This window comes from Variovorax endophyticus (assembly GCF_025376855.1).
Classification (GTDB): Bacteria; Pseudomonadota; Gammaproteobacteria; order Burkholderiales; family Burkholderiaceae_C; genus Variovorax.
In genome coordinates this window covers 55,757-167,584 of record NZ_JAHUTH010000006.1, presented here as the reverse complement: position 1 = coordinate 167,584, position 111,828 = coordinate 55,757, and the positions used below count along the sequence as shown (strand labels likewise).

Sequence of the window (111,828 nt, the reverse complement as noted above, 5' to 3'; positions counted from 1 at the left end):
GCTACGGCATTCAGTACCGCTACTAGCTTACCGAACGACTGCGGCGACTCAATGTTCTCTTCGCGATGCGCACTGACCACGAAGTACTGCGCGGCCTCCAAGCCCAGGCGCTGCAAAACGTCGGACGCCTCGATGCGCGGACGGTAGTGCGTCAGCACCTCGAACATCGGGCTGCCGGTCTTGATGACCAGATCGGGCGGCAACCCTTCACGCAAAAGGTAGTCGCGCGCGATCGTGCTGTAGGTAAGGTTGACGTCCGCCGTGTGGTCCACGATGCGGCGGTTGGTTTCCTCTGGCACGCGTTGGTCGAAGCAACGGTTGCCCGCTTCCATGTGAAAGATCGGAATCTTGCGGCGTTTGGCTGGAATCACCGAGAGGCAACTGTTGGTGTCGCCCAGCACCAGCATCGCCTCGGGCTGCACCTCGCCCAGCACTTGGTCCACCGCGATGATGAGGTTGCCGATGGTGTGCGCCGCACTGGTGGCATTGGCCGCGCTGTTCAGGAAGTGGTCGGGCTTGCGCACGCCCAGGTCGTCGAAGAAGACCTGGTTGAGTTCGTAGTCGTAGTTCTGACCGGTATGCACCAGCACGTGTTCGCAGTGCTCGTCCAGCCGGGCCAGCACGCGCGACAGGCGGATGATTTCCGGTCGGGTGCCGACCACGGTCATGACTTTGAGTTTTTTCATTGAGTATCCAGAGTTCTGGGACTACAGCGGACAGGCGAAGGTGTCCGGCCGCGCGCGATCGAACACCTCGTTGGCCCAGAGCATCACGACCATTTCCTCGGTGCCGATGTTGGTGATGTCGTGCGTCCAGCCGGGCACTGTCTCGACGATTTCAGACTTGTCGCCCGCAGTCACCAGTTCGTGGGTTTCGCCGGTGTGCATGTGCCGGAACTTGAAGCGCGCCTGCCCCTTGATGACCAGGAATTTCTCAGTCTTGCTATGGTGGTAGTGGCCGCCCCGCGTGATGCCTGCGTGCGCCGTGAAGAACGAGAACTGCCCCGCATCGGGCGTCTTGAGCATCTCGACGAACACGCCGCGCGCATCGCCATGCTGCGGCACCGCATAGGCAAAAGACGCGGGCGGCAGGTAGCTCACGTAGGTCGAGTACAGCGCGCGGACCAGCCCCGTGCCCACACGGTCGGTCATGAGCGTCTGGCGGCTGTCCTTGAACGACTGGATGCGCTCGGCGAGCTCGCCCACCGTGGTGGTGTATTGCGGCGCGATTGTGGCGAAACCCTCGGCGTCTACAGCGGCATCGGCGCCGTCCAAAAGCTGCACGAAGCGCGCGATGACATCGTCCACGTACACCAGCGTGACCGGCGACGCAGGGTCGTTGACCTGGATCGGCAAGCCGCGCGCGATGTTGTGGCAGAACGTGGCCACCGCCGAGTTGTAGTTGGGCCGGCACCACTTGCCGAACACATTCGGCAGACGAAACACATGCACCGGAATACTCGAGGCGATCGCCAGAGCGCGCAGCGCTTCTTCCGCGCCGCGCTTGCTGTGGCCATAGGGGTTGTTGTTGCGCCCCGCCTGCGTGGACGAGGTGTAGACGATAGGTACCTTCTTGCCCGTGCTTTCCGCGAGCGCGGCCATTGCATCGCAGAGACTCTGCGTGAGCTCTGCATTGCCGGAAACGAACTCCGCCGGGTCTTGCGGACGATTGACCCCTGCGAGATGGAACACGAAGTCCACGTCTTGCAGCAGCGCGGACAACTGCGCCGGGCTGTGCTCGCGCGTGAAGCACACCACCTGCACGTCCTTACGCTCGGAAAGGTGCAGCTGCAGGTTCTTGCCGACGAAACCGTTCACGCCGGTGATCAACACCTTCTTCTTCATTGCTTCAGCCTTCTGCTTCGGCTGGTTCGCCGCGTGCCATGCGCTGCATGAAGTCGAGCTTGAGCAGCAGCTTCTTCATGCCTTCCACATCGAGGCGCGTGGTGTTGTGCGAGTTGTAGTCCTCGCCGTGCGTGCTGTGCGTGATGCGCTTCTCGCCCTGCTCCACGTACTTGGCGTAGTTCAGGTCGCGCCCATCCGGCGGCACTCGGTAATAGTCGCCCTGGTCTTCGGCGCAGGCCATTTCTTCGCGGCTCAGCAGCGCCTCGTACAGCTTCTCGCCATGGCGCGTGCCGATCTTACGCACTTCGTGGTCGGGCTTGCCCATCACCGCCAGGATCGCCTGCGTGAGCACCTGCACCGTCGCAGCCGGCGCCTTCTGCACAAAGATGTCGCCGTTGTTGCCGTGCTCGAAGGCATGCAGCACCAGCTCAACCGCATCTTCCAGCGTCATCATGAAACGCGTCATGGAAGGGTCGGTCACCGTGATCGGTTTGCCCGCCAGCACCTGCTCCACGAACAGCGGAATCACCGACCCGCGCGAGGCCATGACGTTGCCATAGCGCGTGCCGCAAATCACGGTGTTGGTCCTCTCCAGATTGCGGCTGGCCGCGACCATCACCTTTTCCATCATCGCCTTGCTGATGCCCATAGCGTTGATCGGATAGACGGCCTTGTCGGTGCTCAGGCACACCACCCGCTTGACGCCCGCAGCAATCGCCGCCTCGAGCACGTTCTCGGTGCCGAGCACGTTGGTGCGCACCGCCTGCATCGGATGGAACTCGCAGGAGGGCACCTGCTTGAGGGCGGCTGCGTGGAAGAGGTAGTCCACACCGCGCATGGCGGAACTTATGCTGCGTGAATCGCGAACGTCGCCGATATAGAACTTGAGCTTGGGATGATTGTAGCGCTTGCGCATGTCATCCTGCTTTTTCTCGTCGCGGCTGAATATGCGAATTTCGCCGATGTCGGTGTCTAGAAAATACTTGAGGACGGCGTTTCCAAAAGAACCTGTGCCGCCGGTGATCAATAAATTTCGGTTGCTGAACATACTATATCCTTGCCTCGATTTTGGCCACAATATTTTTCAAAAATTCAAATCTGCTTTCAGGCTGATTATTCGCCACAAAACTTTTTATCGATTCTTGCAAAACTGAAAAATTTTGACGGAAATAATCCATCCCGACCACAAAGCCCTCAACACTATTTGCCTTGACGATGGCCGGGTGTTCGTAAAAAGAGGGCATCCCATGAGCAACGATCGGCAACCCGCGCGACATCAATTGAAGCGTTTTGTTCGACATCGTGACTGCCTCTATATCAGCGACATTATTCCTGTAAGGAATTACAGCCGCGAAAATTTTTTCCATCGGCAACTCTTCCAGTTTTGCCGATGGGATAATTACCACGTTCGGATGTAACTCGAATTGCGAGACCTGATCCTTGACATTGGCCGCCTGCGGTCCCACAAGGTAAAACACCACATCTGGCCGCAGAGAGACCGACTGCCTCAGCAGGTCGAAATCGACTCGATTGTCGATATGGGCCCACAACAACACAGAATTTCTTTCGGCATTGCGCACAGGCTCCGTGTACTCCACATCCGCCCAAGGAAAAAACAATTCCGGCGAGCACCATTCGGACGCCTGCTTCATTAGCGGATAAGACACGGTCAACACCACATCGCTCGCCAAGCACGTTTCCCCAAGGCTCTTCTTGGCGTGGCGACCCGAAAACAGCTTGGACTGCGCTACAAAATCATCGTTGATGATCGTGATAATTTTATTTTTCGGAAAGATTTCCCGCAAAAAAAAGTAGTCGTAGTTGAAATTTAAAATAATCGAATTTTTCGTGGAAATCTTCCGCACCAAGGTGCGTATACTTTTTTTCTCAACCAAAGCATTCAGCCATGCCAGCATCCGAAAAACCCGCAGCTGATGATGGACCAATTGACGGGTTCTTCCGAGAACCAGATTATTTTCGACTTGCTCGACGCCGCTCTTGACTCCGCTCTGCCAAACAAATACCGGCTTTTGGATGAAGTATATTTTCCCTCCAAATTTCCGAATCAGGCCAGCCACCTGATGACGGAGTCGTGGCTCTTCATGCCAATTGCTTTTACTAAAAAAAATGTAGTCGTCCATTTCAATCCTGGACGCTGCCGCCTGCAACGGCTTCTGCGCCAACCTCGGCATTAAAGAAGCTACTCACAATTTTTTCCCCCGCCTTGCCGTCTCCATAAAACTGGCTTCGAGACGCGAATTCGCGGGGACACCGCAACGCTGCGGCAATTTTTTCGGAGTCCGCGCCGACCACTTCATTCAAACCGGCTTGCACCAGCTCGACCCACTCCGTTTCCTCCCGAAGCGTCACACAGCATTTTTGATTGAAATAGGCTTCCTTCTGCACGCCACCCGAATCCGTGGCTACGATCCTGCAATTAGCCTCAAGCCAGATCATTTCCAAATATCCCACAGGGTCAACCGCTTGTACGTTGCTTGGCAACATCAAGCCAATTTGCTTCAACTTTCCCCGCGTGCGCGGATGAAGCGGCAATACAACCTGCGCTTCGGATTTACGCAATCCTTCAAAGATACCTCGCATGCGGATTGGATCGTCGGTGTTTTCAGCGCGATGCACCGTGCACAGCACAAAATCATTAACTTTCAATCCTAGATTGTCGAACCAGATCGGCTTGCGCGCGCGACGCTTGTAAAAGACAGCGGCATCGCACATGACATCGCCCACCATTTCAATCTTCTCGCGGGGAATGCCTTCGTTGCGAAGGTTGTCAAATGCTAAATCGGTAGGCGCAAAAAGCTTGGCGGAAACATGGTCCGCCAAAATTCGGTTGATTTCTTCAGGCATGCGACGGTTGAATGATCGTAACCCCGCTTCGACATGCGCCACGGGAATATGTAATTTGCTCGCGGCCAGCGCCCCGGCCAGAGTGCTGTCGGTATCGCCATACACCAATACCCAATCGGGCTGCTCGATCAGCATCAGTTCTTCGAGCTTTTCAAGCATGCGACCGGTGTTCTGTCCATGAGTGCCTCCGCCTATTCCCAAATTATGTGCGGGAGGTGGAATTTCGAGCTCGTCAAAAAATACATCCGACATATTGGCGTCGTAATGCTGGCCTGTATGGACGACCACTTCCTCCATATCGCCCCTAGTTTCTCTGATCGCACGAGAAACTACCGCAGCCTTGATGAATTGAGGGCGCGCACCAATCACAGTGAATACTTTCATAAACACCAGTCCTAATCAAGAAAATAAATATTACCCAAGCCGGCAAGCTTGTTTTGCGAATTTTCTCAATCCGCATCAGATGCTCATCAATAATTGAATGATGCAAGCATCGGCGATTACAAGATTTCGTCAACTTTTCATCAGCACCGTCAGAAACCACACGCTCCCAGCGACAAGCATTCAATTTCTTGCAATTGCAGACCATCCAGCGCTCAATCAGGACGGTCCACAATGAACTTTCGCTACAGCAATGAACGAAAATCCACTGCAACTAGGCAATGAGGAAAAGCTTGCCGTCACGAAAAGGCTTCGTACTTCGATGCTCAACTAAACAATCAAAACCTCAGCCGCCAGCGCGATCCAACACCGGTAAACCATAAATACGGGAACGCACCAGATCTTTTCGAACGTAAGCAATCAAAATAAAAGGAATAAAAAAACTAGCGTTAGCAAGGGTGCTGGAGGAAATAGATTGAAAAAAAACTAAACTCACAACAATGACAACTCGAATTGTCAAAGGCAAATCTCGGTTCCTAAGAATCTTCAGCGACAAAATAAATATCAAGCAGACAGCGATCAAACCGCCGATCCATCCATACAAAAAGAAAAATTCCGCCACAAAGGAATGCGGATTTATCTGCATCAATGAATAATCACCCGGTTTAAAATACGCCGAGTAATATTGGTCTTGGAAGCTTCCAATACCTAGGTTCGGCAAATTCTCCCAGAGCCGCCGATAAACCAACATTCGATCCGAAGCAGATTCGTCGGTGGAAAGACCTTCTACGCTCACTTGGTCGAGTCTTGAAAGCGAACGCTCAAATACCGATGTACTGGTTAGAAACTCCGAGCCCAGAAGGTACAAGACTGCAAGAAAGGTCAAAGCAATTGCAATCAAACCAGTAAGGCTTCTATTTTTTTTCGGAGAAGAAGCAATATTTTTAAAACTTCCGAAGAGCACAGCTATAGCAAACAATGACATAAATACAAAGGCGGTACGAGAGAGCGAGACAAAGACCGCCATCATTGCAACTCCAAGCAATGCAATTCCATAGCCCTCTTTTTCTTCAAGCACACATATGCAGTAAAGAAGCATGGAAAATGCAGCAGCAAAAACAGCAAAATCGTTCGAATTGAAATAACTACCAGAAACCAAAGAATAGGATTCATATTCGTCAAACACCGGAGGCAATCCAACCCCGGTGGAATAATAAGAAAGCTGAAGAAACGCCAGTGCGCACTCAACGAAAATTATTGCGAAAGCAATTTTCTTCAAAAATCTCCAGGCCCCTTCATCTTTTCGATAATGAAGAAACAAAATCACTACCAAAAATTGAGCCAAGCCTGAAAACCACAGCGACCTGTTCGCTGTTACCCCAAAAAATGCAAGCAAGCAATGCAAAATAAATATAGCCGCAAACAAAAACTGCAGCAATACATCCTCTTTTTTAAAGCGAAATTTATTAAGGATAAAAAAAGAAGCCAGCACGCACAAGCCGATGCCTGCAGCCAGAATAGGGAGCTGCAAATCACCCAACAAATATTGCAGCGGCTGCTTAAAAATAACTATCGCAAAGCCCGCAAAAAACAAGCTTCGATTTTTGACGCTAAGCATGATGAAATTCAATCAATCCTGTCACGTTTTATCAGTGATCGAATAGCTCAAGATCGAACCAATCCGTGCTGCTTGTTTCGAAACAAGGCCCAAATGCTGATCAATTCCGACTTAAACAGCCAAATTGCAAAGGGTATCGTCAGCGCCCACAAAATGCTGAAACTAAACGGCAGGCTTGAGGCAAAAGCGCACGTCAGGATAGAGAGCAAAACGGCCACCCCTGTAACAACATAGATTCGAAATCGTGGGAAATTTCTCCATACACGAGCAGATGCCTCAGTATTCATGATGAACATAATGTAAAAAGCAAAGGCATTAGCTATGGCAGCTCCTGGCGCGCCCCATTTCGGAATAAGCAAAAATCCCGTTCCAAGGTTTGCAATGAGTGCTGTGACCGTCGCGAGCACCGAGAGCATGTTTTTTCGTGCGATGCCGATTCCAACGCTAGTAACTATGGACAGCGTGTAGAGTAGCGGCTGAATAACGCTGCAGACGATCAGGTACTTCACGCTTGCATAAATCGGAGGCAATAAGTAGTCCGCGATCCAGACAAACGCACCGCAAAATACGAGTGCAATACAAATGAGCGCTAGCACCTGTTGGCTGACCACGTCGACTCTCTTCATGTCGACCCCTTCTGCTTGCCACTTGAATGCCAGAGGGGTCCAGATCACGGAGAAGATCGATTGCACAAGAACCGCAACGCCAGCGAAGCTTACGGCCACGGAATAGATTGCCAATTGTTCGAGATCCGAAAATCCGTGCAGCATGAAAGTGCTTGCCGCATTTACAGCCCAATAGGCGACACCGGAGACGACGAGGGGCAACCCGAATTTAAGGAGCTTCCTGACTTCAACGCCGCTCAGCTTCGTCTCGAACGTCACGCGCAGCTGCGATCGCGTATTCCATATGTAAATAAGCAGCACAAAGGCCATCGAAAGAAAGTAAGCCCAAAGCAGTTCCAGAAAATTCTTCGAGATCGGAAGGGAAGCCAAGAGACCGAGCAATACTAAAAGAAATGCCTTAGGCATCGCCTGACTCATAGAGTACGCCAGACCGCGCTCTTGCATCCGGAGAATCAGTGACAAAAATCTCGAGCAATAACTGACAATCGCAGCTGCGAATGTCAATAAATAAAACCCAATATGCTCCGAGTTATACAGATTGAAAGTTATCTGCCGCTCGAAAACCAAGCCCAACGGAAACGCGGCAAGCAACAAAAAGAAGCCGGGAATTGCGCAGTTTTTAAATAAGAGGTTCTTTTCTTCATTCTCGTGGTATTCGCGAACAAATGCTTGATCGAGCCCCAATGAGCAAAAAAGCAAAAGAAATGAAATAGTGACCTGAAAGATGTTCAGGCGACCGACATCCTCAGGCGAAAAGACCCAAGCGACGATTGGAACAGTCAGTAGACTGAAAAATGCAACAGCAAAAGGCCCGACTGCAAACCCAATGGCGTTCTTTATTTTCATAGCAGTTAATACTTGGCCATGCTGCAGCAGTAATTTACCTTCCGCAGCGTAAACTCAGCCATGTCTGCACAAATAAGTAGCGACATTACCCTCATTCAGCGTGCACGCATTTTTGCGAGCAAGGAATAGATAAAAAAAGCCGAGCCAATCGATGCTGATCTACAAAAGTAAAACGGCCAGCGAAGCACACTTTGGATGCCGTCATTCGGCAAACATTTCAAGGAAATCTTGAACGCGTGAAAGGCGACGGGAAGTAAAGCTTTTCGCAGAAACTTTTCAACTAAAATTGCATAGGACAAGCTTTTTGTTTTTCCAGTCGCCGCGACCACTTCCTCATTCGTCAATTCGTCCAAGCACTTTTTTCTGAACGCTACGTTTTCCTTAAAAACCAGTTCTCTCATGCGGACGCCAACTTGGCTACCGTGAACCCTGCCGATGACCAACGCTTTCGGCGAATGAACAAATGTGTAGCTCTCGGAAAACCTGAACCAAAGGTCATAGTCTTGGGTAGCGCGCAATTTTTCGCTAAATAATCCGTGCTCCAAAAATGCGCTACGAGGAATAAGAAGAGAACAACCGTGAATCCTGTTGTCTGTGGCGATCTGATATCGGAAGCAACGCGGAGCCGTCATATCGAGTCGCGTTTCTTTCAACTCTTGTTGATCAATAAAAAAGGTTTGATAGTTGCTATAAGCAATCACGCGCTCCGAGCTGGGCAGGCCTAACAGCAACTCAATCTGGCATTTTACTTTATCCACAACGTACAGGTCGTCGTGACTGAGCCAAGAAAAGTAGTCGCCAGTCATTTTTTCGATGCCTAGATTCAGCGCCGTGGACACGCCGCCATTGGGCTTTGAATAATAGATTATCTTGTCAGCAAATTCCCTAGCAATCGCCTCTGTTTGACCGGCGTCGTTCGAACCATCGTTAACTACAATTATTTCTATATTCTCATAGTCTTGCGCGAGTGCGGATTCGATGGCATCACGCAAGAAGTTGGCACCATTGAATACGGGAATGACGATCGAGACTTTGGGAATTGGCTTCATTTCAAGAAATTAATAATCCATTCAAGATCGTGACGAGTTCAGACTTTTGAGATTGCCGAGGTGTAGATTTTAATTAAAGAATCTGCAATCACAGGCTCGCTATAACGTTCAATGCATCTCGCCCGTATCTCATGCGGATTGAATGCTGTATATTCGGTATTGAGCCGCACCATAGCTCGCCCCAATTCATCCACGTCATCCACGTCGACTAGGATTCCATCTCCTTCCTCCACGATAGATTGAGGTCCTCCACATCGTGTCGCGATGACGGGTTTTCCCGAAGCGAGCGCTTCAATCAGAACAACCCCGAACGTCTCGTAGTCACTGGACAAGATGAATGCATCGGCTGTGCTCATCGCCTCGACCACTTGGGAGCGCGACAGCATCCCGGGAAATTTCACGCGAGCAGCCACACCCAGGTTTTCCGCCAGCCCCTTCAGCGCGTTCATTTCGTTTCCGTGCCCGCCAATCACTAAGCTGACATGGACGCTCTCCGAAAAGTATTTCGCAAAAGCCTTGATGATATTTTTTTGATTCTTGTTTTTATTCATCAAAGCGATGTTAAGAAATACAAAACCTTGAGAATCTTTTATTTTTCTTATAGGGGTATCAATAAATTTTTGACTTACAATATTTGGAACGACACCCCAAGACGCGTTTCTCCTAGGAAGCCTTTTATCCAAATTAATTGAAAAGCTCTTCGACACCGAAAAGGCCTGTGCCGCTCCATGCTGAATCTTGTCAGCGATTCCAAGACTTGAATTAGTCACTCCCCCGCGCGCGAAGGCCGAACTATGTTCGGTGACAATATATGGGATTCCGTAGCGCGAGTTGACTCTGAGGGCAACAACGCCTGCGTACAGCATGGAATGCACATGCACAATTTCGGGCAACCCATGCGTTCTTATATATTTTTCAAAAAGTTGGATCCCAAAATACTCCCATAACTTCTTTATTCCAATAGGGAAGCGGGGGAACCAATTTTTCCCATAGGATCGATAGGTAAAAATGCCTTCGTCAATTTCAAACTCCGGGATACCATGCTTCTCTTTGGAAAAAATCCCGTTTCGAAGAGAGCTGAAATGAGGGTAAATGACGCCGACCTGACAGCCTTGTTTATGAAGTGCCTGCGCCTGCTCACGAAAAAAGCTTCCGCCGATATCGCTGCGAGAGACTGGGTACCAAGACGGAATGAACAATATATGCACGGTCACTCCTACTTCTATGCCACAGCGTCGAGATTGCAAGAATTCATTCGATTTATAATTTTCAAGACTCGGAAACTCGTCGTTTCAGCAATCAATCCTTTGCGGAAGAGATCGAAGTCTTTAGCGCGGCAAAGATTTCATTTTGAAGCGATCCGTCCAGATATGCGTGCATTGGAAGACTCAGTACCTCCTGAGCCACGGAATCACCGACGGCGAGCTTGCCCCCCGCATCCGCCACCGCCGGCTGCTGATTCAACGGAATCGGGTAATGCACAACCGTCGGCACCCCGGCCTCTTTCATCCGCGCCTGAACACCTTCCCGGTCAGCGATGCGCACCGTGTATTGCGCCCAAGCACTCTGGTTGTGCGGCTCGACATACGGCGCCACAGCTGCGGCAGCAGCGCCCCAGCCCTTCCCCAGCAGTCGCCCGTATTCCGCAGCCACCTGCTGCCGGCTGGCGATCTCGTCATCGAAGATCTCCAGCTTCGCCAGCAGCACCGCCGCCTGCAAGGTATCCAACCGGCTGTTCACTCCCACCCGAATGTGGTGGTACCGCCGGTCCTGCCCATGCCTCGCGATCTGCCGCATCACCTTCGCCAGTTCCTCGTCATTGGTGAAGATGGCGCCGCCGTCGCCATAGCAGCCCAGCGGCTTGCTCGGAAAAAAGCTCGCGCAGGCAATGGTGCTGAGGTTGCAGCTCTTGCGGCCCTTATAGGTCGCGCCAAAGCTCTGCGCCGCGTCCTCGATCACCGGAATGCCGTGCCGGGCGGCAATTGCATTGATCGCATCGAAGTCCGCGCACTGTCCATACAGGCTCACCGGAACAATGGCCTTGGTGCGCGGCGTGATCGCGGCTTCCAGCAGCGCCGGGTCGAGGTTGTAGGTGCGAGGGTCGATGTCCACGTACACCGGCTTGGCCCCCAGCAACGCCACGGTCTCTGCGGTAGCAATGTAGGTAAAGCCGGGCGTAATCACTTCGTCGCCAGGCCCGATGCCCAGCGCCATCTGCGCGATCTGCAAGGCATCGGTGCCATTGGCTACGGTAATGCAGTGCTTGGCGCCCGTGTAGGCCACCAGCTTCTCTTCCAGCTCGGCGACTTCAGGACCAAGGATGTATTGGCCATGCGCCAACACGCGCTGAATGGCGGCGTCGATCTGGTCCTTGATGCGGGCCTGCTGGGCCTTGAGGTCGATGAATTCGATCATGGGGTGCTGGCTTCCAACTTGGTCACGGCCTTGCCGTCGAGTACATAGCGAGCGCCGGTGTGCGCGCAAATGGCTTCTGCCGTGCCTTGCAGCGGCAATGCGAGTTGTTCGCCGAACTCGCTCATCCAGCCGATCTGCCTGGCGGGCACGCCAACCATGAGCGCATAGGCCGGCACGTTCTTGTTGATCACGGCACCGGCGCCCACAAATGCGTATTCGCCCACGGTGTTGCCGCAGACGATGGTGCAATTGGCGCCCAAGGTTGCACCGCGCTTCACCAGGGTGCGGCGATATTCGTCCTTGCGCGTGACGGCCGAGCGCGGGTTGTAGACGTTGGTGAAGACCATGCTCGGTCCGCAGAACACGTCGTCCTCCAGCGTGACCGCGTCGTACACGCTGACGTTGTTTTGGATCTTGACATTGTGGCCAATGGTCACGTCGTTGCCGACGTACACGTTCTGACCCAGCGAGCAACCCTGGCCAATAGACGCTTGTGCACTCACATGCACCCAATGCCAGATGCGGGTGCCGTCGCCAATGCGGGCCCCTTCGTCGACGATCGCGGTGGGGTGAGCTTTGTATGCCATGCCGACCTTCCGGCGCGTCAGGCCAAGCCGCGCACGAACGGATGCACTTCGCCCTGCTCGCCCTGCACGGACGTGGCGCTGCGGATCACGTCAACGGTCTCGATGCAGTGGCGCGCGTCCTCGAGACCGTAGCCGCGGCCCGCCAGGATCTCTTGGTAGCTCACGGTGTGCAGATCGGTGAAGCCTTCGGAGAACTCGAGCTTCTCGCCGCTGATGTCGATGTTGCGGAAGGTGGTCTTCTTGCCCTTCACGTCGGCCGGCAGGTCGTTGGCGTCGATCGACAGAAACCAGCGTACGCGAGCGCGTTCGTATTCGAGGTAGCCGGCCGCCTTGGCCGTGCCGCTGTAGTGCACCACATTGCGCTGCAGCTTGCCGAAGATGAAGTGCAGCATGTCATAGAAGTGCACGCCGATGTTGGTCGCCACGCCGAACGACTTGCGGTTGTCTCCCTTCCAGCTTTCCATGTACCACTTGCCGCGCGAGGTGATGTAGGTCAGTTCCACATCGAACTTGGCATCGGCTGGCGCAGCGGCGACTTTGTCGCGCAGCTTGAGGATGGCGTCGTGGTGGCGCAACTGCAGGATGTTGAAAACCCGCTTTCCGGTTTCCTTTTCAACACGCTCGAGCTCGTCGACCAAGTCGGGCGTGGGCACCAAGGGCTTCTCGCAGATCACGTCGCAGCCCAGGCGCAGGCCCGCGGCAACGTGCGGGTGGTGCAGGTAGTTGGGGCTGCAGATGGCCACGTAGTCCAGCGCCGCGGCGGGGCTGCGCTTGAGCTGCTGCGCATGCTCGTAGAAGCGCTCGAACTCGGTGAAGAACTCGCTCTGCGGCGAGATACTGTCGATGATGCCGACCGAATCGTTGATGTCGTAGGCCACCGCCAGGTGGTTGGCCGTGTCCTTGATGGCGCGCATGTGGCGCGGGGCGATGTATCCGGCGGCGCCGATCAGTGCAAAGTTTTTCATGTCTGAAGAAGAAGCGAGCGAACGGAAAATGACTTAGAGGCGGAACACGGAGAAGCCGCTCTCACGCGCCTCCTCCGCGCTGAAGAGGCTCTTGACGTCGACGAGCACGGGCTCCTCGCCACGGCACAAGGCGCGCAGCTCAGCCATCGTCGCGCCGCGGTACTCGTTGTGGCCCACCGCAACGACGAGCGCATCGACCGGATGCTCAGCATCGACCTGGCCGAACTTCAGGCCGTACTCATGCGCAACCTCTTCGGCATCCGCCCACGGGTCCACGATTTCGACGCGCGCTCCCCAAGCCTCGAACTCACGCACCATGTCCACGATCTTGCTGTTGCGGATGTCCGGGCAGTTCTCCTTGAAGGTGATGCCCAGAACGCCGATCCGGCAGCGCGGTACGTCCATTCCATTCTTCAACATCAATTTGATGGTGTTGCGCGCCACATAGCGAGCCATGTTGTCGTTGATGCGGCGTCCGGCCAAGATCACCTGCGGGTGGTAGCCAACCTGCTCTGCCTTGTGCGTGAGGTAGTAAGGGTCCACGCCAATGCAGTGCCCGCCCACCAAGCCTGGACGGAAAGGCAGAAAGTTCCATTTGCTACCGGCGGCTTCGAGCACATCGAGCGTATCGATGCCCAGGCGTTCGAAGATCACGGAGAGCTCATTGACCAGCGCGATATTGAGGTCGCGCTGCGTGTTCTCGATCACCTTGGCGGCCTCGGCCACTTTGAGACTTGCTGCCTTGTGCGTACCTGCGGTGATAATCTCGTTGTAGAGGCCATCGACCATGTCGGCCACTGCAGGGGTGCTGCCGCTGGTGATCTTCTTGATCTTGGTAAGCGTGTTGACCTTGTCGCCCGGATTGATTCGCTCCGGGCTGTAGCCGCAGAAGAAATCGACGTTGAATTTCTTTCCGCTGTGCTTTTCCAGCACAGGCACGCAAACCTCCTCCGTCGCGCCCGGATATACGGTCGACTCGAAGATCACGATCGCGCCCTGACGCATGACCTTGCCAACGGTTTCGCTGGCCTTGATCAATGGCGTGAGATCGGGCCGATTGGCGTCATCGATGGGTGTGGGCACAGTGACGATGAAAACGCTGCAGTCGCGCAAATCATCAAGGTGAGAAGTGAAGGTCAACTGGACGGCGGCCTTCAACTCCTCCGTCGTGGTTTCGAGCGTGTGATCGTGACCACTCTGAAGCTCGGAGATGCGCTTGACGTTGATATCGAAGCCGACTACCGGACGCTTCTTGCCAAACTCCACAGCAAGAGGAAGCCCCACATAACCAAGACCGATGATTGCAATTGGCTGATTCGGATGAATGATTTGCATATTGGGAACACGGGAAAATTTTGGCAGCGCCACCCTAATGAGAACCATGCCCCATCGCGCCTGATCGATCTTCTCTAAAGCCTGGTCACGACGTTCGCCATCCGGGCTGCGAATAGGTTCCTAGCGTCAGTTGTTATGCCTGACGTAAATCTCGCTGGCGGTATTCGCCACAGACGCCGACGGAAGGATCAGACTGACCACGCGGTTCCACTTGACCAGCGGCACGGGATCGATGTAGACAACGTCCTGCGACTGCAGCCGGAATTGGCTCGCTATGGCCAGCGCTGCCGGGTTCTTCGCATTGAGATTGAAGATGGCAGGCGCTCCGGTCGCACCTTGACGAATGACGTAGATCTGCCCAGCGCTGGCCGTCGCATTCATCGGCCCGCCGGCCTCACCCAGCGCCTCGCTTAGACTGAGGCGTCCGTTGCTCCGCATGGGCAAGGCCAACGGCGCGAGCACTTCACCCATCAGAAAGACCTTCGAGTCTTCTCGGTTGGCGACGCGAACGGTATCGCCGTTCTTCAACGGAATGCTGTTGCCGTCGTAACCTGCCTCGCGCAAAGTGGTCAGGTTGATCGGTATCGATACCCCGTCGCGAATAATCGTGACCGCAGAGCGATTGCCCGCTGCGGTAATACCCCCCGCGCGATTGATAGCCTCGCTCAGCGTCATCGGCACATCCGTGAAGATCTGAGAACCTGGCGTGCGGACCTCGCCCTCGACATACGCGCGACGGCTTCTGAAGGATTGAATTCGAACAGTCACTTGCGGATCACGAATATGGGGCCTCAATAGCTTGACCATCAGGTCCGAGGCGTCGCCTTCACTTAGGCCCGCAATACGAACGCGCCCGATGTATGGGAATGCAACTTCGCCATCAGCATCGACTATGAAACCTGGAGCAACCTGCACGCCAGTAGGATCTGCAGCTTGTGAAATGACCGCGCCCGCGTTCGGCAGCAGTTCGGGATGGTCGTAAACAATGACGCCGACCACATCTCCTGGCCCGATCGTGTACCGCGCACTCTTGCCAAACAAGGCCTGTACCTCCGGCGGCACACCCTTCGGCGCAGCCTCGGCCAAGGTACGAACCAGCGCAAGGGAAATGGGCGTGATCTCACCCTCGGGCGCGCCATCCGGCAGATAGCGAAAGTCGTTCGGCAACGGACCGGCGGCATCGTAAGGCTCGACGCTCCCCATGCCCGGTGCGATGGCACACGCCTGCAACACCACCACGGACGCCAGCAGAGCCCACCTCAGAAAACTCGATTCTTTTTTCAATTTCAACCCCCACGGAAAATCAATTTTCGCCATCGTCAATTTCGAATTCGGGACAAGCCCTACCTCAACAAAACCCGAACCAAAAGATTGGCTGGCCCAATGGGGTGCACATAGCGTCTTCTCAAAACGATCCTCATCGCAAGACTGATTGATTGTTGAACAACCCAGACCCCCAGGCGCATCTGCGCCTGGCCTCTGACGCGGTGGTCAGCAGCCTCCCTGTTTGGCTGTTGGTCAAGAGACCTGCGGGATTTCCCTCCCCAGGCCAACCCGGCATTGTCGCTGCACGTGACGACTGCTATCCCGGCTTGTAAGTTGCAAAAGATTGTGTCCAACCTTGCTCGGCAGGCCAATCATAGGCGAGTCCCCTTGGCTTTCCTCGTTTCAACACCCCCTGCCCAGCAAACCAATCTACTCGAAGAAGAAGACTTTTTTATAACCTTCGTAGCATTGCCAAAGTGTTAGCGATCCTTGTGTCAGCACCGTTTTCCGTAGGCCATGTTGCTGAACTCCCACGAAAAAGCTGCGAAAGAAGGCCTTCCCCGCGAATGTAAAGTTGCGAAAAAGTTCGCGCATCACCCGCTTGAGGGAGCACGGGGTCGTGAGGGCTCGCTCCGACCGGACAAAAATCGAAACAATTAGCGACAAATTGGATCCCGCCCGCGCTGGATCGGCGCCAATCCATCGCGCCGTCAGCGATCCAGATTTGGCTCAGCTTTGTGAAAGACTTCATGGGGCTCAGGCACCACGCCACGCCGAAGACCCCGGCCGCCCCGTGCATACTGGCGCCTCCCTCAACCCCAGTGCTCCAGCACCCTCCCAACCATGACCATCCTCAGCGAATTCAAGGAGTTTGCCGTCAAGGGCAATGTCGTCGACCTGGCGGTCGGCGTGATCATCGGCGCGGCCTTCGGCAAGATCGTCGATTCGCTGGTGGCCGACATCATCATGCCCATCGTCGGGCTGGTGTTCGGCAAGCTGGACTTCTCTAACCTCTACGTGGTGCTGGGCACGGCGCCGGCGGGTGTCGCCAACACCCTGGCGGACCTCAAGAAGGCCGGCGTGCCGGTGCTGGCGTACGGCAACTTCATCACCATCGTGGTCAACTTCGTGATCCTCGCCTTCATCATCTTCATGATGGTCAAGCAGATCAACCGCCTGCGCCGCACGGAAGAAGCCGCGCCGGCCGCCCCCGCCGCACCGCCCGAAGACATCGTGCTACTGCGCGAGATCCGCGACAGCCTCAAGCGCTCCTGATGCGCAGCGCGGCCCGTTGCGGGCCGCGCATCACTCCTCAGATACCGGCCAGCGCGCGCGCCATGCGCAGCGCCTCGATCAGGCTCGATGCATCCGCGCGGCCGGTGCCCGCGATATCGAACGCCGTCCCGTGATCGGGACTGGTCCGCACCAGTGGCAGCCCGAGCGTCACGTTCACGCCCTTCTCCACCCCCAGGTACTTCACCGGGATCAGTCCCTGGTCGTGGTACATCGCCACCACCACGTCGAACTCGCCGCTGTCGGCCACGCCGGGCTGCTTCGCGCGCGCGCGCATGAACACGGTATCGGGCGCATGCGGGCCATCGGCGGCGATGCCTTCGGCGCGTGCCGCGGCGATGGCGGGCACGATGATCTCCTGCTCCTCCGAGCCGAAGAGTCCGCCCTCCCCGGCATGCGGATTGAGCCCCGCGACACCGATGCGCGGCGCGCGGCCCAGGGTGCGCGAGAGTGCGTGATGGGTGATGCGCAAGGTCTCGAGCACGCCGTCGAAGGTGACGGCCTCGATCGCCTGGCGCAGCGACATGTGGATGCTGACGAGCACGGTGCGCAGCTCGTCGTTGGCCAGCATCATGCGCACGGGCACCTCGGCCACGTCGCGGCCCAGATGCGCAGCGGCTTCGGCCTGCAGCAGTTCGGTATGGCCCGGAAAGGGAAATCCCGCCGCCGACAACGCTTCCTTGTGCAAGGGTGCGGTGACGATGGCGGCGATCTCGCCGCGCAACGCGGCCCGCGCCGCCCAGACGACCGCATCGCCCGCCGCGCGCCCCGCCTCGGCGCTGATGCGGCCATGCACCACCCCCACGGGCGGCGCGATCGCCTGCAGCACGGGCACGCAACCTGGCGGAACGTCCAGCGCCTCGGCTGGCGAAGCAATCTCGACCACGGGCCAGGCCGGCTGTCCAGGCACCGACAGGGCCTGCAGCGCCGCCCGCATCGTCGCCACGTCGCCCGCCACGAAGGCGCCCCGCGTGGCCTCGGGCGCATCGCGAAACGCCTTGCCGATGATCTCGGGCCCGATCCCCGCGGGATCGCCGAGCGTGATGGCGACGGGCCTTCCGCCCACGGATGCCTCGCCCGTCATGCCGGGTTGTCGATGTCGATGAACTCGTGCTGCAGCCCGAGCTGCGCGGCCACGTGTTCGGCCACGGCAGGCGCGCCGTAGCGCTCGGTGGCGTGATGGCCGCAGGCCAGGAAGGCCACGCCCATCTCGCGCGCGTAGTGCGCCTGCGGTTCCGAGATCTCGCCGGTGATGAAGGCATCGGCGCCGGCCGCGATGGCAGCCTCGAAGTAGCCCTGCGCGCCGCCGGTGCACCAGGCGATGGTCTTGATCGGACGATGGGCGGTGTCGACCAGCGTCACAGGCCGCTTGAGCACCTTCTCGACGTGAACGGCAAGCGCCTTCGCATTGGCCAGGGTCTCGCCGTCCTCGAGGCCGCCGAGAAAACCCAGCTCCTGCTCGCCGAAGCGCCCGGTCGATCCGGGATGGGCCAGCAGGCCGAGCTGCAGGCCGAGCTGCGCGTTGTTGCCGAGCTCGGGATGCGCGTCGAGCGGCAGGTGGTAGGCGAAGAGGTTGATGTCGCGGTTCAGCAGCAGCGCCAGCCGCTGCTTCATCCAGCCGGTGACGCGGCCGTCCTGGCCGCGCCAGAAGAGGCCGTGATGGACGAAGATGGCATCGGCCTCGGCGCGGATCGCGGCCTCGATCAGCGCGCGGCTCGCGGTCACGCCCGAGACGATCTTGCGCACGGTGGTGCGGCCCTCGACCTGCAGGCCGTTCGGTCCGTAGTCCTTGAAGCGCTCGGGAGCGAGCAGCAGGTCGAATGCGTGCAGCAGTTCGTGGCGGGTGGTGCTCATCGCGACATTGTCGCGCCCCCGCCCGACGCGACGCCAGCCCGCATGGGGTGGCCACGGGCGGCCAGGGGCCAGAGCGCGAGCACGAAGCCCAGCGCGGCCAGCACCGCCACGTAGTGCGCGGGCGCCATGGGGTCGTGCTGCAGCCAGAGCGTGAGGATCACCGGCGTGAGCCCGCCGAAGACGGCATACGACATGTTGTAGGCGAACGAAAGCCCCGTGAAGCGCACCGGCGCCGGAAAGGCGCGCACGCCGGCGATCGGCACGGTGGCGATGGTGCCCACGAACAGCCCCACCAGTCCGTAGTGCCAGAACAGCGTGGCCGGCGTGCCGGGCAGGCCGGTGTAGAAGAGATAGGCGGTCGCGAACAGGCCACCCCAGCCGATCAGCATGACGGCACGCGTGCCGATGCGGTCGCTGGCCCAGCCGACGATCACGCAGCCGATGGTCAGCGTGAGGGTGGCGAGCGCATTGGCCTCGAGCGCCAGCGCGGCCGGGATGTGGTGCACCTTCTGCAGGTAGGTGGGCGTGTAGAGCACCACCACCACGATCGCGGCCGACAGCACCCAGGTCTGCAGCGCGACGAACACGCTGGCGCCGCGGTGCTCGCGCAGCACGGTGCGCAGCGGCAGCTCGCGCGCCACGCTGCGGCGGTCGGCCAGCTCGCGGAACACGGGGGTCTCGTGCAGGAAGCGGCGCAGGTACACCGACACCAGCCCGAACACGCCGCCGAGGATGAAGGGGATGCGCCAGGCGAAGTCGTGCACCTGCTCGGGCGCGTAGTGCCGGTTGATGGCCACGGCCACCAGCGAGCCCAGCAGGATGCCGCCGGTGATGCCCGAGGTCAGCGTGCCGATGCCGAAGCCGTAGCGCTGCGCGGGCACGTGTTCGCCGACGAACACCCAGGCACCGGGCATCTCGCCGCCGATGGCCGCGCCCTGCAGCACGCGCATGGCCAGCAGCAGCAGGGGCGCCGCCACGCCGATGCTGGCGTAGGTGGGCAGCAGGCCGATCACCAGCGTGGGCGCGGCCATCAGGAAGATCGACAGCGTGAACATGCGCTTGCGGCCGAGCAGGTCGCCGAAATGGGCGATCACGATGCCGCCGACCGGCCGGGCCAGGTAGCCGGCCGCGAAGATGCCGAAGGTCTGCAGTTGGCGCAGCCAGTCGGGCATGTCGGCCGGGAAGAAGAGCGCGCCCAGCACGGTGGCGAAGAAGACGTAGATGACGAAGTCGTAGAACTCGAGCGTGCCGCCGAGGGCGGAGAGGGCGAGCGTCTTGTAGTCGCGGGCATCGAGCGCGCGGGCCGGGGCCGGCGCTGCGCCGTCCGGGGTGGTTGCGTGTGAAGTCATGGCGGGCGGAAAGTCGTGGCCGCGCACCGGGGCCGCGGGGCCGGATGGGAAGCGAAAGCGGTGCGCCGACGAAATGCCCGGCCGCGTCCACCGGATGGGCGGGGCGGGGGCGAAGGAGAGCCGGGCCGGTAGGCCCGGGGCCACGATGCTAGGGGTTATCCCTTATTGGCGCCTCGACCTTCAGTGAATCTCGACCGGCCGGCGCGGTCTTCGCCCCCCTGCCGTTGAGAGACAATCGTCGACGATGCCGCGCTCCGCGGCCTTTTCCCCCTCAGCGCCTTCGCCTTCGCGCCTTTTCACCAAGTTTTCATGAAACGCACCTGGCTGCTCTTCGCCCAAGCCGTGACCGTCCTGCTGGCGGCCTATTTCGTGGTCGCCACGCTCAAGCCCGAATGGATCAACCGGCGCACGACCTCGCTGGGCGGCGTGGTATCGATCATCGAGGCGCCCGCGAGCTCGACGCCCGGCGTGCCCGCGCCCGGCAGCCTGAGCGCCGCGGCCAAGAAGGCCTCGCCGGCGGTGGTGAGCATCAACACCAGCAAGGCGGCACAGCGCCATCCGCGCAGCAACGACCCCTGGTTCCGTTTCTTCTTCGGCGACCAGGACGACCAGCCCCAGGTCGGCCTGGGCAGCGGCGTGATCGTGAGCACCGACGGCTACATCCTCACCAACAACCACGTGGTCGAGGGCGCCGACGAGATCGAGGTCACGCTCAACGACAGCCGCCATGCGCGCGGCAAGGTGATCGGCACCGATCCCGACACCGACCTGGCCGTGCTCAAGATCGAGCTCGACAAGCTGCCAGTGATCGTGCTGGGCAGCTCCGACGAACTGCAGGTGGGCGACCAGGTGCTGGCCATCGGCAATCCCTTCGGCGTCGGCCAGACCGTGACCAGCGGCATCGTCTCGGCGCTGGGCCGCAACCAGCTCGGCATCAACAACTTCGAGAACTTCATCCAGACCGACGCGGCCATCAACCCCGGCAACTCGGGCGGCGCGCTGATCGACGTCAACGGCAACCTGCTGGGCATCAACACCGCGATCTACTCGCGCTCGGGCGGCAGCATGGGCATCGGCTTCGCCATTCCCGTGTCGATGGCCAAGATCGTGCTCGAGGGCATCGTGAAGGAAGGCCAGGTGCGTCGCGGCTGGATCGGCGTCGAGCCGAACGAGCTGTCGCCCGAACTGGCCGAGACCTTCGGCGTGAAGGCCGACGCGGGCGTGATCATCACCGGCGTGCTGCAGAACGGCCCGGCCGCCAAGGCCGGCATCCGCCCCGGCGACGTGATCACCGCGGTGGGCGACAAGAAGACCGACAGCGTGCAGGCGCTGCTGACGGCGGTGGCCGGCCTCAAGCCCGGCAGCACCGCGCGCTTCGCGCTGCAGCGCGGCAGCGACAAGATGGAACTGGACGTGATGCCGGGGCTACGGCCGAAGAGCCCGGTGCGGCAGGTGCCGAACCAGCAGGAGTGACGAACGAGACGCGCGGGCCCCGGGTCCGCGGCGCCATGAAAAAAAGCGGCCGACAGGCCGCTTTTTCTTTGCCGGATCCGGAAGATCCCAGCCGCTCAGGGCGGCGTGGTCGACGAGGAATCCGCTTCCTCGTCCTCCGGCGCCTTCGAGACGCGCGAGAAGTACTTGGCCCCGATGATCCCCACCTCGTACAGCACGCACATCGGGATCGCCAGCGCGAGTTGCGACACCACGTCGGGCGGCGTCAGCACGGCGGCCACGATGAAGGCCACGACGATGAAGTAGCCGCGGAAGGAGCGCAGCTTCTCGATGGTCACCATCTCGAAACGCACCAGCAGCATCACGACGATCGGCACCTGGAAGGCAACGCCGAAGGCGAGGTACAGCGACAGGATGGCCTCGACGTACGAGGAGATGTCGGGCGTGGCCGCGACCGCGGCCGGCGTGAACTTCTGGATGAAGCCGAACATCTTGTCGAGCACGAACAGCTGCACGAAGGCGATGCCCGCATAGGCCAGGAGGCTGCCGAAGATGATCAGCGGCAGCGCGAAGCGCTTCTCGTGGGTGTAGAGGCCGGGCGCCACGAACATCCAGGCCTGGTACATGAGCCACGGCAGCGCGAGCAGCACGGCGGCCATCATCAGTACCTTGAGCGGCACGAAGAAGGGCGAGAACACGCCCACGGCGATCAGCTTGGCGTCGGGCGGCATGTGGGCACGGATCGGCATCGCGATGATGTCGATCAGCCCCCCCGGGCCGGGCCAGATCGCCAGCAGGATGCCGGCGATCGCCATGCCGTAGACGCAATAGAGCAACCGGTCGCGCAGCTCCATCAGGTGCGCGACGAAAGGCTGCTCGGTGCCGGCGAGCTCGTCTTCTTTGTTCTTGGAGTCGGAATCAGCCATTGAGGAGATGGAAAGCGTGGGCTGCCGACGGGCGGCGCGCGTGGGAACGCTGGGTGGAGGGGAAAACGCGCCGCGCCGCTGCTAGCTGACCTTGTGCGGCCGGTAGCGCGCGACGCGCGCCGCGCCCGACAGTGCCTTGGTGCGCACGCCGTTGCGGGACTTGTACCACTGCGGCGTGGCGCCCTGCTTGAGGCGCCAGTTCTTGCGCGGATGCTTGTAGACCGGCATCACCGGTTCCGGTTCGGCCAGCGCCGAGAGGGTTTCGCCCGCGGGGGTGGAGAACTGCTTCTCGAGGTCGCTCACGCCCGAGTGGATGTTCTGCTCCACGTCGCGCGCCGCGTCCTCGACGGTGCTCTTCATCTTGCGGAGCTCGTCGAGCTCCATCGAGCGGTTGACCTCTGCCTTGACGTCGTTGACGTAGCGTTGCGCCTTGCCGAGCAGCGTGCCGACGGTGCGCGCCACGCGCGGCAGCTTTTCGGGTCCGATGACGATCAGCGCCACGACGCCGATCAGCGCCATCTTCTCAATGCCGAGGTCCAGCACGTGTCGCCCGGATCAGGACTTGTGGCGTGCTTCGACGTCGATCGTCGGCTTGTCGGTGGCGGCCGACTGGCTCGTGACCTGGGCGGCCGGGCCGGTGGCGGTCGGTGCGTCGGAAGAAGCGCCGTCCTTCATGCCGTCCTTGAAGCCCTTGACGGCACCGCCGAGGTCGGAACCCATGTTCCGAAGCTTCTTGGTACCGAAGATCATGACGACGACGAGCAGCACGATCAGCCAGTGCCAGATGGAAAAAGAACCCATGGAAGACTCCTAAGAATGTGCCGATTTTAGTCGCGGCGAATGTGACAAATTTACTTAACGGCTCAGCCGCGAAGCCAGGGGCGCGGACCGCCCATGACATGGACATGGAGATGATGCACCTCCTGCCCCCCTTCGGTCCCCGTATTGACCACCACCCGGTAGCCGCCTTCCGGGTAGGGGTTGCACCCTTGCTCCAGCGCCAGCCTGGGCGCCAGGGTCATGATCTTGCCCATCAGCGCCGCGTCGTCGGGCGTCAACTGGGCCATCGAGGCGATGTGCTTCTTGGGCACCAGCATGAAATGCACCGGCGCCCAGGGCGCGATGTCGTGGAAGGCGAAGACGTCCTCGTCCTCGTAGACCTTGCGCGACGGGATCTTGCCCTCGACGATTTTGCAGAAGATGCAGTTCGGATCAGATGACATCGTTGGGTTCCATGGGACGGCCGTCGTTCATCCGGATCATGCCTTTCACGATCCGGTAGAGGAACCACAGCGAAATCAGGCTCCAGGCGATCCAGCCCGGGACGAAGAGCAGCAGCCAGAGCCACGAGGTGACGATGTACAGCAGCCCGGCCCAGAGCACCGAGCGGATGCGCCAGCTGAAGTGCGAGGCCTGCCAGGTGCCGGCCGCGTCGTCGCGCTTCACGAAATCGATCACCAACGCCACCAGCAGCAGCAGCACCGAGGCCTGGGCACCGGGCACCACGGCGCCGATGGCGACGATCAGGTGCAGGATGTAGCTGACCCAGCCCCAGGTCTTGAGCGAGTCGTCGGGCTGAACGTTCACGATGTCGTTGGGCATGGCGATGTCCTTTCGGTCGTCAGAGTCATCCCTCGGCGCTCAGGCGGTCACTCGCTGGCGGCTTCGCGGGCCTGCACCTTGCGCAGCGCCTTTTCCTCGATGCCGCTGGTGCCTTCGCGCCGCTCGAGCTCGGCCACCACCTCGGCGGGCGACAGGCCGTAGTGCGCGAGCGCCACCATGGTGTGGAACCAGAGGTCGGCCACTTCGTAGACCACCTTCGTGCGGTCGCCGCCGTGGTCGGCGTCCTTGGCCGCCATCACCACTTCGGTGGCTTCCTCGCCGATCTTCTTGAGGAAGGCGTCGGGGCCCTTGTGCAGCAGCCGCGCGACGTAGCTCTTCTCGGGGTCGCCGCCATTGGCGGGCAGGCGGCTTTCGATGACCGCGGCCAGGCGTGCGAGGGCGTCGTTGGTGTTCACGGTGCCGCTCATTTGTAGATCGATTCCGGGTCTTTCAAGACCGGCTCGGTCACGGTCCACTGGCCGTTCTCGTACTTGTTGAAGAAGCAGCTGTGGCGGCCGGTGTGGCAGGCGATGCCGGGCTCGTGGCCCAACTGGGTGACCTTGAGCAGCACCACGTCGTTGTCGCAGTCGAGGCGGATCTCGTGCACGGTCTGCACGTGGCCCGATTCCTCGCCCTTGAACCAGAGCTTGCCGCGCGAGCGGCTGAAATACACCGCGCGGCCGAGTTCGGCGGTCTTCTCGAGCGCCTCCCGGTTCATCCACGCGAACATCAGCACGTCGTTGGTGCCTTGTTCCTGGGCGATCACCGGCACGAGGCCGTTGGCGTCCCATTTCACTTCATCGAGCCAGATCATGGGCAGGATTGTCGGCGATCGGCCGGCGAAACCCGGCGCCGAAGGGTCATTCGATCCGCACGGGGATGCCGCGCTCGGCCATCCGCGCCTTGGCCTCGCCCACCGTGTGCTGCCCGTAGTGGAAGATGCTCGCGGCCAGCACGGCGTCGGCGCCGCCCTTCTGGATGCCGTCGGCCAGGTCGTCGAGGTTGCCCACGCCGCCCGAGGCGATCACCGGCACGTTGACGGCGTCGCTGACCGCGCGGGTCAGTGCCAGGTCGAAACCGCTCTTGGTGCCGTCGCGGTCCATGCTGGTCAGCAGGATCTCGCCGGCGCCGCGGCGCGCCATCTCGGTGGCCCATTCGACGGCGTCGAGGCCGGTGTTCTTGCGCCCGCCATGGCTGTAGACGTCCCAGCCCGGGCCGCGGCTGGCCGCTTCCTCGGGCGTGCGGCGCTTGGCGTCGATGGCGACCACGATGCACTGGGCACCGTACTTGGCCGAGGCGTCGCTGATCACCTGCGGATTGGCGATGGCGGCCGAATTGAAGCTGGTCTTGTCGGCGCCGGCATTGAGCAGCCGGCGCACGTCCTCGACGGTGCGCACGCCGCCGCCCACGGTCAGCGGAATGAAGACCTGAGAGGCGACCGACTCGATGATCGGCAGGATCAGGTCGCGGCCGTCGCTGGTGGCGGTGATGTCGAGGAAGGTCAGCTCGTCGGCGCCCTGCGCGTTGTAGCGCGCGGCGATCTCGACCGGGTCGCCCGCGTCGCGCAGTTCGAGGAAGTTGACGCCCTTGACGACACGGCCGCCGGTGACGTCGAGGCAGGGAATGATGCGTTTCGCGAGCATGGTGGGGTAACGGGGAAAAGAAGGAATCAGAGGACGCGCAGTTGCTGCCAGCCCTGCCATTCGGCGCCGGGCGCCAGTTGCACGGGCTCGTCGATGCGCGCGGCCTCGACGCAGAGCATGTGGCGAAAGCCGTCCTCGGGCATGTCGGCGAGTTTCGCACCGAGCGCGGCACCCGGGTTCCAGACCACGGTTTCGGTGCAGGTGGCGCCCTGGGCGATCTCGAGCGTGCCGCCGGGCTGCACCAGCCGCAGCGGCTGGGCCGGCGCGGCATAGACGCTGTCGAACTCGGATTCGAAGCGCAGGGCCGGCGCGGTTTCCACATGGCGGTCGTCGCGCACCGCATCCCAGCGGTTGGCGCCCTGCAGGCCTTCGAGCCGGGCCTCGGCGATGTCGTCCACCGCCAGGTAGGTGTGCAGCGCGGCCGTGAATGCGAAGGGCCCGCCGCCGAGATTGCGCAGGCTCAGCGCGGTGCGCAGCTGCCCGGCCTCGAGCGTGAAGGCGACCCGCGCCTCGAAGGCATGCGGCCACAGGGCCCGGGTGGCGTCGTCGTCGCGCAGCCGCAGGGTCAGCGCGCCCGATTCGGGATCCACGCCCTGGCTCTCCCAAGGCAGATTGCGCATGAAGCCATGTTTGGGGAGCATGCCGCGCTGGTTGAACTGCGGGCAGCAGATGGGCACGCCGCCGCGGATCGCGGTCTTGCCGTCGAACACGGCGCGCGGGCTCAGGTAGAGCCTTTCCCTGCCGTCGGCCGTGGTCCAGGAGAGCAGATGCGCCCCGTGCAGGGCCACGGTGAGGGTGCTGCCGTCGGCACCGGTGGCGCGCAGCGCGGGCTGGCCGCGGAACTCGATCGAGCTGGTGTGCATGTGAGGAATTGTAGGCAGCGCTCCGATCGCTCCGGCTTCGCGCAACATCGGCGCCTCGCGCGGCGCGGCCATGGGGCCTAAAGACTGCATGGTCAGGCCCCGATTGCAAGCCCGGGGCCTTCTTGGATACCCTGTGCCTGCCCAAAAAAACGCTCACACAACCAAGGACAAGGGGAATCGAATGAAGAAGAAGTTGCCGATGGCGGCGTGGATCCTGATTGCCATGGTGCTCGGCATCATCCTCGGCTACATGATCTTCGCGAGCTTCCCGGACAAGGGAACCGCCAAGGAGATCGCGGGCTACGTCTCGATCGTCTCGGACGTGTTCCTGCGCCTGATCAAGATGCTGATCGGGCCGCTGGTGTTCTCCACGCTCGTGGTCGGCATCGCGCACATGGGCGACGCCAAGTCGGTGGGCCGGGTGTTCGGCAAGGCCATCGGCTGGTTCCTCACGGCCTCGCTGATCTCGCTGGTGATCGGCCTGGTGATGGCCAACCTGCTCGAGCCCGGCGCCAACCTGGGCCTGCCGCTGCCCGACATCGGCGCCTCGGCGAACCTCGCGACCTCCAAGTTCACCTTCAAGGACTTCGTGAGCCACACGGTGCCGAAGTCCTTCGTCGAGGCCATGGCCAACAACGAGATCCTGCAGATCGTGGTGTTCTCGATGTTCTTCGGCGTGGCGCTGGCCTCGCTCGGCGACAAGGCGAAGACGCTGGTCGCCGCCACCGAGGAGCTCTCGCACGCGATGCTGAAGATCACGGGCTACGTGATGAAGCTCGCGCCGCTCGCGGTGCTGGCCGCCATGGCCGCCACGGTGGCGGTCAACGGGCTGGGCATCCTGATCAAGTTCGCGGTGTTCATGCGCGACTTCTACCTCGGCCTGTTCGTGCTGTGGGGCGTGCTGATCCTCGCGGGCTTCACCTTCCTCGGGCCGCGCGTGTTCAAGCTCCTGGTGCTGATCAAGGAAGCCTTCCTGCTCTCGTTCGCCACCGCCAGTTCGGAAGCCGCGTACCCGAAGATCCTGCAGGCGCTCGACCGCTTCGGCGTCAAGCGCAAGATCTCGAGCTTCGTGATGCCGATGGGCTACTCGTTCAACCTCGACGGCTCGATGATGTACTGCACCTTCGCCGTGCTGTTCATCGCGCAGGCCTACAACATCCACATGCCGATCAGCACGCAGATCACGATGCTGCTGATCCTGATGCTCACCTCCAAGGGCATGGCCGGCGTGCCGCGCGCCTCGCTGGTGGTGATCGCCGCCACGCTCAACCACTTCGACATTCCCGAGGCCGGCCTGCTGCTGATCCTGGGCGTGGACACCTTCCTCGACATGGGCCGCTCGGCCACCAACGCGGTGGGCAATTCGATCGCCACCGCGGTGGTCGCCAAGTGGGAAGGCGAGCTGCTGCCGGAGAGCGAGGCCGAGCTCAACGCGGCCCGGCTCGACGAGGAAGCGGCCGCGACGCTCGCGCATCCGGCGCATGGCTGAGGCGATGCACGGCATGACAACGATGCCTGGCAGGACCGCCCTGGCCTGCGCGGCCCTGCTGCTCGCGGCCGGCGCGGTGCAAGCCCAGGAGCTTCTCACCGGCACGCTCGCCAAGGCGCGCGCCAGCGGCGCCATCACCATCGGCTACCGCGAATCCTCGGTGCCCTTCTCCTTCCTCAACACGCGCAAGGAACCGGTCGGCTATTCGATCGAACTGTGCCGCGAGCTGGTCACGGCGATCGGCAACGCGGTCGACCGCACGCTCGCGATCCGGTGGGAGCCGGTCACCTCCGACTCGCGCTTCGACGCGGTCACGAGCGGCAAGGTCGACCTCGAATGCGGCTCGACCACCAGCAACCTCGAACGCCAGAAGCGCGTGAGCTTCTCGCCGACGATCTTCGTCTCGGGCACCAAGGTGCTGGTGAAGAGGGGCACGCCGATCGCCTCGTTCCGCGACCTCGCGGGCCGCAAGGTGGCGGTGACAGCCGGCACCACCAACGAGAAGACGCTTCGCGATCTCTCCGAGAAGTTCAAGCTCGGCATCCAGCTGCAGGTGGCGCGCGACCATGCCGAGTCCTTCGCGCTCGTGAAGAGCGGCCAGGCCGATGCCTTCGCGACCGACGACGTGCTGCTCTACGGCCTGATCGCGCAGGAGAACGCCCAGGCCGACTACCGCGTGGTCGGCGACTTCCTCTCCTACGACCCCTACGGGATCATGTACCGCAAGGGCGATCCGCAGCTCGCGAAGGTGATCAACGACAGCTTCCAGGTGCTGGCCGAGGACGGCGAGATCGAACGCCAGTACAAGCGCTGGTTCCTGCGCAAGCTGCCCACGGGTGCCAGCCTCGACCTGCCGATGAGCGCGCAGCTCGAGACGATCATCAAGACGATGTCGGTGAAGGCCGAGTAGCCGGGGCCGCTTTCAGCGCGCCGGCCACTCCCAGCGCGGAATCTCGCTCATGTCGAGGTTCGCGATGCGGGTCTCGCCCAGGCGCTTCTCGAGCACCACCGACTGCAGCTCCACGCCGCCCGCGGCCGCCTCCTCGAGCGCGGCGATCAGCCGCGAGGCGTGCGACACCACGATCACCTGCGACTCGCGCGCCGCATGCGCGATCAGCCGGCCGAGCGCGGGCAGCAAGTCGGGATGCAGGCTGGTCTCGGGTTCGTTGAGCACCAGCAGCGCGGGCGGGCGCGGCGTGAGCAACGCCGCGATCCACAGCAGGTAACGCAAGGTGCCGTCGGACAGCTCGGCGGCGGTCAGCGCGCGCAGCAGGCCGTGCTGGTGCATCAGAGTCTGGAAGCGGTCGCCCGCGGCGTCGATCTCGATGCGCGCGCCCGGAAAGGCGTCGTCCACGGCGCGATCGAGCGCTTCGCCGTCGCCGATCTCGCGGATGGTCTGCAGCGCGGCCGCGAGGTCGGCACCATCGTTGGCCAGCACCGGCGTGCGGGTGCCGAGCTGCGGCTGGCGCGCCGGCGCCTCGGCGTCCGAGCGGAAGTGGTCGTAGAAGCGCCAGGAGCGCATCTGCTCGCGCAAGGTGAGCATCTCGGGCGCGTCGCGCGGGTCGGCATGCTCGGTCATCATGCTCGCGAAGGACGGGATCGGCCGGCCCACCGGCTGCCAGCCTCGGCCGTCGCGCAGCCGCAGCGAGGCGCCCTTGCGGTCGACCAGCTGCGTGGACGGCCGCAGCAGCGGACCGGCCCAGATGGCCTCGTGCTTGATCTCGGGGTCGCGCGAGAAGGCGGTCGAGGGAATCGGCGGCGGCAGGCCGATGTCGATCGCGTAGCCGAAGTCTTCGGCGCTGGCGCCCGCGAAGCCCAGCTTCAGCGCGACCGGTTCGCTGCGCGTGGTGCCCTGCACCGGCATCTCGCCGCGCAGCATGGCGGCCGAGAAGCGCTCGGGCCCGGCCCACAGCGTGGAGGACAGCCCGCCCTCGCGCACCAGCGAACGGATCGCGCCGCCGTTGGCGATCTCGGCCAAGAGGCGCATGGCGCGGTAGACGCTCGATTTGCCGCTGCCGTTGGGCCCGGTGACCACGGTGAGCCGCGCGAGCGGCACCGTGAGCTGGCGCAGCGAGCGGTAGTTGGCGATGGCGAGCGCGGACAGCACGCGCCGCCAGGCCCTCTCAGGCGCCGGCCAGTTCGTCGGCGCGCGCCTGCGCCTGTCCGAAGTCGAGGTCGCCCGAATAGATGGCGCGGCCGCAGATCACGCCCTCGACGCCTTCGGACTCGACCGCGCAGAGCTGGTCGATGTCGGCCATGTTCGACAGGCCGCCCGAGGCGATGACGGGGATGCTCAGCGCGCGCGCGAGCTTGACCGTGGCGTCGATGTTGATGCCCGACAGCATGCCGTCGCGGCCGATGTCGGTGTAGATGATCGACTCGACGCCGTAGTCCTCGAACTTCTTGCCCAGGTCGGCCACCTCGTGGCCCGTGAGCTTGCTCCAGCCGTCGGTGGCGACCTTGCCGTCCTTGGCGTCGAGGCCCACGATGATGTGGCCGCCGAAGGCGCTGCAGGCGTCCTTGAGGAAGCCCGGGTTCTTCACGGCGGCAGTGCCGATGATCACGTAGCGCAGGCCGTCGTCGATGTAGCGCTCGATGGTGTCGAGGTCGCGGATGCCGCCGCCGAGCTGCACCGGGATGTCGTCGCCGACCTCCTTCAGGATCGCCTTGATCGCCGCGTGGTTCTGCGGCTTGCCCGCGAAAGCCCCGTTCAAGTCGACCAGGTGCAGGCGCCGGGCGCCCGCCTCGACCCACTTGCGCGCCATGGCCGCGGGGTCTTCGCTGAAGATGGTGGACTGTTCCATGTCGCCTTGTTTCAGGCGTACGCAATGGCCGTCTTTGAGGTCGATCGCTGGGATGAGGAGCATGAAAGTGACGCGAGAGTGCAACGAAAGGGCGCCGGCCGGCGGCGCCCGGTCAGGGGAACGAGGTGTTCAGGGATTCCAGTGGAGGAAGTTTCGGTAGAGCTGCAACCCGTGGTCCGCACTCTTCTCCGGGTGGAACTGGGTGGCAAAAATGTTATCGCGTGCGATGGCGGCGGTAAAGCATGCCCCGTATTCGGCTTCGCCCACGCTGTGGCGCGCATCGACCGGCCGCGCATAGAAGCTGTGCACGAAATAGAAGTGGCTGCCGTCGGGCACCCCGGCCCACACCGCGTGCGGCTGCGCCTGGCGCACCTGGTTCCAGCCCATCTGCGGCACCTTGAAGCGGCTGCCGTCGGGCTGCAACCGACCTTCGAGCTCGAAGCGGACCACCTCGCCCGGAATCAGGCCGAGCCCGTCGGTCGGTCCCTCGTCGCTGCGCGACAGCAGCATCTGCATGCCCACGCAGACGCCGAACAGCGGCTTCGTCGCCGCGGCCTCGAGCACCGATTCGAGCAGCCCCGAATCGCGCAGCTCGCGCATGCAGTCGGGCATGGCGCCCTGCCCCGGCAGCACCACGCGCGTGGCCTTGCGCACCACCTCGGGATCGGAAGTCACGAACACCTCGACGCCGACCTGGTCGGCGGCATGGCGCACCGCCTGCGCGACGGAATGCAGATTGCCCATGCCGTAATCCACCACGGCGACGGTGTTGGCGTTGTTTGCTACAGTTTTCATAGCTTCAATGACAGGCGGAGCGTGCAATGGCACGCTGTTCCGCTTGCAGGATCAGAGCGAGCCCTTGGTCGAGGGAATGACACCGGCCGAACGCGGATCGAGTTCGAGCGCGGCGCGCAGGGCGCGGGCGAAGGCCTTGAACACGGTCTCGCACTGGTGGTGCGCGTTGACGCCCTTGAGGTTGTCGATGTGCAGCGTGACGAAGGCGTGGTTCACGAAACCCTGGAAGAACTCGTAGGTGAGCTGGCTGTCGAAGGCGCCGATCATCCCGCTGGTGAAGGGCACGTGCATCTCGAGGCCGGGCCGGCCCGAGAAGTCGATGACCACGCGGCTGAGCGCCTCGTCGAGCGGCACGTAGGCATGGCCGTAGCGGCGGATGCCCTTCTTGTCGCCCACGGCCTTGGCCACGGCCTGGCCCAGCGTGATGCCCACGTCTTCCACCGTGTGATGGCCGTCGATGTGCAGGTCGCCCTGGCAGTCGATCTCGAGGTCGATCAGCCCGTGGCGGGCGATCTGGTCGAGCATGTGGTCGAAGAAGCCGATGCCGGTGGCCAGCTTGGCGCGGCCGGTGCCGTCGAGGTTGACGCTGACGGTGATCTTCGTCTCGGCGGTGTTGCGCGCGACCGTGGCGGTGCGCGCGGCGAGGGCGTCGGGGGTGGCCGCGGGGGCGGCTTGGGGGGTGGTCATAGTGAGGCTTCGAGCGCCGCGAGCATCCTGGCATTCTCGTCGGCCGTTCCGACGGTCAGGCGCAGGCAGTTCGCGAGCAGTTCGTGCATTTTAGAAACGTTCTTCACCAGCACCCCGCGCGCCTTCATGCCGTCGAAGGTGCGGGCGGCGTCGGGCACGCGCAACAGGATCATGTTGGCGTCGCTGGGCCAGACCTTGACGCCCGGCAGCCGGCCGAGCCCCATCATCAGCCGCTCGCGCTCCTCACGGATCTGCTTCGCCTGGGCCTCGAACACCTCGGCATGCTCGAGCGCGAACAGCGCGCACTCGCAGTTCAGCACGCTGACGTTGTAGGGCGGACGCACCTTGTCGATCTCGGCGATCAGCGCGGCCGGGCCCATCAGGTAGCCCAGCCGGATGCCGGCCAGGCCGAACTTGCTGAGGGTGCGCATCAGCAGCACGTGGCGGTGCTTCGCGAGGCGGTCGATGTAGCTGCGCGCGGCGAAGGGCTGGTAGGCCTCGTCGATCACCACCAGGCCGCCCTGCGCCCCCTGGGCCTCGACGATCCTCTCGAGCACCGCGTCGTCCCAGAGGTTGGCGGTCGGGTTGTTCGGGTAGGCCAGATAGACGATGGCCGGCTTCTCGCGCGCGATCGCGGCCAGCATGGCGGCCTCGTCGAGCTCGAAGTCGGCCGTGAGCGGCACGCCCACGAAGCGCAGGCCCTGGAGCTGGGCGCTCATGGCGTACATGACGAAGCCCGGCAGCGGTGCCAGCACGCTGGCACCCGGCAGGTCGCAGGCGATCGCGAGCAGCGAGATCAACTCGTCCGAGCCGTTGCCCAGCACCAGCGAGAAGCCCTCGGGCAGGCGCGCCTGCGCGGCCAGCGCGCGCTGCAGGTCGGCGCCGCGCTCGCCCGGGTAGCGATTGAGCGCCAGCGCGCCGAGCCGCGCGCCGAGCTCGGCCTGCAGCGCGGGCGGCAGGCCGAAGGGGTTCTCCATCGCGTCGAGCTTGACCAGGCCGCGCGCGTCCTGCACGGCATAGGCATGCATGGCGCGCACGTCGGCGCGGATGCGCTGGAGCGCGGGAACGGAGGCGGTGGTGTCGGACATCGGGGGACTCGGGGGAAAACGGTCGATGGAAAAAATCAGGAAGCGCAGCGGAAGCTGTTCTGCAGCGCGGTCGACAGCACCAGCTGCACCGGCATGTCGGCCTCGTAGAGCTCGGCATTGCGCTTGAGCTCGGCCTCGAACAGCGAGCGCGCCATCGAGGGCTCGAGCCGGCGGCCGTCGACGCAGAACAGCGGCTTCTGGCCCGCGCGGCGCGCGGCATCGCCGGCCTCGCGCAGGCCCTCGAGCACGCCCACGAGGTAGTAGCTGGCGTAGGCCTTGCCCTGCTTCTTCTCCTTCACCTCGAGGGTGTGGAACTCGCGGATGCTCATGGCCTGCGCGCCCAGGCTGGCCGCGGCCAGCGCGAGCGGCAGCAGCAGGAGACGCATGCGCTGCATGGCGGACCTCACTTCGCGTAGCGCGGCGGCGGCGCGTAGCCGGTCGCGCCGTCGGCCGGGAAGGCATTGGGCTGCGCGGCATCGGGGCCGCGGCGCGGACGGCGCGGGGCGTCGGGCTGCGCGATCTCGAACAGCGCGGCGCCGAGGATGCCGATGTTGCGCGCGTCGCCGGCCTCGGTGTTGGCGGCATAGGCGCGGCCCGGCGTGGCGAAGCGGAAGGCCGCGACCTCGGACTGGCTCTTGCGGAAGCCCTCGATGTCGATCACCTGCAGCGGCCGCAGCACGTAGCCGCCGTTGCGCAGGCTGCCGGGCTTGCCGTTGAGCACGTCGAGGCCGTCGACCGTGGCGATCACCTCGTAGCTGCGGTCGCTGAGGTTGCGAAAGCGCAGCGTGTAGCGCGCGCCCTCGGCGCCCGCGAGGCGGAAATTCTCGTCGCCACCGCTGCCGCGGCGCGCGCGCTGCAGCGGGATCGCGCGGCCCGATTCGTCGATCACCGACCATTCGACGTCGCCCTGCGCCAGCTGCAGGTTGAGCCGGCGCTCGGGGTTGGCGCCGACGCCGCGGCGCACGCTGGCGGCATCGTTGTAGCCGATGGAGGCGACCTCGTCGGGCTGGTCGGGCGTGTAGCGCTGGACCTGCACGCTGCGCGTGTTCGATTCGCGGCCCTCGCCCCACTGGGTTCCGAGGCGCGGCGCCGGTGCGGCGGCGGCCGTGCTCGGCACCGCCTCGGCCTGGCTCCGGGTCTGGGTGCGCGGCATCGGGGTGCAGGCCACGAGCAGCGCGGCACCGGCCAGCAGGCCGAAGGCGAACTTGAACAGGCGCGAACGACGCAGACGTTGATTCATCATCAGGCTTGCTCCTCCCGAGCGGGTTGTGGACGGAAACGGAATCCGGACCGGACGCGCGGGCGCGCCCCTCAAACCTTGCGCAGCCGCATGCGCGCGGCCTCGGCGTGGCCCTGCAGGCCCTCGCCCTCGGCCAGCGTGACGGCGATCGGCCCGAGCACCTGGGCCCCGGCCTCGCTGACCTCGATCAGGCTCGAGCGCTTCTGGAAGTCGTACACGCCCAACGGGCTCGAGAAACGCGCGGTGCCGCTGGTGGGCAGCACGTGGTTCGGGCCGGCGCAGTAGTCGCCGAGGCTCTCGCTGGTGAAGGCGCCGAGGAAGATCGCGCCGGCGTGGCGCAAGAGCGGCTCCCAGCGCTGCGGCTCGCTGCTGCTGACCTCGAGGTGTTCGGGCGCGATGCGGTTGCTGATCTCGCAGGCCTCTTCCATGCTCTTCGTGTGGATCAGCGCGCCGCGGCCGTTAAGCGAGGCGGCGATGATCGCCGCGCGCGGCATGGTCGGCAGCAGGCGGTCGATCTCGGCCTGCACGCGGTCGATGTAGGCGGCGTCGGGGCACAGCAGGATGCTCTGCGCGAGCTCGTCGTGCTCGGCCTGGCTGAACAGGTCCATCGCCACCCAGTCGGGCGGGGTGCTGCCGTCGGCCAGCACCAGGATCTCGCTCGGGCCCGCGATCATGTCGATGCCCACGGTGCCGAACACGCGGCGCTTGGCGGCGGCCACGTAGGCATTGCCGGGACCGGTGATCTTGTCGACCGCGGGAATGGTCGCGGTGCCGTAGGCCAGCGCGGCCACGGCCTGCGCGCCGCCGATGGTGAAGGCGCGCGTGACGCCGGCCACGTAGGCGGCCGCCAGCACCAGCACGTTGCGCTCGCCCTTGCCGGACGATTCGCCGCCGGCGCCGCCGGTGGCGACGCTGCCCTTCACGGGAGTCGGCACGACCATGATGATCTCGCCCACGCCGGCCACGTGGGCCGGAATCGCGTTCATCAGCAGGCTCGACGGATAGGCAGCCTTGCCGCCGGGCACGTAGATGCCGACGCGATCGAGCGGCGTGACCTTCTGGCCCAGCAGCGTGCCGTCGGCGTCGCGATAGCTCCAGCTCTCGCCCGAGGCCTTCTTCTGCGCCTCGTGGTAGCTGCGCACGCGGTCGGCCGCGGCCTGCAGTGCCTCGCGCTGCACGGCGGGCAGCGAGTCGAAGGCCTGCTTGAAGTCGGCCTGCGTCAGCTCGAGCTCGCTCACGGCGGTGGCACCCAGGCCATCGAAGCGGCGCGTGTACTCGAGCACGGCCGCGTCGCCGCGCGCCTGCACGTCGGCCAGGATGTCGGCCACCGTCTTCTCGATCGCGGCATCGGCATCCGCGGACCAATGCAGCCGCGCCTTGAATTCAGCATCGAAGCTGGCTGAAGTCGTGGACAGTCGGGCGGGGGCTGCTTGCAGGGTCATTTGGCGAAGTGCGGTTCGAGGGATCAGGCGGAGGGAATGGCCGACGCGAAGGCGTCGATGATGCGGCGGATGGGTTCGCGCTTGAGCTTGAGCGCGGCCTGGTTGACGACCAGGCGCGCGCTGATGTCCATGATGCGCTCGACCTCGACCAGCTGGTTGGCCTTGAGCGTGTTGCCGGTCGAGACCAGATCGACGATGGCGTCGGCCAGGCCGGTCAGCGGCGCGAGCTCCATGCTGCCGTAGAGCTTGATCAGGTCGACGTGCACGCCCTTGCTGGCGAAGAAGTCGCGCGCCAGGCCCACGTACTTGGTCGCGACCTTGAGGCGCGAACCCTGGCGCACGGCCGAGGCGTAGTCGTAGTCGGCGCGCACGGCCACGCTGAGGCGGCAGGCGGCGATGCGCAGGTCGAGCGGCTGGTACAGGCCCTGGTTGCCGTGCTCGAGCAGCACGTCCAGGCCGGTCACGCCGAGGTCGGCGCCGCCGTACTGCACGTAGGTCGGCACGTCGGAGGCACGCACCAGCACCACGCGCACGTCGGGGCGGGTGGTGCCGAGAATCAGCTTGCGCGACTTCTCGGGGTCTTCCGTGACCTCGATGCCGGCGGCGGCCAGCAGCGGCATGGTCTCTTCGAAGATGCGGCCTTTGGAAAGCGCCAGGGTGATCATGCGATGGCTCCGGTCACGCGTTCGATGTCGGCACCCAGGCCGCGCAGCTTGGCTTCCATGCGGTCGTAGCCGCGGTCCAGGTGGTAGATGCGGTCGACCAGGGTCTCGCCCTCGGCCACCAGGCCGGCGATGACCAGGCTGGCCGAGGCGCGCAGGTCGGTCGCCATCACGGTGGCGCCCGAGAGCTGCTGCACGCCCTCGACCATCGCCACCTTGCCCTCGACGTGGATGCGCGCGCCCAGGCGCACCATCTCGTTCACATGCATGAAGCGGTTCTCGAAGATGGTCTCGGTGACCATCGAGGCGCCGTGCGCGATCACGTTGAGCGCCATGAACTGCGCCTGCATGTCGGTCGGGAAGCCCGGGTATTCGGTGGTGCTGAAGCTCTGGGCCTCGAGCTGTTCGGCCCCCTTCGAGGCGATGCGGATGCCGTCCGGCTCGCAGCCCACTTCGCAGCCGGCGTCGCGCAGCTTGTCGATCACCGCGTCGAGGTGGTCGCCGCGCGCGTGGCGCAGCAGGGCCTCGCCGCCCGCGACCGCCACGGCGCACAGGAAGGTGCCGGCCTCGATGCGGTCGGCCACCACGGCGTGCTCGCAACCGTGCAGCTTCTCCACGCCCTGGATGCGGATGTGGCTGGTGCCGTGGCCCTCGATCTTCGCGCCCATGCGGATCAGCATCTCGGCCAGGTCGACGATCTCGGGCTCCTGCGCGGCGTTCTCGAGCAGCGTCTCGCCCTCGGCCAGCGCGGCGGCCATCAGGAAGTTCTCGGTGCCGGTGACGGTCACCATGTCGGTCAGGATCCGCGCGCCCTTCAGGCGCGTGCGGCCGGCCGGCAGGCGCGCGACCATGTAGCCGTGCTCGACCACGATCTCGGCACCCATGGCCTGCAGGCCCTTGATGTGCTGGTCGACCGGCCGCGAGCCGATGGCGCAGCCGCCCGGCAGCGACACCTTGGCGTGGCCGAAGCGCGCCAGCAGCGGGCCCAGCGCCAGCACCGAGGCGCGCATGGTTTTCACGAGTTCGTACGGGGCCTCGGGGCGGGTCAGGTCGCCGGCGTTCAGGCGCACGGTGCCGTTGTCGTCGCGTTCGGCCGACACGCCCATGTTGCGCACCAGCTTGAGCATGGTCGACACGTCCTGCAGGCGCGGCACGTTGTGCAGCACCACGGGCTGGTCGGTCAGCAGGGCCGCGCAGAGCTCGGGCAGCGCGGCGTTCTTGGCGCCGGAAATGAGTACTTCGCCGCGGAGCTGGCGCCCGCCGCGAATCAGGAGTTTGTCCATCGAAGGTCCAGCGAGTGGCTCGCAAAGGGCCCGCAGGCCCGGAGAGTTATTTTTCAGCCGCCGCCCATTCGGACGGCGTGTAGGTCTTCATCGAGAGCGCATGCACCTCGTCGGTATGCATTTTCGCACCGAGGGTGGCGTAGACCCGCTGATGGCGCTGGATCGAGCGCTTGCCCTCGAATTCGGCCGAGACGATGGTGGCATACCAATGTCGGCCGTCCCCCTCGAGCGCGATGTGCTCGCACGGCAGGTGGGACTGGATGATGGCCTTGAGTTGGTCTGCGGTCATGGAATGTGGGGTGGGCCGTTCAGCCTCGGATTTTGTAGCCGATCTTCAGCAGGTGGACCGCGATCGCGCTGACCACGAGCCAGGCGCTGCCGACGATCCCGAAGCTCAGCCACGGCGAGGCGTCGCTGACGCCGAAGAAACCGTAGCGGAAGCCGTCGATCATGTAGAAGAAGGGGTTCAGGTGGCTCACCGACTGCCAGAACGGCGGCAGCGAGCCGATCGAATAGAACACGCCCGACAGGAAGGTCATGGGCATGATCAGGAAATTCTGGAACACGGCCATCTGGTCGAACTTCTCGGCCCAGAGCCCGGCGATCAGGCCCAGCGTGCCGAGCATGGCCGAGCCGAGCAGCGCGAACACCAGGATCCAGACCGGCGCCGCGAAATCCGGCATGGCGAAGAAGATCGTGACCAGGAACACGCCGAGCCCCACCGCCAGCCCGCGGATCACCGAGGAGCCGACGTAGGCGAGGAACCAGCCCCAGTGCGACAGCGGCGTGAGCAGCACGAACACGAGGTTGCCCATGATCTTGCTCTGGATGATCGAGGACGAGCTGTTGGCGAACGCGTTCTGCAGCACGCTCATCATCACCAGGCCCGGGATCAGGAAGGCGGTGTAGCCGACGGTGCCGTAGACCTTCACATGGTCCTCGAGCACATGGCCGAACACCATCAGGTACAGCAGCGCGGTGAGCACCGGCGCGCCGACGGTCTGGAAGCCGACCTTCCAGAAGCGCAGCGTCTCCTTGTAGAGCAGCGCGCGCCAACCCGTGACAGCCATCATCGCGCGACCTCCAGCGGCGTCTGCTCGCCCGCCATCAGGTCGATGAACACGTCTTCCAGGTCGGCCTTGCGCATTTCCACGTCTTCCACCGCCACGCCGGCCTGCCGGATGGCGGCCAGCAGTTGTTCGACCTCGTGCGCGTTCTGCGCCGGCAGCTGCACGATGCGGCCCGTGATGCGCGCATGCCGGGCGATTTCCCAGGGCAGCATCGCATCGGTCTTGAAGCGCAGCACGTTGCTCGCGGCCGACTTCAGCAGCTCGCTGGTGCGGTCCAGCGCGATCACGCGCCCGAGCTTGAGCATCGCGATGCGGCTGCACAGCGCCTCGGCTTCCTCGAGGTAATGGGTGGTCAGCAACACCGTGCTGCCCTGCTTGTTGAGCCGCGCGACGAACTGCCACAGCGTCTGGCGCAGCTCGACGTCGACGCCCGCGGTGGGCTCGTCGAGCACGATCACCGGCGGCTTGTGCACCAGCGCCTGCGCCACCAGCACGCGGCGCTTCATGCCGCCCGAGAGCTGGCGCATGTTGGCGGTGGCCTTGTCGGCCAGGCCCAGGCTCTGCAGCAGCTCGTCGATCCAGGCCTCGTTGTTGGTGATGCCGAAGTAGCCCGACTGGATGCGCAGCGACTCGCGCACGTTGAAGAAGGGGTCGAACACCAACTCCTGCGGCACGATGCCGAGCTGGCGGCGGGCCTGGGCGTAGTCGCGCTGCACGTCGAAGCCATGCACGCGGATCGACCCGGCGGTGGGCCGCGACAGGCCAGCGAGCATGCTGATCAGCGTGGTCTTGCCGGCCCCGTTGGGACCGAGCAGGCCGAAGAACTCGCCGGGCTCGATGTCGAAGCTGACCTCGTCGACCGCCCGCAGCCCGGTCTTGCCCTGGGCCCGCTGCTGTCGTGAGGGAGGATAGGTCTTGGAGACCGATTGGAATGAGATCGCGGGCATGGGAGGCCGGGATTTTAAGGGCGCGGGTCCTCCAGCGCAGTTCGTGCGGGAATGCAAGCCCGGCGGACCCTTAAGGACCGCGAGGCCGGTTGGGGTCAGAATCGCGCCCGACGCCGGGCGGGGCACCGCCACCGCCGGCCGTCGCAAGGAGCCCTCGTGATGCGATCGTTGCACCGTCCTCCCCGGCCCTGGCTGGCCGCCGGAGTCCTGGTTCTTGCAAGCCTGCTGTCCGCCTGCGGCGGTGGAGGCGGCGGTGGTGGGGGCGGCGGCCTGCCCATCGTCGGGGGCAACCCGCCGACCAACACCACGGCCGAACTGCCCTCGCGCGAAGCCCTGATCGCGCGCGCCCGGTCGCTGGAACTCGCCACCCCCTACGTGCCGCCGCCCGGCAACGTGCTCGAGCACAACACCTCGGGCTATGCCAAGGCGATGTGCTCGGCGGTCTTCATCACCGGGCTCGACCCGGACGTCGCCGCCGAGACCGTCGGCTACTTCGTCGGGCCCTATTCGGAGCGCAAGAAGGTCGGCAAGCCGGTGGTCGACCGCGCGAAGCGCGAAGTGCGCATCGCCATCCCGGGCGGGCCCACGCTGACCGCGCGCCAGTTCGGCTCGCAAGGCTGCGTGACGCTGCCGCCAGGGCGCGACGACGTCTTCTTCACCCCGCTGGAGGTCAAGAGCGCGCTGCCCGACCCGTCCACCCAGCCCTGGCCGATGGGCGACGTGCTGCCGAGCACCCCGTTCCCGGCCAACGTGAACATGACCAAGGTGAACCAGGCCGTGAGCGCCGCCTTCGGCGTGCCCGAGGCCTACACCTCGGCCTTCGTGGTCACGCACAAGGGGCGGATCCTCGCCGAGCGCTACATGCCGGGCATCGGCCCGACGACGCCGCTGGAGTCGTGGTCCATGGGCAAGAGCGTGGTGGCCACCATGATGGGCGTGCTGATCCGGCAGGGCGTCTACACCCTCGACCAGCCGGCACCGATCCCCGAGTGGCAGGGCGAAGGCGACGGCCGCCAGAAGATCCGCATCTCGGACTTGCTGCACATGTCGAGCGGGCTGCGCATCAAGGCACCCGACGATCCGGACTTCGACCCGAACGGCACCTACCCCGACCACATCTACTTCTACACGGGGCGCATCAACGCCTTCAACTACGCCGCCACGCGGCCGCAGCAGTGGCAACCCAACCTCGTGGGCCGCTACCGCAACACCGATCCCGTGCTGGCCAGCTACCTGGTGCGCCTCGCGGTCGAGAAGCGCGGCGAGGAGTACCTCTCGTTCCCGCAGCGCGAGCTGTTCGACCGGATCGGCATCCGCTCGATGGTGCTGGAGACCGATCCCTACGGCAACTTCCTGGCACAGGGCTACGACTTCATGTCGGGCCGCGACTGGGCGCGGCTGGCCAACCTGTACCTGCAGGACGGCGTCTGGAACGGCGAGCGCATCCTGCCCGAGGGTTTCGTGAATTTCGTGCGCACCGTGGCGCCAGGCTGGGCGGCCGACAAGCGACCGATCTACGGCGGCTTCTTCTGGCTCAACGGGACGATGAACAACACCACAGCGTTCCCGGTGCCGACCTCGGCCTACTACATGCTGGGCGCGGACGGACAGGTGGTGCTGATCGTGCCCTCGCACGACCTGGTGGTGGTGCGCATCGGGCACTCGAAGGGCGCGCCGGCCTATGGCCGGCCGCTGAACGATGCGTTGAAGCTGCTGATGGAGGCGATTCCCGCCTCCTGAGGATGAGGAGCGCCCTCAGGGCGCGGCCGGCAGCAGTCCGGCGATGCCGTAGAGCGCCGCCAGCTCGCGCAGCCGCGGCGACAGGCCCTTCACCGCGAAGCCGCGCCCGAGCGCGCTGGCCTCGCGGCGGCATTCGAGCAGCACCGCCAGCGCCGACGAGTCGAACTGCACCAGCGCGCTGGCGTCGACCACGGTGGCGGAGGCGTCGCCCTGACCGGCGAGGCCCTTCTGCAGCATGCGCATGCAGGCGGGCGCCTCGTCGTGCGTGAGCTTCGTCGGCAGGACCAGCATGGCCTCGGCTCCTTCTCGATGGACCCGGCCGGGCTCAGCCCTTGCCGCCGCCCTTGTTGCGGGCCGCCAGCGCGGTGATCAGGCCGTCGATGCCGCGGGCGTTGATCTCCTGCGAGAACTGGGTGCGGTAGGTATCGACCAGCCACACGCCGAGCACGTTGAGGTTGTAGACCTTCCAGCCGCCGCCCTGGCCGGGCGTCTTCTCGAGGCGGTAGTCGAGCTGGACCGGGTCACCGCGGCCGCGGACCTCGGTGCGCACCAGCACTTCCTTGTCGTCGGGCGAACCGCGGTACGGGCGCACCGTGACGGTCTGGTCGCTCACCTGGTCGAGCGCGCCGGCATAGGTGCGCACCAGCAGGGTCTTGAACTCTTCCTGCAGGCGCTTTTGCTGCTCGGGCGTGGCCTGGCGCCAGGCCGGGCCGACGGCCGAGGCGGTCATGCGCTGGAAGTTGACGTTCGGCATGATCTTGCTGTCGACCAGCAGCATGATCTTGTTGACGTCGCCGGCCTTGATCGAGGTGTCGGCCTTGATGGTCTCGAGCACGTCGGTCGACAGCCGCTTGACCAGCGCGTCGGGCGCTTCGTCCGCGGCCTGCGCGGGGCGCACGAAGGCGACGCCGGCGCCGATCAGCAGCGCGCCGGCCAGCACCAGGCGGCCGAGGCTGCGTCGTTGAATCAAGGTCTGGGTTTTTGTCATGATCGTGAGTCCCTCTGGTTGAATCTGCCGCGCGGCCCTTCGAAAAAGAGAGCAGCCGCGCCAAGTCTGGAACGGTTTCGACAGGCTACCGGCCTACCGGGTTCCTGAACGTCGGATGAAGCCTGCAACCGGATGCAAGCGAAGGCCGTGGCCTCCTGACCTCGAAAAGCCGCGCTCCGGGCAGCGGCAAAGGCCTACTTGCCGTCGCTGCCCTTGGCGCCGTCCTTGGGGTCGATGTCCTCGCGCTCGTCGGGCGGGTTGCCGTCGTAGATGTCGCTGCGGCGGTGCTGCAGATAGGCGTCGCGCGTGAAGGTGTACTTGTCGAGCGCCGCATCGTCGAGCAGGCGGCCGGCGCGCAGGTACTTGGCACGGGTGTCGACCAGGTTCAACACGTTGAGCGAATTGCGCCACGCCACGTCGTTCATGTGCGAGATCGGATCGCCCCAGCGGTCCACCGGCAGCGCCGCGGCATCGCGCACGGTCGAGGGGCCGAGCAGCGGCAGCACGAGGTACGGACCCGAACCCACGCCCCAGTAGCCGAGCGTCTGGCCGAAATCCTCGTCGTGGCGGTCGATGCCCGCCTCGGTGGCGATGTCGAGCAGGCCGCCGAGACCGAAGATCGTGTTGACGTTCAAACGCATGAAGGTCTGGGCGCTGTTCTGCACCTTGCCCTGCGCGACGTTGTTGGCGAGGTTCCAGACGTCGCCCACGTTGTTGAAGAAGTTGGTGACACCGGTGCGCACCAGCGAAGGCAGCACGCGGGTATAGGTGGTGGCCACCGGCACGAGCACGTTCTCGTCGACGGTGTCGTTGAAGCGGGTCACGCCTCGGTTGAAGGGCTCGAACGGGTCGAGCGGATTGGCCTGCGGGCCGGTGGCGCACGCGGCGAGCACCGACAGAAGAGCAGAAATGCCCATCCAGCGGGCATAGGTCGCTATGTTCTTCATAGCATTCGACATGGGGTGACGGTTTTTCATTTCTTGTTGGTGTTGGCCGGCGTGGAACTCCCCTCGGCGGCCTTGCTGTAGAGGAACTGGCTGATCAGGTTCTCGAGCACCACCGCCGATTGGGTGGCGGTGATCGTGTCGCCGGCCTGCAGGTTCTTCTCCTCGACACCCGCCTCGATCCCGATGTACTGCTCGCCGAGCAGGCCACTGGTGAGGATCTTCAGCGAACTGTCCTTGGGAAAACTGTAACGGTTTTGCAAAGCCAGCGTCACGTCGGCCTGAAATGTCTTGTCGTTGAACGAGATCGATTGCACGCGGCCGATCACCACGCCGGCGCTCTTGACGGCCGTCTGCGGCTTGAGGCCGCCGATGTTGTCGAAGCGCGCGGTGACGGTGTAGGTCTTCTGGAAGTTCAGGCTCAGCAGGTTGGCCGACTGCAGCGCGAGAAACAGCAGCCCGGCCGCCCCGAGCAGCACGAACAGGCCGACCCAGATGTCGTTGTTGGAACGTTGCATGGTTGCACTCTCTATCTAGAACGATCGGGGCGAGCCCCTTCAGATACTGAACATCATGGCGGTGAGCAGGAAATCGAGCCCCAGCACCGACAGCGAGGCCGCCACCACGGTGCGGGTGGTGGCGCGCGACACGCCCTCGGGCGTGGGCTGCGCCTCATAGCCCTGCAGCAACGCAATGAAAGTCACGGTGAAGCCGAACACGATGCTCTTGATGACGCCGTTGCCGACATCGCGCCAGACATCGACGCCCGCCTGCATCTGGCCCCAGAACGCGCCGGGATCGACGCCGAGCATCAGCACGCCCACCACGTAGCCGCCGAGGATGCCGACCGCGCTGAACACGGCCGCCAGCAGCGGCATGGTGATCACGCCGGCCCAGAAGCGCGGCGCGAGGATGCGCTGCACCGGATCGACCGCCATCATCTCCATGGCGCTGAGTTGCTCGCCGGCCTTCATGAGGCCGATCTCGGCCGTGAGCGAGGTGCCGGCGCGGCCCGCGAACAGCAGCGCCGCCACCACCGGCCCGAGCTCGCGCACCAGGCTCAGCGTGACCAGCAGGCCGAGCGCCTCGGAGGAACCGTAGCGCTGCAGCGCGTAATACATCTGCAGCCCGAGCACGAAGCCCACGAAAAGACCCGACACCGCGATGATCGCGAGCGAATAGTTGCCGAGGAAATGGATCTGGTCGCGCACCAGCGCGAAGCGGCGCAGGCTGCGCGAGCCCTGGAAGGCCAGCCGCATGAACAGCTTGGCGCCATGGCCGAGATCGGCCAGCTTGCTGCGCACGGCGAAGCCGACGTCGCGCGGGTTCCACCAGCTCATGGATGGCCTCCATGCGCGGGACCGAAATCGTCCTCGATGCTGACGCCCGGATAGTGGAAGCGCACCGGCCCGTCGGGCAGCGCATGCACGAACTGGTGCACCAGCGGATCGCTGCTGTTACGCACCTCGTCGGGCGTGCCCTGCGCGGCGATGCCGCCGTTGGCGAGCACGATCACCTGGTCGGCGATGCGGAAGGTCTCCTCCACGTCGTGCGACACGATGATGCTGGTGAGTCCCAGCGTGTCGTTGAGCTGGCGGATCAGCCGCGCCGCGGTACCGAGCGAGATCGGGTCGAGGCCGGCGAAGGGTTCGTCGTACATCACGAAGTCGGGGTCGAGCGCGATCGCGCGCGCCAGCGCCACGCGCCGCGCCATGCCGCCCGAGACTTCGCTGGGCAGCAGGTCGCGCGCGCCGCGCAGGCCGACGGCGTCGAGCTTCATCAGCACGATGTCGCGCACCAGCGCCTCGGGCAGTTCGGTGTGTTCGCGCAGCGGAAAAGCCACGTTGTCGAGCACGCTCATGTCGGTGAACAACGCGCCGAACTGGAACAGCATGCCCATGCGGCGCCGCGCGGCATAGAGCGCGGTGGGGTCCATGCGGCCGACGTCCTGGCCGTCGAACAGCACCTCGCCGCGCTGGGCGCGCTGCTGGCCGCCGATCAGGCGCAGCACGGTGGTCTTGCCGCCGCCCGAGGCGCCCATGAGCGCCGTGACCTTGCCGCGCGGCAGCGAGAACGAGACGCCATCGAGGATCGCGCGCGCGCCATAACCGAAGCGAACGTCGCGAAACTCTACGAAGGGCTGTGGCTGTGCGGCTGGGTCCATCTCAATAAAAAAGCCGGGCGCCCTGAGGAGGCATCCCGGCATGCGGTTTCCGCGGATGATAAAGGAGCCGCGAGAAGCCCCGCCGAATTGAAACAAATTTCAGCCGTGGCAGCCTGCTCCGTTTGGAGGAGAAGCCCGCCGCCCTGGAGACGGCGGGCGCGGTGCCCGGAATCAGCGCGGCAGGTCGCTGAAGCCCATCAGGAACTCGTCGACCGAGCGCGCGGCCTGGCGGCCCTCGCGGATCGCCCAGACCACCAGCGACTGGCCACGGCGCATGTCGCCGGCGGCAAAGACCTTCGGCACGTTGGTGGCATAGCCACCGATGAAGTCGACGCTGGCCTTCGCATTCCCGCGCGCATCCTTCTCGACGCCGAAGGCATCAAGCACGGTCGCCACGGGGCTCACGAAGCCCATCGCGAGCAGCACGAGGTCGGCCTTGAGCACCTGCTCGCTGCCGGCCACTTCCTGCATCTTGCCGTCCTTCCATTCGACGCGAACGGTCTTCAGGCCGGTGATCTTGCCCTTCTCGCCGATGAACTCCTTCGTGGAGATCGCGAACTCGCGCTCGCAGCCCTCGTCGTGGCTGGAGCTGGTGCGCAGCTTGATCGGCCAGTAGGGCCAGGTCAGCGGACGGTTCTCTTCCTCGGGCGGCTGCGGCATCAGCTCGAACTGCGTGACGCTCACGGCGCCATGGCGGTTGCTGGTGCCCACGCAGTCGGAGCCGGTGTCGCCGCCGCCGATGACGATCACGTGCTTGCCGTCGGCGCGCAGCTGGCCCTTGACCTTGTCGCCCGCGTTGACGCGGTTCTGCTGCGGCAGGAACTCCATCGCGAAATGGATGCCGTCGAGGTCGCGGCCGGGCACGGGCAGGTCGCGCGACTGCTCGGCGCCGCCGGTCAGCAGCACGGCGTCGAAGTCCTTCTGCAACTGCTCGGGCGTGACGCTTTCCTTGGCCAGGTTGGTGACCTTCGAGCCCTTGCCCAGCGGATCCTTGGCGGCGCCGACGACCACGCCGGTGCGGAACACCACGCCCTCGGCCTTCATCTGCTCGACGCGGCGATCGATGTGCGACTTCTCCATCTTGAAGTCGGGGATGCCGTAGCGCAGCAGGCCGCCGATGCGGTCGTTCTTCTCGAACAGCGTCACATCGTGGCCGGCGCGCGCGAGCTGCTGGGCGGCGGCCATGCCGGCCGGGCCCGCGCCCACCACGGCGACCTTCTTGCCGGTCTTGTGCTTGGCCACGCGCGGCGCAACCCAGCCTTCGTCCCAGGCGCGGTCGATGATGGCGTGCTCGAGCGACTTGATGCCGACCGCGTCGTCGTTCACGTTGAGCACGCAGGCCGCCTCGCAGGGCGCGGGGCAGATGCGGCCGGTGAACTCGGGGAAGTTGTTGGTCGAGTCGAGCACCGCGAAGGCGTTGCGCCAATCGTTGCGGTACACCAGGTCGTTGAAGTCCGGAATGATGTTGTTGACCGGGCAGCCGCTGTTGCAGAACGGCGTGCCGCAGTCCATGCAGCGCGCGCCCTGCACCTTCGCCTGGTCGGTGTCCAGGCCGACGACGAATTCCTTGTAGTGCTTGAGCCGCTCCTCGACCGGGCGATAGCCCTCCTCGATGCGCTCATGCTCCAGAAAACCGGTGATCTTTCCCATCGTGCTGTTCCTTCGTTGTGTCTTCGTTCACCCGCGCCTTCAGGCGGCGGCCGGCACCGTCTTGGGCGCGGCGGCGATCGCATGCGGCTCGAGGCCGACATGCGCGTTGTTGCCGGTGCTGGTGAGCTCGACCTTGCGGTCGTGCAGCTCGGCCAGGGCGCGCTTGTACTCGTTGGGGAAGACCTTGACGAACTTGGTGCGCGACACGGCCCAGGTGTCGAGCAGCTCGCGCGCGCGCTTGCTGCCGGTCCAGCGGTGGTGGTCCTCGAGCAGCTTCTTCAGCTGGGCCTCGTCGGTTTCGCCGCCGTGCCAGATCTTGCGATGCACGCTGGCGGTCTGCTCGGCCGAGGTCAGCACCTTGTCGAGCGAGACCATCGCCATGTTGCAGCGCGAGGCGAACTGGCCGTCCTCGTCGTAGACGAAGGCCACGCCGCCGCTCATGCCGGCCGCGAAGTTGCGCCCGGTCTTGCCGAGCACGGCCACCGTGCCGCCGGTCATGTACTCGCAGCCGTGGTCGCCGGTGCCTTCGATGACCGCCGTGGCGCCCGACAGGCGCACCGCGAAGCGCTCGCCGGCCACGCCGCACAGGTAGGCCTCGCCGGTGGTCGCGCCGTACAGCGCGGTGTTGCCGACGATGGTGTTGCGCGCGGCCTCGCCGCGGAAGTCGAGGCTGGGGCGCACCACCACGCGGCCGCCCGACAGGCCCTTGCCGGTGTAGTCGTTGGCGTCGCCGATCAGGTACAGCGTGATGCCGCGCGCCAGGAAGGCACCGAACGACTGGCCGCCCGTGCCCTCGAGCTGGATGCGGATCGAGTCGTCGGGCAGGCCCTGCGGATGCACCTTGGTCAGCGCGCCCGAGAGCATCGCGCCCACCGAGCGGTTGACGTTGCGCGCCACCTCGATGAACTGCACCTTCTCGCCCTTGTCGATCGCGGGACGCGACTTCTCGATCAGCCGGACGTCGAGCGCCTTGTCGAGGCCGTGGTCCTGGTTCTCGACATGGAAGCGCGAGACGTCGGCCGGCACGTTCGGCAGCGCGAACAGGCGGCTGAAGTCGAGGCCCGAGGCCTTCCAGTGCTCGATGCCCTTGCGCATGTCGAGCAGGTCGGCGCGGCCGATCATGTCGTCGAACTTGCGGATGCCGAGCTGGGCCATGATCTGGCGCACTTCCTCCGCGACGAAGAAGAAGTAGTTGACGACGTGCTCGGGCTTGCCCGAGAACTTCTTGCGCAGCACCGGGTCCTGCGTGGCCACGCCCACCGGGCAGGTGTTGAGGTGGCACTTGCGCATCATGATGCAGCCCTCGACCACCAGCGGCGCGGTGGCGAAGCCGAACTCGTCGGCGCCCAGCAGCGCGCCGATGGCGACGTCGCGACCGGTCTTCATCTGGCCGTCGGCCTGCACGCGGATGCGGCTGCGCAGGCGGTTGAGCACCAGCGTCTGCTGGGTCTCGGCCAGGCCGATTTCCCACGGGCTGCCCGCATGCTTGATCGACGACCAGGGGGAGGCGCCCGTGCCGCCGTCATGGCCGGCGATCACGACGTGGTCGCTCTTGCACTTGGCCACGCCCGCGGCGATGGTGCCGACGCCGATCTCGCTGACCAGCTTCACGCTGATGCTGGCGTGCGGCGCGGTGTTCTTCAGGTCGTGGATCAGCTGGGCCAGGTCCTCGATCGAGTAGATGTCGTGATGCGGCGGCGGCGAGATCAGGCCCACGCCCGGCACCGCGTAGCGCTGCTTGCCGATGTACTCGGTGACCTTGCCGCCCGGCAGCTGGCCGCCCTCGCCCGGCTTCGCGCCCTGGGCCATCTTGATCTGGATCTGGTCGGCCGAATGCAGGTACTCGGCCGTGACGCCGAAGCGGCCCGAGGCCACCTGCTTGATGCGCGAGCGCAGCGAGTCGCCGTCCTTCAGCGGCAGGTCGACCTCGACGTTCTCGGCACCGATCACGCTGCGCAGCGTGTCGCCCTGCTTGATCGGGATGCCCTTGAGTTCGTTGCGGTAGCGCGCGGGGTCCTCGCCGCCTTCGCCGGTGTTGCTCTTGCCGCCGATGCGGTTCATGGCCACGGCCAGCACCGAGTGCGCCTCGGTGCTGATCGAGCCCAGCGACATCGCGCCGGTGGCGAAGCGCTTGACGATATCAGCCGCCGATTCGACCTCATCGACCGGAATCGCCTTCGCCGGATCGATCTTGAACTCGAACAGGCCGCGCAGCGTGAGGTGGCGGCGGTTCTGGTCGTTGATGAGCTGGGCGTATTCCTTGTAGGTGTTCCAGTTGTTGGCGCGCGTGCTGTGCTGCAGCTTGGCGATCGCGTCGGGCGTCCACATGTGCTCTTCGCCGCGCGTGCGCCAGGCGTATTCGCCGCCGGCGTCGAGCATGCTGGCGAGCACCGGGTCGTCGCCGAAGGCGGCCTTGTGCATGCGGATGGCTTCCTCTGCGATCTCGAACACGCCGATGCCTTCCACGCGGCTGGCCGTGCCGGTGAAGTACTTGCTGACGGTCTCGCTGTTCAGGCCGATGGCCTCGAACAGCTGGGCGCCGCAGTAGCTCATGTAGGTGCTGACACCCATTTTCGACATGATCTTCGACAGACCCTTGCCGATCGCCTTCACGTAGTTGTAGATCGCCTTCTCGGCGCTCAGCGCGCCCGGCAGGTCGGCGTGCATGCCGGCCAGGGTGTCCATCGCGAGGTAGGGATGGACCGCCTCGGCGCCGTAGCCCGCGAGCACGGCGAAGTGGTGCACCTCGCGCGCCGAGCCGGTCTCCACCACCAGGCCGGCCGTGGTGCGCAGGCCCTCGCGCACCAGGTACTGGTGCACGGCCGACAGCGCCAGCACGGCGGGGATCGCGACCTGCGTCGGGCCGACGCCGCGGTCGCTCACGATCAGGATGTTGTGGCCGCCCTTGATGGCATCGACGGCTTCGGCGCACAGCGAGGCCAGCTTGGCTTCGACGCCTTCGTCGCCCCAGGCGAGCGGGTAGGTGATGTCGAGCACGTAGCTCTTGAACTTGCCCTGCGTGTACTTGCCGATGTCGCGCAGCTTCGCCATGTCGGCGAAGTCGAGGATCGGCTGGCTCACCTCGAGCCGCATCGGCGGGTTGACCTGGTTGATGTCGAGCAGGTTGGGCTTCGGGCCGATGAAGGACACCAGCGACATCACGATGGCTTCGCGGATCGGGTCGATCGGCGGGTTCGTGACCTGGGCGAACAGCTGCTTGAAGTAGTTGTACAGCGGCTTGTTCTTGCTCGAGAGCACGGCCAGCGGGCTGTCGTTGCCCATCGAGCCGATGCCCTCTTCGCCGGCCTGCGCCATCGGGCTCATCAGGAACTTGATGTCTTCCTGGGTGTAGCCGAAGGCCTGCTGGCGGTCGAGCAGCGCGACCTGCGAGATCGGCGCGGCCACCGGCTCGGCCTGCACGCTGTCGAGCTTGATGCGCAGGTTCTCGATCCACTGCTTGTAGGGCTTGCTGTTGGCGAGGGTGGCCTTGACCTCCTCGTCGTCGATCATGCGCCCTTGCTCGAGGTCGATCAGGAACATCTTGCCGGGCTGCAGGCGCCACTTGCGCACGATCTTCTGCTCGGGCACGGGCAGCACGCCCGACTCGGAAGCCATGATGACGAGGTCGTCGTCGGTCACGCAATAGCGCGAGGGACGCAGGCCATTGCGGTCGAGCGTGGCGCCGATCTGGCGGCCGTCGGTGAACACGATCGAGGCCGGGCCGTCCCAGGGCTCGAGCATGGCGGCGTGGTATTCATAGAACGCGCGGCGGCGCGGGTCCATGGTGCTGTGCTGTTCCCAGGGCTCGGGAATCATCATCATCACGGCCTGGCTGATCGGGTAGCCGGCCATCGTCAGCAGCTCGAGGCAGTTGTCGAAGGTGGCGGTGTCGGACTGGCCCGCGAAGCTGATCGGGTAGAGCTTCTGCAGGTCGGGGCCCAGCACGGGCGAGGACATCACGCCCTCGCGCGCCTTCATCCAGTTGTAGTTGCCCTTGACGGTGTTGATCTCGCCGTTGTGCGCGACGTAGCGGTACGGGTGGGCCAGCGGCCACTCGGGGAAGGTGTTGGTCGAGAAGCGCTGGTGCACCAGGCCCAGGGCCGAGACGCAGCGCTTGTCCTGCAGGTCGAGGTAGTAGGTGCCGACCTGGTCGGCGAGCAGCAGGCCCTTGTAGACCACGGTGCGGCTCGACATGCTCGGAACGTAGTATTCCTTGCTGTGCTTGAGCTTCAGGCGCTGGATGTTGGCGCTCGCGGTCTTGCGGATCACGTAGAGCTTGCGTTCCAGCGCGTCCTGCACGATCACGTCGTTGCCGCGGCCGATGAAGACCTGGCGCAGCAGCGGTTCCTTTTCGCGCACGGTGGGCGACATCGGCATGTCGCGGTTGACCGGCACGTCGCGCCAGCCCAGCAGCACCTGGCCTTCGGCCTTGATCGCGCGTTCCATTTCCTGCTCGCAGGCCTGGCGCGAGGCGTGTTCCTTCGGCAGGAAGATCATGCCGACGCCGTACTCGCCCGGTGGGGGCAGCGTGACGCCCTGCTTGGCCATCTCGTCGCGGTACAGGTGGTCGGGCAGCTGGATCAGGATGCCGGCGCCGTCGCCCATCAGCTTGTCCGCGCCCACCGCGCCGCGATGGTCGAGGTTCTCGAGGATCTTCAAGCCCTGCAGCACGATGGCGTGGCTCTTCTCGCCCTTGATGTGGGCCACGAAGCCGACGCCGCAGGCATCGTGCTCGTCGGCACCGGAATACAGACCGTGTTGTTGGAGATGTTGAATCTCGGCAGCCGTCGTCATGGCGCACTCCTTCAGTTTTCGCAGGGATTGGGAGCATATTGCGATGCACAAAGAATGCCAAACACTTTAATAGGGGTCAGATTCCGATTAAATCTTGAGTTTTCTTGTCAGAATTTAATTGGGGACACATCAAATTAGATAGCGAAAGACAGTCACTGGACGGCGGTTTCCGCCCTCTTCAGCTCAGCTCTTGATGTCGGAAGGCGGCCGCCCGGCCTTGGCCGGCAGCACGCGGCGCTCGGTGTTCTTCTGCAACGCTTCCAGGAAATCCGCATCGCCGGCCGCCCAGCCACGCAGCGTGGCCTCGGTCAGCGCCGACTGGTCGGCGGCCCGGACCCCCGCGCGCACCAGTTCGACATACGCCGCCTCGCGCGCGAACGGGGTGTTGCCGAGCTCCCAGTACAGCGGATGGGGCGTGAGCAGCCGGTCGTGCCGCAACCCCGCGTAGTGCGCATGGCTGGACCACGCGAAGTCGCGCGGATCGATCACCAGCCCCGCGCGCACCGGGTTGAGGTCGATGTAGGCCATGCAGGTCAGCAGGTAGCGCTCGGTCTGGATCAGGGTCGACCTGTAGCGCCCTTCCCACAGGGTGCCGCTGCGGCCATGGCGATCGTTGAAGTAGCGCACGTAGCTGCGCCCGACCGACTGCATGAGCTGCGGCAGCCCCGTGGCGGTGTCGGGCGTGGCCAGCAGGTGGAAGTGGTTGTCCATCAGCACGTAGGCATGCACCGCGACGCCGAAGCGCGTGGCGCTGTCGGCCAGCAGGGCGAGCAGCTTCTCGTGGTCGGCACGGTCCACGAAGATCGGCTGGCGGTTGTTGCCGCGCTGGATCGCATGGTGCGGCAGGCCGGCAAGGGTGAGGCGGGGAAGGCGGGCCATGGGCCAGGAAGGGGTTGACGCGCGGGACTTGTATCCTAAGCCGCCCGCCGAACCATCCCATCCTGGCGGGGGAGGAGCCATTCGATGTTCAAGTTCTTCAAGGAAATGCTCGATACGGTCAAGGAAGGCATGGCGGAGGGACGCGCCGAGCTGGCGCAGGAAACCGCCGAGCGCGAGGCCAAGGCGCAGCAGGACGGCGCGGCGCTCGAGGCCCGGCTCGCGGCCTCGTCGCGCTACGAGAACATGGCCGTGGCGCTGGCCGCGATCTACCGCGAGACCTTCGCCCCCGAGCTCAAGGCCGCCAGGGAAGCGAACCGCGACGCGGTGCACCTGCTGTGCGTGCCGATCCCCGACGAGGAAGTCGGGCCGTGGAAGAAGCTGCTGGCACGCGACTTCGACGCGGACGGCGAGGCGCAGGCACGCGAAGCCATCGCCGACACCCACGACGCGGCCGAGGCGATGGCCCGGAGCACGGATGGCGAACTGGCCGTGTGGATCGCCCGCTTCGCGCACCTCGCGACCGGCTCGGCGGCGGTCGGCTACCTGGAAGCGCGCGAGGCGCTGGACGCGCTCGAGCCGGCGGTGGCGCTGGCGGTCGAGCGCTTCGATGGCTGGGAGAGCTACGGCCGCAGCTTCCTCGAGGGCGAGCGCGATGCCGCGGGCAGCAACTTCATGGGCCGCAAGGTGCTGGCTTCGGTGACCGAACGGCTGCTGGAAGACGAGCGCAGCCCATGGAAGACGCTGGCCTGGCCCACGCGCGACGCGCTGCCTGCGCTGCTCGCCTCGCGCTGAGCCGGCGCGGCGTCAGGCTCAGTCGAGACTAAAGCGCGTATCGCCCAACGCGTCGAGCCCGAACTGCGCCAGCAGTTCGCGCAGCCGCGCCGCCGCGCTCGCCTTGCGCTGGCCGGTGTGGCGCGCGAGGATCAGCTCGTTCTTCATGCTGTGCTCCCAGCCCACGAGCTCGGTCACGGTGACGCTGTAGCCGTTGGCCTCGAGGTACAGGCAGCGCAGCACGTTGGTGAGCTGGCTGCCGATCTCGCGCGTGTGCAGCGGATGGCGCCAGAGCTCGGCCAGCGGCGTGCGCGAGAGCGCGAGCGCCTTGGTCTCGCGCAGGCAGGCCGCCACCTCCGCCTGGCAGCACGGCACCAGCACCATGCAGCGCGCCTTCTTCGCGAGACCGAAGGCGATCGCGTCGTCGGTGGCGGTGTCGCAGGCATGCAGCGCGGTCACCACGTCGATCCGCGGCGGCAGCTCGCCCGCGGTGGCCGATTCGGCCACCGTGAGGTTGAGGAAGGACATGCGGTCGAAGCCCAGCCGCTGCGCGAGTTCGCGCGACTTCTGGACCAGCTCGGCGCGCGTCTCGATGCCGTAGACGTGACCGCCCTGCCCCGCGCGGAAGAACAGGTCGTAGACGATGAAGCCCAGGTACGACTTGCCCGCGCCATGGTCGGCCAGCGTGGCGTTGGCGCCGCCCTCGGGCAGCTCGCGCAGCAGCTGCTCGATGAACTGGAACAGGTGGTAGACCTGCTTGAGCTTGCGGCGCGAGTCCTGGTTGAGCCGGCCCTCGCGCGTGAGGATGTGCAGCTCCTTGAGCAGCTCGACCGACTGGCCCGGGCGCAAGGCCTCGGCGAGCTCGGCATCGGCCTTCGCCATCTTGGCGGTCTTGCCGCCCTTGGCGGAATGGTCGTCGCGGGTCTTCTTCGGTGCGTGGGTATTCATGTGGGGGTGCTCCCGGGGCCGACGTCGAGCGCGGCCCAGCCTTCGGGCCCGAGGGCCTCGAGGGTATCGATGTTGCGGCCGAAGATCTCTTCGGCATCGGGAAAGGCCTCGACCGCGCGGTCCACGCTCTCTTCGCGCAGCAGGTGCAGCGTGGGATAGGGCGCGCGGTTGGTGGCGTTGCCGATGTCGTCGGGCTCGGTGCCGCCGAACTGGAATTGCGGATGGAAGCTCGCGAGCTGCAGCACGCCGTCGAAGCCGGCCTTGGCAAGCCTGCGCTCGGCGCGTGCCGTGAAGTCGTTGAAATCGAGGAAATCCGAAAGCGCGCTCGGCGCGATCAGCAAGGTGGTGTCGCGCTCGGTGGCATCGAGCGCGACGAGTTGCCGGGCCTCGGCGAGCAATGCGTCGAGCAGGTCGTCATGCTCGGCGGGCAGGTAGGTGGCGTAGTGGATCTGGCCCTTGACGTGCACGGCCTTCGCGAACGGGCACAGGTTGAGGCCGATCACCGCGCGCTCGAGCCAGCGGCGCGTGTCGGCGATGGCCTGCTCGGCCGTGACGAAGGCATCGCCGCTCATGGCGTCGCCGCCTCCAGTGCCAGCCGCGCGCGGCCGAGCCGGCGCGCGATCGCGATGCCGGTCAACGAGCAGGCGAGCGTCGCGACCCAGGTCCAGTGCCATCCGCCGACGCGGTGCGCCACCCAGGCAACAGTCGGCGGCGCCAGGAACTGGCCCAGCGACGAGGCCTGCTGCATCAGCCCGACGGTGGTCGACACGGTGGCCGGCCCGGGCGCGAAGCGCACGCCGAGCAGGAACAGCGTGGCCGGCACCATGCCGCCCGCGAGCGAGAAGGCGCAGACGGCCACGAAGCGCAGCGAAGCCGGCAGCCCGACGGCATCGGCGCCCGGCCCACGCAGTTCCGCGAAAGCCGCGATGCCGCCCAGCGCCATGATCAGGAAGCCCCACTGCAGCAGCCGTTCGGGCGCGATGCCGCGCTGCAGCCAGCGCCCGCCCATGATGTTGCCGACGATGTTCATCGCAGCGGCCAGCGCTGTGAGCACCGCGTTCCAGCCGGCCGGCACGCCCGCGCCGGCATAGATCGCGGGCAGGAAGCCGATCACCGCCATCCACTGCGCCGAATAGACGGCGAAGCTCAGCGCCGTGAGCCAGGGCCCGCGCGCGCCGACGGTGGTGCGCAGGCGCGACCAGCCGCTCTCGGGCACGGTGGCGGCGATCGGCGCGCGTTGCCGGTCGGCCGGCACCGCGACGAACAGCCAGGCCGCCGCCAGCGCCGACACCATCGACAGCGCCCACCACCAGCCGGGCCAGCCGTTCCAGCCGATCAGCACCGGGCCGAGCAACAGTGCCAGCGCCACGCCGAAGGGCATGTAGGCGCCCCAGAGCCCCAGCGCGGCCTTGTCGGCGCCCGCGGGCGTGAGGGCGCGGATCAGGCCCGGCCCCGGCATCACCGCCAGCAGGAAGCCGATGCCCTCGATGGCGCGCAGCACCAGCAGCCAGGGCACAGCCTGCTCTGCGGGCAGGTGGCTGCCGACCGCGCCGCCCGCGAGGCTGGCCAGGGTCAGCACGGCCAGTCCGCCGAGCATGCTGCGGCGCAGGCCGATGGTGTCGGCCGCCAGGCCCGCGAGCAGCCCTAGCGTCATGCTCGCGACCTGCACCAGCGAAAGCAGAAAGCCGGCTTCGACCAGGCCGATGCCCAGCGAAGCCTGCAGCGCCGGGACCGCGGGCGGCAGCTTGCCCAGGTGCAGCGCGGCGCTGACGCCCGCGACCACGACCGCGAAGGCGGCCGCGGGGATGCGCGGGCGCGCGCCGGGCGATGTCATGCCGTCGGCCCGTCGGCGCGCGCAATGCCGCACCGGCCGGTCAGCCGTTCGTGCTCGCGCATCGCGAAGCGGTCGGTCATGCCCGCGATGTAGTCGGCCACGGCGCGCGGGCGGTCGGCGCGCTCGGCGAAGGACTCGGGCATCTCGGCACCGCGCTCGAGGTAGGCATCGAACAGTTCGCGCACCACCTCGCGCGCCTGGTCGGTGGTCTGCACCACCTGTGGGTGGCGGTAGAGGTTGCGGAACAGGAAGCGCTGCAGCGTCTCCGACTGCGCGCGCATGCCCTCGCTGAACGCGACCACCGGCGGCGCGCGGCGCACCGCGTCGGCGTCGCCAGGCGCGAGCGCCTCGAGCGTGGCGCGGGTGGCGTCGATCACGTCGTAGACCTGGGCGCTGAGCATCCGGCGGATGGTCTCGTAGAGCACGCGGCGGCCGCTGAGCGCCGGGTATTCGGCCAGCGCCTCGCGCCGGTAGCGTTCGAACAGCTCGACCTCGGCCAGTTGCTCGACCGCGATCAGGCCGGAGCGCACGCCGTCGTCGATGTCGTGGGCGTTGTAGGCGATCGCATCGGCCAGGTTGCACAGCTGCGCCTCGAGGCCGGGCTGGGTGCGGTCGATGAAGCGGCGCGCCACGCCGCCGGGCTCGGCCGCCTCGAGCTTCTCGGCGTTGGCGCGCGAGCAGTGCTTGAGGATGCCCTCGCGCGTCTCGAAGCTGAGATTGAGGCCGTCGTACTGCGGATAGCGATGCTCGAGCGCATCGACCACGCGCAGGCTCTGCAGGTTGTGCTCGAAGCCGCCGTGCTCGACCATGCAGGCATTGAGCGCGTCCTGCCCCGCATGGCCGAAGGGCGTGTGGCCCAGGTCATGGGCCAGCGCGATGGCTTCCACCAGGTCCTCGTTGAGCCGCAGCGCGCGCGCGATGGAACGGCCGAGCTGCGCCACCTCGAGCGAATGCGTGAGCCGCGTGCGGAACAGGTCGCCCTCGTGATTGAGGAACACCTGGGTCTTGTAGACCAGCCGCCGGAACGCCGTCGAATGCACGATGCGGTCGCGGTCGCGCTGGAAGGCGTCGCGCGTGGGCGCGGGCGGCTCGGGATGACGTCGGCCGCGCGAACGCGCGGGATGCGAGGCGTAGGGCGCGAGGCTCATGGATCCGCGGGGGCGATGCCGGCCATCGGAAGGGGGTTCAGGCCGCCGCGCAGGATTGCGCGAGCACCTCGCGCACCAGCGCATCGGGCGCGCCGCGCATGATCGCGGAACCCGGCTTGTCGATCACGACGAAGCGGATCTCGCCGCCCTCGGATTTCTTGTCGACGCGCATCAGTTCCAGGTAGCGGTCGGCGCCGAGGTCGGGACCGACCGTGGGCAGGCCAGCGCGCTGGATCAGGCGGGTCAGGCGCTCGACGAAGGCCGCATCCACGCCGCCGAGGCGCTGCGACAGCCGCGCCGCCATCACCATGCCGCAGCCCACGGCCTCGCCGTGCAGCCATTCGCCATAGCCCAGGCCCGATTCGATCGCATGGCCGAAGGTGTGGCCGAAATTGAGGATGGCGCGCAGGCCGGTTTCGCGCTCGTCCTGGCCGACCACCAGCGCCTTGATCTCGCAGCTGCGCTTGACCGCATGCGCGAGCGCGGCGGGATCGCGCGCCACCAGGGCCTCGATGTTGGCTTCGATCCAGTCGAGGAAAGCCATGTCATGGATCGGCCCGTACTTGATGACCTCGGCCAGGCCGGCGCTGAGTTCGCGTGGCGGCAGGGTCTGCAGGGTACCGAGGTCGCAGACCACCAGCTGCGGCTGGTAGAACGCGCCGATCATGTTCTTGCCCAGCGGATGGTTGATGGCCGTCTTGCCGCCGACCGAGGAGTCGACCTGCGCCAGCAGCGTGGTCGGCACCTGGACGAAGGGCACGCCGCGCATGTAGCTGGCGGCCGCGAAGCCGGTCATGTCGCCCACCACGCCGCCGCCGAGCGCGAACAGCACGGTCTTGCGGTCGCTGCCGTGGCCCAACAGCGCGTCGAAGATCAGGTTCAGGGTCTCGAGGTTCTTGTAGGCCTCGCCATCGGGCAGCTCGAGCAGATGCACCTGCCGGAACCGGCCGGCCAGCGCCTCGCGAAGCGCCTGGGCGTAGAGCGGCGCGACCGTGGTGTTGCTGACGATCAGCGCGCTGGCCGCCTGCGGCACGACGCCGTAGGTCCGGGGATCGTCGAACAGGCCGGCGCCGATGAGGATGGGATAGCTGCGGTCGCCGAGCGGGATGTCGACGCGTTCGAGGGGGGGCGGGGAAACGGAGGCGGCGGGCGATGGCATGGCGGGAGTTTAGGCGGTGCGGCGCCGACGGGCCGGAACGCCGGCGCCAAGCGCCTGGGCGCGCGAGGGTCGATGCGCCTCGGGTCGCGCGGGCTCAGTCCGAAGACACGGTCGGCTCGGGCCCCTCGGGATGCGCGCCGGGCGACACGATGCCCGCCAGCTCGAGCTGCATCACGATGATGTTCACGAGCGTCGCGACCGTGGGACGACCGGTGTCGACCACGTCGTGGGCCGTCTCGCGGTAGAAGGGATCGCGCGCGTCGTGCAGCTCGCGCAGCCGGCCCAGCGGATCGGCCACCTGCAACAGCGGGCGCTTGACGTCGTGGCGCAGCCGCCGGAACAGGTCCTCGGGCGAGGACCGCAGGTAGATCACGTGGAAATGGCCGCGCAGTTGCCGGCGGTTGGCCTCGCGCAGCACCGCGCCTCCTCCGGTGGCCAGCACGCCGTGCGCGCCAGCAGCCAGCTCGGCGATCACCTGCTGCTCGAGGTCACGGAAGGCGGCTTCGCCTTCGCGCTCGAAGTAGTCGCGGATCGAGCAGCCGATGCGCTGCTCGATCTCGTGGTCGGTGTCGACGAAGGGAAGGTCGAGACGCTGCCCCAGCCGCCGGCCCACCGCGGACTTTCCGGCGCCGGGCAATCCGACGAGTGCGACGGCCACGCCGTGGCTGCTACGCCCGCGCGTCAGCGCGCGGCGTTGCGGTCGGTAATCATCTTCGGGGTGATAAAGACGAGCATTTCGGTCTTGTTCGCAATGCGAGTGCGTGTGCGGAACAGCGCCCCCAGATAGGGCACTTCACCCAGCACCGGCACGCGCGACTCGTCATTGGATTCGTTGAGCTCGAAGATACCACCGATGACGACCGTGCCGCCGTTTTCGACCAGCACCTCGGTCTGGACGTGCTTGGTGTTGATGGCGGGGCCGGCCGTGGTGTTAACGCCGCGAGCATCCTTGCTGACGTCGAGCGTCAGGATGATGTTGCCCTCGGGCGTGATCTGCGGCGTGACTTCGAGCTTGAGCACGGCCTTGCGGAACGCGATCGAGGTGGCACCGCTCGAGGTCGCCTGCTGGTAGGGGATTTCCTCGCCCTGCTCGATCAGAGCCTTGGTTTGGTCGGCCGTGATGACACGGGGACTCGACACCAGCTTGCCCTTGCCATCCGCCTCCAGCGCTGAAATCTCAAGATTCAACATGCGTGAGAAGCTGGAATTGAACAGCGAGATCGCGAAGGTTCCCGGAGAAGTGCCATTGTTGAGCGGGTCGACCGCAGGCAGGTTCACAAAGTTCGAATTGGTCCAGGTCGTGGTGGTGTTGCCGCCACTGTTGCCGCCGGTGGAGCCAGAACCAGATCCCGTGCCGGACAAGGGCATGGCGCCGATGGTGCCGAACGCGCGATTGCCATTGGCGGAAGCGATCCGCTCGTTTGCGATACCGCCCCCCAATCTGGCCCCCAGTGACTTTCCAAAGGTATCGGTCGCTTCAACGATCCGCGCTTCGATCAACACCTGACGCACGGGCACGTCAAGCTTCTGAATGAGTTCCGCGACCTGCGCCAGACGCGAGGGGATGTCGGATACGAACAATTGGTTGGTACGGGCTTCGGCGATCACGCTGCCGCGGGGGCTCAAGATGCGCGTGGTATTGCTCGAATTACCCCCTGCTCCTGCTCCACCCGCGGATGTGCCGGTGCCGGTCAGCCCCTGAGCAATGGCTATCGCCTTGGTGTAATTGAGTTGGAACGACTGCGTCCGCAACGGCTCGAGATTTTCGATCGCGGCCTTGGCCTCGAACTCGAGCTTCTCTTTCGCGTTGATCTCATCCTTTGGCGCGATCCACAATACGCTGCCGTTCTTACGCATGCCAAGGTTCTTGGCCTGCATGATGATGTCGAGCGCCTGATCCCAAGGCACATCCTTCAACCGCAAGGTCAATGCACCGGTGACTGAATCGGAAGTCACGATATTGAAGTTCGTGAAGTCGGCGATCACCTGCAGCAGCGAACGGATCTCGATATTCTGAAAATTGAGCGAGAGTTTTTCTCCCGTGTAGCCCGCGCCTTGCGTCAACTTGGTCGGATCGATCTTGCGCGCGCGAACTTCCACCACGAACTGGTTGTCGCTCTGGTAAGCGCTGTGCTCCCAGTCGCCCTTGGATTCGATCGTCAGGCGCACGCGGTCCCCGGCTTGCTGGGCCGTGATCGACTGCACCGGTGTATTGAAGTCGGCCACATCGAGCCGTCGACGCAGGCCCTCGGGCAACGTGGACTTGTTGAACTCCGCCACCAGGCTCTTGCCTTGCTGACGCAGATCCACGCCCACCTGGTTGTTCGCCAACTCGATGATGACGCGGCCGGTGTTGTCCGAACCCAGACGAAAATCGACGTCGCGCAGCGGCAGGGTGTCGCGGTTCCGGTTCTCCGCGAAGGTTGCGGAAACCGGTGTCGCAAGCGCTACGCCTGCCGTGGGTTCAAGCGTCACCAATAGCGATTTGCCCTGAATCTCGGTCTTGTACGCGGTGGCCTGCTTGAGGTTGAGCACCACACGGCTGCGTTCGCCGGCTTGCACCACGTTGACCGAACGGAGATTGCCTTGGTTCACTTCGATCGCCGATCGCCCGATGGCGTTCGTGACGCCAGGAAAATCGAGTGCGATGCGCGCGGGTGTTTGGACCGCGAAACCATTGGGCACGGCGGCCAACGGTTGCGCCAGATCGATGCGAATCACTTCCGTACCCGATTGCATCGAGCTCGTCACCGATTCGATGGCGTTCTGGGCATGGGCCACGGCCAGGGCGCCGAATGCCAGCAGTCCGAGCGCGACGGTTCGCAGCCGATGTGCCATCTTCGATTTTTCTAGGTTCATTTCGCACTCTCTTGCAACTGCAGCGATGCTGCGCGTTCGATCCATTCGCCCGCCGCGTCCTGCACGATTTCACGCAGGGCGACTTCGCTTTCATTGATTCGGGTGATGCGGCCGTAGTTGAGGCCCAGGTATTCGCCGATGCGCACCTTGTAGAGCAGCTTGTCGACCTTCACGAGTGCTATCGGCTGGCCACTGCGGTTCATGGTGCCCACCATCGCCATCGAATCGAGCGGGAAGGCCTCGAGGGCTTCCTTACGGCGCGCCAATTCGGGAGCGATCAGATCGGAATTGCCGGGCTGGTTCGATTCGCGACGCAATGCCTGCGTGAGCTTCAACATATTGAAGGGCTCGAACGACGAGGCCTCCGTATAGGCTTGCGGCGTGAATTTTTTTGGTTCAGCGATGGGCGAGATGCTGGGCTTGACCTGTGCGCGCTGCTCCACCATCCAGCGCTGAAGGTCCTCCTGATCAGAGTCCCCGCAGGCGCTCAACCCTAGCGTGGCCATCGCGAGCCACAACAACTTGAAGGTCGCTCTCATTTCTTCGCGCCTTTGGGCGCCGCAGCGCGTTTCTGGGCCGCCCGCTCTTCCTCGTCGAGATAGCGGTAGGTGCGTGCCGTCGCATCCATTGTCAACGCACCGTCCTTGTCCTTCTGCGGCGCCACGCTCAGGTTGTTCAGCGTCACGATGCGCGATAGGCTCGCCACATCGGCCGCGAACGCACCCATGTCGTGATAGCGGCCGGTGACGCGCACAGCGATCGGCAATTCGGCGTAGTAGTCCTTCACCACGACCTGGCCCGGACGGAACAGCTCGAACTGCAGGCTGCGACCGAGCCCGGCCTGGTTGATGTCCGACAGCAGCGCATCCATCTCGGCCTTGCTCGGCAACTGCTTCTCGAGCAGCGTGACGTACTGCTGCACCTGCTCGCGCTGCTTCTTCAGCAGGTCGAGATTGGCCGCCTGGGCCACCTTCTTCTGATAGTCGGCCTTGAGCGCGACTTCCTTGCCGCGCTCCGATTCGAGCTCGTCGTTCGAATTCGTGAGCCAGACGAACCACAGGGCCACCACCACGACGACGGTCAGCCCCAGACACAGCGCATAGCGCGGCACGGACGGCCAGCTCGCGGGGTCGTTGGTGTTCAGGCCACGGAACTGGTCGCCGAAGCGGCGCATCGCGGCGCCGACATCGACCTTGGGAGAGGAGCGGGTGCTTGCCATGATCGCCTAGCCCTTGGACTGCGCCGCGGCGGCCAGCGCCTTGTCGGCCGCCGCCTTCTGCGCGTCGGTCGGCCGCTTGAGGCCGATGCGCATGGTGAAGTTCGCCACCCGACGCTGGTCGCGCTGGTTCGCGCTCAGGCTCACGGTGGCGGAAGTGATCTCGACCAGCTCCGGCTTCACCAGCCAGGGGCTGTTGTTGCCGAGGTTGCGCAGCAGCTCCGACACGCGCTCGTTCGATTGCGCCATGCCCTGCAGCGTGACGGTCTGGTTGTCCTGCTTCATGTTCGACAGGTAGACGCCGTCGGGCAGTTGCCGCACCAACTCGTTGAGCAAATGCACCGGCAGGTTGCGGTCGCCCTGCAGGTCCTCGACAGCCTGCTGGCGCGCGCGCAGCGCCGCGATCTCGTCCTGCAGGGTCGAGATCTCCTTGATCTCGACCTCGAGCTTCTTGATCTCGCCCTGCAGGAAGCGGTTCTTCGACTGCTGGGCCGAGATCTGGGCCTCGAACCAGAGGTAGCCCAGGCAGGCGATCAGGCCGCCGAGCAGCGCGGCGCCGGCCAGGGTGCCGAAGAAGGCCTCGCGCCGGCGCTTGCGCGCGGCCTCGCGGTGAGGGAGCAGGTTGATCAGAATCACTGCAGAAACCTCCGCATGGCCAGGCCGCAGGAGGTCAGGTAGGAAGGCGCTTCGCGCCGGACCTTCTTCTCGCGGATGTTCGAACCGAGCTCCATGCCGTCGAAGGGATTCACGAGCGAGCAGGCGAAGGAGGTCTGCCGCGTCACCGCATTGCTCAGGCCCGGCAGCGAGGCCGAGCCGCCGGCCAGCATCACGTAGTCGACGCGGTTGTGCGGCGTGCTGGTGAAGAAGAACTGCAGCGCGCGCGCGATTTCCTGGGCAATGCTCTCGACGAAGGGCTTGAGGACGCCCGAGCCATAGTCGTCGGGCAGGTCGCCGCTGCGCTTCTTGGCCTCGGCCTCCTCGGCCGAGAAGCCGTACTGGCGCACGATCATCTGGGTCAGCTGGGCGCCGCCGAAAGCCTGGTCGCGGTCGTACAGCACTTCCTGGTTGCGCAGCACCTGCATGCTGGTGGTGAAGGCACCGACCTCGAACAGGGCGACGATCGCATCCTGGCCCTTGCCCGGCAACTGCTCGATCAGGCGCGCGGTGGCGAGGCGCGAGGCATAGGACTCGACGTCCAGGATCATGGCCTTGAGGCCCGCCGCTTCGGCCAGGCCTTCGCGGTCCTGCACCTTTTCCTTGCGCGAGGCGGCGATCAGCACTTCGACGTCGCCCGCCGAGCTCAGGCTCGGCCCGGTCACGCAGAAATCGAGACTCACTTCATCGAGCGAGAAAGGAATGTATTGATTTGCTTCCGATTCGACCTGAATCTCGAGCTCCTGCTCGCTCATGCCGCCCGGAAGAATGATCTTCTTGGTGATCACCGCCGAGGGCGGCAGCGCCAGCGCCACATTGCGGGTGCGGGTGCCGCTCTTGCGCACCACGCGGCGCACGGCCTCGGCGACTTCGTCGAACTTCTCGACGTTGCCATCGGTGATCCAGCCGCGCTCGAGCGGCTCGATGGCGCAGCGTTCCAGGATCAGCTTGCCGCTGGCTTCACGGCCGAGCTCGACCAGCTTGACGCTGGACGAACTGACATCCAGCCCGAGCAGGGGGGCGTTCTGACGACGAAACAATGTTCCAAGAGCAGCCAAGTTCTGTCCCTCTTCCCCTGCATTTGTAACCAATGGAAAAAATTGAATTCGGTTGCATGCTAGCAGCACGCCCGACGCCATCCAAGGGGCGCATCGGGACGGCAGGTCCGATCGTTGCCAAAACCTGACGTTAAAGCCTCGCTTTGTAACTTTCGGATTAGGACTTGGGACCCTGGCAAACAAGAGGGCCCGCCGAGGGGGTGGCTTTTTATAATGCGCGGTGACTCTCGGGCCCTCCATGCAAGAAAACACACGGCCAACGCCAAACTCCAAGCGCCCAGCCAACACCCCACCCGCCTCCACCCGGCCCGCCTGGCTCAAATGGCTGCTGCGCTTCGTGTTCTGGGGCCTGGGCATCGCCGCGGCCGGCGTGCTGTCGGTGATCTGCGTGGTCGCGGTGGCGCTGGCGGTCGCCTACCCGAACCTGCCCGACATCTCCGAGCTCTCCGACTACCGGCCCAAGCTGCCGCTGCGCGTGTTCTCGGCCGAAGGCATCCAGATCGGCGAATTCGGCGAGGAGCGCCGCAACCTGACGCCGATCTCCGCCATTCCCAAGGTGGTGAAGGACGCCGTGCTGGCGGCCGAGGACGCGCGCTTCTACGACCATGGCGGCGTCGACTACAAGGGCATGATTCGCGCCGGCCTCGCGAACATGAACCGCGTGAAGAGCCAGGGCGCCTCCACCATCACCATGCAGGTGGCGCGCAACGTCTACCTGAGCTCCGAGAAGACGCTCACGCGCAAGATCTACGAGGTGTTGCTGACCTTCAAGCTCGAGCACCTGCTGAGCAAGGACCAGATCTTCGAGATCTACCTGAACCAGATCTACCTCGGCAACCGCGCCTACGGCTTCGCCGCCGCCTCCGAGGCCTACTTCGGCAAGCCGCTGTCCGAGCTCACCATCGCCCAGGCCGCGATGCTGGCCGGCCTGCCCAAGGCACCCGGCGCGAACAACCCGGTGAACAACCCGCAGCGCGCGCGCGGCCGGCAGTTCTACGTGATCGACCGCATGCAGGAAGCAGGCTTCATCACCGCCGAGCAGGCCGCGGCCGCCAAGAAGGAAGAACTGCACCTGCGCGATGCCGCCGACCCGAACCGGCTGCATGCCGAGTACGTGGCCGAGACGGTGCGCCAACTGATGTACGCGCAGTACGGCGACAGCACCTACACGCGCGGCCTCAAGGTCTACACCTCGCTCGTGGCGGCCGACCAGGCCGCCGCCTACAAGGCGCTGCGCAAGGGCATCATGGATTACGAGCGCCGCCAGATCTACCGCGGCCCCGAGAAGTTCGTCGAGCTGCCGAACGACGCCAAGGATCTCGACGAAGCGGTGGACGACGCGCTCAGCGACCATCCCGACAACGGCGACGTGATGGCCGCCGTGGTGCTCAAGGCCACGGCCAAGCAGATCGACGCGGTGCGCGGCAACGGCGACGCGGTGCAGATCACGGGCGAAGGCCTCAAGCCCGCGCAGTCGGGCCTTTCCGACAAGGCACCGCCCAACATCAAGATCCGCCGCGGCGCGGTGATCCGCGTGGTGAAGACGCCCAAGAACACCTGGGAGATCACCCAGCTGCCCGAGGTCGAGGGCGCCTTCGTCGCCATGGACCCGCGCGACGGCGCGATCAAGGCGCTGGTCGGCGGCTTCGACTTCGGCAAGAACAAGTTCAACCACGTCACGCAGGCCTGGCGCCAGCCCGGTTCGAGCTTCAAGCCCTTCATCTATTCGGCCGCGCTCGAGAAGGGCTTCACGCCCGCCACCGTGATCAACGACGGCCCGCTGTTCTTCGATGCCGGCACCACCGGCGGCCAGCCCTGGGAGCCCAAGAACTACGGCGGCGGCTACGACGGCCCGATGTCGATGCGCACCGCGCTGATGAAGTCGAAGAACCTGGTCTCGATCCGCATCCTGCAGTCGATCGGCACGCGCTACGCGCAGGACTGGATCACCAACTTCGGCTTCGAGCGCGAGAAGCACCCGGCCTACCTGCCGATGGCGCTCGGCGCGGGCTCGGTCACGCCGATGCAGATGGCGGTGGGCTACTCGGTGTTCGCCAACGGCGGCTACCGCGTCAATCCCTACCTCGTGACGCGCATCACCGACCACAAGGACAAGCTGCTGGTCGACAAGCAGCCGCCGCTGCTCAACGAGGCGCTGCGCGCCATCCCGCAGCGCAACGCCTTCATCATGGACAGCCTGCTGCAGTCGGTGGCGCGCGCCGGCACCGCGGCCAAGGCCCAGGCGATGCTCAAGCGGCCCGACCTCTACGGCAAGACCGGCACCACCAACGACTCGCTCGATGCCTGGTTCGCGGGCTTCCAGCCGACCATGACCGCGATCTCGTGGATCGGCTACGACACGCCGCGCAACCTCGGCGACCGCGAGACCGGCGGCGGCCTGAGCCTGCCGATCTGGATCAACTTCATGGAAACGGCCATCAAGGGCACGCCGGTCACCGACCTCTCGACGGCGCCGCCTTCCGGCGTGGTGAACGTGGGCGGCGAGTGGTACTACGACGACTATGCGCCGGGCCGCGGCGTGGCCAGCCTGGGTGTCGATACGGCACCGGCGGCGCCGGCCGAATCGCTGAGCGGCGCGCCGGTGAGTCCGCCGGCACCGCCCGAGGAGCGCAGCCGCATCCTCGACCTGTTCCGCAACTGAGTCCGAGCCGCGGGCCTCAGCCCGCGGCGAAGCTCAGCGACTGTCCCGCCTGCAGCGTCGCCTCGCGCGAGAGGTTGCCGAAGAACTCCTCGCCGCTCTTGGTGTCGATCCAGGCCCGGCCGTCGAAGCGGTAGTGGTAGCCGCCCGAGCGCGCCGCGAGCCAGATCTCCTGCAGCGGCTTCTGCAGGTTCACGATCAGCTGGCTGCCGTTGGGAAACGAAATCGTGATCATGCCGCCCACGCGCTGGTTGTCGATGTCGGCGTCCGTGGCGTCGTTGATGCGATCGCAGCCCTGCTCGATCGCTGCCAGCGCGGCTTCGGCGCGGTCCATGTATTCGGAGTCCGTCATTACAATTTCGTTATGTTGAATGTCCACCAAATTCTAGTGAGCGCCCGCGGCCGCACTGCGCTCATGGTCTGCCTCGTCGCCGCCACCCTCGGCCTGGCCGCCTGCGGACAACGCGGTGCCCTCTACCTGCCGACCGATCCGGCCGCCTCGCAGCGCGCCACGCTGCCCGACCTGCTGACGCCCAGCATGCCCGGCGGTACCAGCGATGCCACGCCGTCTTCCGGCGCCAGCCAGGCCGCGCCGAAGCCCGCCACCGCCAGCAGCGGAGCCGCCCGATGAGCACCCTTCCCCTGCCCGGCCATCCCCACATCGCGCAGCGCGACGGCGCGCTCCAGGTCGAAGGCGTGTCGCTCGACGCGCTCGCGCGCGAGCATGGCACGCCCTTGTTCGTCTACTCGAAGCAGTGGATGCTCGACGCCCTGGCCGCCTACCAGCGCGGCTTCGAGGGCCGCGACGCGCTGGTCTGCTACGCGATGAAGGCCAACTCCTCGCTCGGCGTGCTGCGCGTGTTCGCCGAGGCCGGCTGCGGCTTCGACATCGTCTCGGGCGGCGAACTCGCGCGCGTGCTCGCGGTCGGCGCCGATCCGAAGAAGATCATCTTCTCGGGCGTCGGCAAGACCCGCGCCGAGATGCGACAGGCGCTCGCGGCCGGTATCGCCTGCTTCAACGTCGAAAGCGAGGCCGAACTCGACGTGCTCAACGAGGTCGCGCTGGCCGAGAAGGCGCGCGCGCCGATCAGCATCCGCATCAATCCCAACGTCGACCCCAAGACCCATCCCTACATCTCCACCGGCCTCAAGGGCAACAAGTTCGGCATCGCGCACGACCGCGCGGTGCAGGCCTATCGCCATGCGGCCAGCCTGCCCGGCCTCGAGGTGGTCGGCATCGACTGCCACATCGGCTCTCAGATCACCGACGCCTCGCCCTACTTCGACGCCGTCGAGCGCGTGCTCGACCTGGTCGAGGCGATCGAGGCCGCGGGCATTCCCATCCATCACCTGGACTTCGGCGGCGGCCTGGGCATCGACTACAACGGCGACACGCCGCCGCAGGCCGATGCGCTGTGGCAGCAGCTGCTCGCACGGCTCGACGCGCGCGGCTTCGGCCAGCGCAAGCTGGTGATCGAGCCGGGCCGCTCGCTGGTCGGCAATGCGGGCGTGTGCCTGACCGAGGTGCTCTACACCAAGCCCGGCGAGGACAAGAACTTCTGCATCGTCGACGCGGCCATGAACGACCTGCCGCGTCCCGCGATGTACCAGGCCTTCCACCGCATCGTGCCGCTGCGCGAGCGCGCCGGCGCAGGCGCCACCTACGACGTGGTGGGCCCGGTCTGCGAAAGCGGCGACTGGATCGGCCGCGACCGCGAGCTCAACGTGGTGGCCGGCGACCTGCTGGGCGTGCTCTCGGCCGGCGCCTATTGCATGAGCATGGCGAGCAACTACAACACCCGCGCGCGCGCGGCCGAGGTGCTCGTGAGCGGCGCGGCGGCCACGCTGATCCGCCGGCGCGAGACGATGGAAGACCAGCTGCAGGCCGAGCTGCAGGCTGCCAGGGGCTGAGCCGGGCCGCGGCTAGTTCGACGGCCGCGCCCGCGCGCCGGCTTGCGCCGCAGGCACGCCGGCCTTGCGGCCGCGCAGCCAGCGCCAGGCGCGCCAGGCCAGCAGCACGCCGATGATCGCCGCGTAGACGAACACCTCGGCGAAGTTGTTCTTGCCCGCGCGCATCCAGAAGAAGTGCAGCAGGCCCAGCCCCGCGATCAGGTAGACCAGCTTGTGCAGCAGCTGCCAGCGCTTCGCGCCCATGGCCTTGATCGCGCGGTTGAACGAGGTCAGCGCCAGCGGCGTCAGCAGCACGAAGGCCGAGAAGCCGACCAGGATGAACGGCCGCTTCGCGATGTCCTTCGCGATCTCGCCCCAGTCGAGCCCCATGTCGAACCACGCGTAGCACAGCAGGTGCAGCAGCACGTAGAAGTAGGCGTAGAGACCCAGCATGCGGCGCAAGCGCGCGAGGCCGTTCCACTTGGTCGTCACGCGCAGCGGCGTGACCGCCAACACGATGCACAGGAAGCGCAGGGTCCAGTCGCCGGTCGCGCGGATCAGGTACTCCTGGGGATTGGGGCCCAGCTGGTCGACCACCACGCCGTAGGCCAGCCACGCGAACGGCAGCAGGCACAGCACGAAGACGAAGGGCTTGGCGGCGGGATGCAGCAGCAGCTTGTTCATGGCGTCCGGGTCGCGCCCCCGCGGGTTGCGGGGGTGCGCGCCCGCCTCAGTAGTTCTTCTTCAGGTCCATGCCCGCATAGAGCTGGCCGACCTGTGCTTCGTAGCCGTTGAACAGCAGCGTCTTGTTGCGCTTGGCGAACAGGCCGCCGCCGTCGCCGATGCGGCGCTCGGTCGCCTGACTCCAGCGCGGATGGTCGACGTTCGGGTTCACGTTCGAATAGAAGCCGTACTCCTGCGCCGCCGCCTTGTTCCAGGCCGTGCTCGGCTCCTTCTCGACGAAGCGGATCTTCACGATCGACTTGGCCGACTTGAAGCCGTACTTCCACGGCACCACGAGCCGCACCGGCGCGCCGTTCTGGTTCGGCAGCACCTCGCCGTACATGCCGAAGGCCAGCAGCGTGAGCGGGTGCATCGCCTCGTCCATGCGCAGGCCCTCGGTGTAGGGCCAGTCGAGCACGCGCGAGCCGACGAAGGGCATGGTCTTGGGATCGGCCAGGGTCACGAACTCGATGAACCTGGCGTTGCCCTGCGGCTCGACCTTCTTGATGAGTTCGGCCAGCGAATAGCCGACCCACGGGATCACCATCGACCAGCCCTCGACGCAGCGCAGCCGGTAGATGCGCTCTTCCTGCGCGCTGAGCTTGAGCAGGTCCTCGATCGTGTACTTGCCGGGCTTCTTCACCAGCCCCTCGACCTCGACGCTCCAGGGCCGGGTCTTGAGCGTGCCGGCGTTCTTGACCGGGTCGCCCTTGTCGGTGCCGAACTCGTAGAAGTTGTTGTAGCTCGTCGCGTCCTTGTAGTCGGTGAGCTTCTCCATCGTCTGCGCACCGGGCACTGCGGATTTCGCGCCCGGCAGCGCCTCGAGCTTGTTCGGCCGCGCCGTCTGCGCCAGCGCCTCGCGGCCCGCGAAGGAGGCCAGCGCGGCACCGGCCGCGCCGCCCGCCATCAGCTTGAGCAGGTCGCGCCGCCCTTCGTAGAGGGCGCGCGGCGTGATCTCGCTGGAGCGCGGATGGATGAAGCCGCTGTTGCGGCGCGACGGACGGGAATGGAACGACATGACGGGCCTTTCGCTGGAATCTTTGTGTTCGGAAGGTAGTTCGTGGCCACCCCCGATTCGGTTACGCGCACGCGGGGCGCGCGGTTTCAATTCTTCGCGAAAGCCCGTTCGCGCGTGTCTACAGCGTGCCGTAGCTGTGCAGGCCGCTCAGGAACATGTTGACGCCGAGGAAGGCGAAGGTCGTGACCGCCAGCCCCGCGAGCGCCCACCAGGCCGCCACGGTGCCGCGCAGGCCCTTGACCAGGCGCATGTGCAGCCAGGCCGCGTAGTTGAGCCAGACGATCAGCGCCCAGGTCTCCTTCGGGTCCCAGCTCCAGTAGCCGCCCCAGGCATCGGCGGCCCACAGCGCGCCCAGCACGGTGGCGATGGTGAAGAAGGCGAAGCCGACCGCGATCGACTTGTACATGACGTCGTCGAGCACCTCGTTGGCCGGCAGGCGCGCCGCGATGCGCTTGCGCCCCAGCAGGATGCCGGCCGCGATCAGCGCCGAGATCGCCGCATAGGCCACCCAGTAGCTGCCGCCGGCTTCCTGCACGCGCTGGCGGAACGCCACCGGCACGAAGCACAGCGCCATGCCCAGCAGCCAGATCGGCGTGAGCTTGTACCAGCGGGTCTCGCCCGCCTGCTCCTTGACGAGGTAGGCGAAGGCCACCATGGCCGCGAGCGAGAAGGTGCCGTAGCCGATGAAGTTGGCGGGCACGTGCAGCTTCATCCACCAGCTCTGCAGCGCGGGCACCAGCGGCTGGATCTCGTGTGCCTGGCGCACCAGCGTGTACCAGAGCAGGAAACCGACCGCCGCGCTGACCACCAGCATCACGAAGGCGCCGAGGGCGCGCGTGCGGTAGTGCTCCTCGTAGTAGAGGTAGAACGCGGCCGTGAGCCAGCAGAACAGCACGAACACCTCGTAGAGGTTGCTGACCGGGATGTGGCCGATGTCGGGACCGAGCTGGTGGCTTTCGTACCAGCGCACCATGGTGCCGATCAGCGCCATGGTGATGGCGGCCCAGGCCAGCCGCGAACCGATCGCCTCGAGCGCGTCGCCCTGCTTGCCGCCGAAAAAGCCCAGCCAGTAGAACAGCGTGCTCATGAAGAACAGCACGCTCATCCAGAGGATGGCCGACTGGCTCGAGAGGAAGTACTTGAGCCAGAACACGGTGTCGGCCCGCGCCAGGTCGCCCTGGTAGGACGCGATGGCCAGCAGCGAGGCTGCCGCGACCACGATCGCCAGCACCCGCAACGGGCGCCAGAACCAGCCCATGGCGATCACGCACAGCAGCGCGCCCACCAGGATCGGCTTCTCGTAGGAATCCATCGAGCCCGCATGGCGCGCGAAGGCGAACAGGCCGCCCGCGAGCACCAGCGCCGCGAACACCCAGTCGAACAGGTTGCGCCGCGAGAGCCAGCTTTCGTTGAGCGTGAGGGTGGTGGTGTTCATGGTGAGGCGGGCTCTTCTTTCTTCAGGGCGAGCAGCTTGTGCTTGAGGTGCTCGAACTCCCGATCGCTGTCGATGGTCTTGCGATTGACCGAGAACGCCATCGTCGCGGCGGTCTCGGTGGTGTTGTCTCCGGCGGCGCCGGCGGGTGTCAGCCACACCCAGAGCCGACGCTCGCGCACGTACAGCATGGCAAAAATCCCGACGATCAGCAACAGACAGCCCAGATAGACGACGTTCTTGCCGGGGGCGCGCGCCACCTGGAACACGCTGGCCTGCACCTGGGTGAAGTCGGTCATCATCATCGCGACCGGGGCCGGGTAGAAGTGGGCGTCGCTCAGCGCGATCACCGCCTGCGTGAGGAAGGCCTGCGACTTCTCGTCGCCCGGCAGCGCCGCGAGGCCCGCGCCTTCGCGGCTGAGGTTCAGCACCTCGTACAGCACGTCGTTGAGGATGCGCACCAGCACCGCGCCCGCGCGCTCGCGCTCGGCCTCGGGCACGTTGCTCTCCATGAACTCGGCGATCGCCTGCCAGCCGCCCGCGGAAGCGGCATCGGCGCGCGCGGGCTCGCTGCCCGCGAACAGCGCCAGCGCGCGCGTGGCCGACACCCGCAGCTGGTCGGCCATCTCGGGGCGCTTCGGATCGCTGGCCTTGGCGATGTAGCGCTCGATGGCGCGCGCGCGCGTGGCCGGGTCCTCGAGCGCGGCGCGCATGCGCACGAAGCCGTCCATCGAGCCCTGCTCGTCGGCCGGCACGCGCAGGTAGCGGAACGGTTCCTCGGGCTTCTCGCGCATGCCCAGCAGGAACACCGGCTGGCCGTCGCCGGTGTCGACCGGCACCATGTAGTTCTGGTACTCGCGCGCCTGGCCGGCCGCGTCGCGCAGCTTGTAGCCGATGCTCGGGCCGATGTTGCGCAGCACCTTGGGCTTGTTGGTCTTGTTGGCCGCGCCCAGGCGCGACTCGATGTCGTGGCGCAGGTCGACCTTGCGCACGTCGGCGCCGCTGCCCATGGCGCCGCCGTCGGCGAAGTTCTCGACGTTGATCACGCGCAGCGCGGCGAACTCCAGCGTCAGCTTCTCCTTGCCGTTGGTGATCTCGCTGCTCGGTCCGCCGATCACGCCCTCGACCTCGAAGGGCTTGGCCGCGGCCGCCATCGGCACCGCCTTGAGCTTCACCGTCGAGCCGCCGTCGTCGAAGCTCGACTGGTAGATCTCCACGCCCTTGTAGCTGGCCGGGTGGTTGACCTCGATGCGCGCGGGCACCTGCTCTCCGGTCTCGCGGTCGTGCAGCACCACCTCGCTCGCGAACAGCTTGGGCATGCCGGTCGAGTAGTAGTCGACGATGAATTTCTTGAGCTCGATCGAGAACGGCAGCTCCTGCAGCAGCACGCCGTCGGCCTGGTTGAGGATCGCCACGCTGCCCTGACCGCCCTCGGGCACCAGGATGTTGCCGCGGAAGGTCGGGTTGCTGGCCGAGAGCCGGTGCTGCGGCGGCACGTCGGCGATCATGCCGCCGCCGGTGAACACGCTCTTGCCGTTGAACCAGGTCTGCGCGCGCACCACCAGGTCGCCGTCGAGCAGGCCGCCGATGCACACCAGCACGATCGCGCTGTGCGCCGCGATGTAGCCGAGCTTGTGGGCGCCGCCGGCACGCGCGGCGACCATCCAGCCGGCCGGCGTCTTGCCGTCGCCCGTGGCTTCGCGCTGCTGCAGCTTGACCTTCCAGCCGCCGCTCACGAGCAGCTGGCCGATGCGGTTGGCCGCCATGTCGGGCGTTTCGCCGAGCTGCGTCTGCGCGCGCTGGCCGAAGGCCTTGAGGCTCTGGGTGCGGATGTCTTCCTTGAAGGTGCGCAGCTCGACCACGATGCGCGGCGTGTTGCGCACGATGCACAGCGTGGTGCTGATCACCAGGAACAGCAGGATCAGCAGGAACCACCAGGCGCTGTAGATCGAGTCGAGCCGCGCGGCGCGGAACACCTCGGCCCAGAACGGCCCGAACTGGTTGATGTAGTTGTTGATCGGCTCGTGCTGCTTGAGCACGGTGCCGATGATCGAGGCGATGCAGATGATCGTGAGCAGCGCGATCGCGAAGCGCATCGACGACAGCAGTTCCACCGCCGCGCGAAGCGCTTGCGGGCCGCGATGGACGCGAAGGCCGTGAGTGGAAACTGACATCGGTTGCTAGAGAAGAGAGAAGAAAAGGCGTCCGGAAGAAGCGAAACGCAAAAGGGCGGGCCATCCTGCTGGATCGGCCCGCCCTGTTTTGGGGTTGTTCTCGGCGGTTAGTTCACGCTCGCGCGTGCGGGATCAACGCAGACCGGCGATGTAGTCGGCCACGGCCTTGATTTCGCGGTCGTTGAGCTTGGCGGCCACGCCGGTCATCACGGCGTTGTTGGCACGCACCGTGGTGCCGTCGCCGCGGAAGGCCGTGAGCTGGGCCGCCGTGTAGTCGGCGTGCTGGCCGCCCAGGCGCGGGTACTGCGCGGGCATGCCGGCGCCGTTCGGGCTGTGGCAGCCGGCGCAGGCCGGGATCTGGCGGTCGGCGATGCCGCCGCGGTAGATCCGCTCGCCCAGGGCGATCGTGTCCTTGTCCTTCGAGAAGCCGGGCTTGATCTTCTTGGAGCCGACGAACCAGGCGATGTTGCGCATGTCCTCCTCGGACAGCGCCGAGGCCAGCGGCTTCATGATCGCGCTCTTGCGCTTGCCGGACTTGAAGTCCTCGAGCTGCTTGAGGATGTATTCAGGGTGCTGCTGCGCCAGCTTGGGGTTGGCCGGGATCGCCGAGTTGCCGTCCGCGTTGTGGCAGGAGGCGCAGCTCTGACTGTTGGCCGGGGTGGCATTGAAGATGGTGTCGCCCTTGGCCGGGTCGGGCTTGGCCTTGACCGGTGTGGTCGGTGCGGCTGCCGTCTCCTCGGCAAAAGCACCAGTGCTGACTGCGGTACCAGCGATCCCCACGAGGGCCGCAAGCAGAAAATTGGCAAACAACTTCATATCGGGGGCTCGAATTTATTGGCGCAAAACCCCGCGATTCTACAATGGCGCCCCGTTCCGAAAGCCCATTGATGACCACGCCGTCGCGCAAGAGCACCGCATTTCCTTCCCGCGCGGCCCCCGCCCAAGACCCCCAGACCGCCGAACGCGAACGTGCCGCGCTGGGCTGGCTGCACACCGCGCACTTCCTGACCAGTGCCCCGCAGCTCGAGCACCTGCCGCCCTTCGACCTGCCCGAGATCGCCTTCGTCGGCCGCTCCAACGCCGGCAAGTCCACCGCCATCAACACGCTCACGCAGCAGACGCGGCTGGCCTTCGCCTCGAAGACGCCCGGGCGCACGCAGCACATCAACCTGTTCGGCATCGGCCGGCAGAAGGTCGACGACGCGGTGCTCGCCGACCTGCCCGGCTACGGCTACGCGGCCGTGCCGCGCGAGGCCAAGTTGCGCTGGCAGCGCGTGATGGGCAACTACCTGATGACGCGCGAGAACCTGCGCGGCGTGGTGCTGATGTGCGATCCGCGCCACGGCCTGACCGAGCTCGACGAGATCCTGCTCGAGGTGATCCGCCCGCGCGTCGAGCAGGGCCTCAAGTTCCTGGTGCTGCTGACCAAGGCCGACAAGCTCACGCGCTCCGAGGGCGCGAAGGTGCTGTCCATCGTGCGACTGCAGGCCGGCGGCGGCGAGGTCAAACTGTTCTCGGCGCTGAAGAAGCAGGGCGTGGGCGAAGCGGCGGAGCTGCTGTCGCGCTGGGTCCATACGGACGAGCCAGCCGCCGAGCCCGAGCCGCCCGAAGAGTCCTGAGGCAGACCCGGCTGCAGCGGCCGTCCCTTCTGCCTGATTCACTATTGAAACGATAGCAAAGAGGAGACAGACGCATGATCGAGACCTTCCAACGCAGCCTGCCCAACGGCACCACCCTGAGCTGCCGCGCCGCCGGCGAACCCGGCCGCCCGCTGATGGTGTTCCTGCACGGCTTTCCCGAGGCCGCATTCATCTGGGACGAACTGCTCGCCCATTTCGCCGATCCCGCGCATGGCGGCTACCGCTGCGTCGCACCGAACCTGCGCGGCTTCGAGAAGTCGAGTTCGCCCACCGACGTGGCCGAATACAAGGCGCACCTGCTGATCCAGGACATCCAGCAACTGGTGGCCACCGAGAGCAAGGACGGCACCATGGCCGCGCTGGTCGCGCACGACTGGGGCGGCGCCTTCGGCTGGGGCTATGCCAACGCCTTCCCGCAGCAGGTCGGCAAGCTGGTGATCATCAACTCGCCGCACCCCGGCACCTTCACGCGCGAGCTGCGCAACAGCCCGGCGCAGCAGCAGGCCAGCGCCTACATGAACTTCCTCGCGCGGCCCGATGCCGAGGCCCTGCTCGCGGCCGACGACTTCAAGCGCATGTGGCCCTTCTTCCTGCTGATGAAGGCCGGGCCCGACGGCTTCGGCTGGCTCACCGAGGAAGTGAAGCAGCAGTACCGCGAGGTCTGGAGCGCGGGCCTCACCGGTGCCTGCAACCTCTACCGCGTGACGCCGATGAAGCCGCCGCTGCCGGGCCAGACCGTCGACGGCATTCCGGTGCTGCCGCGCGAGCGGCTGGTGGTGAACGTGCCGACCTTCGTGTTCTGGGCGCTCGACGATGCCGCGCTGCTGCCGGGCCTCCTCGAGGGGCTCGACGAGTACGTGCCCGATCTGGTGGTCAAGAAGGTGCCGGGCGCCACCCACTGGATCGTGCACGAGCAGCCGCGGCTCGTGGCGGGCGAGATCGAGGCCTTCCTCAGTAAATAGGAGGGTCGCCCTCGGGGCGGGTCTTGAAGCGCCGGTGCACCCAGTAGTACTGGGCCGGCATCGGATCGATGTAGCCCTGCAGCCGCGTGTTCATCAGCGCGGTGTCGGCCTCGACGTCGTCGGTCGGGAAGTTCCGCCAGGTCTCGAGCACCTCGATCTCGTAGCCGCCGCGCGTGAGCTTCGCGACGATCGGCACCACCTTCGCCTTGCCCAGCCGCGCGAAGCGCGAGAGCGAGGGCACGGTGGCCGCCTGCACGCCGTAGAAGGGCACGAAGATGGTCTGGTCGCGGCCGAAGTCCATGTCGGGCAGCAGGTACAAGAGCCCGCCCTTGCGCAGCCCCGCGAGCACCGGCTTGATGCCGTCGACCCGGTTGAGCGCCGCCACGTCGCCGAAGCGCGTGCGGCCCTCGCGGATCCAGGCATCGACCATCGGATCGCGCTGGGTCGTGTAGATGGTGGCCGAGGGCCGCGCCGTGTGCATCGTGAGCGCGGTGGCCGCGGCGTCGAGGCCGTAGAAGTGCGGCGCGAACAGGATCATGGGCGCGCTGCCCTCGGCGATCTCGCGGATCTCCGACGCCGCGCCCACGATCTTCAGCCGGCTCGCCACCACCTTCTCGGGCGCATGCCAGAGCCAGCTGCGGTCGAGCCACGACTGCGCCACGTAGACGAAACTCTGCTTCGCGATCGCGCGCCGCTCGGCCTCGGACTTCTCGGGGAAGCAGACCGCGAGGTTGGTGTCGACCACGCGCCGGCGCGGCAGCGCGAGCGTGTGCAGCACGCGGCCCAGGAAGGCACCGAAGCCGCGCACCAGCGGCAGCGGCAGCGGCGCGATCGCGCGCATGAAGCCGATGCCCAGACGGGAACCCAGGCTCATCGTGCCGCCCCCCCGACTTCGGCCATCTCGGGCGCATCGGCCTTCGGCTGCTTGTAGCGCGCGTAGTCCCACACGTACTGGCCCGGCAGGCTGCGGATCAGCCGGCCGATGGCCTCGTTCATCGCGGCGGCCGCGTCCTCGAGCGGCGCCTTCGGATCGGTCAGCGCGGTGCCCACGATCGGCTCGAAGCGGATCACGTAGCCCGCGCCGCGCGGCAGCCGCTCGCACACGCTGAGGAAGCAGGCCGCGCCGGTCTGCTGCGCGAGCCGCGGCAGCAGGCTCATGGTGTAGGCGGGCCGGCCGAGGAACGGCGCCCACACGCCCTGCCCCAGCGGCGGCACCTGGTCGGGCAGGATGCCTGTGTAGCCGCCGTTGCGCAGCGTGCGCATCAGGCCGCGCACGCCGGTGATGCTGGTCGGCAGGGTCTGCAGCCCGGGCCGGTCGCGCGAGCCGGCGGCGATCAACTCGGCCATCCACTTCTTGCGCGCAGGACGGAACAGCGCCGTGATGGGCCCGTAGCGCTCGTGGAAACGCTCGCCGATCGCCTGGCCGCACATCTCCCAGCTGCCCAGGTGGGGCGCGACCAGGATCACGCCCTTCTTCGCCTGCAGCGCGGCCTCGAAGGCCTCGACGCCCTCCCAGCGCAGCACGCGCGGCAGCACCGTCTCGCCATGGGGACGCAGCCACAACCAGGGCAGCTCGGAGGCCATCTTGCCGGCCGCGGCGATGGCCGGGCGATAGGCGCCGGGCCCGAAGCCCGCGCTCTGCGCATTGGCCCGGAAGCGCCTTCGGTAGCCGGGCGCGAGGGCCCATACCAGCCATCCGAGCCCCGCGCCGAACCAATGCATCACGGGCATCGGTACGCGGGCGAGCAATCGGAAGAGAGCGATCATGGACAGGTCGGGAATGGGGTCAAGGACGCGCGCGCACGGTTTGGCGCGGCTCGAATAGAATCGAAATTGTCGCCGAGTTACGGAACAACTTGCAGGGCGACAAGCACAGGCGCCGCATGGCGATTGTGCCCGCCGATGGCTCATCGGCAATCTGCTAAAGCGTTCGCCAGGGCTCCGCAGAGTTGGCAACGCGCCAAACCACTTCAAGGAGCTTTGAACAAATGGCGAACGACTTCCTCTTCACTTCCGAATCCGTCTCCGAAGGCCACCCCGACAAGGTTGCCGACCAGATCTCGGACGCCATCCTGGACGCGATCTTCGAGCAGGACCCGCGCAGCCGCGTGGCCGCCGAGACGCTGACCAACACCGGCCTCGTGGTGCTCGCCGGCGAGATCACGACCAACGCGCACGTCGACTACATCCAGGTCGCGCGCGACACCATCAAGCGCATCGGCTACGACAACACCGACTACGGCATCGACTACAAGGGCTGCGCGGTCATGGTCTGCTACGACAAGCAGTCCAACGACATCGCCCAGGGCGTCGACCACGCATCGGACGACCACCTGAACACCGGCGCCGGCGACCAGGGCCTGATGTTCGGCTACGCCTGCGACGAGACGCCCGAGCTGATGCCCGCGCCGATCTACTACGCGCACCGCCTGGTCGAGCGCCAGGCCCAGCTGCGCAAGGACGGCCGCCTGCCCTTCCTGCGTCCCGACGCCAAGAGCCAGGTGACGATGCGCTACGTCGACGGCAAGCCGCACAGCATCGACACCGTGGTGCTCTCGACCCAGCACAGCCCCGACCAGAGCGAGACGCCGACCAAGATGAAGGCCTCGTTCAACGAAGCCATCATCGAGGAGATCATCAAGCCCGTGCTGCCCAAGGAATGGCTGCAGAACACGCGCTACCTGATCAACCCGACCGGCCGCTTCGTCATCGGCGGCCCGCAGGGCGACTGCGGCCTCACGGGCCGCAAGATCATCGTCGACACCTACGGCGGCGCCTGCCCGCACGGCGGCGGCGCGTTCTCGGGCAAGGACCCGTCGAAGGTCGACCGCTCGGCCGCCTATGCCGCGCGCTACGTGGCCAAGAACATCGTGGCCGCCGGCCTGGCGCGCCAGTGCCAGATCCAGGTGGCCTACGCCATCGGCGTGGCCCAGCCGATGAACATCACGGTCTACACCGAAGGCACCGGCGTGATCCCCGACGAGAAGATCGCCGAGCTCGTGCGCGAGCACTTCGACCTGCGTCCGAAGGGCATCATCCAGATGCTCGACCTGCTGCGCCCGATCTACCAGAAGACCGCGGCCTACGGCCACTTCGGCCGCGAGGAGCCCGAGTTCACCTGGGAAGCGACCACGCAGGCCGCGGCCCTGCGCGCTGCCGCCGGCCTCTGAGGCCTACCCCGCGTTTTCCGCCGGCCCCGCTGGCGGAAAACGCACCGTGACCAGCAGCCCGCTCGCCTCGCGCGGGTTGGCCGCCAGGTCCACGTCGGCATCGAAGGCCCGCGCGATCTCGCGCACGATGGCCAGCCCCAGCCCCGTTCCCTCGCTGTCCTGCGCCACCCGGTAGAAGCGCTCGAACACGCGCTCGCGCGCCTCGGCGGGAATGCCCGGGCCGTTGTCCTCCACGCTCAGCACGACCGCGTCCGCGGCCTCACCTACGCCCACGCCCAGCGTCACCCGGCCGCCCTCGTGCGTGTAGCGCAACGCGTTGTCGAGCAGGTTGGTGACCAGCGCATCGAGCAGCGCCGGCTGCGCCCGCACGAACGCCGTGCCGGGCGCTTCCAGTCCCAGGTCGATGCGGCGCCGGTCGGCCAGTGCCGCGAGCTGCTCCACGCAGCGCAGCGCCACCGCCGCCAGGTCGACCCGCTCGAGCCGCGTGTGCGCATCGCCGTGCTCGGCCTGTGCGAGCAGCAGCAGCTTGTTGGTGACGTCGACCAGCCGCCGATTGCTGGTCTGCATCGCGAGCCACATCGCATCCATGTCGGCGCGGCGCGTGTCCCATTCGCCGCGGTGCTGGCGCGTGTAGCGCGCGTACTCGATCTGCGAGGCCTGCATCGCCAGCGGCGTGCGCAGCTGGTGCGCCGCGTCGGCGATGAAGCGCCGCTGTGCCTCCGAGTGCGCGCGCAACTGCGCGACGAAGCGGTTGATGGTGTCGGCCACCGGCCGCAGCTCGGTATGCAGCGCGCCGGGATCCACCACCAGGTCGAGATGCAGGGGATCGCGCTGCGCGAGCTGCTGGCTCAGCCGCACGATGGGCCGCAGCTCCAGCGTCAGCGCGGCCACGGCGAGCGCGATGGCCAGCGCCAGCGCGATCAGCAGGTACTCCATCGACGGCCACCACAGCGTGCGCAGCATGTGGTCGCGGCTGCGCTCGGTCTTGCCCACGGCGATGGTGATGTCGCGCGCGCCGCCGATCTCGTACATCGAGCGCGTGGTGACGACCGCGCGCAGCGGCAGGCCCGCGAATTCCGCGTCGTACCACTGGGCGCGGTCCACGCCCTCGGGCTTGCGCCGGGCCGGCAGCGGGAAGTCGGGCGAACCGGCCAGCACCTCGCCGTTAGCGCCCGTCACGCTAAGGAACACGCGGTCGTGCTCGGGCGAGACGAACAGGCTCAGCGCCGATGGCGGCACGCTGGCCCGCACGTCGTCGTCCTCCCAGATCAGGCGGTCGGACAGCACCTTGGCCGACGACAGCAGGTCGTGGTCCTGCACGTAGTCGGCCACTTCCGCCGCATTGCGCCAGTTGAGCCAGCCGCAGACCGCCACGAACAGCGACAGCGGCAGCAGCAGCCACAGCGCGAGGCGCAGGCGCAGGCTGGAGCGCTTCATTCTTCCTGGCGCGTGCGCAGCAGGTAGCCCACGCCGCGCAGCGTGATGATGGTCGCCTGGCTGGCCTCGAGCTTCTTGCGCAGCCGATGGATGTAGATGTCCACCGCATCCGCGCTGGGCTCGTCGTCGAGGCCGAAGATGGCATCGATCAGCGCCTGCTTCGACACCGTGCTGCCGGCCTTGAGCATCAGCGTCTCGAGCAGCGTGCGCTCGCGCGGCGGCAGCGCCAGTTCCTCGCCGGCCAGCGCGAACTGGCGCGTGCGCAGGTCGTAGCGCAGGTCGCCGCAGGCGATGTCGTTGGCCTTGCCCGGCATCTGCCGGCGCACCAGCACCTTGATGCGCGCCACCAGCTCGCGGATCTCGAAGGGCTTCACCAGGTAGTCGTCAGCGCCGATCTCCAGGCACAGCACCTTCTGGTCGAGCGAGGCGGTGGCCGTGAGGATGATCACCGGCACCGTGTCGCCGCGCTCGCGCAGCCGGCGCAGCACCGCCTTGCCCGGCAGGCCCGGGATGTTGAGGTCGAGCAGCACCACGTCGTAGGCGGCCTGGGCCAGCTGCAGGTCGGCGGCCTCGCCGTTGGCGACGTGGTCGACCACGAAGTCCTGTTCGCGCAGCAGGCTGGCAAGCCAGTGCGCGAGTTGCGGGTTGTCTTCGATCAGCAGCAGCTTCATGCGGTCGGCGGGAGTGGCCGTGGATTCTAGGAAGGGCCACGGGAAAGGCGGCAGCCTAGGGATAACCATGAGGAATCGCGCCCGGCGCTGAAAGCTGGCCGAAGGATCGCGATTCCTAGACTGGCCCGACCGAACAACCCCGACCGGAGACACCCGACCCCATGTCCGCCACCCGCCGCACCCTGCTCGCCGCCGCGCTCTGCGCCGCCTTCGCCACGCCCTTCGCCCAGGCCGCCGACGCGCCCATCACCATCATGGTGGGCGGCATCAACAAGATCATCTACCTGCCCGCCAAGCTCACCGAGGCGCTGGGCTACTTCAAGGACGAGGGGCTGAACGTCGAGCTGCAGTCGCAGCCCGCGGGCGTCGATGCCGAGAACCAGCTGATCGCCGGCGCCGTGCAGGGCGTGGTCGGCTTCTACGACCACACCATCGACCTGCAGAGCAAGGGCAAGGAGATCCAGGCGATCGCCGTCTTCTGCAAGGTGCCCGGCGAGGTCGAGCTGGTCAGCACCAAGGCCGACGCGGCCGGCTTCAAGAGCATGGCCGACGCCAAGGGCGGCAAGACCCTGGGCGTGACCGGCCTGGGCTCGTCGACCGACTTCCTCACGCGCTACCTCGCCGACCGCGCGGGCGTGGCCTCGAAGGACTACTCGCTGCTGCCCGTGGGCGCCGGCAACACCTTCATCGCCGCGATGAAGCAGGACCGCATCCAGGCCGGCATGACGACCGAGCCCACGGTGTCGCAGATGATCAAGAGCGGCGACGCCAAGGTGCTGGTCGACCTGCGCACCGAGGCCGACACGGTGAAGGCGCTCGGCGGCCTCTACCCGGCCGCCAGCCTCTACGTGCAGAACGCCTGGGCCGAGTCGCACAAGGCCGAGGCCGGCAAGCTGGCACGCGCCTTCGCGCGCACCATGCAGTACATCCAGTCGCACAGCGCCGAGGAGATCGCCGAGAAGGTGCCGCGCGACTACTACGGCAACGACAAGGAACTCTACGTGCAGGCGCTCAAGGCCTCGCTGCCGATGTTCACCGCCGACGCGAAGATGCCCGCGGGCGGCCCCGAGACCGTGCTCAAGGTGCTGGCCACCTACAAGCCGCTCGTGAAGAGCAAGAACATCGACCTCTCGAAGACCTACAGCAACGCCTACCTCGCGGCGGCGAAATGACCATGCGCCACGGCTCTCCCTCCTCCGGCGGCGGCAACGTCGCGGCCACCTCCGCGATCGACTTCGACGACGTGTCGCTGCGCTTCATCTCGCAGGACGGCAACGCCACGGTCGCGCTGCGCAACTTCAGCATGTCGGTGGCGCGCGGCGAGTTCGTCGCCATCGTCGGGCCCACGGGCTGCGGCAAGTCGACCACGCTCAACATGATCACCGGGCTGCTCAAGCCCACCGTCGGCAATGTGCGCGTGATGGGCCAGCCGGTGACCGGCGTCGATCCGCGCATCGGCTTCGTGTTCCAGGCCGACGCGGTGTTCCCGTGGCGCAGCGTGGAGGACAACGTGGCGGCCGGCCCGATCTTCCGCGGCAAGCCGAAGAAGGAAGCGATGGAACTGGCGCAGCAGTGGATCCACCGCGTGGGCCTGGCCAAGTTCGGCAAGCACTACCCGCACCAGCTCTCGGGCGGCATGCGCAAGCGCGTGGCGCTGGCCCAGACCTTCATCAACGACCCCGAGATCCTGCTGATGGACGAGCCCTTCTCCGCGCTCGACATGCAGACCCGCACGCTGATGCAGGACGAGCTGCTGCAGCTGTGGTCGAACAACGGCGGCAGCGTGGTCTTCGTGACCCACGACCTCGAGGAGGCGATCGCGCTGGCCGACCGCGTGTTCGTGCTCTCGGCGCGGCCCGCCACGCTCAAGCGCGTCTATGAGATCGACCTGCCGCGACCGCGCGTGATGGCGCAGGTGCGCTACGACGCGCAGTTCATCGAACTGTCCAAGCACATCTGGAACGACCTGCGCGAAGAGGTCGTCATCCAATGAACAACGCTGTCACACCCTCCCACGCCGCCATGAGCACTTCCACCACCACGCCTGCCGCCGCGCAGCTTCCCTCGGCCCTCAGCGACGCCGCGCTCGCGCGCGAATCCGAGATCGCGCAGGCGGCCATCCGCGGCCGGCGCCGCATGATCATCGCGCTGCGGCTGGTCGTGCTGGTGGTCGCGCTCGGCGGCTGGGAGATCGCGGCGCGCCTCAAGTGGATCGATCCGTTCTTCTATTCGATGCCCACCATGATCTACGACCAGCTCGTGGAATGGATGCGCGACGGCACGGCCCAGGGGTCGCTGTGGATGCAGGTCGCGGTGACGCTCGAGGAGACGGTGATCGGCTTCCTGATCGGTTCCATCGCCGGCGTGATCTGCGGCATCGTGCTCGGGCGCAACAAGCTGCTGTCGGACGTGTTCAGCCTCTACATCCAGATCGCCAACTCGATCCCGCGCGTGGTGCTCGGCTCGATCTTCGTGATCGCGCTCGGCCTGGGCATGGCCTCGAAGGTGGCGCTCGCGGTGGTGATGGTGTTCTTCGTGGTCTTCGGCAATGCCTTCCAGGGCGTGCGCGAAGCCGACAAGTACATGATCGCGAACGCGCAGATCCTCGGCGCCTCGCCGCGCCAGCTCACGATGGCGGTGGTGATCCCCTCGGCGATGTCGTGGATCCTCGCGAGCCTGCACGTGAGCTTCGGCTTCGCGCTGGTCGGCGCGGTGGTCGGCGAGTTCCTCGGCGCCAAGGAAGGCATCGGCCTGCTGATCTCGACCGCGCAGGGCGCCTTCAATGCCAGCGGCGTGTTCGCGGCGATGATCGTGCTCGCGGTGGTCGCGCTGGCGGCCGACTTTCTCTTGAGCTCGCTCGAGAAGCGGCTGCTGAAGTGGCGGCCCGCGGCCTTCTGAGGCGCTTGGCCATCCATCGCGACGGCGGGCAGTGCCCGCCGTTCTTCATGGTGGCTCGAAGATTCAGAAGCGGTACGAACCGCTCATGCCCACCGTCCAGTTGCGCCCCGGCGCGGGCTCGAAATAGCGCGCATTGCCTTCGTTGACGATGACCGAGCCGGCATAGCGGCGGTCGAACAGGTTGTCCACGCGCGCGAAGGCGTTGAACTCCCAGCGTTCCCACTTCTTGAGATAGCCGGCATAGGCCGCCGCGACCGCGTAGCCCGGCGCGCTCGCGCTGTTGAGGTCGTTGGCCTGGATGCGGCCCAGCGCGCGCATCTCCACGCCCGCGCGCCAGCCTTCGGGCGGCACCCAACCCAACGAGGCGAACAACGACTGCCGCGCGATGCCCGGAATGCGGTTGCCCGCGGCCACCGTGTTGGCGGCCGCGCACGGCGAGGGCGAGCAGAAGGCATCGCGGTAGGTGGCGTCGAGCCAGGTGTAGGCGAGCTGGGTGCGCCAGTGGTTCTCGGTCTCGTGCTGCCAGGCCAGCTCGAAGCCGTTGCGCCGCGTGCGGCCCGCGTTCTGGAAGGTGGCGCGGCCGCCGATGTTGGTGTCGGTCACGATCTCGTCGCGCGTGCGGGTGCGAAACAGCGCCGCGGTCAAGAGCCCGCCGCCGAGCCGCGCCTTGGCGCCGAGCTCGAGGCTGTCGTTGACCGAGGGCCGCAGCGCGAAGTTGAGCCCGCTCGCGCCGCCCGCGCGGTACGACAGCTCGTTGAGCGTCGGGGTCTCGAAGCCGCGGCCGATGGAGCCGTAGAGCGCGATGTCGCGCGTGGCCTGGAAGCGCAGCGAGGCCACGGGCAGGGTCTTGGCATAGCGCGCGCTGCCGCTGTCGTCGCGGTTGCTGCCGACGATGTAGCGGTCGCCCGAATCGAAGTGCACGCTGCTGCGCCGCAGGCCGGCCTCGAGCGTCCAGCGCTCGGCGAAGCGCCAGGTGGCCTGCGCATAGGGATCGAGGTTCCAGACCTCGTTGCGCTCGTAGCGGCGCAGCCGACCCTGCACGCCGAGGATCTGGGCCGCGCCGCTGCCGAGGTAGTTCTCGTAGCCGCGGCGCCATTCGCGCAGGCTGTCGTAGCCCAGGCCCGCCACCAGCTCGAACGGACGATCCGCCAGGGTGAAGGCACCGGTCCAGCGCAGGTCGAGTCCGCCGTACTGGCGCGTGAGGTCGATCACGCCGCCCGCATGCAGCGGGTTCTGCTGCGCCGAGGGCGGGATCGACTGGTACTGCGTGGTCTTGCGCTCGCCGCCGTAGACCATCAGGCGCAGCTGCTGCGTCTGGCTCAGGCGGCGCTCGTAGAGCAGGCCGGCCTGGGTCTGCTCGACGGTCTTGCGGGTGTCGTACTGCACGGCCAGCGGCGCGAGGCGCGGGGCCAGCGCGTACTGGTCGGCCGTGAGGCCCAGCGGGTCCTGCGCATCGATGCGCACGCTGTTGACGACCAGCGTGAGCCGGTCGCCGTTGTCGAGCGCGATGCCGAGCTTGCCGTTGGCGATGTCGCGCCGCGCGGCGCTGTGCTCGCGCCAGCCGTCGGTCTGGAAGCGGCTGGCGCCCAGCAGGTAGTCGACGGCGCCCTGCGAGCCGCTGGCCTGCAGCGACTGGCGCCAGGTGCCGTTGCTGCCGCCCGCCGCCGAGTAGGCCAGCTTCGGCCGGCCCTCGCCCGAGGCGGTGAAGGCCTGCAGCACGCCGCCCGAGGAATTGCCGTAGAGCGCCGAGAACGGACCGCGCAGGATCTCGACGCGGTCGAGCGAGCCGATGTCGATGTTCGAGGTCTGGCCCTGGCCGTCGGGCAGGGTGGCGGGAATGCCGTCGACATAGAGCCGCACGCCGCGCACGCCGAAGGTCGAGCGCGCGCCAAAGCCGCGGATCGAGAGCTGCAGGTCCTGCGCGTAGTTGAGCCGGTTCTGCACCTGCAGCCCGGGCACGCCGCCCAGGCTCTCGGACAGGTTCACGCCGAGGCGGCCATCGCGCATGGACTCGCCGTCGACGCGATCGACCGAGCCCGGCACGTTGAAAGGCGCGACCTCGCCGCGCGGCGTGGAGACGGTGATCTCGCGCAGCGAGGCACCCGCGAACGGCGACGGCGCCTCGGTCACGGACTGCGCACGCGAAGCCGCAGAGAGATCGAGCAGGAGACAGGCGACGGCAGCGGCGGCAACGGGTTTCATGCCGCCGATTCTGCGGTGTCGCGCCGCGGCCGGACCTCGGGGTTTCTCACCGTGGCGCGCGCCATGCGCGCATCGATGCGATGCGACGCGCTACTCGCTGGCCGGGCGCGGCCGGCACCAGCCGTACCACACGCCCACCGCCACCGGGATGCCGAGCGTGATCCAGGCCAGCACATCGCCCAGGCCGCCATCGCTGAACAGCGCCGAGATCAGGCCGAAGATGGTGAGCAGGCCGAGGGCGATCGGCCAGCCCCAGAGGCGCCAGAAGCCGTGGTGCTGCGGATGCTTTGCGGTCATGGGCTCAGGCTTTCAATGCGGGCGCGGGATCGGCCTGCGGTGCGCCGCCCTCCTCGCGCCGCGGACGTTCGGCGGTCGCCCTGGAAGTCGCCGCGGGCACGGTGTTGCCGCGCTTGAGCCACAGGTACAGGCCGCTGCCCAGCACGATGATGGTCGCGATGTCGAGCAGCGCCCAGAGGATCTGCATCGGCATGCCGCCGTAGTCGCCGAAGTGCAGCGGCTGCGACACCAGCAGCGCCGTGAGGTACCAGGGCAGCTTCGGCGCCGCCGTGACCTGCGCGGTCTTCGCATCGACCAGCACCGGCTGCAGCAGCTTCGAGGTGAAGGGCTCCTTGCCCTGCAGGAAGAAAGTGGTGTGGTGCGGGCTCGAGAACGAGGTGCCCGGGAAGGCGATGAACGACAGCCGGTTGCCCGGTGCCTGCTGCATCGCCGCCTCGTAGGAGCGCTGCACCGAGCCGCGCTCGCTCACCGCGACCACGGGCTCGTTCTTGTAGGGCGCGAGCAGCGTGCTGAGCTGGTCGTACTGCCAGTACTTGATCACCAGGTCGGCCCAGGTGTTGATCATGCCGGTGGCGCCCACCACGAACAGCCACACCAGCGTGACGATGCCCAGCAGGTTGTGCAGGTCGAGCCACTTGAGGCGCGGGCGCTTCTCGCGGCGCACCGTGCCGAAGTCGAGCTTGCGCATGAACGGCGAATAGAGCACCACGCCCGAGACGATCGCGACCAGCAGCAGGAAGCCCATGAAGCCGAGGAACAGCTTGCCCGGCAGGCCCGCGAACAGGTCGACGTGCAGCTTGAACATCACGTACATGAAGCCCTCGTCGAACTTCGGCTGCGCGAGGATGGCACCGGTGCGGGCATCGACCGCGACCGACTTGAAGTCGTCGGTGGGCGCGGGCGTGGGCGTGAGCGTGACGAACCAGAGGCCGTCGTCATCCTCGGGCTGCGAGGCGAACTGCACCACGCGGTCGGGGTGCTGCGCGCGCGCCACCTCGAGCACGCGGTCGAGGCTCACGCGCGGCGTGTCCGCGGGCATCTTCGGCGCCTCGACCTCGGTGCCCAGCAGGTGGCCGATCTCGTGGTGGAAGATCAGCGGCAAGCCCGTCAGGCACAGCAGCAACATGAAGACCGTGCACACGAGGCTGCTCCACTTGTGCACCCAGGCCCAGGTCTTGATTTTTCGGCTGTTCATCGACATGGCGGAATTGTCCCCGAGGCTCGGCGTGGCGGCGGCTGCAAAAGCCTCAGAACTTGTAAGTCGCGGTGGCGACCACGTTGCGGCGCGTGCCGTACCAGCAGTCGCCGCGGGCCAGGCAGGTGCTGAAGTAGATCTTGTCGGTCACGTTGTTGATGTTGAGCGCATAGCGCCACTTGTCCGACTCGTAGGCCAGCATCAGGTCGAGCAGCGCCACCGACGGCACGCGCGGGCCCGCGCCCGTGCTTTCGATGTCGCGGAAGCCGCTCATGTAGCGCACGCCGGCGCCGGCCGAGAAGCCCGTGATGCCGCCGACGGCGAAGCGGTACTTGCCCCAGACCGACAGCTGGTTGCGCGGCGTGTCGGTGAGCTTGGGATCGACCTCGATGTAGGTGTAGTTGGCGATCAGGTCGAGGTCGCGCGCGAGCGTGGTCTTGAGCTCGAGCTCGAGGCCCTTGTTCTTGCTCGAATCGACCTGGCGGCCGTAGTTCGGATTGGTGCTGTCGGAGACGGTGCGGTTCTTTTCCTTGAGCGAGAAGACCGAGGCCGTGAAGCTGGTCGGCGAACCCATGGGCTGGTACTTGACGCCGGCCTCGACCTGCTCGCCGCGCAGCGGCTTGAACAGCCGGCCGTTGGCGTCCGTGCCGGCCTGCGGCGTGAACGACTCGGTGTAGCTCAGGTAGGGCGCCCAGCCCGAGGGCAGCGTGTACATCACGCCGAGCCGACGCGAGGTGGCGGTGGTGGTCTCCGAGGCACTGCCTTCGGTGCCGGCCGTGCTGCGGTCATGGCGCAGGCCCGCGACGAAGATCCAGTTGTCGAGCTTCATCTGGTCCTGCAGGTACACGCCGGCATTGCGCTGCGTGGTGCGGGGCTTCCAGCTCAGGTCGGTCACCGGCACGTAGCCCAGGCCGTAGACCGGGGCGTAGGCGTCGATGGCGCTGTAGGCCGAGCCTTCGTACTTGTCCTGGCGCTGGCGCGAGTACTCGGCGCCCACCAGCAGCGTGTGGCGCAGCGCGCCGGTGTCGAAGTGGCCCTCGACATGGTTGTCGATGCCCGTCATGCGGGTCCAGGTCAGCGACTTGTCGTTGATGCGGCCGATCACGCGCTGGCCGATCGGGTCCATGCCCCAGCCGCCGGGGATGGAGAAGAAGTCCGCATAGTGGTAGTGCGAGTCGTTGTAGGTGCGCGACATCCGGAAGTTCTGCCGGAACGACCAGTTGTCGTTGAACTGGTGCTCGAACAGCCAGCCGAAGGTCTTGCGCTCGGTGTCGTAGCCGTCGCCGGGCTCGCCGATGAAGCGGCTCACGGGCAGCTTGCCGTTGACGTTCGGCAGGATCGTGCCCTGCCACGGCAGGAACTGCGAGGTGCTGCCGGTCTTGTCCTTCTGGTAGAGGCCCTGCAGGGTCAGCGAGGTGGCGGCGCTCGGGCGCCAGGTCAGCGAGGGCATGACCAGCGTGCGGTCGTCGGGCACGTAGTCGACCTGCGTGTCGGACTTGCGCTGCAGCGCCACGAGGCGGTACGACCAGTCGCCGTCGGCCGTCAGCGGTCCGGTCAGGTCGGCCTGGATCTGCTTGCGGCCCCAGGAGCCGAACTGCACGCCCACTTCGCGCGCGGCCTGCGTCTGCGGCCGCTTGCTGACCATGTTGATCACGCCACCGGCCGTGCCGGCGCCGAACAGCATGCCCGACGGGCCGCGCAGCACCTCGAGGCGCTCGAGCGTGTAGGGGTCGGGCCGCGCGGTCGCGGTGTACCAGCCCGCGGAGAAGAGCTGCAGCCCGTCGAGGTAGACCGAGGCATCGCTGCCGCGCACCAGGAAGCTGTCGGAGCGCGAGTCCAGGCCGTAGGCATCGGAGCGCACGCCGGCCGCGTAAGTGAGCGCATCCTGCAGGTTGGTGGCGCCCTGGTCCAGGATCTGGTCGCGGGTCACGACCGTCACCGACTGCGGCGTCTCGGCCAGCGGCGTGTCGGTCTTGGTGGCGGTCGCCGCATTCCTCGCGCGGTAGCCGTTCACCGGCGTGGTCGCCGTTTCGGCCGGGGCCTCGACCCGGATTTCGGGCAGTGCCGTCGTGGCGGCCGTTTGCGCCAGCACCTGCTGGTTCGCGTAGATCGCGAGACACCCCATCAGCGCCAAACCGTTGCGCCGCGTCAACAAGACCGCCATTCCCACTCCGCTCCTCACAAGACATTAAGAATCATTCTCATTCTAGAACGAAGTAGTTCACATTTTTGACAATTCCGGGAGGGTGCAGGGGGCGCTGCGGAAGATGGCGATTCGTTGTTCCGGCGCAACGCAGCTGGCATCGGCACGCACCAGGCGCGGGATAGTCCCGTCAAGCTTCGCCTGCCGCCCCTGCAACATTCGCGTCCGCCGTCATGCACACCTCCCTCGCCTCCCGCTTCCCCGCCCTGCGCGGCGCCGCGGCATGGCTGCTCGCGCTGGCGGCCGCCTTCGTGCTCTCAGGCTGTGCCGGCCTGCCGCCACGGGCGGCCGACACGCCGGTGCTCGCCATCCCCGCTTCCAATGTCACCCTGCTCGGCCGCGCCGCCGCCCATCTCGATGCGCCGCGCGACGGGCTGTCGAGCGTGCGGCCGCTGATCGAGGCCTCGTTCGCGCTCGATGCCCGGCTCGAGCTGATCCGCCGCGCCCAGAGCTCGATCGACGTCCAGACCTACCAGCTCGGCAACGACAAGACCGGCCGCCTGCTGCTGCGCGAGCTGCGCGATGCCGCGCGCCGCGGCGTGCGCGTGCGGCTGCTGCTCGACGACTTCTATACCTCCGGCATGGATCCGCTGCTGCTCGGCCTGGCGGCCGAGTCGAACGCCTCGGTGCGGCTGTTCAACCCCTTCGTGAACGCGCGCGACCACTCGGCCACGCGCTGGATGGAGTTCCTCGGCGACTTCCGCCGGCTCAACCATCGCATGCACAACAAGCTGTTCGTGGCCGACGGCGCCATCGCCATCGCGGGCGGGCGCAACCTCGCCGACGAATACTTCCTGCGCAGCGAGGTCGCCAACTTCATCGACTTCGAACTGCTGATGGCCGGCCCGGTGGTGGCCGAATCGGCCGCGGTCTTCGACACCTACTGGAACAGCGACGTCGTCTATCCGATCGAGACCGTGGCCATCAACCACCGCACGCCGGCCGTGCTGAAGGCCGACTTCGAAACCGCCACCTCGTTGCGCTTCGCGCCCTGGCCCGACCCGCCGGGCGACAGCGACGTGCTCGGCGACCCGCCGCTCGGCCTGCAGCTGCTGAACATCACCACCCTGCAATGGATGCGCGCCGATGCGCACGCCACCGCCGACAGCCCGAACAAGGCGCTCGGCGTGATGCGGCATCCCACCGAATCGGTGGCGCAGCGCTTCCACGAACTGGCCGCCACCGCGCGCTCGAGCGTGCTCGTGATCTCGCCCTACTTCATCCCGGGCGACGAGGGCATGGCACGCATCCGCGAAGGCCGCCGGCGCGGCGTGCAGGTCAGCGTCATCACCAACTCGCTGGCCGACAGCGACGAGCCGCTGGTCAACATCAACTACAACCGCTACCGCGTCGACATGCTCAAGCTCGGCGTGGAGCTCTACGAGGTCAGCACCCAGCAGCTCAAGCGCAGCGGCCAGTTCCGCGACCTGCTGAAGAAGGCGCGCGGCCGGCTGCATGCCAAGCTCGCGCTGATCGACCGCGAATGGGTGATGCTGGGCTCGATGAACCTCGACCCGCGCTCGGCCCTGCTCAACACCGAGTTCGGCGTGCGCGTGCGCAGCTTCGACCTGACCCAGGCCCTGCTCTATGCCTACCAGCTCGACGACATCGAGGGCGTCTACCGCGTCGTGCTCAAGCCCGATGGCGAGAACGTGCAGTGGATCGGCACGGGGGACGTCAACAACGAGGTGCTCGACAGCGAGCCCGATTCGAGCATGCTGACGCGGCTGCAGCTGCTGCTGTTCTCGTGGTTCGTGCCGACGGACCAGCTCTAAGGATCGCCGGCGCGATCACCTGTACATGATCGTGAAGGTCGCGGTGCCATCCGCCCGCCCCGCCCCGATCTTGTCGCCGGTCTGGTAGTAGCGCGCCGTGAAGGGCACGATGTAAGAGCCGTCCTTCGACGGGCCGACCTCCGCGTCATCGCCGAACTTCACGGGCATCTGCTTGTCGTCGACGATCTGGATACCGACGCCCTGCGCCGTCAGTACGGTCCCGCTCGGGGTGATGCGCAGCACGCCTGGTTCGTTCGACGGGTCCTGCACGGCATCCATGCGCAGCAGCACCATGTTCTGGACGCCCAGTCCCGACTGGCAGTTGAGCTTGATGCTGAACTTGCGCTCGGCCGCGGTGCTGCCTTTGCCCCTGAAGTCGCCCTTGGCCACCTTGCCGAAATCCACCAGGATGTTGCGCGAGCCGGCGTCCACCGAACAGGTGGGTGTGATGATCGTGATGCCTTCCCCCAGCAGGAAGGTCGTGAGCACCGAGCGCTGGTCCGACCCCTGGGAGAAATACCGGGTGTAGGTGCCCTGCGCGAAGGGGCCGCTGCCCGTGCGGGCCGCGATCTTGAACAGCTCCACCTGAAAGGCCGAGCCCGGTTGGAACCATCCGAAATCGGAACTCGTGATTGTGTGCGGGTAGTAGGTGCTGGCTTGGGTCCCGCCGAAGAAGCGCGAGAGCCGGATGCCTACGCCGGGTACGTCGGTGGTGAAGACACTGTTGTAGCCGGGCACCGCCGTGCCCTGCAGCATCACGCCTCTCACGGTACCGCCGCCAGGGCAGGTCCAGGGTCTGTCGTTGCCAGTGAGGGTCAGCGGGAATATCTCGCGCCTGATCAGGCCGCCAACCGGGAGATCGTTCGGGATGTACACCCGACCCATCGACATGTTGACCGTCTTCTCGATGTAGCCTGGCACGACGTAGCACTCGGCCAGGGCACCGGACGACAGCGCGAACGCCGTCACGGCCACACCGAGGGAACGGCGCGCGGCCTTCATGGCATGGAATGGATGGCAGCGGTTCATTTGACCTCCTTCGGTTGCGCGCCTGTCGATCCGGCGGGCGCCTCGCACTGGCCGTTCAGTTCCCGGATGGGAGGCGGGTTGGGTTCCTCGGGCAGGCTGTAGACCACCGTGCAGCGGTCCTCCTCGCGCTGCCCCCATCGCACCGTGAGGCGCCCGCTCTGTTCAGCCCCCGTCACGAAGGCCTGTCCATCCGGACCCACGATGCCCATTTCCTGGCCCGCCTCGTTCTCGACCACCGAGCCGAAAGGCAGCGGCTCGCCCTTGCGGTCGCTCAGGGTCAGCATCAGCCGAAAACCCACGGCCGTTTCGAACTTCGCCAGGACCACCGCACCGCGCGTGGGGACGACCGCAATCGCCGCGTTCTTGACCTCCACGGTTTCGCCCAGGTCCTGGGTGCGCAGAGCCAGACGGTTCTCCCGATAGGGACTGACGTTGGCGATCACGGCATTTCCCGCCCAGTCGGTGGCGATCCCGGGGCGCGATTCGACGCCCACGCCGGAAGCCTTGGGGACCTGGACCAGTGCGATGGTGTCCCCCAGCGGCTGCGACAGGGTCACGCCACCGCCGTGCGCCAACAGGCCACCCGCCACGCCGAAGTTGGTCTGCCGGTAGCTGGAGCCCTGCGAATGGCTGAGGTCGAAGCGCCCCACCGGCGACAGATAGCTGGCGCTGGCACTGCCGGTCGATCCGGAGTCATCGACCCGATTGGCCGATACGCTGTAGCTGAGACGCGAATCCTCGAGCGCGGTGCCGAACACGCTGACCTGCTGGCTGGTGCGGCCCTTGCGCTCCTGCGTCATCGCATACTGGGCGCTGGCACCGGAGGCACCCAGCGGAATGCTCACGGTGAGCATGATCTGATTGCTGGGCTTGTTGCTTCGGTAGCTGCTGCTGCGGTTGTAGTAGATGCTGTAGCCGAACTGCTTGTAGTTCCCCGAGTACCCGATCTGCACCAGGCTGTCCTTGGCGCTGGTACCCCAGTAGCTCTGCTGGCGCGCCGAGGCGAACATGGAGCCCCAGTCGCCCAGCGACTGGGAGAGCTCCAGGCGCAGTTCATTGCGACGGTTGTTGAGACGCTCGCTCGGATCGAGGCCTTGCATGTCCGCGGCTTCCTGGAAAGTGCGGTAGCCGCTGGTGGAATAGCGATAACCCGCCACGCGAACGGTGGTCCCCGCATCGAAGGCCTTGGAGTAGAGGAAGCGCACCGACTGGCCGTTGTAGGTCCTGTCGACCAGCAGCGGCAGCGGCATGACGGCGCGCGCGGCCGACAGGTCGGCGGAAATGGCGCCGAAGGCGCGCATGTTCTTGCCCACGCCGGCCATCACCGACTGGTAGCGCCCGGAGGCGATGAACCCGCCGTAGACGCTGTAGTCGTTGCCAAGGCCGTGCGCCACCGTGGCCTGCACGAATGCCGGCTCGGCACGCGATCGCAGCGGCAGGCCCCATGGCGATTGCGCGATTCCGCCGGCGTAGGGAAAGTAGTCGTCACCGGGCGCGCGGCGGTACTTGCCGACCGTGGCGGAAAAGCGCCACGTGCCTTCGCGCAACAACGTGGGCACTGCGGAGAAGGCCTGGATGTACTTGATCTCGCGGCCATCCGCTTCCTTGACGATCACTTCCAGGTCGCCGCTCGACGCCGTGGGATAGAGGTCATCGATCACGAACGCACCGGGCGCCACGAAGGTGCTGTAGATCGTGTAGCCGTTCTGCCGCACCGTCACGCGCGCGTTGGTCTGCGCAATGCCGCGGATGGTGGGGGCATAGCCTTGCTGGCTATCGGGGAGCATGGCCTCGTCGGAGGCGAGTTGCACGCCACGGAACGGCATGCTGTCGAACATGTTGCCGGGCGTGTTGCCATCGCCGATCAGCAACTGGGCATTGAGCGAACTCAGATCGCGCTGGGCATAGGTGTTGACCGCCTGCCAGCGGGACTTGCCGTCCGTGCCGCGACTGTAGGTCGAGAAGTGGCGAAAGCGCCAGTCGCGGTAATTGAAGCCGCCGCGCAAGCCGACGAACAGGCTGTTGCGCCGAGGCTCTTCGTAGGGCTCGCGGAAGGGGTTGCCGTCGAACGCGCTGCGCGGTATGGCGAAGGGATCGGGCCCGCGACGGTAGTTGTCGCCGCCATGGCGCGAGAAGTTGATCTGGTAGTCGACCATGCCGGCCGTGATGCCCCGATCCCACTTGCCGGGATCGACGGCACCGCGCGCCGAGCGCTTCAGCGCCGCCTGCGGAATGCTGAGTGCCAGGTGCAGCTTGCCACTGTCGTAGCTGAAGGAGGCATCGGGAACAGCCGCGCCCAGATCAACGCAGGCCTCGTCCGCGAGCGTCGCCAGGGCGGGAAACACCGCCACGTTGACGCCCCACTCGTCGAGCATGCCGCGCGTGAGACAAGGCTCGGCGTCGTTCTTGCCCTCCTTGGCATCGAAGCGGATCGACATCTGCCCCACGCCTCGGCTGTTGACCGACACGTCCACGGTGTACTGACCCGGCAGTACACGATTGCCGAAGGCAAACAGCGACAGGTCGGCGCTCTGCTGGTTGCCGCCAACGCCGAGGAAGCTTTCGTTGAAGGTCGAGGCGGCGAATTGCTGCGCAAAGGCGGGGACGCCCATGGCACCGAGCGCGAGTGCGCACAGACTGAGGCGGAATGGCGCGCCTGCGCGCGTCCGCCGGACATACATGCACCGCATCGGCCTAGCGCTGTGCGCGGTTGATGGTGGAGGCTTCGGCCTTCGGCACCAGTTCGGGCGTCAAGGCCATGGGTTGAGCGCCTTCAGGCACCCTGACGAACTCCTCGGGCGTTTCGCTGCCGTAGTCGTTGATCGTCGTGAAGTTGATCTGAATGGCCTGCGGGCTCTTGAGGGTGCGGATCGGAAAGCTCAACTCTCCGAACGGCGGGACCATGCCCGCATCGAGCTCCTCCTGGTCCTTCTTCTCCTGGCCCTGACCCTTGTTGACCGTGAGTTTCAGCAAGGTGACGTGAAAGGCACTCGCATTGCCGACCTTGAGCACGGCGCCCTGACCCCCGGGCCCCTCGCTCACGGACCACTTGAGCAGGCCGCGCGCCTCCGCGGCCGAGCCCGGAAGATTGGAGGGCCTGTAGAACAGCTTGAGCCGGTTGCGTATCGCCACCTGGAGCACGTTCTCCTGGTTCGGCTTCTGGGGGATCTCCTTGACGTTGAGCCAGAACGCCGACTCGCGGTCCTTCGGCAATTCGCCGCCGACACGCATGATGCGCAAGAGATTTTCTTTGCCCGGATCGAGCCGGGACAGCGGCGGCGTGACGATCAGCGGGGTCTTGTTGTTGCCTTCGCCGGCGTCGACCCAAGCCTGGACCACATAGGGCAACGTACCGGTGTTCTTCATCGGAAGGGAAGTCTCGCGGTCCTTCTCGTTCAGGACCACGCGCGTGCCGGAGAGCATCACGCTCGCACCCGCCAGCGCCTGAAGCCCGAACATCACCAGGGCACCGAAGACCCACCGAATTCTTTGATTGCTGCACATATCTAGTCCCCTGCGCGAGCCACGCCCATCACGCGCACGCAAGCACCCCGACGCATCGACAACGACGCCTCGAAGAAAAAGCCGATAAAAGGAAATTCCGACGCGAAAGCTGCGCGGCCTTGCGCCGCCGAAAGCGCGTCGATGAAGGCATGGGGCCGCAAGGACCCCATGCCATCAAGCCCGATTAGTTGTAGGCAATCGAGAACTGCGCGGTACCGTCGGCCGGACCGGCGGTCAGGGCGTCCGTGGACGGCGCCGTCGGCGTCACCGGGAAGAAGGACACGTAGCGCGCCTGGAACTTCAGGTTGTTGTCACCCGCACCCAGGATGTATTCGGACGAGGCCGCGCCCAGGGGGATCTTCAGGCCATTCGCATCGCCGATCTCGATGCCGACGCCCTTGGCGGCTTCGACGGTCGAGCCGGAGTTGTTGACCTTCAGCAGGCCTTCGGCCGCGGCGATGTTGCCGGGGACGCCGGCGCCGGAGAAGGTCACCTTGGCCTTGTTGGTACCGGCGGGGCAGTCGCGCAGGTTGATGGTGAACTTGGCCGCGGTGGAGCCCGTTCCCACTGCGGGGAAGGCGTTCTTCGACACCTTGCCGAGAGGCACGGTCATGTTCACGCTCTCAGGCGCCACCGAGCAGATGCTGTCGGTGATTTCGCCCGTGAAGTTGACCGTGCCGTCGGCGGCCATCGCGGCTTGCGACAGGGCACCGACAGCGGCGACTACTGCGAGCTTGGTGAATGCATTCTTCAGCATTGGATTCCTTAATAAAAGTAGATACTAATAATTAGCCTGCACATCTTCTGCAGACCAATGAAATCCTATCCAGCAATGCAATAGAAACACATCCCACAAAACAATATGATCCGGCAACGTGATTAACTATCCTTCATATTAGCGACCAATGGTTAATTTGAAATAGTGAATTTATTTTTATCATTCAATTTAACTAGGATTTATTAGCGATCGACGCGAGAAGTCTCGAAATTCAAGGCAGAAGGCGAACGGAAACGACGCGCGTGCGCAGCCGCCTACTGATGCGTCAGCGTGATGGTCGCGGTCCCGTTGGCAATGCCCGGCTTCAACTCGCCACCGGTGCGCATGTAGCGCGCGACGAAGGGCACGGCATAGGTGAAGTCTTTCGACTCACCCACCCTCATCGCCTTGCCGAACTCCACGGGTCGGCGCTGGGCGTCGAGCACCTGGATGCCGACGCCGCTGGCCGTGGTTCCCGCCGAGCCGGCTTCGTTGATCCCCAGCACGCCGGGCAGCGTGGTCGCGTTCGTGGGGTCCATGGTCATCGATACGGTGGACTGCACGGAGCCCGGTGCCGCCTGGCAAGCGACCTCGATGTTGAACGGCGTATCGCGTGCAACGGTTCCGATGCCACCGGTGAGATCGCGGATCGGCACGCGGCCCATCGGAACGAGGAGCTTGCGCGATGGCTCGGTCACGGTGCACGAAGGTGCGACGATCTTTCCACCGTTGAGGATGATCCGGAAATAGTAGTCCTGCGGCTTGTTGGCGACGATCGCATGTCCATAGAGTCCGGGCGTCAACAGCCCGTTGCCGACGCGTTTCGCCGTCTTGATCAGGTCGAAGTTGAACTGGACCCAGCCGCGGTAGTTCGAGGTGGTGGCGCCAGGCGTCGTGCCCTCGACCGAGAACTCGAACGGAAGCGCGCCCGTGGCGCTCTCCCGCCCCCCCATGACCTGCACCCGGTATCCGACCCCCGGTACATTGGTGGAATAGATTCTTTCCCACATGGAGGTGTTGCTCACGAGCGCCCCCTGGGTTCCTCTCAGTTGAACCGTCAACGACTGGCCGAAGTTGCAGTTGGCGATCCAGGCGTTTCTGAGAGCACCTTGCCGATGTGCCAGAACCGTTCCTACAGGCTGGTTGTTGTCCACGACCACCTGGCCGAAGTCGAAGCTGAATTCGCCGATTCGTATGCCGCTCGAATAGAAACATTCCTCCGCTTGCGCCGCGGTCGCCGCCATGGCGACAGCAGTCCAGAGCGTCAACACGCGGATCTTTCTCGCCATCGTTCTGATTGACATGTCTTCTCTACTTCACGAAACGTGGGAGTTCGGGCACGCATTGCCCCTGTGGCAATCCGCCTGAACGGACGAAGGACACGATCTCATCGACGGCCCTTGAGCGAGACGGCCTGCGCCTCGTCGGTGCACCGGCCCGCGAACTGGCGAACGGGCAAGGGACTGGCCTCTTCGGGCAGGCTGTACGACACCGCGCATTGGTTCGCCGAACGCTGACCCCAGCGCACCGCGAGGCGGCCGTTCTGGCCCGCGCCGGTCACATAGGCCCGGCCCTCGGGGCCGACGATGCCGACCTCCTGGCCGGCATCGTTCTCGATGCGCGCACCGAAGGGCAGCGGCTGTCCACGGCCGTCGGTGAGCGTCAGCATCAGCCGGTAGCCCACCGAGGTCTCGAAGGTCGTCAGCACCACCGCGCCGCGCGTCGGCACGAGTTCGGTGGCGGCGGACTTCACTTCCGTCGTGTCCCCCAGGTCCTGCGTGCGCACCGCCACGCGGTTGAGCCGGTAGGGGCTGAGGTTCGGGATGACGGCACTGCCCGAGCCATCGGTCACCACGCCCGGACGCGCGTCGAAACCGACCCCGCCGGCCTTGGGCACCTGCACCAGCGCGACCGTCTCGCCCAGGGGCTGCGACAGCGTGATGCCGCCACCATGCACCAGCAGCCCGCCCGCCATGCCGAAGGTGGTCTGGCGGAAGCCCCGGCCCTGCGAGTGGCCGAGGTCGAAGCGGCCGAAAGGCGCGAGATAGCTGCCCCCCACGCTGCCGCCGGCGCCCTGCTCGCTCGCATGGCTGGCGCTCACGCTGTAGCTGAGGCGGCGATCCTCCAGGGCCGCGCCGTACAGGCTCACCTGCTGGCTGGTGTTTCCCTCGCGATCGCGCGAGACCGCGTACTGCGCGCTGGCCGCGGAAGTGCCGAGCGGAATGCTCAGCGTGAACATGAGCTGGCTCGTGGCACGGCGGTCCTGGTAGGCGCTGCGGTTGTAGAAGACGCTGTAGCTGAACTGCTTGTAGCTGCCCGACCAGCCCAGCTGCACCAGCCGGTCCTTGAAGGAGGTTCCCCAATAGCTCTGCTGGCGCGCGGAGGCGAAGAGCGAGCCCCAGTCGCCGACCTTCTGCGCGAGCTCGAAACGCAGCTCGTTGCGCCGACTGTGGAGGCGCTCGGACGGCGACAGCGCCTGCATGTCCACGGCTTCCTGGAAGGTGCGGTAGCCGCTGGTGGAATAGCGGTAGCCCGCGACGCGAAAGTTGGTGCCGCTGTCGACGAAGGACTTCGCGTAGAGGAAACGCAGCGACTGGCCGCTCTGGCGCTCCTTCCCGCCGAGCGCGAACGCCATCGGCGTGCCGGCCGGATCGGTCGACAGGCCGCGCGGCGCCGTGGTGCTGGCGGTCGAGAGGTCGAGCGACAGCGCGCCGAAGCTGCGCATGTTCTTGCCCACGCCGGCCAGCATCGACTGGTAGCGGCTCGAGGCCATGAAGCCGCCGTAGACCGTGTAGTCGTTGCCCAGGCCGCGCGCCAGGGTCGCCTGCACGAAGACCGGCTCGATGCGCGCGCCTTGTTCCCGCAGCCACGGTGCCAGCAGCGTGCCGGCACCGCCCTGGCGCATGTCGCCGATGTAGCTGCTGCTGTAGCCGAAGGCGCTGCGGTACTTGCCCACCGTGGCGCCGTAGCGCCAGGTGCCTTCGCGCAGCAGCGTCGGCACCGCCGAGAAGGCCTGTATGTATCGGCTTTCGCGCCCGTCGGCTTCGGTGACCGTGACTTCGAGGTCTCCGCCGGAGTCCGTGGGATAGAGGTCGTCGATCACGAACGGCCCCGGCGCGACGAAGGTGCTGTAGACGACATAGCCGCTCTGGCGCACCGTGACGCGCGCGTTCGTCTGCGCGATGCCGCGGATGGTGGGGGCGTAGCCTTGCTGGCTGTCGGACAGCATGGCCTCGTCGGTGCCGATCTGCACGCCGCGAAACGGCACGCTGTCGAAGAAGTTGCCGGGCGTGTTGCCGTCGCCGATCTGCAGTTGCCCCTGGATCGAAGGCAGGTCGCGCTGCAACGTGGTGGTGACGGCCTGCCAGCGGCCGCGGCCGTCGGTGTCGCGGTTGTAGGTCGAGTAGTGGCGCAGGCGCCAGTCGCCGATGTTGAAGCCGCCGCGCAGGCCCGCGAACAGCGTGTTGCGCTGGGCATCCTGGCGCCCGCGGTCGAGGAAAGGATTGGCGTCGAAGAGGCTCGGCGAGTTCGCGAAGAGGTTCGGCCGCTCGCGCTGGTTGTCGCCGCCGTGGCGCGCGAAGTTCAGCTGGTAGTCGAGCATGGCGGCGGTGATGCCTCTGTCCCAGCGCGCCGGTTCGACCGCGCCGCGCGCCGCGCGCTTGAGCGCCGCCTGCGGAATGCCGAGCGACAGCGCGAGCTGGCCCGCGTCGTAGCTTACGGTCGCTTCGGGGATGCTGGCCGGCAGGTCCACGCAGACATCGTCGGCCGCGCCGGCCAGCGCGGGGAAGGCCTCCACGTTGACACCCCACCCGCCCAGCATGCCGCGCGTGAGGCAGGCCACGGCATCGGTCTTGCCCGGCACGTCGTCGAAACGGATGGTGCTGCGGCCAACGGCCCGCCCGTTGACCGTCACGTCGACGGCATAGGTGCCGGGCAGCACTCGATTGCCGAAGGCGAAGATCGAGAGATCGGCGCGCGGTTGCTTGCCGCCGCCGATGCCGAGGAATTCTTCCTCGAAACGCGAACCGGCGACCTGCTGCGCCAACGCAGGAATGCCGAGGCTCGCGATGACCGTCGCGCACAGCGTGCGACGGAACGGCGCGGCGCGCAGGATGCGGCGCATGACCTCAGCGCGCGGCATCGCTGGTGGATGGCGTATCGACGACCTCGGGCGTCAAGGCCACGGGCTCGACGGCCACGGGCACGCGCACGCGTTCCTCGGGCGTTTCGCCACCGTAGTCGTTGATCGTGGTGAATCGGATCTCGATCGGTTGTGGCGTCTTCATGGCATCGAGCGGAAAGCTCGACTCCGCGAGCGGCGCGACCATGACGGCCCGGATCACCTGCTGGCCGGCGTTGACGGTCAAGCCGGTGAAGGTCACGTGATAGACCGTGGGATTGCGGATCTTCAGCACCGCCCCCTGGTCCGGCGCACCGGCAGCGACGCTCCAGCGCAGCTGCGTGCGCGCATCCGCCGGCTGGCCCGACAGCGCGGCGGGACGATAGAACAGCTTGATGCGGGTACGCACCGCGATCTGCAGCACATTCTCTTCCTGCGTCTTCTCGGGAATCTCCTTGACGTTGAGCCAGTACACCGATTCGCGGTCGCGCGGCAATTCACCGGGCATCCGCAGGATGCGCAGGATGTTTTCCTTGCCGGGATCGAGCCGCGACAGCGGCGGCGTGACCAGCAGCGGCACGTCGGTCAGGCCCTCGCCCGCATCGACCCAGGCCTGGATGACATAGGGCGAGCCGCCGGTATTGCGCATGGGGATCGAGGCCTCGCGCTCTTTCTCGCCGAGGATCACGCGCGTACCGCTGAGCGATACCGCCGCATCGGCGTGCCATGAAATGCCCAGTCCCAATGCCATGGCCAGGGCCCAACCGAATGTCTGCTTGCTGCACATAGGAGTTTTCGGGCGCACGCGCCCCATGCGGCGGTACGCCGCCGTACGAAACATGAAGAAAAAGGAAAGCGAAGAGGAGCGCCACCTCGAGGCGGCGCCAACGGCCGGTGGCTGCGAGAGCCGCGGCCGCGGATCACCCGAACTTAGTTGTAGGCGACGGTGAACTGGGCCATGCCGTTGGCCGGGCCGACCGTGACCGAATCCTTGGTCGCGAGGTAGTTCGCTTTGAATTGCAGCGAGTTGGTGCCGTTGCCCAGGATGTAGCTGGGAGATGCCACGCCCAGCTTGATCGGATTGCCAGCCGAATCCTTCAACTGAATCGCCACGCCCGTTGCGGCCGCCACCGTCTGCCCTGAATTGGCAATGGCCAGGTTGGTGCCATCGGCGGTGCCGGAGAACGTGACCTGCGCATTCTTGGCCGAGGCGGTGTCGCAGTTGAGCAGATCGATGGTGAAGTCGACCGGCGTGGAAGTGCTGCCGAGACCGGTGAGCGTCCGGCTCACGATCTTGCCGAGTTGCACGGTCTTGTTCTGGCTGCCGGGCGCCACCGAGCAGGTGGCGTCGATGATTTCGCCCTGGAAATTGATGGTGCCGTCATAGGCCATCGCGGCTTGCGAGAGAACGCCGACAGCGGCGAATGCGCAGAGTTTGGAGAGGGGATGCTTGAGCATTGGATTCCTTGATTTCAATCGATGAGAGCCCGCTCGATGGCGGCAGGCCCTGCGAGACAAACATCGCCGGCTGCCGCGGGAACGCGGAAAGCCCGGAGATGAATTGATATTCCTTGGTTGATTTCTTGACTACGAGTTTTCGATCAGCGATCTCCCATTGAGTTGAATTGAGCATGAATCCCGCATGGCTTGACGTCGATTCAGACGATTGAGTCGCGATGACGAAGCCCCGTGGCTCGCGTCACGGACGACCATCGGCCACGCTGCCCACCCACGTCGACGGCAGCGAAGGCCTCGCCAGGCCGGCAACTAGGGCGATGGGTTCAGGGCGACCAGGCGGTACCCGACTCCGTAGATCGTCAACAGCCTGATACCCTTCTCCGGGCCCAGTCCCAGCTTGCGGCGCACACGCGTCACGTGCACGTCGAGCACCCGCGAACCGGGGCTGCTGGGCCGATCGAACAACCGCTCCTCGATCTCCGTGCGGGCGACGACCTTGCCGAGGTTCTGGAACAGGATGCAGGCGACCTCGAATTCGCGCGGCTGCAAGCGCACTTCCACGCCATCGACCAACACCACGCGCGCCGCTCGCTTGAAATGAAAACTGCCCCAGATCAGGTCTTCCTCGGCAGACGGCACGTGCCCCCCTTGCCTGCGCGTGTGGAGCAATCGCAACCGCATCGCCAGTTCGGCGCCATCCACCGGCGCCGTGGCGAATTCGATCCGCTCGCCATTCAGCGAGTCCTCGTCGAAGGTGGCCGCGAGTTCCAGGGCATCGCGCGACACGACGACCAGGATGGGCAGCTTCACCATGGTCCGAAGATTCGCCCAGCGCCGCTGGCTCCATCCCTTGTCGGCACATGCGATCAGCGCGTCGTAGTGACGGCCCGAGGACATCGACTCCCACAAGGTCTGCACCGAATCGAAGGCAGCCGAGGCAAAGCCCTGCGAGTCGAGCGCGCTGCGCAGGGTGCCGCGATTGCGCTCGTCGCCGAAGACCAGCGCCAGCGAGGAAATGGACCTGGAAAGGCCCTGCCCGGTGTTGGTGGCGGGACTCATGCGCAGACTCCGAAGGCCGGTGTTTCCGGCTCGAAGCTCGGGACCGCCTGGGCGACGAAGCGCCTGACGCTTTCACCGACGATGTCGAGATCCATGTCCGGCTCGCGAGCGACGCGCAGCACCACGCCTTCGACGAAGCACTGCAAGGCAAACACCCGGCCGCGCACCTCGGCCTCGGGCAGCGCCTTGCAGGCCTGGCGCATGCGGGCCTGCAACAGCGCGACGAGCGCATGACGCTCGAGCGCCAGAGCTTCGGCCGTTGCGCCGGCCACGCGCGCCCTGCGAGTACCTTCGGCGACCGCCTCCAGCACGAAGGCGGCATTCGTTGCCCCCGTTGCGCGCCAACTGCGCAGCCGCTCGCAGACGAACGCCGCCACGGTCTCGGGCCGCAGATCCGGCAAGTCGCCGAGGCCCATGCCCTGCAGGCGCTCCAGCAAGGCCAGCACGATGTCGTCCTTGGTCTCGAAGTGAAGGCGAATCTCGGAAGGGCTCATGCCGACCGCGTCGCAGATATGCACCATGGAGACGGGCCGGATGCCGCGCTCCGCGAAGCACGCACTCGCGGCCAGGAGAATGCGATCGCGGACCGTACCCTCCCGTACCGCGCCAGCCGCCTGCAATTTGTTTCCCTGCAATTGAATCCTTTCGGCCCACTTCTTCGTAAACACAATCCGCGCCACGAAAAGAGAGTGAACATTCAGTTTTTGTTAGGTTACTCCAGTCTTCGCGCAACCACGACACTGCTGACCAGATTCCTAGGGACAAGTGTCATATTTCCCCGGAAAGGAGGAACTAGTTCTCGCCCACCCCTCGGCAAGATCAGTCGATTGTCAGCAAACAGCGGCCTTCTTCGGGGAAAACGAATGCAACCGCAAACAGCAGAAACAAGGGCGCCAGCGCCGCGAAAGCTTGCCTCTCAGATCATGAAAAATGAATGAGCATTTATACTTTCTTTACTCCATGAGCGCCGACGTAAGCTCCCCAGCCAGCCGACACCACACCTCAAGGAAATTCACGCGTGAATAACAAGATCAAGCGCTCGTCTCCCAGCAGCGAACAGCGGGCCGAGTTGCAGAAGCTGAGGATCCTGAAGGCCGCGAGAACCTGCTTCATCCAGGACGGGCTGCATGCGGGCACCATCGCCCGCATCAGCGAGACCGCGCAGATGAGCCCGGGGCTGATCTACCGCTACTTCTCGAGCCGGGAGGAGATCGTTCTCGGCCTCATGCGCCTGCAGGTCAAGGCCGGCTTCGGCCCGGGCATCGCCGGACTGACGCCGAAGGTGGTGACGGCCCGCATCTGCGAATACCTGCGCCGGTGGCTCGCGGGCGACCCCGATGTTCCAAGCCCGCCGCTGATCCTGGAAATGAGCGCGGAAAGCACGCGCAACGAGGCGATCGCCAAGCACATCGTCGACGCCGACAAGGAAGCCAGGGCGTCGCTGATCGCCTGGCTGACGGACCTCTCCGTCCAAGCCGGGGAGACAGTGAGCGAGAAGGAGATCCAGATCCGCGCCATGGCCCTCGGCTGCTTCATCGACGGCCTGGTGCTTCGCGCGGCGCGCGAGCCCGACCTCGACATGGAGATCGTCGAGAAGAGCATGGACAGCCTCATGGCCATGGTGGCCCCTTCGCCGCCACGCAAGGCGACCTGAGGGCAGCCGGGTCCCGGCGACGCGCGCTCCCCGTGATAAAGTCCGCCGCAGCGTGACTGCCACGCTCGGCCCCGGGGACGACTCCAGGGCGCGATCGCCGCCCCGGGGACGACCCTGCACTTCCTGTGAAGTTCAACCATGGTCCATCCTCGCAGCGCGCAGCCCCTCACCGCCGCCACCTCCTCCGTCCCACCGCAGACCTGGCTGCTGCTGATAGCAGCCTGGGCCGTCGTCGGCGCGTTCACCGTCTTCGGCGCCGGCTGGCTCGGCCCCTCGATGACACCGGTCACCGCGGGCATCGCGTTCGCGGCGCTGTTCGTCACGATCCTGGCCGCGTCCTTCGGCGTGGTGAAGGAAGCCGACCATCTCGCGCATGCGCTGGGCGAGCCCTACGGCACCCTGATCCTGACGCTGTCGATCGTGCTGATCGAGGTGGTGCTGATCGCCTCCGTGCTGCTGGGGCCGGGCGACTTCCCCACCATCGGCCGCGACTCGATCTTCGCCGTCATGATGATCATCATGAACCTCGTGATGGGCCTGTGCCTGATCGCGGGCCACGGCCGCAACGGCCATCAGCGCTACAACGCGCAGGGCACCGCCTCGTACCTGTCGATGGTGGTGCTGCTCGCCAGCATCGCGCTGGTGCTGCCGAAGTATCTGAGCGGCGCGGGTGAGTTCACACGCGTCCAGGCCATCGGCATCTCGGCCATCACCGCCGTGGTCTATGCGGTCTTCCTCGGCCTGCAGATGCGCAGCCACCGCAAGCTCTACATGGAGCCCGCGCCGGGCGGCGATGCCGACCCGGCCCGCCATGCCGTCGGCCTGCTGCCCCAGCCCGCGCGGACAGACACGAAGTTCCTCGTGCTGCGCTCGGCCCTGCTGATCGCGCTGATTCTGCCGATCGTGCTGCTCGCCCACCATCTCGCGGTGGTCACCGACTACGGCATCGCGGCGGCGGGCGCGCCCACCGCCCTGGGCGGTGTCCTGATCGCCATCATCGTGTTCACGCCCGAGTCCATCACGGCCGTGAAGGCCGCGATGAACAACGAGATGCAGCGCGCCATCAACCTGTGCCTCGGTGCCTTCGTCTCCACCGTGGGACTGACGGTGCCGGCCGTGCTCGTGATCGGCCTCGTGACCGGCAAGCAGGTGATCATGGGCATCTCGAACACGGAGACGGTGCTCTACATCGCCACCGTGGCGCTGGGCATGCTGAGCTTCAACGGCCAGAAGACCTCGGCGGTCCAGGGCTGGATGCACCTGGCGCTGTTCGCGATCTTCGGGCTGCTCCTCTTCAGTCCCTGAGCCGAGGCTCCCGTTCAATAGGTGCGGCTCGGCACGCCCGGCATGGACAGCGCCCACTGCGCGATCCGGTCCTTGCGTTCGAAGGCCACGCCCGGGTGCTTGTTCGCATAGGCCAGGAACTCGCCCAGCGCCTTCACGCGCGCGGGCGTGCCGCCGATGCGGTCGTGGGTGGAGATCGACATCATCCGCCGGCGTCCGGCCGCCTCGGCATAGAGCTGGTCGAACTCGTCCTTGAGCTCCTGGCCGAAGGCCGCGGCCGTGAGCGGACCCTCCGCGCCGAAGCGCGCGATGTCGTTCATGCGCAGCGTGTAGGGCACGACCGCGAAGGGCTTGCCGTTGACCTGCGTGGTCATCGGCTCGTCGGCCGAGAGGTCGTCGATGTGGTACGTGAAGCCCAGTTCCTGCAGGATGCCGAGCGTGCGTGGCGTGCCGCGCAGCCAGAACGCGTTGTAGCCCGCGGGACGGGTGCCGGTGGCCTTGAGCAGCGCATCGATGTTGGCCTGGTACGAGGCGCGCTCCTGCTCGGGCGAGATGTCCCAGTGCGGGGTCCAGGTCTGGCCATGCGCGGCGGCTTCGTGGCCGCGCTGCACGATCTCGCGCGCGAGCTGCGGGTTGCGCTCCACGGCCTGGCCGGTCATGTGCGAAGTCACCTTCACGCCATGCCGGTCCCACAGGTCGAGCAGCCGCGGGATGCCTTCGCGCACGCCGTATTCGAACCAGGTGCGCGCCGGCAGGTCCGGGTACTTCGCATCCATCGGCGGAAACGGCGAGCCGTTGTCGTGCTCGCTCTGCGCGCCCGACTCGAACTGCATCGACACCGAGATCACGAGCCGCGCGCCGTTCGGCCAGTGACGGCCGGTAGCGGCCTTGGCCGCGGCCTTCGGCCGCGCCTGGGCCCGCGCTTCGCCGGCTGCCAGGCCGGACAGCGCGGCGGCCGCCACCGTGCCCGCGCCGCCGCGCAGGATGTTGCGGCGCTCGAGGCTGCCGATGGAGGGGTTGGCGTTCATCTGGAGGATCCCTTTCATGGATGGTGGGGTTTCGAGGGCGGGTTCCACTGCTGCTTCCAGTAGTTCGCCTTGGGGTGCTCGCGCAGGAACACGCAGCACTGCACCCATTGGCCGGGCGACAGCGCCTCGACCGCGCGGGACAGCACCGTGAACGTTGTGTCGGCCATCCGCTGGCTCACCTCGCTCGCGCGCGGATTCGTCAGCACCAGCGTGGCGATCAGTTGCTGCGCGCCGGGCTCGTCGCCGCAGAGTTCGGCCACGATGGGTTGCACGCGCGACTTCAGATCGCCGAGCGCGGCCGATCCGCTGTCCGCGAGCGCGCGGTGCAGCGTCCGCAGGGTCCGCGGCCAATCGATGGCCGCGAGCAGGGGAGGCGACGCCTCGACAACGATGTGGGGCATGGCGCGCGACCTCAATCCAGCTTGATGCCGGCCTCGCGGATCAGTTGCTGCCAGCGGATGCGCTCGCCGGCCATCATCCGCGCGAAGCCCTGCGGCGAGCTGTCGACCGTGATCGATCCCAGTTCCGCGAGCTTGTCGCGCGTGTTCTTCTGCGCCAGCGCGCGGCGCATGTGGTCGACCAGCCAGGCCTGGCGTTCGCTCGGCGTGGCCGCGGGCGCGACGAAGCCGTACCAGCCGCCGATCTGCGCATCGACGCCGCTCTCCTTGAGCGTCGGGACCTCGGGCAGCGCGGGAATGCGCGCGGGGCTGGTCACGGCGAGCGCCTTGAGCCGGCCCGACACGATGTGCTGCAGCACCGCCGGCGTGGCCTCGAACAGCAGTTGCACGGTGCCGCCCATCAGATCGTTGAGCGCCGGCGCCGAGCCGCGGTACGGCACGTGCAGGATCGACACCTGCGCCTCGCGCTTGAAGAGTTCGGCCGCCAGGTGCTGCGGCGTGCCGTTGCCCGCCGAGGCGTAGGAGTAGCGGCCCGGCGCCTTGCGCAGCACCTCGAGCGCCGCGCGCAGGTTCGGCGCGGGGAACGAGGGATGCGCCACCATCACCAGCGGCACCGATGCGGCCCAGGCCAACGGCGCGAAGTCCTTGGCCGGGTCGTAGTTGAGCTTGGGATAGAGCGCGGCATTCGCAGCCATCGGGCCGAGCGCCGCGAGCAGCAGCGTGTGGCCGTCGGCCTCGCCGCGCGCCACGGCTTCGGTGCCGATGTTGCCACCCGCGCCGCCGCGGTTGTCCACGAGCACCGTGGCGCCGCTCTCCGTCTGCAGCGCATGCGCCATCAGGCGCGAGATCGCGTCGGTGGTGGCGCCGGCCGGATACGGGCAGACGATGCGGATCGGCTTGGAGGGAAAGGCCTGTGCGTGCGATGCGCCGGCAAGGCCGGGGATGGCAAGGGCCGCGCCGGCCTGGAGGAAATTTCGTCGCTGCATGAATCGGTGCTTCCTGATGTCTCGTCTTGGGAGGCAGTTTCAGAGGATGCGCCGGCCGCGGCAAATCGCATTTTTCGGCACGCCCCATCGGATAATCCGATAGCCATGACCGCACGCCCCAGCAGCCGCGCCCAGCGCGCACGCGATCCCCTCGAGCTCGTTTCGCTGCGGCAACTGCGCTACTTCAGCGCCGCGATGCGCGCGCCCAGCTTCAACGAGGCGGCGCGCGAATGCTCGATCTCGCAGCCCGCGTTGTCGGAACAGATCGCGCTGCTCGAGCAGGTGCTCGGCGTGCCACTGTTCGACCGCACCGGCGGCCGCGCGGTCCCCACGCTGTCTGGGCACGAACTCGAACGCCGCATCGCGGGCAGCCTGCTCGAACTGCAGTCGGCCTTGCGCGAGGTGCCCGAGCGAGCCGACACCATCTCGGGCCTGGTGCGCGTGGGACTCGTGCAGTCCTACGGCGCCTGCTGGGTGGTGCCGGTGATGCGCGCGGCGCAGGCGCGCTGGCCCGCGCTGTCCGTGGCGCTGCGGCGGCGCACCGCGCACGCGCTCGAGGAAGGCGTGCTGCGCGGCGACTTCGAGTTCGCGGTGAGCTTCGATCCGCATCCCCATGCCGACCTCGAGATCGCGCAGTGCTTCGTCGAGCGGGCCGTCGCCGTCGGCGCCCTGCCGCGGCGCGCGCGGCGGCTCACGCTGGCGCAGCTCGCGCCTTGCGGGCTCGCGCTGCTGCCGAGCGAATACATGATGCGCCGCGAGCTCGACGCGGCCTTCGCCTCGCAGGGCCTCAAGCCGCAGGTCCGGCTCGAATCGGATGCACTCGAAGACCTGGTGGCGGCCGCGCGCGAGAGCGGCATGGTCGCGATCCTCAACGCCGCGGCCGCATCGAGCCTGGCGGTGCACGACGCGGTGCCGATCGACAGCGTCGAACTGCAGCGCAAGGCCTGCCTCGTGCGTTCGCGCACACGCCATCACACGAACGCGTCGCGCCATCTCTGGGATGCGCTGGTCGCGGGCGCGCCGGCCCTGCCGTCGGGCTGGACCGCGCCCGGCAAGGCACGGCGCTAGATGCTTCGCAGGTTCACGCGCCGCGACAAGGCCTCGGCACTCTCG

106 protein-coding genes (2 of these 106 only partly in view) are annotated in these 111,828 nt (G+C 65.9%); 19 read left to right on the top strand and 87 right to left on the bottom strand.

What is annotated here, in order from left to right; genetic code table 11:
• The 14 genes from wecB (KV106_RS10150) to KV106_RS10085 form a co-directional block, all read right to left on the bottom strand.
• Positions 1-686: the 5' portion of a non-hydrolyzing UDP-N-acetylglucosamine 2-epimerase gene (gene wecB, locus KV106_RS10150; RefSeq protein WP_261209906.1), read on the bottom strand. It extends 451 nt beyond the left edge of the window; only the first 686 of its 1,137 coding nucleotides appear in the window; it begins with the start codon at positions 684-686; its stop codon lies off the left edge, out of view.
• Between the two features lie 21 nt (positions 687-707).
• The gene (gene wbjC, locus KV106_RS10145; protein WP_261209904.1) at positions 708-1,844 is read right to left on the bottom strand and encodes a UDP-2-acetamido-2,6-beta-L-arabino-hexul-4-ose reductase; all 1,137 of its coding nucleotides are present in this window, start codon (positions 1,842-1,844) and stop codon (positions 708-710) included.
• Positions 1,845-1,848: 4 nt separating this feature from the next.
• The gene (locus tag KV106_RS10140; RefSeq protein ID WP_261209902.1) at positions 1,849-2,892 is read right to left on the bottom strand and encodes a polysaccharide biosynthesis protein; all 1,044 of its coding nucleotides are present in this window, start codon (positions 2,890-2,892) and stop codon (positions 1,849-1,851) included.
• A gap of 1 nt (position 2,893) precedes the next feature.
• Complete coding sequence (locus KV106_RS10135) at positions 2,894-3,985, bottom strand: glycosyltransferase family protein (RefSeq protein WP_261209900.1); 1,092 nt, start codon at positions 3,983-3,985, stop codon at positions 2,894-2,896.
• 1 nt (position 3,986) lies between these two features.
• Positions 3,987-5,093 carry a non-hydrolyzing UDP-N-acetylglucosamine 2-epimerase gene (gene wecB, locus KV106_RS10130; RefSeq protein WP_314733637.1) on the bottom strand — a complete coding sequence of 369 codons (1,107 nt, stop codon included), beginning with the start codon at positions 5,091-5,093 and terminating at the stop codon, positions 3,987-3,989.
• A gap of 343 nt (positions 5,094-5,436) precedes the next feature.
• A complete protein-coding gene (locus KV106_RS10125; protein ID WP_261209896.1) occupies positions 5,437-6,708 on the bottom strand; it encodes an O-antigen ligase family protein in 1,272 nt (423 codons plus the stop codon).
• Between the two features lie 47 nt (positions 6,709-6,755).
• On the bottom strand, positions 6,756-8,180 hold the full coding sequence (locus KV106_RS10120) for a lipopolysaccharide biosynthesis protein (RefSeq protein WP_261209894.1): 1,425 nt from the start codon (positions 8,178-8,180) through the stop codon (positions 6,756-6,758).
• A gap of 95 nt (positions 8,181-8,275) precedes the next feature.
• Positions 8,276-9,229 carry a glycosyltransferase gene (locus tag KV106_RS10115; RefSeq protein ID WP_261209892.1) on the bottom strand — a complete coding sequence of 318 codons (954 nt, stop codon included), beginning with the start codon at positions 9,227-9,229 and terminating at the stop codon, positions 8,276-8,278.
• Positions 9,230-9,267: 38 nt separating this feature from the next.
• Positions 9,268-10,437, bottom strand: a complete 1,170-nt coding sequence (locus tag KV106_RS10110; protein ID WP_261209890.1) for a glycosyltransferase — start codon at positions 10,435-10,437, stop codon at positions 9,268-9,270.
• A 91-nt stretch (positions 10,438-10,528) separates the two neighbouring features.
• A complete protein-coding gene (locus KV106_RS10105) occupies positions 10,529-11,644 on the bottom strand; it encodes a DegT/DnrJ/EryC1/StrS family aminotransferase (protein ID WP_261209888.1) in 1,116 nt (371 codons plus the stop codon).
• Positions 11,641-12,231, bottom strand: coding sequence for an acyltransferase (locus KV106_RS10100; RefSeq protein WP_261209887.1), 591 nt, complete (start codon positions 12,229-12,231; stop codon positions 11,641-11,643). Before KV106_RS10100 ends, KV106_RS10105 begins: the two co-directional genes overlap by 4 nt.
• Before the next feature lie 17 nt (positions 12,232-12,248).
• Positions 12,249-13,196 carry a Gfo/Idh/MocA family protein gene (locus tag KV106_RS10095; protein ID WP_261209885.1) on the bottom strand — a complete coding sequence of 316 codons (948 nt, stop codon included), beginning with the start codon at positions 13,194-13,196 and terminating at the stop codon, positions 12,249-12,251.
• A gap of 33 nt (positions 13,197-13,229) precedes the next feature.
• A complete protein-coding gene (locus KV106_RS10090) occupies positions 13,230-14,531 on the bottom strand; it encodes a nucleotide sugar dehydrogenase (RefSeq protein WP_261209883.1) in 1,302 nt (433 codons plus the stop codon).
• Between the two features lie 126 nt (positions 14,532-14,657).
• Complete coding sequence (locus KV106_RS10085) at positions 14,658-15,848, bottom strand: polysaccharide biosynthesis/export family protein (RefSeq protein WP_462982916.1); 1,191 nt, start codon at positions 15,846-15,848, stop codon at positions 14,658-14,660.
• A 792-nt stretch (positions 15,849-16,640) separates the two neighbouring features.
• On the opposite strand from KV106_RS10085, the gene mscL reads away from it, so the two are divergent.
• Entirely contained in the window at positions 16,641-17,072 is a 432-nt protein-coding gene (gene mscL / locus KV106_RS10080; RefSeq protein ID WP_208511627.1) for a large conductance mechanosensitive channel protein MscL, read from the top strand.
• Positions 17,073-17,109: 37 nt separating this feature from the next.
• On the opposite strand, the gene pdxA is transcribed toward mscL, so the two are convergent.
• From pdxA to KV106_RS10065, 3 genes are read right to left on the bottom strand one after another with little or no spacing between them, the layout of a single operon-like run.
• On the bottom strand, positions 17,110-18,174 hold the full coding sequence (pdxA, locus tag KV106_RS10075; RefSeq protein WP_261209876.1) for a 4-hydroxythreonine-4-phosphate dehydrogenase PdxA: 1,065 nt from the start codon (positions 18,172-18,174) through the stop codon (positions 17,110-17,112).
• Positions 18,171-18,944: a Nif3-like dinuclear metal center hexameric protein gene (locus KV106_RS10070; RefSeq protein ID WP_261209874.1), complete on the bottom strand. Its 774-nt coding sequence runs from the start codon at positions 18,942-18,944 to the stop codon at positions 18,171-18,173. Before KV106_RS10070 ends, pdxA begins: the two co-directional genes overlap by 4 nt.
• Entirely contained in the window at positions 18,941-20,293 is a 1,353-nt protein-coding gene (locus KV106_RS10065; protein ID WP_261209872.1) for an MFS transporter, read from the bottom strand. Before KV106_RS10065 ends, KV106_RS10070 begins: the two co-directional genes overlap by 4 nt.
• Before the next feature lie 309 nt (positions 20,294-20,602).
• Between KV106_RS10065 and KV106_RS10060 the strand changes: the two genes are divergently transcribed.
• Complete coding sequence (locus KV106_RS10060; RefSeq protein WP_057595250.1) at positions 20,603-21,766, top strand: S1C family serine protease; 1,164 nt, start codon at positions 20,603-20,605, stop codon at positions 21,764-21,766.
• 95 nt (positions 21,767-21,861) lie between these two features.
• On the opposite strand, the gene tatC is transcribed toward KV106_RS10060, so the two are convergent.
• The 9 genes from tatC to KV106_RS10015 form a co-directional block, all read right to left on the bottom strand.
• Entirely contained in the window at positions 21,862-22,671 is an 810-nt protein-coding gene (tatC, locus tag KV106_RS10055; RefSeq protein WP_057595251.1) for a twin-arginine translocase subunit TatC, read from the bottom strand.
• Between the two features lie 81 nt (positions 22,672-22,752).
• Positions 22,753-23,214, bottom strand: a complete 462-nt coding sequence (gene tatB, locus KV106_RS10050; protein WP_057595252.1) for a Sec-independent protein translocase protein TatB — start codon at positions 23,212-23,214, stop codon at positions 22,753-22,755.
• 12 nt (positions 23,215-23,226) lie between these two features.
• Positions 23,227-23,472, bottom strand: a complete 246-nt coding sequence (tatA, locus tag KV106_RS10045) for a Sec-independent protein translocase subunit TatA (RefSeq protein ID WP_057595253.1) — start codon at positions 23,470-23,472, stop codon at positions 23,227-23,229.
• 62 nt (positions 23,473-23,534) lie between these two features.
• Positions 23,535-23,894, bottom strand: a complete 360-nt coding sequence (locus KV106_RS10040; protein WP_057595254.1) for a histidine triad nucleotide-binding protein — start codon at positions 23,892-23,894, stop codon at positions 23,535-23,537.
• Positions 23,884-24,273: a DUF4870 family protein gene (locus tag KV106_RS10035; RefSeq protein WP_057595255.1), complete on the bottom strand. Its 390-nt coding sequence runs from the start codon at positions 24,271-24,273 to the stop codon at positions 23,884-23,886. The genes KV106_RS10040 and KV106_RS10035 overlap by 11 nt, the downstream gene beginning before the upstream one ends.
• A 47-nt stretch (positions 24,274-24,320) precedes the next feature.
• Entirely contained in the window at positions 24,321-24,701 is a 381-nt protein-coding gene (locus KV106_RS10030; protein WP_057595256.1) for a phosphoribosyl-ATP diphosphatase, read from the bottom strand.
• Positions 24,698-25,087 carry a phosphoribosyl-AMP cyclohydrolase gene (hisI, locus tag KV106_RS10025; protein WP_057595257.1) on the bottom strand — a complete coding sequence of 130 codons (390 nt, stop codon included), beginning with the start codon at positions 25,085-25,087 and terminating at the stop codon, positions 24,698-24,700. Before hisI ends, KV106_RS10030 begins: the two co-directional genes overlap by 4 nt.
• Positions 25,088-25,133: 46 nt before the next feature.
• Positions 25,134-25,916, bottom strand: a complete 783-nt coding sequence (gene hisF / locus KV106_RS10020; protein ID WP_261209860.1) for an imidazole glycerol phosphate synthase subunit HisF — start codon at positions 25,914-25,916, stop codon at positions 25,134-25,136.
• Between the two features lie 26 nt (positions 25,917-25,942).
• Entirely contained in the window at positions 25,943-26,779 is an 837-nt protein-coding gene (locus KV106_RS10015) for a D-hexose-6-phosphate mutarotase (RefSeq protein WP_261209858.1), read from the bottom strand.
• 181 nt (positions 26,780-26,960) lie between these two features.
• Between KV106_RS10015 and KV106_RS10010 the strand changes: the two genes are divergently transcribed.
• Together KV106_RS10010 and KV106_RS10005 are read left to right on the top strand one after the other, a co-directional pair.
• Positions 26,961-28,268, top strand: a complete 1,308-nt coding sequence (locus KV106_RS10010; protein WP_057595260.1) for a dicarboxylate/amino acid:cation symporter — start codon at positions 26,961-26,963, stop codon at positions 28,266-28,268.
• Between the two features lie 13 nt (positions 28,269-28,281).
• The gene (locus tag KV106_RS10005; RefSeq protein ID WP_409976502.1) at positions 28,282-29,178 is read left to right on the top strand and encodes an amino acid ABC transporter substrate-binding protein; all 897 of its coding nucleotides are present in this window, start codon (positions 28,282-28,284) and stop codon (positions 29,176-29,178) included.
• A 12-nt stretch (positions 29,179-29,190) separates the two neighbouring features.
• Here KV106_RS10005 and KV106_RS10000 read toward each other — a convergent pair whose 3' ends face one another.
• From KV106_RS10000 to KV106_RS09940, 13 genes are all read right to left on the bottom strand, one after another.
• Positions 29,191-30,375, bottom strand: coding sequence for an AAA family ATPase (locus KV106_RS10000; RefSeq protein ID WP_261209856.1), 1,185 nt, complete (start codon positions 30,373-30,375; stop codon positions 29,191-29,193).
• A gap of 16 nt (positions 30,376-30,391) precedes the next feature.
• Positions 30,392-31,135, bottom strand: a complete 744-nt coding sequence (hisA, locus tag KV106_RS09995; RefSeq protein WP_261209853.1) for a 1-(5-phosphoribosyl)-5-[(5-phosphoribosylamino)methylideneamino]imidazole-4-carboxamide isomerase — start codon at positions 31,133-31,135, stop codon at positions 30,392-30,394.
• Positions 31,136-31,201: 66 nt separating this feature from the next.
• A complete protein-coding gene (hisH, locus tag KV106_RS09990; protein ID WP_261209851.1) occupies positions 31,202-31,867 on the bottom strand; it encodes an imidazole glycerol phosphate synthase subunit HisH in 666 nt (221 codons plus the stop codon).
• Between the two features lie 51 nt (positions 31,868-31,918).
• Positions 31,919-32,554 (bottom strand): imidazoleglycerol-phosphate dehydratase HisB, encoded by a 636-nt coding sequence (gene hisB, locus KV106_RS09985; protein WP_203204635.1) that lies wholly within the window; start codon positions 32,552-32,554, stop codon positions 31,919-31,921.
• Positions 32,551-33,642 carry a histidinol-phosphate transaminase gene (gene hisC, locus KV106_RS09980; RefSeq protein ID WP_261209845.1) on the bottom strand — a complete coding sequence of 364 codons (1,092 nt, stop codon included), beginning with the start codon at positions 33,640-33,642 and terminating at the stop codon, positions 32,551-32,553. The genes hisB and hisC overlap by 4 nt, the downstream gene beginning before the upstream one ends.
• Before the next feature lie 35 nt (positions 33,643-33,677).
• The gene (locus KV106_RS09975; RefSeq protein WP_261209843.1) at positions 33,678-34,037 is read right to left on the bottom strand and encodes a hypothetical protein; all 360 of its coding nucleotides are present in this window, start codon (positions 34,035-34,037) and stop codon (positions 33,678-33,680) included.
• Positions 34,038-34,045: 8 nt separating this feature from the next.
• Positions 34,046-34,885 carry a hypothetical protein gene (locus KV106_RS09970; RefSeq protein WP_261209841.1) on the bottom strand — a complete coding sequence of 280 codons (840 nt, stop codon included), beginning with the start codon at positions 34,883-34,885 and terminating at the stop codon, positions 34,046-34,048.
• Between the two features lie 68 nt (positions 34,886-34,953).
• Complete coding sequence (gene hisD, locus KV106_RS09965; protein WP_261209839.1) at positions 34,954-36,324, bottom strand: histidinol dehydrogenase; 1,371 nt, start codon at positions 36,322-36,324, stop codon at positions 34,954-34,956.
• Positions 36,325-36,347: 23 nt separating this feature from the next.
• On the bottom strand, positions 36,348-36,989 hold the full coding sequence (gene hisG / locus KV106_RS09960) for an ATP phosphoribosyltransferase (protein ID WP_057596768.1): 642 nt from the start codon (positions 36,987-36,989) through the stop codon (positions 36,348-36,350).
• Complete coding sequence (murA, locus tag KV106_RS09955) at positions 36,986-38,269, bottom strand: UDP-N-acetylglucosamine 1-carboxyvinyltransferase (protein ID WP_261209835.1); 1,284 nt, start codon at positions 38,267-38,269, stop codon at positions 36,986-36,988. Before murA ends, hisG begins: the two co-directional genes overlap by 4 nt.
• A 46-nt stretch (positions 38,270-38,315) precedes the next feature.
• Positions 38,316-38,558: a BolA family protein gene (locus KV106_RS09950; protein ID WP_057596770.1), complete on the bottom strand. Its 243-nt coding sequence runs from the start codon at positions 38,556-38,558 to the stop codon at positions 38,316-38,318.
• A 19-nt stretch (positions 38,559-38,577) separates the two neighbouring features.
• Positions 38,578-39,342 (bottom strand): ABC transporter permease, encoded by a 765-nt coding sequence (locus KV106_RS09945; protein ID WP_261209832.1) that lies wholly within the window; start codon positions 39,340-39,342, stop codon positions 38,578-38,580.
• Positions 39,339-40,286: an ABC transporter ATP-binding protein gene (locus KV106_RS09940; protein ID WP_261209830.1), complete on the bottom strand. Its 948-nt coding sequence runs from the start codon at positions 40,284-40,286 to the stop codon at positions 39,339-39,341. The genes KV106_RS09945 and KV106_RS09940 overlap by 4 nt, the downstream gene beginning before the upstream one ends.
• Before the next feature lie 159 nt (positions 40,287-40,445).
• Between KV106_RS09940 and KV106_RS09935 the strand changes: the two genes are divergently transcribed.
• Entirely contained in the window at positions 40,446-42,026 is a 1,581-nt protein-coding gene (locus KV106_RS09935; RefSeq protein ID WP_261209828.1) for a serine hydrolase domain-containing protein, read from the top strand.
• 15 nt (positions 42,027-42,041) lie between these two features.
• Here the strand turns inward: KV106_RS09935 and KV106_RS09930 are convergent, their stop codons facing one another.
• The 9 genes from KV106_RS09930 to KV106_RS09890 all read right to left on the bottom strand — a co-directional run bounded on the left by KV106_RS09930 (position 42,042) and on the right by KV106_RS09890 (position 53,445).
• Positions 42,042-42,317, bottom strand: coding sequence for an STAS domain-containing protein (locus KV106_RS09930; RefSeq protein ID WP_261209826.1), 276 nt, complete (start codon positions 42,315-42,317; stop codon positions 42,042-42,044).
• Positions 42,318-42,351: 34 nt separating this feature from the next.
• Positions 42,352-43,014, bottom strand: coding sequence for an MlaC/ttg2D family ABC transporter substrate-binding protein (locus KV106_RS09925; RefSeq protein ID WP_261209824.1), 663 nt, complete (start codon positions 43,012-43,014; stop codon positions 42,352-42,354).
• Between the two features lie 194 nt (positions 43,015-43,208).
• Entirely contained in the window at positions 43,209-43,961 is a 753-nt protein-coding gene (locus KV106_RS09920) for an MlaA family lipoprotein (protein ID WP_261209822.1), read from the bottom strand.
• Positions 43,962-43,987: 26 nt separating this feature from the next.
• Positions 43,988-44,476, bottom strand: a complete 489-nt coding sequence (gene mlaD / locus KV106_RS09915) for an outer membrane lipid asymmetry maintenance protein MlaD (RefSeq protein ID WP_057596777.1) — start codon at positions 44,474-44,476, stop codon at positions 43,988-43,990.
• 39 nt (positions 44,477-44,515) lie between these two features.
• Positions 44,516-45,298, bottom strand: a complete 783-nt coding sequence (gene mlaE, locus KV106_RS09910; RefSeq protein ID WP_261209820.1) for a lipid asymmetry maintenance ABC transporter permease subunit MlaE — start codon at positions 45,296-45,298, stop codon at positions 44,516-44,518.
• Positions 45,295-46,122, bottom strand: coding sequence for an ABC transporter ATP-binding protein (locus KV106_RS09905; RefSeq protein ID WP_261209818.1), 828 nt, complete (start codon positions 46,120-46,122; stop codon positions 45,295-45,297). The genes mlaE and KV106_RS09905 overlap by 4 nt, the downstream gene beginning before the upstream one ends.
• A 171-nt stretch (positions 46,123-46,293) precedes the next feature.
• Positions 46,294-47,772 (bottom strand): glutamate synthase subunit beta, encoded by a 1,479-nt coding sequence (locus KV106_RS09900; RefSeq protein ID WP_261209816.1) that lies wholly within the window; start codon positions 47,770-47,772, stop codon positions 46,294-46,296.
• Positions 47,773-47,811: 39 nt separating this feature from the next.
• Positions 47,812-52,566, bottom strand: a complete 4,755-nt coding sequence (locus tag KV106_RS09895) for a glutamate synthase-related protein (protein WP_261209814.1) — start codon at positions 52,564-52,566, stop codon at positions 47,812-47,814.
• 183 nt (positions 52,567-52,749) lie between these two features.
• A complete protein-coding gene (locus KV106_RS09890; protein ID WP_261209812.1) occupies positions 52,750-53,445 on the bottom strand; it encodes a transposase in 696 nt (231 codons plus the stop codon).
• A gap of 84 nt (positions 53,446-53,529) precedes the next feature.
• Here KV106_RS09890 and KV106_RS09885 point away from each other — a divergent pair, with 84 nt between their 5' ends.
• A complete protein-coding gene (locus KV106_RS09885) occupies positions 53,530-54,237 on the top strand; it encodes a DUF1266 domain-containing protein (RefSeq protein WP_261209811.1) in 708 nt (235 codons plus the stop codon).
• An 18-nt stretch (positions 54,238-54,255) separates the two neighbouring features.
• Here KV106_RS09885 and KV106_RS09880 read toward each other — a convergent pair whose 3' ends face one another.
• The 11 genes from KV106_RS09880 to KV106_RS09830 form a co-directional block, all read right to left on the bottom strand.
• A complete protein-coding gene (locus KV106_RS09880) occupies positions 54,256-55,164 on the bottom strand; it encodes a class I SAM-dependent methyltransferase (protein ID WP_409976501.1) in 909 nt (302 codons plus the stop codon).
• Positions 55,161-55,736, bottom strand: a complete 576-nt coding sequence (locus KV106_RS09875; protein WP_261209809.1) for a DUF1415 domain-containing protein — start codon at positions 55,734-55,736, stop codon at positions 55,161-55,163. The genes KV106_RS09880 and KV106_RS09875 overlap by 4 nt, the downstream gene beginning before the upstream one ends.
• Complete coding sequence (locus KV106_RS09870) at positions 55,733-56,998, bottom strand: MFS transporter (protein ID WP_261209807.1); 1,266 nt, start codon at positions 56,996-56,998, stop codon at positions 55,733-55,735. The genes KV106_RS09875 and KV106_RS09870 overlap by 4 nt, the downstream gene beginning before the upstream one ends.
• The gene (locus tag KV106_RS09865) at positions 56,995-58,146 is read right to left on the bottom strand and encodes a deoxyguanosinetriphosphate triphosphohydrolase (RefSeq protein ID WP_261209805.1); all 1,152 of its coding nucleotides are present in this window, start codon (positions 58,144-58,146) and stop codon (positions 56,995-56,997) included. The genes KV106_RS09870 and KV106_RS09865 overlap by 4 nt, the downstream gene beginning before the upstream one ends.
• 37 nt (positions 58,147-58,183) lie before the next feature.
• Positions 58,184-59,305, bottom strand: coding sequence for a 3-dehydroquinate synthase (gene aroB, locus KV106_RS09860; RefSeq protein ID WP_261209803.1), 1,122 nt, complete (start codon positions 59,303-59,305; stop codon positions 58,184-58,186).
• A 94-nt stretch (positions 59,306-59,399) separates the two neighbouring features.
• Positions 59,400-59,963, bottom strand: a complete 564-nt coding sequence (locus KV106_RS09855) for a shikimate kinase (RefSeq protein ID WP_261209802.1) — start codon at positions 59,961-59,963, stop codon at positions 59,400-59,402.
• A gap of 23 nt (positions 59,964-59,986) precedes the next feature.
• Positions 59,987-62,164, bottom strand: a complete 2,178-nt coding sequence (gene pilQ / locus KV106_RS09850) for a type IV pilus secretin PilQ (RefSeq protein WP_261209800.1) — start codon at positions 62,162-62,164, stop codon at positions 59,987-59,989.
• Entirely contained in the window at positions 62,161-62,703 is a 543-nt protein-coding gene (locus KV106_RS09845; RefSeq protein WP_261209798.1) for a pilus assembly protein PilP, read from the bottom strand. Before KV106_RS09845 ends, pilQ begins: the two co-directional genes overlap by 4 nt.
• Entirely contained in the window at positions 62,700-63,383 is a 684-nt protein-coding gene (locus KV106_RS09840; protein ID WP_261209796.1) for a type IV pilus inner membrane component PilO, read from the bottom strand. The genes KV106_RS09845 and KV106_RS09840 overlap by 4 nt, the downstream gene beginning before the upstream one ends.
• 6 nt (positions 63,384-63,389) lie before the next feature.
• Complete coding sequence (locus KV106_RS09835; RefSeq protein WP_261209794.1) at positions 63,390-64,016, bottom strand: PilN domain-containing protein; 627 nt, start codon at positions 64,014-64,016, stop codon at positions 63,390-63,392.
• Entirely contained in the window at positions 64,013-65,092 is a 1,080-nt protein-coding gene (locus KV106_RS09830) for a pilus assembly protein PilM (protein WP_057596021.1), read from the bottom strand. Before KV106_RS09830 ends, KV106_RS09835 begins: the two co-directional genes overlap by 4 nt.
• A gap of 238 nt (positions 65,093-65,330) precedes the next feature.
• Between KV106_RS09830 and KV106_RS09825 the strand changes: the two genes are divergently transcribed.
• The gene (locus tag KV106_RS09825; RefSeq protein WP_261209789.1) at positions 65,331-67,754 is read left to right on the top strand and encodes a penicillin-binding protein 1A; all 2,424 of its coding nucleotides are present in this window, start codon (positions 65,331-65,333) and stop codon (positions 67,752-67,754) included.
• A 16-nt stretch (positions 67,755-67,770) separates the two neighbouring features.
• Here KV106_RS09825 and cyaY read toward each other — a convergent pair whose 3' ends face one another.
• A complete protein-coding gene (gene cyaY, locus KV106_RS09820; protein ID WP_261209787.1) occupies positions 67,771-68,103 on the bottom strand; it encodes an iron donor protein CyaY in 333 nt (110 codons plus the stop codon).
• Positions 68,104-68,166: 63 nt separating this feature from the next.
• On the opposite strand from cyaY, the gene lptM reads away from it, so the two are divergent.
• Both lptM and lysA read left to right on the top strand, forming a co-directional pair.
• Positions 68,167-68,382 (top strand): LPS translocon maturation chaperone LptM, encoded by a 216-nt coding sequence (lptM, locus tag KV106_RS09815; RefSeq protein ID WP_261209785.1) that lies wholly within the window; start codon positions 68,167-68,169, stop codon positions 68,380-68,382.
• Complete coding sequence (gene lysA, locus KV106_RS09810) at positions 68,379-69,662, top strand: diaminopimelate decarboxylase (RefSeq protein ID WP_261209783.1); 1,284 nt, start codon at positions 68,379-68,381, stop codon at positions 69,660-69,662. Before lptM ends, lysA begins: the two co-directional genes overlap by 4 nt.
• A gap of 12 nt (positions 69,663-69,674) precedes the next feature.
• On the opposite strand, the gene KV106_RS09805 is transcribed toward lysA, so the two are convergent.
• The 5 genes from KV106_RS09805 to KV106_RS09785 form a co-directional block, all read right to left on the bottom strand.
• Positions 69,675-70,325, bottom strand: coding sequence for a protein-methionine-sulfoxide reductase heme-binding subunit MsrQ (locus tag KV106_RS09805; protein ID WP_261209782.1), 651 nt, complete (start codon positions 70,323-70,325; stop codon positions 69,675-69,677).
• A gap of 46 nt (positions 70,326-70,371) precedes the next feature.
• Entirely contained in the window at positions 70,372-71,382 is a 1,011-nt protein-coding gene (msrP, locus tag KV106_RS09800; RefSeq protein ID WP_261209780.1) for a protein-methionine-sulfoxide reductase catalytic subunit MsrP, read from the bottom strand.
• 118 nt (positions 71,383-71,500) lie between these two features.
• A complete protein-coding gene (ccsB, locus tag KV106_RS09795) occupies positions 71,501-72,817 on the bottom strand; it encodes a c-type cytochrome biogenesis protein CcsB (RefSeq protein WP_261209778.1) in 1,317 nt (438 codons plus the stop codon).
• The gene (locus tag KV106_RS09790; RefSeq protein ID WP_261209776.1) at positions 72,814-74,988 is read right to left on the bottom strand and encodes a cytochrome c biogenesis protein ResB; all 2,175 of its coding nucleotides are present in this window, start codon (positions 74,986-74,988) and stop codon (positions 72,814-72,816) included. Before KV106_RS09790 ends, ccsB begins: the two co-directional genes overlap by 4 nt.
• Positions 74,989-75,120: 132 nt before the next feature.
• Positions 75,121-75,804: a c-type cytochrome gene (locus KV106_RS09785; protein ID WP_261209774.1), complete on the bottom strand. Its 684-nt coding sequence runs from the start codon at positions 75,802-75,804 to the stop codon at positions 75,121-75,123.
• A 71-nt stretch (positions 75,805-75,875) separates the two neighbouring features.
• Here KV106_RS09785 and yihA point away from each other — a divergent pair, with 71 nt between their 5' ends.
• A complete protein-coding gene (gene yihA / locus KV106_RS09780; RefSeq protein WP_261209772.1) occupies positions 75,876-76,607 on the top strand; it encodes a ribosome biogenesis GTP-binding protein YihA/YsxC in 732 nt (243 codons plus the stop codon).
• Between the two features lie 74 nt (positions 76,608-76,681).
• On the top strand, positions 76,682-77,590 hold the full coding sequence (locus KV106_RS09775) for an alpha/beta fold hydrolase (RefSeq protein ID WP_261209770.1): 909 nt from the start codon (positions 76,682-76,684) through the stop codon (positions 77,588-77,590).
• On the opposite strand, the gene KV106_RS09770 is transcribed toward KV106_RS09775, so the two are convergent.
• Both KV106_RS09770 and KV106_RS09765 read right to left on the bottom strand, forming a co-directional pair.
• Positions 77,580-78,464 carry an LpxL/LpxP family acyltransferase gene (locus KV106_RS09770; RefSeq protein ID WP_261209769.1) on the bottom strand — a complete coding sequence of 295 codons (885 nt, stop codon included), beginning with the start codon at positions 78,462-78,464 and terminating at the stop codon, positions 77,580-77,582. The two genes, KV106_RS09775 and KV106_RS09770, sit on opposite strands and share 11 nt — an antisense overlap.
• Positions 78,461-79,357: a lysophospholipid acyltransferase family protein gene (locus KV106_RS09765; protein ID WP_261209767.1), complete on the bottom strand. Its 897-nt coding sequence runs from the start codon at positions 79,355-79,357 to the stop codon at positions 78,461-78,463. Before KV106_RS09765 ends, KV106_RS09770 begins: the two co-directional genes overlap by 4 nt.
• Positions 79,358-79,578: 221 nt before the next feature.
• Between KV106_RS09765 and metK the strand changes: the two genes are divergently transcribed.
• The gene (metK, locus tag KV106_RS09760) at positions 79,579-80,760 is read left to right on the top strand and encodes a methionine adenosyltransferase (protein WP_093352062.1); all 1,182 of its coding nucleotides are present in this window, start codon (positions 79,579-79,581) and stop codon (positions 80,758-80,760) included.
• A 3-nt stretch (positions 80,761-80,763) separates the two neighbouring features.
• Here metK and KV106_RS09755 read toward each other — a convergent pair whose 3' ends face one another.
• Both KV106_RS09755 and KV106_RS09750 read right to left on the bottom strand, forming a co-directional pair.
• A complete protein-coding gene (locus KV106_RS09755) occupies positions 80,764-82,197 on the bottom strand; it encodes a sensor histidine kinase (RefSeq protein WP_261209763.1) in 1,434 nt (477 codons plus the stop codon).
• Positions 82,194-82,868, bottom strand: coding sequence for a response regulator transcription factor (locus tag KV106_RS09750; RefSeq protein WP_261209761.1), 675 nt, complete (start codon positions 82,866-82,868; stop codon positions 82,194-82,196). The genes KV106_RS09755 and KV106_RS09750 overlap by 4 nt, the downstream gene beginning before the upstream one ends.
• Positions 82,869-83,029: 161 nt before the next feature.
• Here KV106_RS09750 and KV106_RS09745 point away from each other — a divergent pair, with 161 nt between their 5' ends.
• The 3 genes from KV106_RS09745 to KV106_RS09735 are packed head-to-tail and all read left to right on the top strand — an operon-like array spanning position 83,030 to position 85,766.
• The gene (locus KV106_RS09745; RefSeq protein WP_261209759.1) at positions 83,030-84,040 is read left to right on the top strand and encodes an ABC transporter substrate-binding protein; all 1,011 of its coding nucleotides are present in this window, start codon (positions 83,030-83,032) and stop codon (positions 84,038-84,040) included.
• Between the two features lie 2 nt (positions 84,041-84,042).
• Positions 84,043-84,861: an ABC transporter ATP-binding protein gene (locus KV106_RS09740; protein WP_261209757.1), complete on the top strand. Its 819-nt coding sequence runs from the start codon at positions 84,043-84,045 to the stop codon at positions 84,859-84,861.
• A gap of 29 nt (positions 84,862-84,890) precedes the next feature.
• Positions 84,891-85,766 (top strand): ABC transporter permease, encoded by an 876-nt coding sequence (locus KV106_RS09735; protein ID WP_209544717.1) that lies wholly within the window; start codon positions 84,891-84,893, stop codon positions 85,764-85,766.
• 63 nt (positions 85,767-85,829) lie between these two features.
• On the opposite strand, the gene KV106_RS09730 is transcribed toward KV106_RS09735, so the two are convergent.
• The 4 genes from KV106_RS09730 to KV106_RS09715 form a co-directional block, all read right to left on the bottom strand.
• On the bottom strand, positions 85,830-87,968 hold the full coding sequence (locus KV106_RS09730; protein WP_261209752.1) for a TonB-dependent receptor: 2,139 nt from the start codon (positions 87,966-87,968) through the stop codon (positions 85,830-85,832).
• A 90-nt stretch (positions 87,969-88,058) separates the two neighbouring features.
• On the bottom strand, positions 88,059-88,265 hold the full coding sequence (locus KV106_RS09725) for a hypothetical protein (RefSeq protein WP_261209750.1): 207 nt from the start codon (positions 88,263-88,265) through the stop codon (positions 88,059-88,061).
• A 4-nt stretch (positions 88,266-88,269) separates the two neighbouring features.
• Complete coding sequence (locus KV106_RS09720; RefSeq protein ID WP_261209748.1) at positions 88,270-89,460, bottom strand: PepSY-associated TM helix domain-containing protein; 1,191 nt, start codon at positions 89,458-89,460, stop codon at positions 88,270-88,272.
• A gap of 52 nt (positions 89,461-89,512) precedes the next feature.
• Entirely contained in the window at positions 89,513-91,624 is a 2,112-nt protein-coding gene (locus KV106_RS09715; protein ID WP_261209746.1) for a TonB-dependent siderophore receptor, read from the bottom strand.
• A 212-nt stretch (positions 91,625-91,836) separates the two neighbouring features.
• On the opposite strand from KV106_RS09715, the gene KV106_RS09710 reads away from it, so the two are divergent.
• Positions 91,837-93,438: a phospholipase D-like domain-containing protein gene (locus KV106_RS09710; protein WP_261209744.1), complete on the top strand. Its 1,602-nt coding sequence runs from the start codon at positions 91,837-91,839 to the stop codon at positions 93,436-93,438.
• Between the two features lie 15 nt (positions 93,439-93,453).
• On the opposite strand, the gene KV106_RS09705 is transcribed toward KV106_RS09710, so the two are convergent.
• The 10 genes from KV106_RS09705 to KV106_RS09660 all read right to left on the bottom strand — a co-directional run bounded on the left by KV106_RS09705 (position 93,454) and on the right by KV106_RS09660 (position 106,033).
• Positions 93,454-94,467 (bottom strand): fimbrial protein, encoded by a 1,014-nt coding sequence (locus KV106_RS09705; protein WP_261209742.1) that lies wholly within the window; start codon positions 94,465-94,467, stop codon positions 93,454-93,456.
• Positions 94,464-97,079: a fimbria/pilus outer membrane usher protein gene (locus KV106_RS09700; protein WP_261209740.1), complete on the bottom strand. Its 2,616-nt coding sequence runs from the start codon at positions 97,077-97,079 to the stop codon at positions 94,464-94,466. The genes KV106_RS09705 and KV106_RS09700 overlap by 4 nt, the downstream gene beginning before the upstream one ends.
• 82 nt (positions 97,080-97,161) lie before the next feature.
• Complete coding sequence (locus KV106_RS09695) at positions 97,162-97,926, bottom strand: fimbrial biogenesis chaperone (RefSeq protein ID WP_261209738.1); 765 nt, start codon at positions 97,924-97,926, stop codon at positions 97,162-97,164.
• Positions 97,927-98,155: 229 nt separating this feature from the next.
• The gene (locus KV106_RS09690) at positions 98,156-98,662 is read right to left on the bottom strand and encodes a fimbrial protein (protein ID WP_261209736.1); all 507 of its coding nucleotides are present in this window, start codon (positions 98,660-98,662) and stop codon (positions 98,156-98,158) included.
• Positions 98,663-99,003: 341 nt separating this feature from the next.
• On the bottom strand, positions 99,004-100,032 hold the full coding sequence (locus KV106_RS09685) for a fimbrial protein (protein WP_261209734.1): 1,029 nt from the start codon (positions 100,030-100,032) through the stop codon (positions 99,004-99,006).
• An 83-nt stretch (positions 100,033-100,115) separates the two neighbouring features.
• The gene (locus KV106_RS09680) at positions 100,116-102,869 is read right to left on the bottom strand and encodes a fimbria/pilus outer membrane usher protein (protein WP_261209732.1); all 2,754 of its coding nucleotides are present in this window, start codon (positions 102,867-102,869) and stop codon (positions 100,116-100,118) included.
• Positions 102,856-103,599 carry a fimbrial biogenesis chaperone gene (locus KV106_RS09675; protein WP_261209729.1) on the bottom strand — a complete coding sequence of 248 codons (744 nt, stop codon included), beginning with the start codon at positions 103,597-103,599 and terminating at the stop codon, positions 102,856-102,858. Before KV106_RS09675 ends, KV106_RS09680 begins: the two co-directional genes overlap by 14 nt.
• A 179-nt stretch (positions 103,600-103,778) precedes the next feature.
• Complete coding sequence (locus KV106_RS09670) at positions 103,779-104,306, bottom strand: fimbrial protein (protein ID WP_261209728.1); 528 nt, start codon at positions 104,304-104,306, stop codon at positions 103,779-103,781.
• A gap of 309 nt (positions 104,307-104,615) precedes the next feature.
• Complete coding sequence (locus KV106_RS09665) at positions 104,616-105,365, bottom strand: winged helix-turn-helix transcriptional regulator (RefSeq protein ID WP_261209726.1); 750 nt, start codon at positions 105,363-105,365, stop codon at positions 104,616-104,618.
• A complete protein-coding gene (locus tag KV106_RS09660; RefSeq protein WP_261209724.1) occupies positions 105,362-106,033 on the bottom strand; it encodes a TetR/AcrR family transcriptional regulator in 672 nt (223 codons plus the stop codon). The genes KV106_RS09665 and KV106_RS09660 overlap by 4 nt, the downstream gene beginning before the upstream one ends.
• Positions 106,034-106,383: 350 nt before the next feature.
• On the opposite strand from KV106_RS09660, the gene KV106_RS09655 reads away from it, so the two are divergent.
• Positions 106,384-107,019, top strand: coding sequence for a TetR/AcrR family transcriptional regulator (locus KV106_RS09655; RefSeq protein WP_261209722.1), 636 nt, complete (start codon positions 106,384-106,386; stop codon positions 107,017-107,019).
• A 138-nt stretch (positions 107,020-107,157) separates the two neighbouring features.
• Positions 107,158-108,324, top strand: coding sequence for a calcium:cation antiporter (locus tag KV106_RS09650; protein ID WP_261209720.1), 1,167 nt, complete (start codon positions 107,158-107,160; stop codon positions 108,322-108,324).
• A 14-nt stretch (positions 108,325-108,338) separates the two neighbouring features.
• Here the strand turns inward: KV106_RS09650 and KV106_RS09645 are convergent, their stop codons facing one another.
• From KV106_RS09645 to KV106_RS09635, 3 genes are read right to left on the bottom strand one after another with little or no spacing between them, the layout of a single operon-like run.
• Positions 108,339-109,349, bottom strand: coding sequence for a polysaccharide deacetylase family protein (locus tag KV106_RS09645; protein ID WP_261209718.1), 1,011 nt, complete (start codon positions 109,347-109,349; stop codon positions 108,339-108,341).
• Entirely contained in the window at positions 109,346-109,732 is a 387-nt protein-coding gene (locus KV106_RS09640) for a 5-carboxymethyl-2-hydroxymuconate Delta-isomerase (protein ID WP_261209716.1), read from the bottom strand. The genes KV106_RS09645 and KV106_RS09640 overlap by 4 nt, the downstream gene beginning before the upstream one ends.
• Before the next feature lie 11 nt (positions 109,733-109,743).
• A complete protein-coding gene (locus KV106_RS09635; protein ID WP_261209713.1) occupies positions 109,744-110,715 on the bottom strand; it encodes a Bug family tripartite tricarboxylate transporter substrate binding protein in 972 nt (323 codons plus the stop codon).
• A gap of 105 nt (positions 110,716-110,820) precedes the next feature.
• On the opposite strand from KV106_RS09635, the gene KV106_RS09630 reads away from it, so the two are divergent.
• Positions 110,821-111,783: a LysR family transcriptional regulator gene (locus KV106_RS09630; RefSeq protein WP_261209711.1), complete on the top strand. Its 963-nt coding sequence runs from the start codon at positions 110,821-110,823 to the stop codon at positions 111,781-111,783.
• Here KV106_RS09630 and arsH read toward each other — a convergent pair.
• Positions 111,780-111,828, bottom strand: partial view of an arsenical resistance protein ArsH gene (gene arsH, locus KV106_RS09625; protein ID WP_261209709.1) — the 3' end only. The gene runs 686 nt beyond the window's last position; 49 of the gene's 735 nt are visible here — the last part of the coding sequence; its start codon lies beyond the right edge, outside the window; its stop codon occupies positions 111,780-111,782. The two genes, KV106_RS09630 and arsH, sit on opposite strands and share 4 nt — an antisense overlap.

What these genes read in the sequence shown, in the direction of transcription:
- wbjC (WP_261209904.1), bottom strand. Translation starts at nt 1,844, where the DNA reads ATGAAGAAGAAGGTGTTGATCACCGGCGTGAACGGTTTCGTCGGCAAG.
- KV106_RS10140 (WP_261209902.1), bottom strand. Translation starts at nt 2,892, where the DNA reads ATGTTCAGCAACCGAAATTTATTGATCACCGGCGGCACAGGTTCTTTT.
- KV106_RS10135 (WP_261209900.1), bottom strand. Translation starts at nt 3,985, where the DNA reads ATGGACGACTACATTTTTTTTAGTAAAAGCAATTGGCATGAAGAGCCA.
- wecB (WP_314733637.1), bottom strand. Translation starts at nt 5,093, where the DNA reads ATGAAAGTATTCACTGTGATTGGTGCGCGCCCTCAATTCATCAAGGCT.
- KV106_RS10125 (WP_261209896.1), bottom strand. Translation starts at nt 6,708, where the DNA reads ATGCTTAGCGTCAAAAATCGAAGCTTGTTTTTTGCGGGCTTTGCGATA.
- KV106_RS10120 (WP_261209894.1), bottom strand. Translation starts at nt 8,180, where the DNA reads ATGAAAATAAAGAACGCCATTGGGTTTGCAGTCGGGCCTTTTGCTGTT.
- KV106_RS10115 (WP_261209892.1), bottom strand. Translation starts at nt 9,229, where the DNA reads ATGAAGCCAATTCCCAAAGTCTCGATCGTCATTCCCGTATTCAATGGT.
- KV106_RS10105 (WP_261209888.1), bottom strand. Translation starts at nt 11,644, where the DNA reads ATGATCGAATTCATCGACCTCAAGGCCCAGCAGGCCCGCATCAAGGAC.
- KV106_RS10100 (WP_261209887.1), bottom strand. Translation starts at nt 12,231, where the DNA reads ATGGCATACAAAGCTCACCCCACCGCGATCGTCGACGAAGGGGCCCGC.
- KV106_RS10095 (WP_261209885.1), bottom strand. Translation starts at nt 13,196, where the DNA reads ATGAAAAACTTTGCACTGATCGGCGCCGCCGGATACATCGCCCCGCGC.
- KV106_RS10090 (WP_261209883.1), bottom strand. Translation starts at nt 14,531, where the DNA reads ATGCAAATCATTCATCCGAATCAGCCAATTGCAATCATCGGTCTTGGT.
- KV106_RS10085 (WP_462982916.1), bottom strand. Translation starts at nt 15,848, where the DNA reads ATGGCGAAAATTGATTTTCCGTGGGGGTTGAAATTGAAAAAAGAATCG.
- mscL (WP_208511627.1), top strand. Translation starts at nt 16,641, where the DNA reads ATGACCATCCTCAGCGAATTCAAGGAGTTTGCCGTCAAGGGCAATGTC.
- pdxA (WP_261209876.1), bottom strand. Translation starts at nt 18,174, where the DNA reads ATGACGGGCGAGGCATCCGTGGGCGGAAGGCCCGTCGCCATCACGCTC.
- KV106_RS10070 (WP_261209874.1), bottom strand. Translation starts at nt 18,944, where the DNA reads ATGAGCACCACCCGCCACGAACTGCTGCACGCATTCGACCTGCTGCTC.
- KV106_RS10065 (WP_261209872.1), bottom strand. Translation starts at nt 20,293, where the DNA reads ATGACTTCACACGCAACCACCCCGGACGGCGCAGCGCCGGCCCCGGCC.
- KV106_RS10060 (WP_057595250.1), top strand. Translation starts at nt 20,603, where the DNA reads ATGAAACGCACCTGGCTGCTCTTCGCCCAAGCCGTGACCGTCCTGCTG.
- tatC (WP_057595251.1), bottom strand. Translation starts at nt 22,671, where the DNA reads ATGGCTGATTCCGACTCCAAGAACAAAGAAGACGAGCTCGCCGGCACC.
- tatA (WP_057595253.1), bottom strand. Translation starts at nt 23,472, where the DNA reads ATGGGTTCTTTTTCCATCTGGCACTGGCTGATCGTGCTGCTCGTCGTC.
- KV106_RS10040 (WP_057595254.1), bottom strand. Translation starts at nt 23,894, where the DNA reads ATGTCATCTGATCCGAACTGCATCTTCTGCAAAATCGTCGAGGGCAAG.
- KV106_RS10035 (WP_057595255.1), bottom strand. Translation starts at nt 24,273, where the DNA reads ATGCCCAACGACATCGTGAACGTTCAGCCCGACGACTCGCTCAAGACC.
- KV106_RS10030 (WP_057595256.1), bottom strand. Translation starts at nt 24,701, where the DNA reads ATGAGCGGCACCGTGAACACCAACGACGCCCTCGCACGCCTGGCCGCG.
- hisI (WP_057595257.1), bottom strand. Translation starts at nt 25,087, where the DNA reads ATGATCTGGCTCGATGAAGTGAAATGGGACGCCAACGGCCTCGTGCCG.
- hisF (WP_261209860.1), bottom strand. Translation starts at nt 25,916, where the DNA reads ATGCTCGCGAAACGCATCATTCCCTGCCTCGACGTCACCGGCGGCCGT.
- KV106_RS10015 (WP_261209858.1), bottom strand. Translation starts at nt 26,779, where the DNA reads ATGCACACCAGCTCGATCGAGTTCCGCGGCCAGCCCGCGCTGCGCGCC.
- KV106_RS10010 (WP_057595260.1), top strand. Translation starts at nt 26,961, where the DNA reads ATGAAGAAGAAGTTGCCGATGGCGGCGTGGATCCTGATTGCCATGGTG.
- KV106_RS10005 (WP_409976502.1), top strand. Translation starts at nt 28,282, where the DNA reads ATGACAACGATGCCTGGCAGGACCGCCCTGGCCTGCGCGGCCCTGCTG.
- hisA (WP_261209853.1), bottom strand. Translation starts at nt 31,135, where the DNA reads ATGCTCCTCATCCCAGCGATCGACCTCAAAGACGGCCATTGCGTACGC.
- hisH (WP_261209851.1), bottom strand. Translation starts at nt 31,867, where the DNA reads ATGAAAACTGTAGCAAACAACGCCAACACCGTCGCCGTGGTGGATTAC.
- hisB (WP_203204635.1), bottom strand. Translation starts at nt 32,554, where the DNA reads ATGACCACCCCCCAAGCCGCCCCCGCGGCCACCCCCGACGCCCTCGCC.
- hisC (WP_261209845.1), bottom strand. Translation starts at nt 33,642, where the DNA reads ATGTCCGACACCACCGCCTCCGTTCCCGCGCTCCAGCGCATCCGCGCC.
- KV106_RS09975 (WP_261209843.1), bottom strand. Translation starts at nt 34,037, where the DNA reads ATGCAGCGCATGCGTCTCCTGCTGCTGCCGCTCGCGCTGGCCGCGGCC.
- KV106_RS09970 (WP_261209841.1), bottom strand. Translation starts at nt 34,885, where the DNA reads ATGATGAATCAACGTCTGCGTCGTTCGCGCCTGTTCAAGTTCGCCTTC.
- hisD (WP_261209839.1), bottom strand. Translation starts at nt 36,324, where the DNA reads ATGACCCTGCAAGCAGCCCCCGCCCGACTGTCCACGACTTCAGCCAGC.
- hisG (WP_057596768.1), bottom strand. Translation starts at nt 36,989, where the DNA reads ATGATCACCCTGGCGCTTTCCAAAGGCCGCATCTTCGAAGAGACCATG.
- murA (WP_261209835.1), bottom strand. Translation starts at nt 38,269, where the DNA reads ATGGACAAACTCCTGATTCGCGGCGGGCGCCAGCTCCGCGGCGAAGTA.
- KV106_RS09950 (WP_057596770.1), bottom strand. Translation starts at nt 38,558, where the DNA reads ATGACCGCAGACCAACTCAAGGCCATCATCCAGTCCCACCTGCCGTGC.
- KV106_RS09945 (WP_261209832.1), bottom strand. Translation starts at nt 39,342, where the DNA reads ATGATGGCTGTCACGGGTTGGCGCGCGCTGCTCTACAAGGAGACGCTG.
- KV106_RS09940 (WP_261209830.1), bottom strand. Translation starts at nt 40,286, where the DNA reads ATGCCCGCGATCTCATTCCAATCGGTCTCCAAGACCTATCCTCCCTCA.
- KV106_RS09935 (WP_261209828.1), top strand. Translation starts at nt 40,446, where the DNA reads ATGCGATCGTTGCACCGTCCTCCCCGGCCCTGGCTGGCCGCCGGAGTC.
- KV106_RS09930 (WP_261209826.1), bottom strand. Translation starts at nt 42,317, where the DNA reads ATGCTGGTCCTGCCGACGAAGCTCACGCACGACGAGGCGCCCGCCTGC.
- KV106_RS09925 (WP_261209824.1), bottom strand. Translation starts at nt 43,014, where the DNA reads ATGACAAAAACCCAGACCTTGATTCAACGACGCAGCCTCGGCCGCCTG.
- KV106_RS09920 (WP_261209822.1), bottom strand. Translation starts at nt 43,961, where the DNA reads ATGAAGAACATAGCGACCTATGCCCGCTGGATGGGCATTTCTGCTCTT.
- mlaD (WP_057596777.1), bottom strand. Translation starts at nt 44,476, where the DNA reads ATGCAACGTTCCAACAACGACATCTGGGTCGGCCTGTTCGTGCTGCTC.
- mlaE (WP_261209820.1), bottom strand. Translation starts at nt 45,298, where the DNA reads ATGAGCTGGTGGAACCCGCGCGACGTCGGCTTCGCCGTGCGCAGCAAG.
- KV106_RS09905 (WP_261209818.1), bottom strand. Translation starts at nt 46,122, where the DNA reads ATGGACCCAGCCGCACAGCCACAGCCCTTCGTAGAGTTTCGCGACGTT.
- KV106_RS09900 (WP_261209816.1), bottom strand. Translation starts at nt 47,772, where the DNA reads ATGGGAAAGATCACCGGTTTTCTGGAGCATGAGCGCATCGAGGAGGGC.
- KV106_RS09895 (WP_261209814.1), bottom strand. Translation starts at nt 52,566, where the DNA reads ATGACGACGGCTGCCGAGATTCAACATCTCCAACAACACGGTCTGTAT.
- KV106_RS09890 (WP_261209812.1), bottom strand. Translation starts at nt 53,445, where the DNA reads ATGGCCCGCCTTCCCCGCCTCACCCTTGCCGGCCTGCCGCACCATGCG.
- KV106_RS09885 (WP_261209811.1), top strand. Translation starts at nt 53,530, where the DNA reads ATGTTCAAGTTCTTCAAGGAAATGCTCGATACGGTCAAGGAAGGCATG.
- KV106_RS09880 (WP_409976501.1), bottom strand. Translation starts at nt 55,164, where the DNA reads ATGAATACCCACGCACCGAAGAAGACCCGCGACGACCATTCCGCCAAG.
- KV106_RS09875 (WP_261209809.1), bottom strand. Translation starts at nt 55,736, where the DNA reads ATGAGCGGCGATGCCTTCGTCACGGCCGAGCAGGCCATCGCCGACACG.
- KV106_RS09870 (WP_261209807.1), bottom strand. Translation starts at nt 56,998, where the DNA reads ATGACATCGCCCGGCGCGCGCCCGCGCATCCCCGCGGCCGCCTTCGCG.
- KV106_RS09865 (WP_261209805.1), bottom strand. Translation starts at nt 58,146, where the DNA reads ATGAGCCTCGCGCCCTACGCCTCGCATCCCGCGCGTTCGCGCGGCCGA.
- aroB (WP_261209803.1), bottom strand. Translation starts at nt 59,305, where the DNA reads ATGCCATCGCCCGCCGCCTCCGTTTCCCCGCCCCCCCTCGAACGCGTC.
- pilQ (WP_261209800.1), bottom strand. Translation starts at nt 62,164, where the DNA reads ATGAACCTAGAAAAATCGAAGATGGCACATCGGCTGCGAACCGTCGCG.
- KV106_RS09845 (WP_261209798.1), bottom strand. Translation starts at nt 62,703, where the DNA reads ATGAGAGCGACCTTCAAGTTGTTGTGGCTCGCGATGGCCACGCTAGGG.
- KV106_RS09840 (WP_261209796.1), bottom strand. Translation starts at nt 63,383, where the DNA reads ATGGCAAGCACCCGCTCCTCTCCCAAGGTCGATGTCGGCGCCGCGATG.
- KV106_RS09825 (WP_261209789.1), top strand. Translation starts at nt 65,331, where the DNA reads ATGCAAGAAAACACACGGCCAACGCCAAACTCCAAGCGCCCAGCCAAC.
- cyaY (WP_261209787.1), bottom strand. Translation starts at nt 68,103, where the DNA reads ATGACGGACTCCGAATACATGGACCGCGCCGAAGCCGCGCTGGCAGCG.
- lptM (WP_261209785.1), top strand. Translation starts at nt 68,167, where the DNA reads ATGGTCTGCCTCGTCGCCGCCACCCTCGGCCTGGCCGCCTGCGGACAA.
- lysA (WP_261209783.1), top strand. Translation starts at nt 68,379, where the DNA reads ATGAGCACCCTTCCCCTGCCCGGCCATCCCCACATCGCGCAGCGCGAC.
- KV106_RS09805 (WP_261209782.1), bottom strand. Translation starts at nt 70,325, where the DNA reads ATGAACAAGCTGCTGCTGCATCCCGCCGCCAAGCCCTTCGTCTTCGTG.
- msrP (WP_261209780.1), bottom strand. Translation starts at nt 71,382, where the DNA reads ATGTCGTTCCATTCCCGTCCGTCGCGCCGCAACAGCGGCTTCATCCAT.
- ccsB (WP_261209778.1), bottom strand. Translation starts at nt 72,817, where the DNA reads ATGAACACCACCACCCTCACGCTCAACGAAAGCTGGCTCTCGCGGCGC.
- KV106_RS09790 (WP_261209776.1), bottom strand. Translation starts at nt 74,988, where the DNA reads ATGTCAGTTTCCACTCACGGCCTTCGCGTCCATCGCGGCCCGCAAGCG.
- KV106_RS09785 (WP_261209774.1), bottom strand. Translation starts at nt 75,804, where the DNA reads ATGAAGTTGTTTGCCAATTTTCTGCTTGCGGCCCTCGTGGGGATCGCT.
- yihA (WP_261209772.1), top strand. Translation starts at nt 75,876, where the DNA reads ATGACCACGCCGTCGCGCAAGAGCACCGCATTTCCTTCCCGCGCGGCC.
- KV106_RS09775 (WP_261209770.1), top strand. Translation starts at nt 76,682, where the DNA reads ATGATCGAGACCTTCCAACGCAGCCTGCCCAACGGCACCACCCTGAGC.
- KV106_RS09770 (WP_261209769.1), bottom strand. Translation starts at nt 78,464, where the DNA reads ATGAGCCTGGGTTCCCGTCTGGGCATCGGCTTCATGCGCGCGATCGCG.
- KV106_RS09765 (WP_261209767.1), bottom strand. Translation starts at nt 79,357, where the DNA reads ATGATCGCTCTCTTCCGATTGCTCGCCCGCGTACCGATGCCCGTGATG.
- metK (WP_093352062.1), top strand. Translation starts at nt 79,579, where the DNA reads ATGGCGAACGACTTCCTCTTCACTTCCGAATCCGTCTCCGAAGGCCAC.
- KV106_RS09755 (WP_261209763.1), bottom strand. Translation starts at nt 82,197, where the DNA reads ATGAAGCGCTCCAGCCTGCGCCTGCGCCTCGCGCTGTGGCTGCTGCTG.
- KV106_RS09750 (WP_261209761.1), bottom strand. Translation starts at nt 82,868, where the DNA reads ATGAAGCTGCTGCTGATCGAAGACAACCCGCAACTCGCGCACTGGCTT.
- KV106_RS09745 (WP_261209759.1), top strand. Translation starts at nt 83,030, where the DNA reads ATGTCCGCCACCCGCCGCACCCTGCTCGCCGCCGCGCTCTGCGCCGCC.
- KV106_RS09740 (WP_261209757.1), top strand. Translation starts at nt 84,043, where the DNA reads ATGCGCCACGGCTCTCCCTCCTCCGGCGGCGGCAACGTCGCGGCCACC.
- KV106_RS09735 (WP_209544717.1), top strand. Translation starts at nt 84,891, where the DNA reads ATGAGCACTTCCACCACCACGCCTGCCGCCGCGCAGCTTCCCTCGGCC.
- KV106_RS09730 (WP_261209752.1), bottom strand. Translation starts at nt 87,968, where the DNA reads ATGAAACCCGTTGCCGCCGCTGCCGTCGCCTGTCTCCTGCTCGATCTC.
- KV106_RS09725 (WP_261209750.1), bottom strand. Translation starts at nt 88,265, where the DNA reads ATGACCGCAAAGCATCCGCAGCACCACGGCTTCTGGCGCCTCTGGGGC.
- KV106_RS09720 (WP_261209748.1), bottom strand. Translation starts at nt 89,460, where the DNA reads ATGAACAGCCGAAAAATCAAGACCTGGGCCTGGGTGCACAAGTGGAGC.
- KV106_RS09715 (WP_261209746.1), bottom strand. Translation starts at nt 91,624, where the DNA reads ATGGCGGTCTTGTTGACGCGGCGCAACGGTTTGGCGCTGATGGGGTGT.
- KV106_RS09710 (WP_261209744.1), top strand. Translation starts at nt 91,837, where the DNA reads ATGCACACCTCCCTCGCCTCCCGCTTCCCCGCCCTGCGCGGCGCCGCG.
- KV106_RS09705 (WP_261209742.1), bottom strand. Translation starts at nt 94,467, where the DNA reads ATGAACCGCTGCCATCCATTCCATGCCATGAAGGCCGCGCGCCGTTCC.
- KV106_RS09700 (WP_261209740.1), bottom strand. Translation starts at nt 97,079, where the DNA reads ATGGGCGTCCCCGCCTTTGCGCAGCAATTCGCCGCCTCGACCTTCAAC.
- KV106_RS09695 (WP_261209738.1), bottom strand. Translation starts at nt 97,926, where the DNA reads ATGTTCGGGCTTCAGGCGCTGGCGGGTGCGAGCGTGATGCTCTCCGGC.
- KV106_RS09690 (WP_261209736.1), bottom strand. Translation starts at nt 98,662, where the DNA reads ATGGCCGCCGACGGCACGGTCAACTTCACGGGCGAAATCACCGACAGC.
- KV106_RS09685 (WP_261209734.1), bottom strand. Translation starts at nt 100,032, where the DNA reads ATGTCAATCAGAACGATGGCGAGAAAGATCCGCGTGTTGACGCTCTGG.
- KV106_RS09680 (WP_261209732.1), bottom strand. Translation starts at nt 102,869, where the DNA reads ATGCCGCGCGCTGAGGTCATGCGCCGCATCCTGCGCGCCGCGCCGTTC.
- KV106_RS09675 (WP_261209729.1), bottom strand. Translation starts at nt 103,599, where the DNA reads ATGGCATTGGGACTGGGCATTTCATGGCACGCCGATGCGGCGGTATCG.
- KV106_RS09670 (WP_261209728.1), bottom strand. Translation starts at nt 104,306, where the DNA reads ATGCTCAAGCATCCCCTCTCCAAACTCTGCGCATTCGCCGCTGTCGGC.
- KV106_RS09665 (WP_261209726.1), bottom strand. Translation starts at nt 105,365, where the DNA reads ATGAGTCCCGCCACCAACACCGGGCAGGGCCTTTCCAGGTCCATTTCC.
- KV106_RS09650 (WP_261209720.1), top strand. Translation starts at nt 107,158, where the DNA reads ATGGTCCATCCTCGCAGCGCGCAGCCCCTCACCGCCGCCACCTCCTCC.
- KV106_RS09645 (WP_261209718.1), bottom strand. Translation starts at nt 109,349, where the DNA reads ATGAAAGGGATCCTCCAGATGAACGCCAACCCCTCCATCGGCAGCCTC.
- KV106_RS09640 (WP_261209716.1), bottom strand. Translation starts at nt 109,732, where the DNA reads ATGCCCCACATCGTTGTCGAGGCGTCGCCTCCCCTGCTCGCGGCCATC.
- KV106_RS09635 (WP_261209713.1), bottom strand. Translation starts at nt 110,715, where the DNA reads ATGCAGCGACGAAATTTCCTCCAGGCCGGCGCGGCCCTTGCCATCCCC.
- KV106_RS09630 (WP_261209711.1), top strand. Translation starts at nt 110,821, where the DNA reads ATGACCGCACGCCCCAGCAGCCGCGCCCAGCGCGCACGCGATCCCCTC.